The sequence below is a fragment of the Citrobacter sp. Cf072 genome (assembly GCF_030334485.1).
GTDB classification, from domain to species: Bacteria; Pseudomonadota; Gammaproteobacteria; order Enterobacterales; family Enterobacteriaceae; genus Citrobacter; species Citrobacter freundii.
In genome coordinates this window covers 633,657-718,088 of the sequence record NZ_JAOWDX010000044.1, presented here as the reverse complement: position 1 = coordinate 718,088, position 84,432 = coordinate 633,657, and the positions used below count along the sequence as shown (strand labels likewise).

At 50.5% G+C, this 84,432-nt stretch carries 85 protein-coding genes, 1 tRNA gene and 1 pseudogene (1 of these 87 cut by a window edge); 61 read left to right on the top strand and 26 right to left on the bottom strand.

Translation table 11 applies throughout. From position 1 onward, the window contains the following. Positions 1-237: 237 nt before the first annotated feature. Positions 238-1,041: a 2,5-didehydrogluconate reductase DkgB gene (gene dkgB / locus OGX66_RS12415; RefSeq protein WP_016149586.1), complete on the top strand. Its 804-nt coding sequence runs from the start codon at positions 238-240 to the stop codon at positions 1,039-1,041. Between the two features lie 21 nt (positions 1,042-1,062). On the opposite strand, the gene yafC is transcribed toward dkgB, so the two are convergent. Further along, positions 1,063-1,977 carry a DNA-binding transcriptional regulator YafC gene (gene yafC, locus OGX66_RS12410; RefSeq protein ID WP_003843865.1) on the bottom strand — a complete coding sequence of 305 codons (915 nt, stop codon included), beginning with the start codon at positions 1,975-1,977 and terminating at the stop codon, positions 1,063-1,065. A gap of 104 nt (positions 1,978-2,081) precedes the next feature. Here yafC and OGX66_RS12405 point away from each other — a divergent pair, with 104 nt between their 5' ends. The 3 genes from OGX66_RS12405 to OGX66_RS12395 all read left to right on the top strand — a co-directional run bounded on the left by OGX66_RS12405 (position 2,082) and on the right by OGX66_RS12395 (position 5,036). Further along, the gene (locus OGX66_RS12405; RefSeq protein WP_088903373.1) at positions 2,082-3,257 is read left to right on the top strand and encodes an MFS transporter; all 1,176 of its coding nucleotides are present in this window, start codon (positions 2,082-2,084) and stop codon (positions 3,255-3,257) included. 131 nt (positions 3,258-3,388) lie between these two features. Next, positions 3,389-4,189, top strand: coding sequence for an endonuclease/exonuclease/phosphatase family protein (locus OGX66_RS12400; RefSeq protein WP_003031427.1), 801 nt, complete (start codon positions 3,389-3,391; stop codon positions 4,187-4,189). 76 nt (positions 4,190-4,265) lie between these two features. Beyond that, the gene (locus tag OGX66_RS12395; RefSeq protein ID WP_032937069.1) at positions 4,266-5,036 is read left to right on the top strand and encodes a class I SAM-dependent methyltransferase; all 771 of its coding nucleotides are present in this window, start codon (positions 4,266-4,268) and stop codon (positions 5,034-5,036) included. Between the two features lie 49 nt (positions 5,037-5,085). On the opposite strand, the gene mltD is transcribed toward OGX66_RS12395, so the two are convergent. After that, complete coding sequence (mltD, locus tag OGX66_RS12390) at positions 5,086-6,444, bottom strand: murein transglycosylase D (RefSeq protein WP_003031421.1); 1,359 nt, start codon at positions 6,442-6,444, stop codon at positions 5,086-5,088. Between the two features lie 71 nt (positions 6,445-6,515). Further along, entirely contained in the window at positions 6,516-7,271 is a 756-nt protein-coding gene (gene gloB, locus OGX66_RS12385) for a hydroxyacylglutathione hydrolase (RefSeq protein WP_003031418.1), read from the bottom strand. A 33-nt stretch (positions 7,272-7,304) separates the two neighbouring features. Here gloB and OGX66_RS12380 point away from each other — a divergent pair, with 33 nt between their 5' ends. Further along, complete coding sequence (locus OGX66_RS12380; protein WP_003031413.1) at positions 7,305-8,027, top strand: class I SAM-dependent methyltransferase; 723 nt, start codon at positions 7,305-7,307, stop codon at positions 8,025-8,027. On the opposite strand, the gene rnhA is transcribed toward OGX66_RS12380, so the two are convergent. Beyond that, the gene (gene rnhA / locus OGX66_RS12375; protein ID WP_003838896.1) at positions 8,024-8,491 is read right to left on the bottom strand and encodes a ribonuclease HI; all 468 of its coding nucleotides are present in this window, start codon (positions 8,489-8,491) and stop codon (positions 8,024-8,026) included. The two genes, OGX66_RS12380 and rnhA, sit on opposite strands and share 4 nt — an antisense overlap. Before the next feature lie 64 nt (positions 8,492-8,555). Between rnhA and dnaQ the strand changes: the two genes are divergently transcribed. Further along, positions 8,556-9,284: a DNA polymerase III subunit epsilon gene (gene dnaQ, locus OGX66_RS12370; RefSeq protein ID WP_003031410.1), complete on the top strand. Its 729-nt coding sequence runs from the start codon at positions 8,556-8,558 to the stop codon at positions 9,282-9,284. Positions 9,285-9,418: 134 nt separating this feature from the next. Further along, positions 9,419-9,495, top strand: a tRNA-Asp gene (locus OGX66_RS12365). A gap of 157 nt (positions 9,496-9,652) precedes the next feature. Here OGX66_RS12365 and OGX66_RS12360 read toward each other — a convergent pair. Next, a complete protein-coding gene (locus OGX66_RS12360) occupies positions 9,653-10,171 on the bottom strand; it encodes a FidL-like protein (RefSeq protein WP_003838893.1) in 519 nt (172 codons plus the stop codon). 1 nt (position 10,172) lies between these two features. Next, positions 10,173-10,856 (bottom strand): winged helix-turn-helix domain-containing protein, encoded by a 684-nt coding sequence (locus OGX66_RS12355; protein ID WP_225624048.1) that lies wholly within the window; start codon positions 10,854-10,856, stop codon positions 10,173-10,175. A gap of 750 nt (positions 10,857-11,606) precedes the next feature. Between OGX66_RS12355 and OGX66_RS12350 the strand changes: the two genes are divergently transcribed. From OGX66_RS12350 to OGX66_RS12310, 9 genes are all read left to right on the top strand, one after another. Continuing rightward, positions 11,607-12,155, top strand: a complete 549-nt coding sequence (locus tag OGX66_RS12350) for a fimbrial protein (protein ID WP_044714304.1) — start codon at positions 11,607-11,609, stop codon at positions 12,153-12,155. Between the two features lie 69 nt (positions 12,156-12,224). Continuing rightward, complete coding sequence (locus tag OGX66_RS12345) at positions 12,225-12,773, top strand: fimbrial protein (protein ID WP_003838886.1); 549 nt, start codon at positions 12,225-12,227, stop codon at positions 12,771-12,773. A gap of 41 nt (positions 12,774-12,814) precedes the next feature. Then, a complete protein-coding gene (locus tag OGX66_RS12340; RefSeq protein WP_088902712.1) occupies positions 12,815-15,286 on the top strand; it encodes a fimbria/pilus outer membrane usher protein in 2,472 nt (823 codons plus the stop codon). 14 nt (positions 15,287-15,300) lie between these two features. Then, on the top strand, positions 15,301-16,089 hold the full coding sequence (locus tag OGX66_RS12335; protein ID WP_032948580.1) for a fimbrial biogenesis chaperone: 789 nt from the start codon (positions 15,301-15,303) through the stop codon (positions 16,087-16,089). A gap of 12 nt (positions 16,090-16,101) precedes the next feature. After that, positions 16,102-16,707 (top strand): fimbrial protein, encoded by a 606-nt coding sequence (locus OGX66_RS12330; protein ID WP_032948581.1) that lies wholly within the window; start codon positions 16,102-16,104, stop codon positions 16,705-16,707. Next, on the top strand, positions 16,704-17,768 hold the full coding sequence (locus tag OGX66_RS12325) for a fimbrial protein (RefSeq protein ID WP_046669735.1): 1,065 nt from the start codon (positions 16,704-16,706) through the stop codon (positions 17,766-17,768). The genes OGX66_RS12330 and OGX66_RS12325 overlap by 4 nt, the downstream gene beginning before the upstream one ends. 9 nt (positions 17,769-17,777) lie before the next feature. After that, complete coding sequence (locus OGX66_RS12320; protein ID WP_049001902.1) at positions 17,778-18,320, top strand: fimbrial protein; 543 nt, start codon at positions 17,778-17,780, stop codon at positions 18,318-18,320. A gap of 1 nt (position 18,321) precedes the next feature. Beyond that, positions 18,322-19,989: an O-antigen ligase family protein gene (locus tag OGX66_RS12315; RefSeq protein ID WP_057101157.1), complete on the top strand. Its 1,668-nt coding sequence runs from the start codon at positions 18,322-18,324 to the stop codon at positions 19,987-19,989. Position 19,990: 1 nt separating this feature from the next. Further along, positions 19,991-20,710 carry an EAL domain-containing protein gene (locus OGX66_RS12310; RefSeq protein ID WP_088902710.1) on the top strand — a complete coding sequence of 240 codons (720 nt, stop codon included), beginning with the start codon at positions 19,991-19,993 and terminating at the stop codon, positions 20,708-20,710. A 15-nt stretch (positions 20,711-20,725) separates the two neighbouring features. On the opposite strand, the gene OGX66_RS12305 is transcribed toward OGX66_RS12310, so the two are convergent. The 3 genes from OGX66_RS12305 to fadE form a co-directional block, all read right to left on the bottom strand. After that, complete coding sequence (locus tag OGX66_RS12305; protein ID WP_016149590.1) at positions 20,726-21,136, bottom strand: Spy/CpxP family protein refolding chaperone; 411 nt, start codon at positions 21,134-21,136, stop codon at positions 20,726-20,728. Positions 21,137-21,315: 179 nt separating this feature from the next. After that, positions 21,316-22,083 (bottom strand): amidohydrolase, encoded by a 768-nt coding sequence (locus OGX66_RS12300; protein ID WP_087878997.1) that lies wholly within the window; start codon positions 22,081-22,083, stop codon positions 21,316-21,318. A 110-nt stretch (positions 22,084-22,193) separates the two neighbouring features. Beyond that, a complete protein-coding gene (gene fadE / locus OGX66_RS12295) occupies positions 22,194-24,638 on the bottom strand; it encodes an acyl-CoA dehydrogenase FadE (protein WP_088902709.1) in 2,445 nt (814 codons plus the stop codon). A 239-nt stretch (positions 24,639-24,877) separates the two neighbouring features. On the opposite strand from fadE, the gene lpcA reads away from it, so the two are divergent. Together lpcA and OGX66_RS12285 are read left to right on the top strand one after the other, a co-directional pair. After that, positions 24,878-25,459: a D-sedoheptulose 7-phosphate isomerase gene (gene lpcA, locus OGX66_RS12290; RefSeq protein WP_003031390.1), complete on the top strand. Its 582-nt coding sequence runs from the start codon at positions 24,878-24,880 to the stop codon at positions 25,457-25,459. Between the two features lie 111 nt (positions 25,460-25,570). Beyond that, positions 25,571-26,338, top strand: coding sequence for a class II glutamine amidotransferase (locus tag OGX66_RS12285; RefSeq protein ID WP_003031388.1), 768 nt, complete (start codon positions 25,571-25,573; stop codon positions 26,336-26,338). Here OGX66_RS12285 and dpaA read toward each other — a convergent pair. After that, the gene (gene dpaA, locus OGX66_RS12280; protein WP_003830823.1) at positions 26,309-27,049 is read right to left on the bottom strand and encodes a peptidoglycan meso-diaminopimelic acid protein amidase; all 741 of its coding nucleotides are present in this window, start codon (positions 27,047-27,049) and stop codon (positions 26,309-26,311) included. The genes OGX66_RS12285 and dpaA overlap by 30 nt on opposite strands. A gap of 349 nt (positions 27,050-27,398) precedes the next feature. Here dpaA and OGX66_RS12275 point away from each other — a divergent pair, with 349 nt between their 5' ends. Next, positions 27,399-28,160, top strand: a complete 762-nt coding sequence (locus OGX66_RS12275) for a C40 family peptidase (protein WP_049001910.1) — start codon at positions 27,399-27,401, stop codon at positions 28,158-28,160. A gap of 37 nt (positions 28,161-28,197) precedes the next feature. On the opposite strand, the gene OGX66_RS12270 is transcribed toward OGX66_RS12275, so the two are convergent. From OGX66_RS12270 to OGX66_RS12240, 7 genes are read right to left on the bottom strand one after another with little or no spacing between them, the layout of a single operon-like run. Further along, a complete protein-coding gene (locus OGX66_RS12270; RefSeq protein WP_088902708.1) occupies positions 28,198-30,291 on the bottom strand; it encodes a flagellar biosynthesis protein FlhA in 2,094 nt (697 codons plus the stop codon). Continuing rightward, positions 30,275-31,414, bottom strand: coding sequence for a flagellar biosynthesis protein FlhB (flhB, locus tag OGX66_RS12265; protein ID WP_046669741.1), 1,140 nt, complete (start codon positions 31,412-31,414; stop codon positions 30,275-30,277). The genes OGX66_RS12270 and flhB overlap by 17 nt, the downstream gene beginning before the upstream one ends. Continuing rightward, positions 31,404-32,186 carry a flagellar biosynthetic protein FliR gene (gene fliR / locus OGX66_RS12260; protein ID WP_003843839.1) on the bottom strand — a complete coding sequence of 261 codons (783 nt, stop codon included), beginning with the start codon at positions 32,184-32,186 and terminating at the stop codon, positions 31,404-31,406. Before fliR ends, flhB begins: the two co-directional genes overlap by 11 nt. Before the next feature lies 1 nt (position 32,187). After that, positions 32,188-32,460 (bottom strand): flagellar biosynthetic protein FliQ, encoded by a 273-nt coding sequence (locus OGX66_RS12255; RefSeq protein ID WP_003838859.1) that lies wholly within the window; start codon positions 32,458-32,460, stop codon positions 32,188-32,190. 12 nt (positions 32,461-32,472) lie between these two features. Further along, complete coding sequence (fliP, locus tag OGX66_RS12250; RefSeq protein WP_049001917.1) at positions 32,473-33,231, bottom strand: flagellar type III secretion system pore protein FliP; 759 nt, start codon at positions 33,229-33,231, stop codon at positions 32,473-32,475. After that, the gene (locus OGX66_RS12245; RefSeq protein WP_003838856.1) at positions 33,228-33,599 is read right to left on the bottom strand and encodes a FliM/FliN family flagellar motor switch protein; all 372 of its coding nucleotides are present in this window, start codon (positions 33,597-33,599) and stop codon (positions 33,228-33,230) included. Before OGX66_RS12245 ends, fliP begins: the two co-directional genes overlap by 4 nt. Then, positions 33,592-34,455, bottom strand: coding sequence for a FliM/FliN family flagellar motor switch protein (locus OGX66_RS12240; RefSeq protein ID WP_003838855.1), 864 nt, complete (start codon positions 34,453-34,455; stop codon positions 33,592-33,594). The genes OGX66_RS12245 and OGX66_RS12240 overlap by 8 nt, the downstream gene beginning before the upstream one ends. Before the next feature lie 594 nt (positions 34,456-35,049). Here OGX66_RS12240 and OGX66_RS12235 point away from each other — a divergent pair. From OGX66_RS12235 to OGX66_RS12190, 10 genes are read left to right on the top strand one after another with little or no spacing between them, the layout of a single operon-like run. Then, positions 35,050-36,036 (top strand): sigma-54 interaction domain-containing protein, encoded by a 987-nt coding sequence (locus OGX66_RS12235; protein ID WP_044714449.1) that lies wholly within the window; start codon positions 35,050-35,052, stop codon positions 36,034-36,036. 47 nt (positions 36,037-36,083) lie between these two features. Continuing rightward, entirely contained in the window at positions 36,084-36,446 is a 363-nt protein-coding gene (gene fliE, locus OGX66_RS12230) for a flagellar hook-basal body complex protein FliE (RefSeq protein ID WP_016149599.1), read from the top strand. 4 nt (positions 36,447-36,450) lie between these two features. Continuing rightward, positions 36,451-38,130, top strand: coding sequence for a flagellar basal-body MS-ring/collar protein FliF (fliF, locus tag OGX66_RS12225; RefSeq protein ID WP_088902707.1), 1,680 nt, complete (start codon positions 36,451-36,453; stop codon positions 38,128-38,130). Further along, on the top strand, positions 38,108-39,124 hold the full coding sequence (locus tag OGX66_RS12220) for a flagellar motor switch protein FliG (protein WP_044714320.1): 1,017 nt from the start codon (positions 38,108-38,110) through the stop codon (positions 39,122-39,124). Before fliF ends, OGX66_RS12220 begins: the two co-directional genes overlap by 23 nt. 3 nt (positions 39,125-39,127) lie before the next feature. After that, positions 39,128-39,838 (top strand): flagellar assembly protein FliH, encoded by a 711-nt coding sequence (gene fliH, locus OGX66_RS12215; protein WP_088902706.1) that lies wholly within the window; start codon positions 39,128-39,130, stop codon positions 39,836-39,838. Further along, positions 39,831-41,171, top strand: a complete 1,341-nt coding sequence (gene fliI / locus OGX66_RS12210; RefSeq protein WP_003843825.1) for a flagellar protein export ATPase FliI — start codon at positions 39,831-39,833, stop codon at positions 41,169-41,171. The genes fliH and fliI overlap by 8 nt, the downstream gene beginning before the upstream one ends. Positions 41,172-41,173: 2 nt before the next feature. Further along, complete coding sequence (gene fliJ, locus OGX66_RS12205; RefSeq protein WP_003838841.1) at positions 41,174-41,617, top strand: flagellar export protein FliJ; 444 nt, start codon at positions 41,174-41,176, stop codon at positions 41,615-41,617. Further along, positions 41,614-42,018 carry an FAD synthase family protein gene (locus OGX66_RS12200; protein WP_003843824.1) on the top strand — a complete coding sequence of 135 codons (405 nt, stop codon included), beginning with the start codon at positions 41,614-41,616 and terminating at the stop codon, positions 42,016-42,018. The genes fliJ and OGX66_RS12200 overlap by 4 nt, the downstream gene beginning before the upstream one ends. Before the next feature lie 6 nt (positions 42,019-42,024). Then, positions 42,025-44,115 carry a glycosyltransferase family 9 protein gene (locus tag OGX66_RS12195; RefSeq protein WP_270921551.1) on the top strand — a complete coding sequence of 697 codons (2,091 nt, stop codon included), beginning with the start codon at positions 42,025-42,027 and terminating at the stop codon, positions 44,113-44,115. A gap of 32 nt (positions 44,116-44,147) precedes the next feature. Next, positions 44,148-45,404 carry a methyltransferase domain-containing protein gene (locus OGX66_RS12190; RefSeq protein ID WP_003843821.1) on the top strand — a complete coding sequence of 419 codons (1,257 nt, stop codon included), beginning with the start codon at positions 44,148-44,150 and terminating at the stop codon, positions 45,402-45,404. Positions 45,405-45,457: 53 nt separating this feature from the next. On the opposite strand, the gene OGX66_RS12185 is transcribed toward OGX66_RS12190, so the two are convergent. The 5 genes from OGX66_RS12185 to flgA all read right to left on the bottom strand — a co-directional run bounded on the left by OGX66_RS12185 (position 45,458) and on the right by flgA (position 50,750). Further along, positions 45,458-48,019 (bottom strand): glycosyltransferase, encoded by a 2,562-nt coding sequence (locus OGX66_RS12185; protein ID WP_270921554.1) that lies wholly within the window; start codon positions 48,017-48,019, stop codon positions 45,458-45,460. Positions 48,020-48,075: 56 nt separating this feature from the next. Further along, a complete protein-coding gene (locus OGX66_RS12180) occupies positions 48,076-49,020 on the bottom strand; it encodes a lysine-N-methylase (protein WP_136345975.1) in 945 nt (314 codons plus the stop codon). Between the two features lie 134 nt (positions 49,021-49,154). Continuing rightward, positions 49,155-49,583: a flagellar protein FlgN gene (gene flgN / locus OGX66_RS12175; protein WP_003843816.1), complete on the bottom strand. Its 429-nt coding sequence runs from the start codon at positions 49,581-49,583 to the stop codon at positions 49,155-49,157. Between the two features lie 12 nt (positions 49,584-49,595). Next, the gene (gene flgM, locus OGX66_RS12170; RefSeq protein ID WP_286511574.1) at positions 49,596-49,883 is read right to left on the bottom strand and encodes a flagellar biosynthesis anti-sigma factor FlgM; all 288 of its coding nucleotides are present in this window, start codon (positions 49,881-49,883) and stop codon (positions 49,596-49,598) included. Between the two features lie 99 nt (positions 49,884-49,982). Continuing rightward, positions 49,983-50,750 (bottom strand): flagellar basal body P-ring formation chaperone FlgA, encoded by a 768-nt coding sequence (gene flgA, locus OGX66_RS12165; RefSeq protein ID WP_136345974.1) that lies wholly within the window; start codon positions 50,748-50,750, stop codon positions 49,983-49,985. A gap of 82 nt (positions 50,751-50,832) precedes the next feature. On the opposite strand from flgA, the gene flgB reads away from it, so the two are divergent. From flgB to OGX66_RS12105, 12 genes are all read left to right on the top strand, one after another. Then, the gene (gene flgB, locus OGX66_RS12160; protein ID WP_003838822.1) at positions 50,833-51,180 is read left to right on the top strand and encodes a flagellar basal body rod protein FlgB; all 348 of its coding nucleotides are present in this window, start codon (positions 50,833-50,835) and stop codon (positions 51,178-51,180) included. A 2-nt stretch (positions 51,181-51,182) separates the two neighbouring features. Beyond that, on the top strand, positions 51,183-51,614 hold the full coding sequence (flgC, locus tag OGX66_RS12155; protein ID WP_003843812.1) for a flagellar basal body rod protein FlgC: 432 nt from the start codon (positions 51,183-51,185) through the stop codon (positions 51,612-51,614). Then, the gene (locus OGX66_RS12150) at positions 51,614-52,480 is read left to right on the top strand and encodes a flagellar hook capping FlgD N-terminal domain-containing protein (RefSeq protein ID WP_044714331.1); all 867 of its coding nucleotides are present in this window, start codon (positions 51,614-51,616) and stop codon (positions 52,478-52,480) included. The genes flgC and OGX66_RS12150 overlap by 1 nt, the downstream gene beginning before the upstream one ends. Positions 52,481-52,506: 26 nt before the next feature. Further along, a complete protein-coding gene (gene flgE / locus OGX66_RS12145; protein ID WP_003838817.1) occupies positions 52,507-53,709 on the top strand; it encodes a flagellar hook protein FlgE in 1,203 nt (400 codons plus the stop codon). Positions 53,710-53,718: 9 nt separating this feature from the next. Further along, positions 53,719-54,456, top strand: a complete 738-nt coding sequence (locus tag OGX66_RS12140; RefSeq protein ID WP_003838815.1) for a flagellar basal body rod protein FlgF — start codon at positions 53,719-53,721, stop codon at positions 54,454-54,456. 30 nt (positions 54,457-54,486) lie between these two features. Continuing rightward, complete coding sequence (gene flgG / locus OGX66_RS12135) at positions 54,487-55,272, top strand: flagellar basal-body rod protein FlgG (protein WP_003838810.1); 786 nt, start codon at positions 54,487-54,489, stop codon at positions 55,270-55,272. Between the two features lie 56 nt (positions 55,273-55,328). Beyond that, positions 55,329-55,994, top strand: a complete 666-nt coding sequence (gene flgH, locus OGX66_RS12130) for a flagellar basal body L-ring protein FlgH (RefSeq protein ID WP_003838808.1) — start codon at positions 55,329-55,331, stop codon at positions 55,992-55,994. Positions 55,995-56,008: 14 nt separating this feature from the next. Next, entirely contained in the window at positions 56,009-57,130 is a 1,122-nt protein-coding gene (locus OGX66_RS12125) for a flagellar basal body P-ring protein FlgI (protein ID WP_003843806.1), read from the top strand. Positions 57,131-57,138: 8 nt separating this feature from the next. Then, on the top strand, positions 57,139-57,441 hold the full coding sequence (locus tag OGX66_RS12120; RefSeq protein WP_029139422.1) for a rod-binding protein: 303 nt from the start codon (positions 57,139-57,141) through the stop codon (positions 57,439-57,441). 98 nt (positions 57,442-57,539) lie between these two features. Next, a complete protein-coding gene (flgK, locus tag OGX66_RS12115; protein ID WP_046669755.1) occupies positions 57,540-58,916 on the top strand; it encodes a flagellar hook-associated protein FlgK in 1,377 nt (458 codons plus the stop codon). A gap of 17 nt (positions 58,917-58,933) precedes the next feature. Next, a complete protein-coding gene (flgL, locus tag OGX66_RS12110) occupies positions 58,934-59,863 on the top strand; it encodes a flagellar hook-associated protein FlgL (RefSeq protein WP_003843804.1) in 930 nt (309 codons plus the stop codon). Between the two features lie 25 nt (positions 59,864-59,888). Continuing rightward, positions 59,889-60,890: a flagellar hook-associated protein gene (locus tag OGX66_RS12105; RefSeq protein ID WP_106107891.1), complete on the top strand. Its 1,002-nt coding sequence runs from the start codon at positions 59,889-59,891 to the stop codon at positions 60,888-60,890. A gap of 2 nt (positions 60,891-60,892) precedes the next feature. Here the strand turns inward: OGX66_RS12105 and OGX66_RS12100 are convergent, their stop codons facing one another. Then, a complete protein-coding gene (locus tag OGX66_RS12100) occupies positions 60,893-61,372 on the bottom strand; it encodes a hypothetical protein (protein ID WP_003838796.1) in 480 nt (159 codons plus the stop codon). After that, positions 61,350-62,300 (bottom strand): transcriptional regulator, encoded by a 951-nt coding sequence (locus tag OGX66_RS12095; protein ID WP_003843800.1) that lies wholly within the window; start codon positions 62,298-62,300, stop codon positions 61,350-61,352. Before OGX66_RS12095 ends, OGX66_RS12100 begins: the two co-directional genes overlap by 23 nt. 571 nt (positions 62,301-62,871) lie before the next feature. Between OGX66_RS12095 and lafA the strand changes: the two genes are divergently transcribed. From lafA to dinB, 11 genes and pseudogenes are all read left to right on the top strand, one after another. Then, the gene (gene lafA / locus OGX66_RS12090) at positions 62,872-63,774 is read left to right on the top strand and encodes a lateral flagellin LafA (protein ID WP_003838793.1); all 903 of its coding nucleotides are present in this window, start codon (positions 62,872-62,874) and stop codon (positions 63,772-63,774) included. Positions 63,775-63,975: 201 nt separating this feature from the next. Continuing rightward, positions 63,976-65,277, top strand: coding sequence for a flagellar filament capping protein FliD (fliD, locus tag OGX66_RS12085; protein WP_003843796.1), 1,302 nt, complete (start codon positions 63,976-63,978; stop codon positions 65,275-65,277). Positions 65,278-65,310: 33 nt separating this feature from the next. Further along, a pseudogene (fliS, locus tag OGX66_RS12080) lies at positions 65,311-65,703 on the top strand (flagellar export chaperone FliS). A gap of 4 nt (positions 65,704-65,707) precedes the next feature. After that, the gene (locus tag OGX66_RS12075; protein ID WP_003843792.1) at positions 65,708-66,025 is read left to right on the top strand and encodes a hypothetical protein; all 318 of its coding nucleotides are present in this window, start codon (positions 65,708-65,710) and stop codon (positions 66,023-66,025) included. After that, positions 66,022-67,194 (top strand): flagellar hook-length control protein FliK, encoded by a 1,173-nt coding sequence (locus tag OGX66_RS12070; protein WP_016149616.1) that lies wholly within the window; start codon positions 66,022-66,024, stop codon positions 67,192-67,194. The genes OGX66_RS12075 and OGX66_RS12070 overlap by 4 nt, the downstream gene beginning before the upstream one ends. Positions 67,195-67,201: 7 nt before the next feature. After that, on the top strand, positions 67,202-67,672 hold the full coding sequence (locus OGX66_RS12065; RefSeq protein WP_003843790.1) for a flagellar basal body-associated FliL family protein: 471 nt from the start codon (positions 67,202-67,204) through the stop codon (positions 67,670-67,672). Between the two features lie 20 nt (positions 67,673-67,692). Next, positions 67,693-68,409 carry a FliA/WhiG family RNA polymerase sigma factor gene (locus OGX66_RS12060; protein WP_016149617.1) on the top strand — a complete coding sequence of 239 codons (717 nt, stop codon included), beginning with the start codon at positions 67,693-67,695 and terminating at the stop codon, positions 68,407-68,409. Between the two features lie 29 nt (positions 68,410-68,438). Then, a complete protein-coding gene (motA, locus tag OGX66_RS12055) occupies positions 68,439-69,302 on the top strand; it encodes a flagellar motor stator protein MotA (RefSeq protein ID WP_003843786.1) in 864 nt (287 codons plus the stop codon). Positions 69,303-69,304: 2 nt separating this feature from the next. Beyond that, a complete protein-coding gene (lafU, locus tag OGX66_RS12050; RefSeq protein ID WP_049001966.1) occupies positions 69,305-70,303 on the top strand; it encodes a putative lateral flagellar export/assembly protein LafU in 999 nt (332 codons plus the stop codon). Positions 70,304-70,359: 56 nt separating this feature from the next. Next, positions 70,360-71,001 carry a hypothetical protein gene (locus OGX66_RS12045; protein WP_003838789.1) on the top strand — a complete coding sequence of 214 codons (642 nt, stop codon included), beginning with the start codon at positions 70,360-70,362 and terminating at the stop codon, positions 70,999-71,001. A gap of 65 nt (positions 71,002-71,066) precedes the next feature. Beyond that, entirely contained in the window at positions 71,067-72,122 is a 1,056-nt protein-coding gene (dinB, locus tag OGX66_RS12040) for a DNA polymerase IV (RefSeq protein WP_003031382.1), read from the top strand. Between the two features lie 100 nt (positions 72,123-72,222). On the opposite strand, the gene pepD is transcribed toward dinB, so the two are convergent. Further along, the gene (gene pepD / locus OGX66_RS12035) at positions 72,223-73,680 is read right to left on the bottom strand and encodes a cytosol nonspecific dipeptidase (protein WP_003031381.1); all 1,458 of its coding nucleotides are present in this window, start codon (positions 73,678-73,680) and stop codon (positions 72,223-72,225) included. Between the two features lie 261 nt (positions 73,681-73,941). On the opposite strand from pepD, the gene gpt reads away from it, so the two are divergent. From gpt to crl, 3 genes are all read left to right on the top strand, one after another. Further along, positions 73,942-74,400, top strand: a complete 459-nt coding sequence (gpt, locus tag OGX66_RS12030; protein WP_003031380.1) for a xanthine phosphoribosyltransferase — start codon at positions 73,942-73,944, stop codon at positions 74,398-74,400. A 100-nt stretch (positions 74,401-74,500) separates the two neighbouring features. Continuing rightward, positions 74,501-75,745, top strand: coding sequence for an esterase FrsA (frsA, locus tag OGX66_RS12025; RefSeq protein WP_003031378.1), 1,245 nt, complete (start codon positions 74,501-74,503; stop codon positions 75,743-75,745). Positions 75,746-75,802: 57 nt separating this feature from the next. Beyond that, positions 75,803-76,204, top strand: a complete 402-nt coding sequence (gene crl, locus OGX66_RS12020; RefSeq protein ID WP_003031376.1) for a sigma factor-binding protein Crl — start codon at positions 75,803-75,805, stop codon at positions 76,202-76,204. A 55-nt stretch (positions 76,205-76,259) separates the two neighbouring features. Here the strand turns inward: crl and phoE are convergent, their stop codons facing one another. Next, positions 76,260-77,315, bottom strand: a complete 1,056-nt coding sequence (gene phoE, locus OGX66_RS12015) for a phosphoporin PhoE (RefSeq protein WP_003843783.1) — start codon at positions 77,313-77,315, stop codon at positions 76,260-76,262. 289 nt (positions 77,316-77,604) lie between these two features. On the opposite strand from phoE, the gene proB reads away from it, so the two are divergent. The 6 genes from proB to OGX66_RS11985 form a co-directional block, all read left to right on the top strand. Beyond that, positions 77,605-78,708 (top strand): glutamate 5-kinase, encoded by a 1,104-nt coding sequence (gene proB, locus OGX66_RS12010; RefSeq protein WP_003031373.1) that lies wholly within the window; start codon positions 77,605-77,607, stop codon positions 78,706-78,708. Positions 78,709-78,719: 11 nt separating this feature from the next. Continuing rightward, complete coding sequence (gene proA, locus OGX66_RS12005; RefSeq protein WP_071696411.1) at positions 78,720-79,973, top strand: glutamate-5-semialdehyde dehydrogenase; 1,254 nt, start codon at positions 78,720-78,722, stop codon at positions 79,971-79,973. A gap of 270 nt (positions 79,974-80,243) precedes the next feature. Next, positions 80,244-80,963: a Crp/Fnr family transcriptional regulator gene (locus OGX66_RS12000; RefSeq protein ID WP_016149621.1), complete on the top strand. Its 720-nt coding sequence runs from the start codon at positions 80,244-80,246 to the stop codon at positions 80,961-80,963. Positions 80,964-81,558: 595 nt separating this feature from the next. Further along, entirely contained in the window at positions 81,559-82,146 is a 588-nt protein-coding gene (ecpA, locus tag OGX66_RS11995; protein ID WP_003031365.1) for a common pilus major fimbrillin subunit EcpA, read from the top strand. A gap of 52 nt (positions 82,147-82,198) precedes the next feature. Beyond that, positions 82,199-82,876 carry an EcpB family pilus assembly chaperone gene (locus tag OGX66_RS11990; protein WP_003031363.1) on the top strand — a complete coding sequence of 226 codons (678 nt, stop codon included), beginning with the start codon at positions 82,199-82,201 and terminating at the stop codon, positions 82,874-82,876. Positions 82,877-82,934: 58 nt separating this feature from the next. Beyond that, positions 82,935-84,432, top strand: partial view of a CS1-pili formation C-terminal domain-containing protein gene (locus tag OGX66_RS11985; protein WP_003843781.1) — the 5' portion only. Its footprint extends 995 nt past the window's final position; 1,498 of the gene's 2,493 nt are visible here — the first part of the coding sequence; the start codon lies at positions 82,935-82,937; the stop codon falls past the right edge of the window.

Genomic DNA, 84,432 nt, shown 5'->3' with positions numbered 1-84,432 from the left:
CGGTAGTTCAGTTGGTTAGAATACCTGCCTGTCACGCAGGGGGTCGCGGGTTCGAGTCCCGTCCGTTCCGCCACTTATTAAGAGCCCTGAGCATTAGCTCAGGGCTTTTTCTTTGCCTGCAATTTAATTATTGCTACATCCGCAAAAATCCTCTGCATTTATCACTCTTTTTCTATAAAGAGCTGGAAGTCATAATCCTCTTAGTTGATGAACATAGTGATTAAAAAGAGGAATTCTATGGCTATCCCTGCATTCGGTTTGGGTACTTTCCGCCTGAAAGACGACGTGGTTATCGCTTCTGTTAAAACGGCGCTTGAGCTGGGCTACCGTGCTGTCGACACTGCGCAAATCTATGATAATGAAGCGGCTGTTGGTCAGGCGATTGCCGAAACCGGCGTACCGCGTAACGAACTGTACATCACCACCAAGATCTGGATTGAAAATCTCAGCAAAGAAAAACTGATCCCAAGTCTGAAAGAAAGCCTGAAGAAACTGCGTACAGATTATGTTGATTTGGTGCTGATCCACTGGCCATCTCCAGGAGATGCTGTATCTGTTGAGGAATTCATGCTGGCGCTGCTCGAAGCAAAACAGCAGGGACTGACTCGTGAAATTGGTATCTCAAACTTCACCATTGCGCTGATGGAAAAAGCCATTGCCGCAGTAGGCGCAGACAATATTGCGACCAACCAGATTGAGCTTTCTCCGTATCTTCAGAGCCGTAAGGTGGTTGACTGGGCGAAAGCACACGGTATCCACATCACCTCTTACATGACGCTGGCTTACGGTAACGCGCTGAAAGATGAAGTGATTGCGCACATTGCCGCTAAACATAACGCGACCCCGGCGCAGGTTATTCTGGCATGGGCAATGGGGGAAGGTTACTCCGTAATTCCTTCTTCTACCAAACGTGAAAACCTGGCAAGCAACCTGCTGGCGCTGGAACTGCATCTGGATGCCGAAGATAAAAAAATGATCGCGGCACTGGACTGCAACGATCGTCTGGTCAGCCCGGAAGGTCTGGCTCCTGCCTGGGATTAATTGCCCGATCCTGTGTATCCCTTACCCCTCTTTTACAGCTCCTTCGGGAGCTGTTCTTATATATTCACTTAAAAAGTCTATAAATGCACGAATACGTGTACTGACCGCACGATCGCTGTAGTAAACGGCGCTGAAAGGCATTTTTACCGGCAGACGTTTATCGGCCAGCAGTTCCACTAGCTCTCCCTGCGCGATCTCTTTATCTATCATATAATCTGAAAGACAGGCGATGCCGTTGCCGTTCAGGCAAAGCTGTTTTAGCGTTTCCCCACTGTTGGAAGAAATTCCACACTCGACCTCATGCAGCTGTCCGTCGCTACAGGCAATTGGCCAGGTATTGAGCGAAACCGGTTCGGAAAACCCCAGACACAGATGCTGTTTTAACTCCTCGACGGTCTCTGGTCTACCAAAACGGGCAATGTACTCCGGTGAGGCAATAATCTTGCGATAGCTGGTAAATAACGGACGCGCACGTAGACTCGAGTCAGTCAGTGTACCCGCTCGTATAGCAACATCCACTTTTCGTTCAATAAGATTGATGAATGTTTCCGAGGAGACGAGAGACAACGTCATCTCGGGATACCGCTCCCGGAACGGTTTGATTAGCGGCATCAGGAAATGCAACATCACCGGTGTTGCTGCGTCGATGCGCAGCAGGCCGCGCGGAGTATTACGCGACTCCATGATTTCCGTTTCTGCTGCAGCCATCTCTTGCAGTATCTGCTGCACCCGCCTGAAGTAGCGCTCTCCTTCCTCAGTGAGACTTAGCTGTCGGGTCGTTCGATTAAGCAAACTGACGCCCAGTTTCATCTCCAGCTTTTTTACTGCCCGACTGACCGCGGAATTGGCTTGTCCAAGCTGTTCTGCCGCCCGGCTAAAGCTGCCGCTTTCCACTACCGCTACAAAAATCGCAAGTTCTTCAGAGGTTGCTTTCATTTTTGCACCTGACGCAAAATTATATTGAGATTTTGAATATTTTTGTCATTAAAACATCCAGGCATACTGCGTGTCATCTGATTACTGATGTTACGGAGTTATTTATGCCTCTCGCTTTATTTGCACTAACAATTAGTGCCTTCGCTATAGGCACTACTGAGTTTGTGATTGTTGGTCTGGTGCCGACCATCGCTCAACAACTGGCGATCTCGTTACCTTCCGCCGGGATGCTGGTTTCCATCTATGCGCTGGGTGTGGCGATTGGCGCACCGGTACTGACCGCTTTGACCGGACGCCTGCCACGTAAACAGTTACTGGTTGCGCTGATGGTTCTGTTTACGGCGGGGAATTTGCTGGCATGGCAGGCTCCCGGGTATATGACACTCATTGTCGCTCGTCTGCTGACTGGGCTGGCACACGGCATATTCTTCTCGATTGGTTCTACCATCGCGACAAGTCTGGTGCCAAAAGAGAAAGCAGCCTCCGCCATCGCCATTATGTTTGGTGGCTTAACGGTGGCGCTGGTAACCGGCGTGCCGCTGGGAACGTTTATTGGTCAACACTTTGGCTGGCGCGAGACTTTCCTTGCGGTATCAATGTTAGGCGTGATTGCACTGATCAGTAGCCAGTTGTTGATCCCCGCCAACATTCCCGGTCGTGCAGCCGCCAGCATTCGCGACCAGGTGAAAGTGCTGACTCATCCCCGTCTGTTGTTGATTTATGCCGTTACGGCACTGGGCTACGGCGGTGTATTCACGGCATTCACCTTCCTGGCACCGATGATGCAGGATCTGGCGGGATTCTCTCCGGCAGCAGTAAGCTGGATCTTACTGGGTTACGGTGTTTCAGTGGCTATCGGTAATATCTGGGGTGGTAAGCTGGCGGATAAGCATGGTGCTGTTCCTGCGCTGAAATTCATTTTCGCCGCGTTGTTTGTTCTGTTGATGGTTTTCCAACTGACGGCTTCTACGCAGTATGCCGCGCTGGCTACCATCCTGGTAATGGGGATCTTTGCCTTTGGTAACGTACCGGGGTTGCAGGTCTACGTGGTACAGAAAGCGGAACAATTTACGCCTAATGCTGTAGATGTGGCGTCAGGGTTGAACATTGCGGCGTTTAACATTGGCATTGCACTGGGTTCAGTGATTGGTGGACAAACGGTCGAGCATTATGGTCTGGCGCAGACGCCGTGGATTGGCGCACTTATTGTCCTGGTTGCTTTCCTGCTGATGGGACTCAGCGGTCGTCTTGATAAGCCCGCGCGCGTTGCTTTGGGGTAAATCATTGATGTAAGCGCCCACTTACAAAACAAACTGCAATTGTTCGTTGAAAGTGAGTGCTAAAATCCCTATAACAGAAGAACCAGTCCGGCTGCGGACTGGTTGACGTTACAGAGGTTTGAAAGTCTAAAGTGCGAAAAAACACCTATGCCATGCGTTATGTTGCCGGACAACCCGCCGAGCGGATTTTACCGCCGGGGTCGTTTGCGCATATTGGCCAGGCATTACCCGCAGGCGTTCCGTTAAGCAGTGAAGATCGCATTCGCGTGCTGGTATGGAATATTTTTAAACAGCAGCGCGCAGAATGGCAGTCGGTGCTGAAGAATTTTGGCAAAGATGCGCATCTGGTGTTATTGCAGGAAGCACAAACCACGCCAGAACTGGTGCAGTTTGCGACCGCTAACTATCTTGCTGCTGATCAGGTTCCGGCCTTTGTGCTGCCTCAGCATCCCTCTGGCGTCATGACGCTCTCTGCTGCTCATCCTGTTTACTGCTGTCCATTGCGCGAGCGTGAGCCTATTTTACGGCTGGCGAAATCGGCGCTGGTGACGGTGTACCCGTTGCCTGACACTCGGCTGTTAATGGTGGTGAATATCCACGCGGTTAACTTTAGCCTTGGCGTTGATGTCTATAGTAAGCAGTTACTTCCCATTGGCGATCAGATTGCTCATCACAGCGGTCCGGTGATCATGGCCGGCGATTTTAATGCCTGGAGCCGTCGACGGATGAATGCGCTGTACCGCTTTGCGCGTGAAATGTCGCTGCGCCAGGTTCGCTTTACTGACGATCAGCGCCGCCGTGCGTTTGGTCGCCCTCTCGATTTTGTGTTCTATCGCGGTCTGAACGTGAGTGAAGCCTCTGTGCTGGTCACCCGCGCATCCGATCACAACCCGCTACTCGTTGAATTCAGTCCCGGCAAACCTGAACAATAACGGTGTGTCAGGTCTGCCATAGGGCAGGCCTGTGATGGTTGCCCTTCATATTTCTCAACAACCGAAGGACAACACAATGACAACACGCTCTCACCATGACAACGTCGAAAAACAGTTTGGCTCTCAGGCTAATGCCTATTTAACCAGTACGGTGCACGCCTCTGGCCGTGACTTGCAACGTCTGGGGGAAAGGTTGTCGGCATTTCCACAGGCTCGCGTATTGGATATGGGATGCGGAGCAGGGCACGCCAGCTTTGTGGCCGCACAACACGTAAAGCAGGTCGTGGCTTATGATTTATCGTCGCAGATGCTTGAAGTGGTTGCTAAGGCGGCAAAAGACCGAGGTCTGGATAATATCGCCACACGGCAGGGGTATGCTGAAAGCCTGCCATTTGAAGATAACGTATTTGATGTGGTGATTAGCCGCTATTCCGCGCATCACTGGCATGATGTCGGGCGCGCGCTGCGGGAAGTGAACCGCGTTCTGAAGCCTGGTGGTGTACTGATTGTGATGGATGTGATGTCGCCTGGCCACCCAGTACGTGATATCTGGTTGCAAACCGTGGAGGCGTTACGCGATACCTCACACGTACGCAACTATTCCAGCGGAGAGTGGTTGTCGTTAATCAATGACGCCAATCTGATTGCCGATACCTTGTTAACCGATCGTCTGGCGCTGGAATTCAGTTCGTGGGTGGCGCGGATGCGTACGCCTGCAGCGTTGAGCGACGCGATTCGTGCCTACCAACAAAGTGCTTCTGCACAAGTGAAAGACTACTTTGCGTTACAGGAAGATGGCTCGTTTACCAGCGACACGATAATGGTTGAGGCACATAAAGCGGGATAAATAAAAAAGGCACTGGGGGGAAACCAGTGCCTTCATTTCTACAATGCTATCAGGAGTCCGGCATGTCGTTGTTTTTCACAAACAACGTTAGCTGATCGCCTGGCTGTAGATTATTCGTATCGCTGTTCCAGCGCATCACATCCTTGATGTTAACCCCGTGGCGTTTGGCAATACTCGAGAGCGAGTCGCCTTTACGCACACGATAGGTGATGCTATCGCTGTTGTTCGCCAGTCGCTGTGCGCTGCTACCAGCGCCCACCGTCAGATTCTGGCCTACTTTCAGCGACGACCCGCGCAGATTATTCCACTGCTTAAGGTCATTGATGCTCACGCCAAGACGTGAAGCAACGCCAGAAAGCGTATCGCCAGAGCGAACTTTGTAGCTACGGCTGTTCAGCGGCGTGTTATCCGCGACCAGCGTTGACTGCACGGCTGCAATTTCGCCTGAAGCCAGAGACTCACGCAGCTTCTCAGCATGCTTCTTTGGCACCATCACATATTGCGGGCCGCTGGCACCCAACGTGGAACCTTTCACGCCTGCATTGAAGGTCTTCAGCTTGCTGACGGAAATACCCGCCATATCGGCAACCTGAGCCATCTCAACCGGGCTACTCAGGCGAACACGTGCCAACGCGCGGCTTTCGTCTGTTGTTGGCAGACGTACGCCATAGCGTTTGCTGTTTTTGAGTATATCGCTCAATGCCAGCATTTTGGGCACGTATAGCTTCGTTTCCTGAGGCAATGGCAACGACCAGAAGTCAGTGGGTTTACCACGAGCTTTGTTCGTTTTGATTGCCTTCATGACACGACCTTCACCGCTATTATAAGCAGCAACGGTCAGCAGCCAGTCGCCATCAAACATCTTGTTCAGACGCTGCATCATGTCCAGCGCGGCGGTGGTGGAAGCCACAACGTCGCGACGTGCATCATAACTGCGGGTCTGTTTTAAACCATAATTGCGCCCCGTGCTCGGAATGATCTGCCAAATACCTGCGGCATTGGCGCCAGACGTTGCGTGAGGATCAAAAGCGCTCTCCACTATGGGTAGTAGTACCAGTTCCATAGGCATGTTACGTTTCTTAACCTGCCCGGCTATCCAGTACATATACGGCTCTGCCCGTAAAGTTACATCGTGGAGATAGCTCTTATTGCGTAAATACTTCTGTTTCTGTTCGCGAATCCGGCTGTTTTCCGGAATTCCCATCTTTAGCTCGTCACCAATGAAAGCCCACAAATCTTGATCAGCAGCGATAGATGTTCCGTCGTCCATCCATCGCGCCTGACTTGTAAACTTTCCTGCTTCCCCTTGACCAGCTGCAGAAAGGCTCTGTGCGTGTTGTTGGACGTTACCAGTATTCTGGCACCCAACAAGCAGGACAGAGGCGAGTAATATCGCTTTTGCCTTCATGTGTGTGTCAATAGTTGCTTAAAAGACGACCGATCATAACGGCGAAGTTTTCAAAAGGCAACCCGGAATTGTCAGAACGTATCTTTCTTTGACCTTAACCAGGCAAAACGCTCCTCAGGTTGTTGCAATATTGTTTCTTTGTTAATTTCATTAATTAAATCAATATCTTCCGTTCTTAAAAAAAGATTATTTCGTCGCTCATTTTTCAGAATTACGGGTAGTGTCATTTGTTTTTTTACGCGTAACTCATTAACTTTACGATAATATTCATTTATGAACGAATCGTGCGGGAGAATGCTTAAGGCAAACTTCATGTTTGCTAATGTGTACTCATGTGCGCAACAAATTAATGTATCGTCAGGAAGGGCGTTGATTTTTTTAAGTGATTGATACATTTGGGTTGCGGTGCCTTCGAAAAGTCGACCGCAACCGCCAGAAAAGAGTGTGTCACCACAAAATAAGTAAGGATGGCTAAAGTAACAGATATGTCCTAAAGTGTGACCCGGAGTAGCAATTACCCTAAATTCATGCCCCAAAACGAGTGCAATATCGCCATCTTCGACTATGTGTGTCGTTCCCTTATCTTGCGTTTCAGCCGGTCCGTATACCACTATTTGTGGGAAATGCTGCAGAAGTTCTTTCACTCCGCCCACGTGATCCTGATGATGATGGGTTAGCAGAATGGCTTCAGGCACCCAGTTATGCTCTGCAATGGCTTTCAGAACAGGAGCCGCTTCACCCGGGTCCACAATCAGACAATGCTGGTCATTATTTGACAAGACCCAGATGTAATTGTCCTGAAATGCAGGAATACTGTTAAGATTCATATATTACCTCTAAATGCGTAACGGAAGGTTGTGATGAAACCGGCAAGGATCCCTCAAACTGTCGTAGCGCCCGTTAGCTGGGATGATCTGCCCTGGGGCGAACACTATCGTGAGGCGCTGGAGTATCAGCTTAACCCGTGGTTCGCAAAAATGTACGGTTTTCATCTGCTTAAGGTTGGTAATTTAAGCGCAGAAATCGATTCCGAAGCGTGCGCGGTTTCTCATCAGGTAAATGTTTCTTTGCAGGGTTCTCCCATGCAGGTGACGGCCGATCCTTTGCATCTTCCCTTTGCCGATAAGTCCGTGGATGTCTGTTTATTGGCCCATACGTTACCGTGGTGTTCCGATCCGCATCGCCTACTGCGTGAAGCCGATCGCGTGTTGATTGATGACGGTTGGTTGATTTTGAGCGGTTTTAACCCGGTAAGCCTGATGGGTTTGCGTAAACTGGTGCCCGTATTGCGTAAGACATCGCCCTATAACAGTCGGATGTTTACCCTCATGCGTCAATTGGACTGGCTATCATTACTGAATTTTGAAGTGCTGCACTATAGTCGTTTTCATGTTCTGCCCTGGAATAAGAAGGGCGGGAAAATGTTAAGCACCCATATCCCCGCGCTGGGCTGTTTACAGCTGGTGGTTGCGCGCAAGCGAACCATTCCGCTTACACTCAACCCGATGAAACAAAATAAAAGCAAAACGCCTATCCGTCATGCCGTTGGCGCGACCCGGCAATACCGTAAACCGGACGCTTAAGCCTCAGTCTGATACCCAATATCATCCTGAGTCGGGCTCATGGCCGCGGTGCGCGCAAGCTCATCGCAGCGTTCGTTTTCCGGATGGCCCGCATGGCCTTTAACCCATTCCCATTTGATTTGATGAGGGCCTAAAGCGGCATCGAGACGCTTCCACAGATCGACGTTCTTCACTGGTTTTTTATCTGCTGTTTTCCAGCCACGCTTCTTCCAGTTGTGGATCCACTGCGTAATGCCCTGGCGCACATACTGGCTGTCCGTGCTGAGTATCACTTCACACTGTTCTTTCAGGGCTTCCAGCGCAACGATTGCTGCCATCAGCTCCATGCGATTATTAGTTGTAAGGTTGTAGCCTTCGCTAAAGGTTTTTTCGCGCCCGCGATAGCGTAAAATCGCCCCATAACCACCCGGTCCTGGATTTCCCAGGCAAGAACCATCGGTGAAAATTTCTACCTGTTTAAGCATCTCTGGTAGACTTCCTGTTTTAGCAAATCGAAATCAAACGATAAGTCTGACATAAATGACCGTTATGAGCACTGGAATTACACGACAGATCGTCCTCGATACCGAAACCACCGGTATGAACCAGATTGGCGCCCACTATGAAGGCCACAAGATCATTGAGATCGGTGCGGTTGAAGTGGTGAACCGCCGCCTGACCGGCAATAACTTCCATGTTTACCTGAAGCCGGATCGGCTGGTGGACCCGGAAGCGTTCGGCGTACACGGAATCGCAGACGAATTCCTGCTTGATAAACCCACGTTTGCTGATGTAGCCGACGAATTTCTCGATTACATTCGCGGCGCGGAGCTGGTCATCCATAACGCATCGTTCGATATCGGTTTTATGGATTACGAATTCGCGAAGCTCAAGCGGGATATTCCGAAGACGAACGAATTCTGCAAAATAACCGATAGCCTGGCGCTGGCGAGGAAAATGTTTCCTGGCAAGCGAAACAGCCTTGATGCGTTGTGCTCGCGCTATGAGATAGACAACAGTAAACGAACCCTGCACGGCGCATTGCTTGATGCCCAGATTCTGGCCGACGTTTATCTGATGATGACCGGCGGGCAGACCACGATGGCGTTCTCAATGGAAGGCGACAGCCAGCAGAGGAATGACACGGGGATCCAGCGTATTGTGCGCCAGTCTAGCAAACTACGTGTTGTTTTCGCCACTGATGAAGAGTTAGCGGCCCATGAGTCACGCCTTGACCTGGTGCAGAAGAAAGGCGGAAGTTGCCTCTGGCGGGCATAGTTTGTACATTTACCGTATGAAAATGGCCATTCGGGTGATTTTTGCAGCAAACGATTAAAAAACGTGAGAAAAAGCGTTGACGAGGTGCGAGGCAATCCGTAATATTCGCTTCGTTCCCAAGCGGAACACAACGCGGAGTGGTAGTTCAGTTGGTTAGAATACCTGCCTGTCACGCAGGGGGTCGCGGGTTCGAGTCCCGTCCATTCCGCCACTATTCAGAAAGCCTGAATCAGAAATGATTCAGGCTTTCGTCGTTATTAACCCGCCAAAAATAATAATCTCATTCTCACGTTCTATCGACCGCGCCCGTGCTTTCGGGTGGGCAACACATCAGGTCATCCTTAACCCGACGCATATCCAGAAGGCGATTAACTTGCGAAGTGATTCATCACGCAGGCGAAGCGGGGTGAAAAGTTATCGCCAATAAGAACCGTTTCCTCATTCAGGTGCTTTAGCATATACAGCTTGTCGGCACGTTCGTAAGCGTCAAAGAAAAGATAATCTATAGCATCCGTTGCTTCATCATCCGGGGATTTTTCGCGTCCGTCGGGGGTGAGCATAAAAACGCCGGCGGTATGGCCGAGTGGTCGGGCATAGCGAAAGAACAGTTTTCGGTTAACAGCAAACTCGCCATCATCACTTTTGAGTTTCCCTTGTACTGACAATGAGAGGTGTCCAGAGTTGTAGCTGGTGATCAGCATTATTCCGTGGAGTTCCTTTTTGGTGTTTTGGATGTCGAGTATCGACGTGAATTCCGAGGAACAGGAAAAACTGATTTCTTGTTTTTTCGCATTCCCGGCGATAATAAAAAAAGCGATAGTCGCCAGCCCAAAAATGGCAATCACGACTGACCATAGTAAAGGAGAGTGATCGCTTTCCTGCTTCATATCATTCCTCATGATGGCGATACTGGCTGATGCAATGGTAATAGCCGAGGTTTAGCCCGCATTCAGCGGCAAATGACCACTCAACCAGATTATGGTTGCTCGCCCAGGTATTGAGATACAGATCTTTTGGATACGAACAGTTAGGGTTAATACCCACGGACTTGAAAATATCCAGTGCTTTTTTTTCGGTAATGGTGTCGGTGAGGGCGTTTCCTAATATATGCACACGGCACTGCTCGTAGTCGATAGTCCGCAGGATCGCCGCGTCCGTCATAGCGATTTTATTGGGTATCCATGTTAACCACGCTGTCGCCAGCACGGCGATTCCGGTAATTAACGTTGTTATCGTGACAGGCCACAGGTTTCGTTTCTTTTTCCTGGGCATCAATGCAACATTGGCTATTCTGGTGGGTGCTTGTGCTTCCTCCAGTTGCTGAATATTGATACTGGCGTCGCCCATCCGAAATCCTATTCGCGGAATGGTGACGATCAGTTCTGCAGGATGGCCCGTAGACGTTATTGCTTTGCGCAGAAATGAAATGTGCTGATTGAGATTAGCATCCGTCGCTCTGGCGCCATTATGCTGGAAAACATTCTGCAGAATTTCATCGCGCGAGGATATCTCTTTACCATTTTGCAACAGATAGAGCAGTAATTGTGTTGCCACATTATTCAATGTGGCCATTTCACCAGACGCCAGGTCTTTTAGGGTATTTTTATGTGGTCTGAAAACTAAGCCATCACCAATAATTACGGATTTGATTTTGTTTATTGGTATATGAGAAATCACTGATGTCTCCTTTAAAGCAGGATATCTCGCATTCGAGTGGGGGAAGCAATAGCATAACATAATTCATTTATAAAAAATGATTGTACCATAGAACTCTTTATTAATATTTATATAACAATCTTTTAATATATCTAATAGAATCCTCCTATGTCCTTCCTCTCTTTCACTATCTTATTGTCATTACTCGCTTTTGATACCTAATTTCATTTTTACAAAACTTTCATAAATACATTTTGCCTGTTCTTCTGGCTAAATAAAAAAATATTTGATAGATAAAAACTCTATAAAAACCATAAATAATAGCAATTAACACTGGGTGTGGTATGTTTTTTGGCTGTTTTTTAGGTAAACGATCGCTCGACAGACTGTGTTACAACACGATTCCCTGAGTTTGATTAATACCGGATTTTTGCATTGTGTCATTTTTTCGTCGACTTAATATAAGTCCCGAAACAGCGTAAACACCTGTGGACGGTATTTCGGATGGAATACCAATGAAGTTCAAAATACGGGGTGGCTTGAGATGGATTGTTTGCAAGGATATGCACTACCGCCACCTGCAGATCAGGATTTCCCTTGCATTGATTGTCTGCGGAAATAGATCGTCGGAATAACCAAAAAAAAGATATAAGGTTAAGTAGTAATATGAAAATGAAAAACGTGGCTGTGGCCTGTGCGCTGATGGCGGGAATGACTTTTACTGCATCTTCTGCTTATGCTGCAAAAAATGTTGAACCGACTAACGGTAAAATTCACTTCACTGGTTCTCTGGTTAATTCCGCATGCGGTCTGGCCCCAGAATCCAGCCCGGTGCAGGTAAATTTTGGTGAAATCCCAACCTCTCAGTTAAAAGACAACCAACGTGCAGGCGTTAAGCATGCCAAAATCGTGCTGCAGGGCTGTGATACGACCGTCGCGAAAACGGCTACTGTGACCTATACCCCGGCAACAATTGATTCAGATAACAACGCGCTGGCCGCGTTCACCTCGGGTACTGCAAAGGGTGCGGGCATCGGTATGGTTGACAGCGGCAACCAGGACGTGGAATGGGGCAAAGCGGCCTCTCAGGTCAACATTACCGATGGCGAAACCGACATTGATTTCGTCGCTTACCTGCAGGCAAACAACGCATCTGCAGCGGTAACTCCGGGTGATTTCGAATCTACCGTTAATTTCCAGATCGACTACCAGTAACGATCTGCAGCAGGCGCAATTATGCGCCTGCCTAACCCTTCCTGCGAATAACTGAAAGGAAATGCGGTGATGCCTGGATGGCGTATTTTACTGCTTTTTATCTTTATATCGCCTGCATGGGTTTTGGCTGACACTCATCGTCTTGTCAGTACGCCCGGCAAAATGCGCATGCGGGGAAATATTATTGAAGCTGCCTGTTATGTCGATCCGCGCGACCGGTCGCTACTGGTTGAATTTGATGATCTCTCAGCCAGAGATATTTCCGGTAAACCTGAAAAAGTATCTGCGCATGATTTCAGCATTCATTTGCTGGGATGTTCCCTTGGGGATTCTCAACATCCGGGGAGTCTGTTTCAACGCGCCAATATTACCTTTTCCGGCGCACCCGATAGTGACAATCCTGATTATCTGAGCGTGCAATCGGAAACTGAAAATTTAGCGATAGAAATATATGACGGCAAAGGACAGCAAATTCATCTGGGTGAGCCATCACCGGACTATGCGCTTAACCCAGGGAAAAACACGCTCAATTTTACGGCTTATTTGATCTCCCGCGACGGAAGAATGACATCCGGCGAATTTACTGCGGTCACGCATTTTGTTGTGAATTATCTCTGAGCTGCACTGCAATTCGGGTATCTGAAGGTTTGCGAACGAAAATGATCACGCTGAAAACAGATAAAAAACGTCTGGCGCTTTTTATTGCTCTGGTCTGTGCCTCTTCATTTGTTGAAGCGGATGAGGCCATTGAATTTAATACCGACGTACTGGATGCCAGCGACAGGCACAATGTCGATTTGCAGCGTTTTTCCGAAGGCAACTTTGTGACTCCCGGAGAATATCTGCTGGATGTTCGTATTAACAGCCAGGAGATCCCTCAGCAGTCGATTCGTTATATCGTCGACCCTGCCAACCCGCATAAATCCATGGCCTGTCTGACGCCACAACAACTTGAATTACTGGCGCTCAAAGAAGAGGCGCTGACCTATATTCACCCGATCAGCGCGGCCTGCTATGACATTTCCCGCCTGCCGGGTGTGGTGCTGAATAATAGCGCCGGCGTACTGGACATTACCGTGCCTCAGGCATGGATGAAATATACCGATCCAGACTGGACGCCGCCGGAGCGTTGGGATAACGGTGTCGCAGGGCTAATTTTTGACTACAGCGTTTCAGGCCAGGCCACACATTACGAGCAGGGCGGCGATCGTTATCGCTCTCTGTCTGGCTATGGGCAGACTGGCTTTAACCTCGGCGCGTGGCGTTTTCGTGGCCAGTACCAAGCCAATTACGCTTCGGATGAGAACCGAGGGCGAATCGATTGGGATCAGATCTATGCCTATCGCCCGTTACCGATGCAGGCGGCAAAACTGACGCTCGGCGAAATCTACCTGAATTCTCAGGTTTTTGATTCGGTACGTTTCACCGGGGCGAACCTCGCCAGCGACGAACGCATGCTGCCGCCGAATTTGCAGGGCTACGCGCCCGAAGTACATGGCATCGCGCGCAGCAATGCGAAGGTCACTGTCAGTCAGCAGGGGCGTGTTATCTATCAAACCACCGTTCCTGCGGGGCCATTTAATATTCAGGATCTGCACGGCTCGGTACGCGGCACGCTGGATGTTCGCGTCGAAGAGCAGGATGGCAGTGTACAAACCTTTCAGGTCAATACGGCCGATATTCCTTACCTGACGCGCCCGGGCTATGTTCGATACAACGCCGCGGTCGGTAAGCCATCGCGTTATAACCACGACGTCCAGGGGCCTGCGTTTTATAGCGGTGATTTTTCCTGGGGGGTCAGCAATGCGTGGTCGCTGTATGGCGGCGCGTTGCTCACTGGCGATCGTTATAACGCCTGGTCGATGGGGATTGGGCGGGATTTGAGCTGGCTGGGTGCGCTGTCGGCTGACGCGACGCAATCCGTGAGTCGGGTGAAGCATCAGACTGAACAAAAAGGGATGTCCTTTAAGCTCAGCTATGCCAAAACCTTTGATGAGTACAACAGCGCCATCACCTTTGCTGGTTACCGCTTTTCACAGCGTAACTTCCGCACCTTCTCGCAGTTCCTTGACGAGCAGTATGAAAATAACAACAGCGCCGGCAACGAAAAAGAGATGTACACCATCACCGGTAACAAGACCTTTTTTGCTGACGACCCGCAATTAGCGACCACGCTGTACCTGACCTATACCCACCAGAATTACTGGGATCGTGGCTCTCAGGATCGTTACGGGTTGTCGATGGGACACAGCTTTTCGTTCGCAGGCATTCAGGGGATCAGCGCCAACCTTGCTGCTTACCGCTCTGAGTATCAGGGCAAACGGGACGACAGCCTTTCGCTGTCCATTTCTGTGCCATGGAGCGATGGCCGCTCCATGGATTATGAAGTGCAAAACAGCGGCAACCAGACCAGTCAGATGGTTTCGTATTCCGATAACCGCGACCGTAACAATCCATGGCGACTGCGCGCAGGGGTTTCCGGTGAAGGGCACACCGCGTTTGATGGTTACTACAAGCATCGCAGCATGATGGCTGAGCTTGAGTCTAACGTCAGCTGGCAGCAATCACGTTATTTCTCCGTTGGCGGCACGATGCGCGGCGGCTTTACCGCAACGCGTCACGGCGCGGCGCTGCATAACAGCCAGGCGTCAATGAATACCGCCAGGGTGATGGTTGATACCGACGGTGTGGCGAATGTACCGCTGAACGGTGAACAGGCGCACTCAAACCGCTTCGGTATTGCCGTCGTACCGGATGTCGTCAGCTATCACAGCTTTGATACCCGTATCGATGTAGACGCAATGGACGAGGATATTTCCGCGACCAAAGCCATCGTCACCAACACCCTGACGGAAGGCGCGATTGGTTATCAGCGCTTCGCCGTGGCGCAGGGGCAAAAAATGATGGCGCTGCTGCGCCTGAAGGATGGCTCTGTACCGCCGTTTGGTGCCGAAGTGTTTAACGCCAACGGTGTCAGCGTCGCCATGGTGATGGAAAACGGCATGGCCTGGATTGCGGGTGTGAATCCAGCTGAGCGTCTTTCTGTTGCCTGGGGCGGTCGTGCTCAGTGTCACTTACAGGTGCCGCAACAAATCAACCCGGAGGGTAACGTGCTGTTGCCTTGTGAATAATTTCAATAACCTGAATGAATTTTGTCATGAAAAATAAAGCTTTTTACTCCGTGCAGCGTTGGCTGAAACCCGTGGCCTGCGGTCTGCTTTTGATTGCAGAGATCAACGCCTCATGGGCGGGTATCGCACTTGACCGTACGCGCCTGATCATCACTGGTGATGCGCGCTCTGTCAGCGCGAACTTAACCAACACCAGTCCGAGCATTCCGTTTCTGGCTCAGTCGTGGGTGGAAGACGCCAATGGAACAAAAATTACTTCGCCGCTGATGGTTTTACCGCCGCTACAACGGATTAACGGCGGGCAAAAGGGCATTGCACGTGTGACGAAAACCAGCGGTATTAACGCTCTGCCACAGGATCGAGAAAGTCTGTTCTACCTGAACGTGCGCGAAATTCCGCCCAAGCCGGATAAGCCGAACGTTCTGCAGCTGGCGATGCAGTCGCGTATCAAACTGTTCTACCGTCCGACCGCCATCGTGCCGGAAACACCGGGCGCCGTGTGGCAAAACCAACTGGTCTTTCATAAGCAGGGCCTGCGCTGGAGTGTGGATAACCCAACGCCGTACTTCGTCACCTTGATCGGCTTAAGCCGCAAACCTGAAGCTCAGGGCGGCGACAGGCTGACTGACTTCCCTGGGGTTATGGTTTCACCAAAGTCCTCTCGCGATTTCAGTGTGACCGACGGCAGCGTTAGCCAGTTCAGCATGATGTATGTGAACGATTTTGGCGGTCATCCCGAATTGAAATTCAGCTGCACAGGCAATGTGTGTAAAGCATTGCCAATGGAGCAACAGCCCCGGTAACAGGATTCGTAAATGAAAAAGATGCTTTGCGCTCTGCTGATGGCGGGCATGGCCTGCTCGGTTCAGGCCACAAGCGGTCGCCAGGATATGAGCAACGTGTCCGGTGAGTATGGCAATGTCCGCTTTCATGGTCGGGTATTCGTTTCGCCGTGCGTGCTGGATATGGCCTCCCGCGATCAGACTATCGATCTTGGTGATATTTCCGCCAGCCGATTTCGCCAGGGCGGCGATCGCAGCGATCCGGTATTGGTCACGCTGTATCTGAACGGCTGTTTAAAGGGCTCCGGTCATACCTTAAGGGATTTTCCCGGGCAGACCAGTGAGATGCCTGAGCTTGCTTACAGCACGGTGGAGCGTGGTGTTTCGATGACGATGATGGCTGAAGGCGCACCGGAAAACAGCGATTTGGGGCGCATTCGTGGCGATGTTCGCGGCGCGGGCATCCGGCTACTGACTGAACGTAAGCAGTTGATCCACCTGAATCAACCGCAACGCATGTGGATCCTCAAACCGGGCGATAACGCCATTCATTTTCTTGCCGCGCTGGAATCTTTTGGGCGAGAGGTGACCGCCGGAGAATTTAACGGTCTGGTCAGACTTAAGCTGGAGTATCTATGAGCATATTGCGCAACACGCTACTGTGGACGGCCCTGGCTGGTTGTCCGCTGGCCGGGCAGGCATTCACACAGGGGGAAGGTGAGCCGCAGGGAGGATCGCCGCATCAGTACGATATTGAACTGAACTCGCTGGATGTCAGCAAAAACCACGTGGGCGGCAGAACGGAGCCGTTCCCGTGGAATCTGGGCAGTTGGTATGTAGTGGATTTTCACTGCGAACAGGCTGACATCTCCCGACAACCGATTTACTACACCACCACGACCACGATGCCGCCTTCCAATCAGGGGGCGAACCGTTTTCGTTTAAACGAGTATCTGGATGTGGAAGTACAGGTGTGGGTCGCCGGGCGTTATAACAACTACGTTCAGGCGCCTTTTACCAATTTTTCAAATCGTTACAACGATCATAGCTGCAAAAAGCGCAAAGGCTACGAACGGGCTACCAACATAGAAAGTGGTTCAAAAGGGAAAGTGACGTTTATTGTCACAAAACCCATTATTAATGGCATCAATATTACCTCCCAGTCGCTGGTGGAGGTTGCTGGGCGCTTAGGGGATGCTGGTCCTACGCCGACAACGCCAATTTCCCGCGTGGTGATTAAATCCGGGCTGATTACCGTACCGGACAAATGCACCTTCAACCGGGGAGACAAAATCAGCATTGAGTTTGGCGATTTGCCAGGATCCGCTGCCCGGCTCAACGGCACTAACTATAGTAAGCCAATCCCTATACATGTGGTGTGTGAAGGCGGCAGCTTCGATCAGGGCGCGCTGAATATCAATCTTGGCGTGCAAACGACCACGGCGTCAGGCACGGCGGGATTTAACGGTAATCTCCTCGGCACGTTAAGCGGCGGACAAAAACGCGACGATCTCGGCATTATGCTTAAAGACGAGAGTGGTGGCACCGTCGTGCCCAATCAATTTTACAACGTGAAGGGGTTTTACCAGAATCAGGGCGACTGGAATCTCACCGCCGCGCCGGTGGCAAAGCCGGGCGTGGGAAGCGTGAAGGAAGGTGAATTTGAAGCCTCTGCCACCGTTGTCGCGCAGTTTCAGTAGGGGGATGTCATGAGATTCTCGGCGTTATTCGCGACCGGTATGTTACTGCTTGGCAGCATGGCACAGGCCGACACCAAACTGGTCGGCGGCGATATGTATTTTCACGGCACCATCAGAGCACTGGCCTGCAGCCTTGCACCGGGTGGCGACAAAATCGAGGTCGATTTCAAGCAAATCGCGACGCAGGATCTCTATCTCTCGGGGCGCAGTAAGCCGGAAAAATTCAGCATCAAGTTACGCGACTGCAATCCTGAGGTTTTCCGTGGGATCTCGGTTACCTTCAGCGGTCGTGAGGATGCGGAGCTGGCAGATCATCTGGCGCTGGATAGCAGTGAACAAGGCGGCGCGTCAGGGATCGGGATTGGGATGAGCGAAGAGGACGGCACGGCAATCCGCCTTGATGAGAGCACATCAGTCAAAGAGATAACAGAAGGTTCGATGACGCTGAATTTTTTTGCGTGGGTCGCAGCGGAGCCATCGGCGATAAAAAATCAGTCTCTCGAATACGGTCCGTTCAGCGCCAGCGGGACCTGGACGTTGAACTACCAGTAGCATGATGAACGTACTGAATCGGATTGCGCCGCTGCCTGCGCAGAAATTATTGCTCGGTATTAGTCTGTTTTTCTGGTGTGGGGCCATGCATCTCTACTGGCCGAACAACGGCGGCAGCGGTCTGTCGTTGCCGCTTAATATTACGAGCTGGATCTACGCTGTTGTACTGGCTGCAAGCGTATTGATGCTGGCGCCTCGTCAACGCTGGCGCATCACTGTGCCAGCTGCGGGTTTTACGGTCGGGGCGTTCATCCTGACGTTGCTTTGCCTGCTAACACCTGACGTCAGGCAGGCCGAGGCACTACTGGTGGCGGGGGCGTTACTGGGAGGTGTGAGCGTCTATCTGGTCACATTGCAAATTCCTCTCACGGCAAACACCCTGACGGCACTGCTGGCCCTGCTATGGGGGGCGTGCGTGATTGAATGTCTGGTGTTTGTCTATCAGTACTGGCATTTGCCGGGCGTGGATTACTGGGAGTTTGCCTGGCGACGTGGTACACGGCCTTACGGCATTTTTCAGCAGGTCAACCTGCTGGCCAGCTTTACGGCCTGTGGCGTGTTGCTGTCAGCCACGCTCTTTTTACGGCTGCGCGACGGGTATCGAATTGTCATCGGGGTTGGCCTGGTGATGATGGGATTTGTGCTGCATGAATCCCAGTCGCAAACCGGTTACCTGTCTCTGGTAGTCGGTGAAGTGCTGCTGCTGGCGGTTTTCCCGGCGCAACGGCGTACGTTGTTACTACTCCTGTTACCGTTGGCGTCAGGCATGGCGACGGGGTCGCTCGCTCGCCATTTTTTGTCCGTAGCAACGGTCGATCATTTCACCACTTCCCAGGTGCGCTGGACGGTACTCAAAACGTCGTTGGCATTATTTGCCGAACGCCCGTGGACGGGGTGGGGTGTGGGCAGTTTTGCCGCCGTGTTTCTCGAACGTGCGGGACCGTTGGGGTTGAGCAGCATCTCGCATCCGCACAATGAACTGGTGTTATGGCTGGTGGAGGGCGGTCTGGTTGGACTGGTGGGAGCGCTGTGTTTTATTGCGAGTGGTTTCTGGCTCTGGAGGCATGGAAATCGTTGGCGTCGCGCCTGTCTGGTGGCGGCGCTGCCGGTGGTGATTCATATGCTGACGGAATACCCCGTCAGGCAGTCAACGCCGCATTGGCTACTGCTGATCCTGTTGCTTCGATGTGCAGACAGCGACCGGGCTGGAATACGCCTGGCGCTTACCTCGACGTGGCTGATTCGCGCGCCAGGGGTTATCTCGCTACTGACCGTCGCGCCATTGCTGCTTCTCACGCTGCATACGCAACAGCAACTGACGCTGGCGGAGAGGCAGTCATCGCAGTGGCATCTTGCCGAATCGCTCCCTGTAGGAGGCTGGCTTCTTACCAGTCGCTATCGGTTTGATGTCCAGATGGGGTATCTGCAACGGTATCAGCGTACTCGGGACGCTCGTTGGCTGGAGGCGGTTCGCCGCTGGGCGCCTGACTATGTGCGCGTTCACCCAGACCCTAATGTCTCCTTCACGCAAATCTTGCTGGCGTTGCAACAGCGCGACCTTGTCGAGGCGCATCGTCTGGCGACGCGCTTTTGCCTGATATACCCGAACGATCGCCGTATCCCGTGGCTGCAGGATGCACGACGTCCTTTTAATAAAATACTGGAATGATATGAACAGATTCAGCGAACAGGCCCGTTATGTACCAGAACTTCCCCGCAACGCCGAACTGCTGCAGATCACTGGGATCCGTTTGCAGCGCATTCATTTTTTTGATGACGTATCGCTGGATGTCTGTGAAGTGTTAAGTCAGGTACGCACTCCGCTTCCACTGGATTTGTTTTTCAAGCACCTTTCAATTGCGGCAAAACAGCAGCTTTTTCTATGGCAAATGCAACGGGTGCTGGCTCTTTCTGGAAGCTATTCGTTGAATTTATCCGTCAGGATGCTGACCTGTCTGTCATGGGTCACGAGTCTCACAAAGCAGGTGCATCAGGGGCGGATTGTTATTGAGATTCAGGATCCGGGCTCCATGATGCGGCTGGAGAAGGCAGAGCAGCAGGCCGTATGCATCGCCGTAAAAACGCTGGTGCGTCACGGGTTTCGCGTGTGGCTGGATGATGTTTCACCTGAGCTATTTTTTGTCTGGCGGCTGTCGGGCATCCGTTTCGATGCCATCAAAATTGAAAGTGGAATGTTTCATCAGTTCAGAACATCGGAGTGGCAGTTGAGGGTTCTGGTCAATCAGTTTCGTGGGCTGGGTGAACGGGTTGTCATTGAGGGGGTAGAAACGCCACAGGATTATGCCATTTGCCGTATGAGCGGCGCAGATGCTGTACAGGGGTTTCTGTTTGAACAGGCGATTTTACCGAAAAGCCTGAATCATTGCTGATCCAAGCTCTGGCAATTACTCGCTTAGCGTCTGTGCGATGTCTTTTTGCACCTGCTGGCGCTGTTCTGGAGTCAGCACTTTGTTCAGGTCAAAATAGTATTTCACGCGATAATAACGCGCCTGCTGTTCGATGTTGCTGAATGCCGAAAGCTGTTTTTTGACGGCTGCTTCATCCCACTTCCCGGACTTGATGACGTCAATCAACGCGCCGTCTTTAACATCCTTCACCGAAATCTGGCTTACGTTGGTTTCAAGCTGCTGGTGCAGTTTTTTAATCTGCGCAACCTGGTCAGTGCTCAACTTAAGATGTTGTACTATCGGATCCTGGGCTGGAGCCGGAACATTAGATGTGGTTGCTGCAAGCGTGCTAAAAGAAGCGCCAGCCACGGTAACTGCCAGCAAAGTCATGCGTAAGAAGTTCTTCATGTCGAGATCCTGATAAGGGAATTATTAACATTGTCAGTCACTCGCTGGTTACGAGTGATTATCTTTTGCAGGATACGATGCCCACCGCATGTCGCCACGCGAATTTGTTTTGCGGTTGGTTACGGAGTGAAACAATCCCGCCACGGAAAAACGTTGTGCAGCGGGAGTTAAGGCGATAGTTATAGCGTGAACGGGTCGGCGTCCTGCCAGGCGGGAAATTTCTCGCGATATTCACGCAGCGCTGAGAGAGACAGTTCTGCGTCAATGCGTGTGGCCTGATGCGGCTCGGCGGTGGCGATAATCTCACCCTGCGGATTAATCACCCGGCCGTCACCGCGATAATGATGCCCGTTACCGTCAGTGCCCACGCGGTTACATCCTGCTACATAAGCCTGGTTCTCAATCGCTCGTGCGGCGAGCAAAACCTGCCAGTGTAGCGAACGCGGCGCAGGCCAATTGGCAACATACAACGCAAGGTCGTAATCGTTGCGATTGCGCGACCATACCGGAAAACGCAGGTCATAACAGACCAACGGCAGAATGCGCCAGCCGCGCCATTCAACAATAACGCGCGCGTCACCCGCCTGGTAATGCTGGTGCTCATCCGCCATGCGGAACAGATGGCGCTTGTCGTAGAAATGCACATTACCTTCGGGTTCAACCAGCAAAAAACGATTCACCGGCCCCCGTTCAGACTGTATCGCCGCGCTACCTGCTATCAGGGCATTTGTCTGCTGCGCTTTGCTACGCATCCAGCTTACAACTTCTTCTTGCGACAACGATTTATTTGCCGCTTCCATGGCAAATCCGCTGGTAAACATCTCAGGCAATACAATGACATCACGTCCGGCGACGGTTTCCAGTTGTCGGTCAAAATGGCGCAGGTTGGCCGGGCCATCCATCCAGATCAATGGTTGTTGCAGCAGAGTAATTTTCAAACCAGGCACGATCGAGGCTCCTCGTTGAACAACATTTTGACACTGTAGCATGAGCATTAATGAAAATGTGGCAATAAAAAGCCCCGCATTAAGCGGGGCTAAACGTCGTGCGAGTGTCGTTATGCGGCTTCGACTTTACGCACTTTCTCTGGCAGCTTTACCGGCTGAGTCGCCAGCTCCTCGGGTTCAAAGTCATCCACGTTGATACTGCGCAGGCGGCTCGCTTCGGCTTTCACCAGAATCGCGGCTTCATCTTTATCAATCAGCCCTTTCGCCAGCGCATTGTGCGCCAGTTCGTCGAGACGGGTAAATGGCAGGTTTTTACCCAACTCTTTACAGATCCGCTGGTGGATTGGGTCGGCTGCAATCACGTCCAGCAGCGCCTCTTCCAGCAAACCAACCGGGTTATGCTCGCTTGGCGTCAGATATTGACCGCGACCAATACGAGAACGAGTAGCGCTTGGAACCTGCAAAATCTTCGCGACTTTATGATCCAAATTGTCAGACGGTGCATGGTAGTGGCGACCGGTAGGGAAGATAACCACATTCAGCAAGCCCGCGACCAGACGGTTCGGGAAGTTCTTCAGCAGATCGTCCATCGCCTGTTCCGCTTTGTACAACGCATCCTGAACGCCCCAGTGAACCAACGGCAGGTCCGCTTCATGACGGCCTTCATCGTCATAACGCTTCAGCACCGCGGAGGCCAGATACAGCTGACTTAACACATCGCCCAGACGTGCGGAGATACGTTCACGACGCTTCAGACTACCGCCCAGTACAGCCATCGACACATCTGAAAGCAGGGCCAGGTTGGCGCTCAGACGGTTCAGGTGCTGGTAGTAACGTTTGGTCGCATCGCCAGTTGGCGTGCTGCTGGTTAAACCACGCGTCAGGCCAAGCCAGAAGCTACGCACTTTGTTACTGCCGACGTGACCGATGTGTTTGAACAGCAACTTGTCGAACGCATTCACATCGTTACTCTGTGCCGCAGCCATCTCTTCCAGAACATACGGATGGCAGCGAATCGCACCCTGACCGAAGATCATCATGCTACGGGTCAGAATGTTGGCACCTTCAACGGTAATAGCGATTGGCGCACCTTGATAAGCACGGGCGAGGAAGTTGCTTTCGCCAAGCATAATGCCTTTACCGCCAGTGATATCCATCGCATCAATGATTGACTGCTGCCCGCGGTGGGTACAGTGATATTTCACGATGGCCGACAACACCGCCGGTTTTTCACCCAGCATAATGCCGTAGGTAATCAGTGATGCCGCAGCGTCCATCACGTAGGCGTTACCGGCAATACGTGCCAACGGCTCTTCAATACCTTCCATCTTGCCGATAGAGATTTTGAACTGGCGACGAATGTGCGCATACGCACCGGTGGCCATCGCGACCGATTTCACGCCGCCCGTCGAGTTAGACGGCAGGGTAATACCACGTCCCACAGACAGGCATTCCACCAGCATGCGCCAGCCCTGACCGGCCATTTTCGGACCACCGATGATGTAATCAATTGGTACAAATACATCTTTGCCCAGTGTCGGACCGTTCTGGAACGGCACGTTTAGCGGGAAGTGACGACGCCCAATTTGTACACCTGGCGTTGAGGTTGGGATCAGCGCACAGGTAATGCCAAGATCTTCTTCGCCACCCAGCAGTTTTTCCGGGTCGGAGAGTTTAAATGCCAGACCCAGCACGGTAGCGATAGGCGCCAGCGTGATATAGCGTTTGTTCCAGGTCAGGCGCATACCCAGCACCTGCTGGCCCTGCCAGTCGCCCATACAAACTACGCCGGTATCAGGGATCGCGCCTGCGTCGGAGCCGGCTTCCGGGCTGGTCAGAGCAAAGCATGGGATCTCCTGACCGCGAGCCAGACGCGGCAGGTAATGATTTTTCTGCTCTTCGGTGCCGTAATGTTGCAGCAGTTCGCCTGGGCCTAATGAGTTAGGCACGCCAACGGTGATTGCCAGGATCCCGGAAACGCCGGAGAGTTTCTGTAGAACGCGAGCCTGAGCATATGCTGAGAATTCCAGCCCGCCGTACTCTTTCTTAATGATCATCGCGAAGAAGCGGTGTTCTTTCAGATATGCCCACAGTTCCGGCGGCAGATCCGCGAGTTCGTGAGTGATCTGGAAGTCGTTCGCCATGCGGCACGCTTCTTCCACTGGACCATCAATAAACGCTTGCTCTTCAGCAGTCAGATGCGGCTGAGGATAGTTATGCAGTTTTTTCCAGTCAGGCTTGCCCTGGAACAGGTCACCTTCCCACCAGGTCGTACCGGCATCAATCGCTTCTTTCTCAGTACGCGACATCGGCGGCATGACTTTACGGAAACCGCGGAACACCGGTGCAGAGATCATAGATTTGCGCATCGGCGTAAAGTTAAACGGTACGAGAATAATGGCCAGAGGAACCAGCAGCCAGACTGACCACAGGCCAGCCACGCCAAGCGCAGCCGTCCAGGCGAGCAAAATTAAGCTGCTGAGGAATAAGCTCACGCGGTGATAAAACAGAACGCTGAGCAGAACAACCGTAGCGATAATACTCAAAATCATCATAACGAAAAGCTCCCTTGCTTGTAGGAGGTCTGACCACTTGTGATGATATGGTTGTAGTGGATGTAAATTCTTTTAGCAATATGTTTACAAAATAATTACAACAAAGCTCACATTGTTGCTGTTTTAACCGGCACAAAAAATCAAAAGCCGTAACCATTCCTGTGGCTTGTACTTCTCGCTGGTAGCGCTATCCGGTACACTGCACCTTGTCATTTACATTCATGCTGAAGGATATCCTCATGTACCAGGATCTTATTCGTAACGAACTGAGCGAAGCGGCGGAAACGCTGGCTAATTTTCTTAAAGATGACGCCAATATTCACGCCATTCAGCGCGCGGCGGTCCTGTTGGCAGACAGCTTTAAAGCCGGCGGTAAGGTACTCTCTTGCGGTAACGGCGGTTCCCATTGCGACGCGATGCACTTTGCCGAAGAACTGACCGGACGCTATCGTGAAAACCGTCCTGGTTACCCTGCTATCGCTATCTCTGACGTCAGCCATATCTCCTGCGTCAGCAACGATTTCGGTTACGATTATGTGTTCTCTCGCTACGTAGAAGCCGTGGGTCGTGAGGGAGATGTCCTGTTAGGCATCTCGACTTCGGGTAATTCCGGTAACGTAATTAAAGCGATTGCCGCAGCGCGTGAGAAAGGGATGAAAGTTATCACCCTAACCGGTAAAGATGGCGGCAAAATGGCGGGCAGCGCGGATATCGAAATTCGCGTGCCGCACTTTGGCTACGCTGATCGTATTCAGGAAATTCATATCAAAGTGATCCATATCCTGATCCAGTTGATCGAAAAAGAGATGGTTAAACCATAAGAAGACGATTGCCGGATGGTGGCTGAAGCCTTATCAGGCCTACATGAGCGCCATGTAGGCCTGATAAGCGCAGCGCCATCAGGCAGTTCACGGTTTTAAGGTAGGTGATGTATGTGCGAACTGCTCGGGATGAGCGCCAATGTGCCAACCGATATCTGCTTTAGCTTCACCGGGCTGGTCCAGCGCGGCGGAGGTACCGGGCCGCACAAAGACGGCTGGGGTATTACGTTTTATGAAGGTAAGGGCTGCCGTACGTTTAAAGATCCGCAACCCAGCTTTAATTCGCCTATCGCCAAACTGGTACAAGACTATCCCATCAAATCCTGTTCCGTGATTGCCCATATTCGTCAGGCGAATCGTGGAGAAGTTGCGCTGGAAAATACCCATCCATTTACCCGTGAACTATGGGGACGTAACTGGACGTATGCCCATAACGGGCAACTCAGCGGTTATAAATCACTGGAGACCGGTAATTTCCGCCCGGTCGGTGAAACCGACAGCGAAAAAGCTTTCTGCTGGCTGCTCCACAAGCTGACGGAGCGTTATCCGCGCACGCCTGGCAATATGACGGCGGTGTTTAAATATATCGCGATGCTGGCAGGAGAACTGCGGGAGAAGGGCGTCTTCAACATGCTGTTGTCTGACGGACGTTATGTGATGGCCTTCTGCTCGACCAATTTGTTTTGGATCACGCGTCGTGCGCCGTTTGGCGTGGCGACATTGCTGGATCAGGATGTGGAGATTGATTTTAGCTCAGAGACCACACCCAATGATGTGGTCACCGTGATTGCCACTCAACCGTTAACCGGCAATGAAACCTGGCAAAAGATTATGCCAGGCGAGTGGGCATTATTTTGTCTCGGGGAGCGTGTAGTTTGATGCCAGTTGCGGCTGAACGACTTCGTGGCTCAACGGCTTGCTGACGACGTAACGACCATCGACGACGGAAACGGTCGGTGGCTTACGCGTTTGTTCAAAGTAATCGTATCCTGGCTTTAACTGGGCCCAGAAATCTTTGTAATACGAAAACTTATGGCGCTGCATGTTGGCATCGGTCATGCGGAACGGGTAAATGCTCACCTGCACACTGGATTGCCCGAACACCAGCGCGCCGGTGACAAACTGGAAAATCTCATCAATGCCGTTATCGGTCATCGCGTAGCAGCCGACGGAAACGCAGGCGCCGTGGATCATCAGGTATTTACCTTCATAACCGTGTGCGCGATCGTAGGCATTAGGGAAACCAATGTTAATCGCTTTATAGAAGCGGCTATCCGGTTTCAGCTGTCCACGCTGAACGCTGTAAAACCCTTCCGGACTTTTGAAATCACCCTGACGCTGTTTCGGCCCTAAGCCACCGGAATAATTACAGATCTTATAACTGTCGAGCAATTGATACTGTTCGCCCATCTTGACGTACAGATCCAACGTTCGCTCTTCTTTGAAGATCTGGATATAAACGGGGGAGCCCATTAATTGCTGCTTATATTCTTTGCTGACAGGCGTAGTCGGGCTGCTGCTGCTCAGCAAACCGGCAAACGAAACGCACGGCAATAAAAGCATCGCAAGAAAAAATGCGATTTTACGCATACTGCTTATTCCTTGATAAAACGATTACACACGCCAGGACGGCAAAAAGAATCCCCAAATCGGATAAATCTGGATCTGGAGCGCTCACATTAGCACCAAGAGAGTTTTTCGCAAGTCTCTCGTGCGGCGTTTACACTTTAGTTTTTCTTTATACGGAAAATTGTGCTTAAAGGCAGTCAGACACTGGCTTGTTTTGCTGGTTAGCACACTGCATTTCGTCTTATTAGTGAAGAATGTCTATTCTATTGAATTTAAAAAATTAATTATTTAATAATCGAATATTAAAAAGGAATGATGGGCAATAGCGGTAGACTGCGGCGAACGTGTTTGACCAGGTATTCTTCTTTTCATGTTTTTTGTCTCTGCACCCCGTTGCTTCTTGCCGGGTCTGCTGTCTTTGTGTGTTGTGCTGTCTTTACCGTCTGTCGCCAAAGTTCAGCCCCATTTATCTGACGCCCATGTAAGCTATGCGGCGCACTTGCGGATGCGTAACCGCGCCCGGCTGCTGAAGCAGTATCACGCACAGGTAAAAAAGCAGGCAAGCTACGTGGTGGAAGGCAACGCAGAAAGTAAAAGCGCGCTGCGCCAGCAGAACCGAGCGCTGATTAAACAGCACCCGGAGTGGTTCCCTGGCCCACTAAAAGCCAGCGACCATCGCTGGCAGGAACTGGCTGAGAATGACCATTTTCTCAGTAGCAATCATCTACACAATATCACTGAAGTGGCCATCCACCGACTTGAGCAACAGCTCGGTAAACCCTATTTGTGGGGCGGTACCGATCCGGATGAAGGGTTTGACTGTAGCGGGCTGATTTTTTATGCCTACAACAAAATCCTGGCAGCAAAATTGCCCCGGACAGCGAATGAAATGTATCACTATCGACGGGCTACTATTGTCGCTAACCGCGATCTTCGCCGTGGTGATTTAGTGTTCTTTCATATTCACAGCCGGGATATTGCCGATCATATGGGCGTCTATTTGGGGCAGGGACAATTTATTGAATCACCGCGGACGGGAGAAACAATTCGGGTGAGCAATTTATCCGATGACTTCTGGCAGGATCATTATCTTGGCGCTCGTCGTATTCTTACGGAAAATACGATTCTGTAATCAAAAAGGCGGTGTAATGACACCGCCTCGGCAGGCGTTAACTTAACGCCCCCATGATCTTTAATTCCAGTTCATCCGGAACTTCGTTATAAGACAACACCTGTAGGCCCGGGGCAAACAGGCGCGCATAGCGCGCGAGCAAAGGACGTAACTGCGGCGCGACTAGCAGCACAGGCTCTTTCCCCGCCGCTTTCATCTGTTCTTTTATCTGCGGCATATTGGCCTGAAACTGATTCAGCATATTGGGATCGACCGGCACACTATCCAGCACCACTTTTCCACTTTGTTGAGCCTGATTCACCACATTCGCCAGCAGATTCTCCAGTTCACTATTCAGCGTATATACGGCAAGCTCATCTTTGCGCACAAACGGGTGGGTAATGCTGCGACGGAGCGCCAGACGCACATCTGCCGTTAACAAAATATGATCTTTGGTCACGGTGCTACTGGCGACAAGTACGGTGGCTATGGTGACGATATCGCGCAATGACACACCTTCGATAAGCAGCGCCCGGTACACTTTCAAGAGCTGGCTGTAATTCAGCGCTGCGCTCAAATCTTCCGCCAGACGTGGCGCCATAGAAGAGAGGCGGTTATGCAACTGCGTAATATCATCGTAATTAAACAGCTCTGGAATATAGTTACGAATGATCTTATTCACATGCGTCGCAATGACGCTGGCACTATCAATAACCTGGTACCCCATATTTAACGCTTTAGCTTTTTGCGCCGGAACAATCCAGGTGACCGGCATACCATAGGCTGGATCGTGGCCTAAAACACCGTCGATCTCGCCATAGGTTTCACTGGAGGGCAGCGCCATCAGCTTATCTGCGGGAATATCGGCTTCATCGGCCTTGATCCCATTGATAAAAATGGCGTACTGGGTCGGTTTAAGGCGGAAGTTTTCGCGGATGCGAATTTCCGGCAGCAGTACGCCGTTCGTGTCTGAGATCACCTGTCGCACACCGCGAATGCGTTGAGTGAGCGGATTCCCTTTGGATTTATCGACCAACGACACCAGCTTATATCCCAGGCTTAGGCTGATAGGTTCTATTAAGGGGATGGTTTCCCAACTGACCTGCTGCTCGGTGGTTTCAGCGATGGTTTTGGTCAGCGTTTCGAGATTTTTCTCGTCAGTCTCAGCCACCTTCGGTCGCTTGCTCATGCGCCAGGCGGTGAATCCCAGCAGGGCGCTGAAAATCAGGAAGGGGAAATGCGGCATCCCCGGCACGACTGCAAGCACAAACATAATGCTGGTGGCGGTATACAGCACGGAGGGGCTGGCCAGCAGTTGGCTACGCACGTCCGTGGCAATATCGCCGCTGTCGCTTACGCGGGTGACGATGATCGCTGCAGCTGTCGACAACAGCAGAGAAGGGATCTGGGCGACCAGGCCGTCACCGATGGTCATCAGGACGTATTGCTGGAAGGCGGCTTCGGCGCTTAAATCGTATTTAAAGATCCCGATACAGACGCCGCCAATCAGGTTGATAGCCAGGATCATCATCCCGGCGATGGCATCGCCGCGCACGAACTTTGACGCACCATCCATCGCGCCATAGAAATCCGCTTCGCCCGCTACGTCTTTACGTCGCGCTTGCGCCTGCGCCTGATTAATCAGTCCTGCGTTCAGATCGGCGTCGATCGCCATCTGCTTACCGGGCATGGCGTCCAGCGTAAAGCGGGCAGAAACTTCGGAGATACGCTCCGCACCTTTGGTCACCACGATAAAGTTAATGATCATCAGAATGATGAACACCACAAAACCGACGACAAAGTTACCGCCGATCACCACCTGACCGAAAGACTCAATCACCTTACCGGCAGCGCCTGCGCCCATATGCCCATGCAGTAACACCACGCGTGTTGACGCCACGTTCAGGGTCAAGCGCATTAAGGTGGTGATCAGCAAAATGGTCGGGAACAGACTGAATTCGAGCGGGCGTTTTGCGGAAACGGCCACCAGCAGCACCATCACCGCCAGCACGATGTTAAAGGTGAACAGAATATCCAGCAGGGCCGGTGGTAACGGCAGGATCACCATCGCCAGGATACACAGTATGACCAGCGGAATGCCGATGTTACCGTTACGCAGCAGCGCGAGGAATTGTTTAGTTGTTTTCGGCATCCAGTTTAAGAACCTCTTTTGGAATGGAAATATGTCTGTTCAGAGAAGGGCGGGTTTGGGAACCATCACGCCAGTGTTTCATTTGCAGTACATAGGTCAGGACGTGTGCAATCGCCCGATACAGTTGAAATGGGATCTGTTGATTCACCTGGGTGGTGTAATAAACGGAGCGTGCCAGCTTAGGAAACTCAACGATTTCAATATTGCTTTCTGCCGCTACCTGCCTGATATACAGCGCGATTTCATCGGTGCCTTTGGCAACCACGAAAGGCGCTGCGGCGCGTGACTGGTCGTACTGTAGCGCCACGGCATAGTGGGTTGGGTTGGTGATCACCACATCGGCTTTTGGCACAACTTTGCGAATTTGCCCCATCGCCATTTGCCGTTGCAGGCGACGGATCCTGGCCTTAACCTCGGGTTTACCTTCTTGATTTTTATACTCTTCTTTCACTTCCTGTTTCGTCATCTTCAGCCCTTTGGTGAACATTTTTTTCGCCAGAGGGACATCGATCACCGCAAAGAAAACAAACAGGATGACAAAGTTGCGCATGATGCTGCTGTACAGCGCCAGACCATCGCTGATGGCCTGTTTGAAATGAAGCTCTTGTAAGCCGAGAAACGCGGCAACGTTATTGCGTACGCTGATCCATAGCATCACCAGCAGCACTATCGCTTTGAGCGTCATCTTGCCGGTATCCACCAGATGATCGGTGGAAAACAGGCGACCAATCCCTTTGAGCGGGCTTAATTTGCTAAAGTCCGGCAAAATTTTCTTCGGCAGGAATAGCCAGCCTCCCGGAACCAGTGAGGCAAACAGCGCGGCAACCGGCATGGGTAACAGCGTCAGGATGAATTTCCCCAGAATCAGCAGATGGTGTTCAAGGAACTGACCGATGATGTCCGGGTCATTAATGTTCTGCGCGTACTGATGCACGCTGATAAAGCTTTCACGCACGAAATCTTCGTACCAGGGAAAGCTGCTGGAGATCACCATAAACGCGGCAAACAGACTGGCGGCAAGCCCCATATCTTTTGAACGCGGTATTTGTCCCTCTTGTCTGGCCTTGCGAAGTTTTTGCGCCGAGGGTTTTTCTGTTTTTTCTTCGCTACTGTTATCCGCCATAGTGCCCCTTCAGCGCGTCAAGCTGCTGTAAGACGAAATTCGCCAGGTGCAAATAGTGGTCTGGCAGGTTGTAAAGCAGAGTCGCAAAGCAGATCAGGCCCGCCAGCATGTTAATGGGAAAACCTAATGAGTACAGATTGAGCGGCGGCGCAATACGGTTTAGCAGACCAAAGCAGCCCTGAACAATCAGCATGATAAAGGTTGTCGGCAGCGCCAGCAGCGTGGCGGCAGCGAATACCCAGCCCAGCGCCAGAGAAATCGTGCGTAGAGATTGCGGATGCAACGCATTGCCAATCGGCCAGTAAGTAAAGCCCTTGAATAAAATGCTCACCAGCAGCAGATGCCCGTCCATGGCAAAAAACAGTATCACCGCGTAGATGTTGATCATTTCCGCCAGTACCGTCGTTGACGCGCCGCTGCTGGGGTCGTTCATCACCGCCATGCTCATCCCCATATTAAAAGAGAGGATTTGGCCCGCCAGTTGTAGCGCTAAAAATAAAAACTGCAGCATCAGGCCGAAAAGCATTCCCCACAGAAACTGCTCCGTGGTCAAAATAATACTGTTCATCGACAGCAGGCTGGTGGGCACCGGGTGGGGGATAAGCGGCGTAATGATAAAGGCCAACGCCAGTGACAAAATAATGCGTATACGTATGGTCAGCGCGGCATTATCCAGTACTGGTGCGTAGTGAATAAACGCCATAATGCGTACGAAGGGAAACCACATTCCCAGTATCAGATTACTTAACTGTGTAATATCGGTTTCGCGCATGTTAGTGCACCAGAATGGCGGCCTGAGTGAACAGATGCACGCAGAGATCGCTCAACTGGACGATCATCCATTTTCCGCAAATACCCAATACCGCGAGGGTGACGATTAGCCTGGGTAAAAAACTAAGCGTTTGTTCGTTAATCTGCGTCACAGCCTGAAAAATGCTGACCAACATACCGACCAGTAGGCTGGGAACGACCAACACACAGACTAAAATGATTACAACTTTTATACCGCTGGCAACGATGTCTGCGGCTACATCAATGGTTAGCATGTCTGATCTCCGTTAACCCAGTCCCAGACCGCGAATGCTGGAGGTTAGCGTCCCAACGGTCAGCGCCCAGCCATCAATAAGCACAAACAGCATTAGCTTAAAGGGCAGCGAAACGATCAGCGGTGACAGCATCATCATCCCCATCGCCATCAGTACGCTGGCGACGATCAGGTCGATCACCAGGAACGGAATGTAAATCATAAAACCTATCTGGAAGGCGGTTTTGAGTTCGCTTAGCACATAGGCGGGAACGATAATGGAGAGATCCTGATCGACTGCATTCCCTTTCGCGTTGGCGATCTCCATGATCTGCGCAATCGCTTTTTTATTGGTCTGCGCCAGCATAAAGCGCTTCAACGGCGAGGCGGCAGTGCTTAGCGCGTCGGGGAGCGTGATTTGATCGTTTTCAAAAGGGACAACGGCATGATCGTAAATATTGAGCCAGATTGGGCGCATCACCAGCATGGTTAACGACAGCGCAATGCCAATCAATATGCGGTTCGGCGGCGTTTGTTGCAGCCCTAACGCCTGACGCAGCAGGGAAAGAACAATAATAAAACGGGTAAAACAGGTCATCATCAGCACCAGGGTAGGCAGAATGCCCACCAGGGTCATCAGGATCAGGACCTGGATTTTTACGCTGTACTCTTGGCTATTTCCGTGCGAAATCACATTCAGCAACGGGATATCTCCCCCTTGCGCGCAGGCAAAGGGAGAAAGGATGAGTAACGAGATACCCAGTAAGAGCGTGAGTGTTGGCGCGCGTTTCATGGTGCAAGGTCGTTGATTTCATGCGTGTTGAATTCAAGGACGCGCAGGCCATATTTCTCGTTGACCACAACCACTTCAGCCTTACCTAGCAGGATATTATTGACCTTAATATCCAGCGGTTCACCGGCGAGTTTATCCATCTCAATGACGGTGTCGTCATCAATGTTCAGCAGGTCGGCCAGCATCACCTCCACGGACGAAACTTCCAGCGTTAGCGTGACCGGAATACGTTTGAGTAATGACATCGACTCGGAAAAACGGTCTTCTAAACGCGCCACCAGCTTTTCTGTAACAGACGGCGCGGGTGGCGTAGTCGCTTCGGGGGCTAACTCGAAACCTTGCTCTAAAATATCTTCTGGCTTACTCATAGGATTTCTCCGTCTTGCTCGTTAATTCGGACAAAAACAGTTTGTCTTTATCCTCTACGATCAGGGCATTAAATAATTCGGATTTCCCGATATACACAGGAAAAGTATCAGGCATCGCAATCGGTAAAATATCGCCGGGTTTAATCGTCGTCAGGTCGGCAACATTCAGCGGAATTTCTGCAATCTTCACGTTCATGGTTAGCGGCAGCGTATGGATAATTTCTTTGATCAGCGTTTTTTTACGCGTCTCAGCGCTGGCTTTATCAATCTGCTTTTTTTTCTCGCCGTGCTCGCTATGGCGGATTAAATTCAGAATGTAATCGGTATGCGAATCGTCCAGTAAGATGCGGAAACTGCAATTCTCATCATCACCTAATACAAATGTAAGCTGATAAGCCCAGTGGGTTTGTATGGTGCTGCTGTCGGGTTTGAGTGTCAGTGGAATACCGGATATATTTTTATTAAAAATGGTATTACAAATATCCAGCGCCAGTCTGCTTCGCAACCGGATTTCTGTTTTGGTTGGTAAATCATCCTGTGACTTCTCGTCGGCGAGAGATGATGCCAATCCATAAAAGTTACCTAATAACATTAACAATAATGCGCGGTCGATATCAAAGGCCAGATGCCCAACCTGAGAAACTAATAATTCCGCACTTTTATTGATAACATCCATCTCGCAGTGTATTTTTTTAAGTGTTATATTTGTGCGATGTTTTTTCAGGAAGTAGTTTCCAAGATGTGATTCAATTGTATCAAAACTTCCCGTAAACATAGTCGGCAGACGATGATATGGACGTCCAAGCCGGTTTCCTTCAAGTTTAAAGATTCCGGGCGTTTGACTATATTTCAGCATGGTACGCTTTCTCAGCTGTAATTTCTGGGGCGGTTGAATTGATATCAAATCCCGCGGTTATCAAAAGAAATACAAATTCGCTTAATTTATTGTTCATCCTTGACGCTATTCTCATAGTGTTGAAGTCCATTAGATACGAAATACCGTACCCACTCACGTCTATGGAGTAGGGCTGGATATTAGATATTTTACCCCTCTCCTCTGCAAGTTATTAATGGCGTTAGGTTGTAATTAAAAAATAATTAATTACATATACGTGATGTTTCTCGCTTACTGCTTGTCGCAGATTAGGCTTCCCCCTTATGTCTATTTTTTATGCTATCACTAACGTAATGTATTGTTTTTAAATGAATAATGTTTTTATTATCTTTTAATTTGAGATTGTTAATGGTACTGGTGTTAGTATTTTTTTAGGAAAAACCCTATTTGAAAATAGTCTTCAATAGGGCTGCCCTTTGATGGGGTGGTAAAACATGAGCAAGGATGGGATTAAGACATGGCACGGGCGATATCTATTATTCGATGATTGTGCTTTGGAATGATTTGTATATTTCTCGTAACGGATGTTAACTTTACTTCTAAGTGTAAATAATCATGTTTGAACTTATTGCCGAAGCAGCCTCAAGCATTAATGTTTTTTCAATGGCAAGGCGTATTGCTGCTTTTAATGTTCCTGTACTTATCCATGGCGAAACCGGTACGGGTAAAGAATGTATCGCCAAATTTATCCACTCGATTGCATTTGCGCAGGAGGCTTCAGCGCCTTATATCGGTGTGAACTGCGCAGCTATTCCTGAAAATATGCTTGAAGCAACGCTCTTTGGTTATGATAAAGGGGCGTTTACCGGGGCGGTGGCCACCGTACCGGGAAAGATGGAATTAGCCAATAATGGTACATTACTGCTGGATGAGATCGGTGACATGCCTTTGGCGCTACAGGCCAAAATACTGCGTGTATTACAGGAACAACAGGTTGAGCGTTTAGGCAGTAACCGTATAATCAAACTGAATTTCCGTTTAATCGCCTGCACCAATAAGAATCTTGAAGAAGAGGTTGCCGCAGGACGCTTCAGAGAAGATCTCTATTATCGCATGTCAGTGATTCCGTTGACCATGCCACCGTTGCGCGAGCGTATGGAAGACATTATTCCGCTGGCGGAATCCTTTATTAAAAAATATTCCACGGTGTTGGTAAAAAATATCAAGCTTTCTGAATCGTCACGCCGGGCATTACTGAGCTATGCGTGGCCGGGTAATGTTCGCCAGCTTGAGAACGCCATTCAGCGAGGAATGATCCTTAATCGTGATGGCGTTATTTATCCCGATACCTTAGGTCTGCCGTCCATTGAGTCCGATTCCTGGAGCGAGCCGCAATGGCAGCCAAAACCCTCTGCGCAAATCACCACCAGCGACAATCTGGGCCAGCATGGTCGCAGCGCGCAATATCAATATATCGCTGACCTGATGCGCAAATATCAGGGTAATAAAACCAAAATCGCTGATTTATTAGGAATTACTCCACGTGCGCTTCGTTATCGTCTGGCATCAATGCGAAAACAGGGAATAGAAATCTTTTCCTGAATCAGTCTGTGGTACCGAGAACGCTTTTCTAATTTTAAGAGTAGGTCATGAGCATAAATACGATAGCCCCAGCCAGTACGATGCAGACGCAAATGATGCAGGACATGCAGCAGATGAAAGCGGTCGCACAAGCCCCTGTCCTTTCGCCGATGCAGATTAACGCCGTGGGTGCGCAGTCTGCATCATCTCCGGTTTCGTTTGACCGTGTTATGCAGGGCGCGCTCAACCATGTTGATCAATTTCAGCAGGTCGCAGAGCAAAAACAAACGGCCATCGAGATGGGGAAAAGCGATGACCTCGCGGGGGCGATGATCGCCAGTCAGCAGGCATCGTTATCGTTTTCCGCGCTGGTGCAGGTACGTAATAAAGTCGCTTCCGGATTCAACGACCTGATGAGCATGTCAGTCTAACGCTATGAATGAACTAATAAAAAAAGTAACTCAGTTTTTACCCTCGTTCTCTTTCAGGCTGGATGGTAATAAACGCCTGGCATTACTGGCGGCAGCGGCTATTGCGGCCACCGCCATTATTGTCAGCGTGTTGTGGAATGGCAACCACGGCTATGTTTCGCTTTACGGTAGCCAGGAGAATATCCCGGTTTCGCAGATAGTCACCGTGCTGGATGGTGAAAAACTGGAATATCGCATCGATCCGCAAAGCGGACAAATTCTGGTTCCGGAAGAGACTTTGTCTAAAACGCGAATGACGCTGGCGGCGAAAGGCGTGCAGGCCATGCTGCCCAGCGGCTATGAGCTGATGGACAAAGACGAAGTGCTGGGCGCCAGCCAGTTTGTGCAGAACATTCGCTATAAGCGGAGCCTGGAAGGCGAACTGGCGCAAAGCATTATGACGCTGGATGCTGTAGAGAGCGCCCGAGTGCATCTGGCGCTCAATGAAGAGAGTTCCTTTGTCGTCAGCGACGAGCCGCAAAACAGCGCCTCGGTGGTGGTGCGTCTGCATTATGGCAGCAAGCTGGATCTCGACCAGGTGAATGCCATCGTGCACCTGGTATCCGGCAGCGTGCCTGATTTGAAAGCTGCGCAGGTCAGCGTTGTCGATCAGGCGGGGAATTTATTGTCCGATGGTATTGGCGCGGGTGAAGCGGTTTCTGCGGCGACGCGTAAGCGCGACCAGATCCTCAAAGATATTCAGGATAAGACCCGCGCCAGTCTCGCAAATGTTCTCGACTCGCTGGTCGGAACCGGTAACTACCGGGTAAGCGTGATGCCGGATCTCGATCTGAGCAATATCGACGAAACCCAGGAGCATTACGGTGACACACCGAAGGTGAACCGTGAAGAAACGGTGCTGGATAGCGATACCAACCAGATCGCTATGGGGATCCCTGGCTCGCTGAGTAACCGTCCTCTGTTGGCGGCAAATCAGGTGGCGAATGGCACCAATGGAACCGCGCCAGAGGAGTCTCACCAGCCAGCCGCACTGTCAAAGCACAGTGAGAACAAGCGCGACTACTCGTGGGATCGTAGCGTTGAGCATATCCAGCATCCTGGTTTCGACATTAAACGTTTAAATGTGGCCGTGGTACTTAACCAGAGCGCGCCTGCGTTGAAGAACTGGAAACCGGAACAAACCACGCAATTGACGGCACTGTTAAATAACGCCGCCGGGATTGATGCCAGGCGTGGCGACAATCTGTCCTTATCGCTGCTTAATTTTGTGCCGCAGTCGATTCCCGTCGAGCCGGTGGTCCCCTTATGGAAGGATGACAACATTCTGGCCTGGGTGCGTCTGATTGGTTGCGGCCTGCTGGCTCTGCTGTTGCTGCTGTTTGTTGTTCGTCCGGTCATGAAACGGTTGACCGCCGAACGTCGCCGGACGTCGACGCCAGAGCTGGCGCTGGACGCCGCACCGATCGCTATTGCTGCGGACAAACCCCATTTTGCGGCCGCTGAAGATGAGCGCAAAAATATCGAACTGCCTTCTTTCCCTGGTGACGACAACCTGCCTTCGCAGAGCTCCGGTCTGGAGGTGAAGCTGGAGTTCCTGCAAAAACTGGCGATGAGCGACACCGATCGCGTAGCTGAAGTTCTCAGACAATGGATTACCAGCAATGAGCGAATTGACAATAAATAACGGCAGCAGCAACAGCTACCTGGAACAGGCCGCAATTTTATTGCTGTGTCTGGGCGAGGAGGCGGCAGCTACGGTGATGCAAAAACTCAGCCGCGAAGAGGTGGTTCGCCTGAGTGAAAACATGGCGCGTCTGTCTGGGGTAAAAACCAGCATGGCCAAAAAAGTGATCAATAACTTTTTTGATGAATTCCGTGAGCAGAGTGGTATCAACGGCGCATCGCGTTCCATGCTGCAAGGGATCCTCAATAAAGCGCTGGGCACAGAAATCGCCAGTAGCGTGATCAACGGGATTTACGGCGATGAGATCCGTTCGCGGATGGCGCGTTTACAGTGGGTGGAACCGCGCCAACTAGCGATACTGATCTCAGAAGAGCATTTGCAGTTACAGGCCGTATTCCTTGCCTTCCTGACGCCAGAGATCTCGGCCACGGTACTGTCTTACATGAATGAGTCGGTGCAAAACGAGATCCTTTATCGGGTTGCCAAACTCAACGATGTAAACCGCGACGTCGTGGATGAGCTGGATCGTTTGATCGAGCGTGGGCTGTCGGTGCTTTCCGAACATGGTTCGAAAGTGAAAGGGATCAAGCAGGCCGCGGATATCGTTAACCGCTTCCAGGGGAACCAACAGGTGATCCTCGATCAACTGCGCGAACGCGATGAAGATGTTCTCGAACAGTTGCAGGACGAAATGTACGACTTCTTTATTCTGAGCCGCCAAAGTGACGAAGTGCGCCGTCGTCTGCTCGACGAAGTGCCGATGGAAGACTGGGCGGTGGCGCTGAAAGGTACCGAAGCGTTGTTGCGTCGTTCGATTTATGCCGTGATGCCTAAGCGTCAGGTACAACAGCTGGAGGCGATAACGTCGCGTCTGGGGCCGGTTCCGGTGAGTCGTATTGAACAGATACGCCGTGAAATCATGGGAATTGCCCGCGAGCTTGAGGAAGCGGGTGAAATTCAGTTGCAGCTGTTTGCTGAACAGACGGCGGAGTAACACATGGCGATTGAAACCATTCGTGGTCGTTACCGGCTGCATCGTTTTCCCCCTCGCCAGCGCCATTTGCAGACTGAACAGCTTACGCCGGGGATCACACCGGCGGATTATCAGCGCCAACTGATGGACGGTTTCCAGGAAGGGCTGCAAAAAGGTTTTGAACAAGGGATGACCGAAGGCCAGGAGCAGGGCTTTCAGGAAGGTCATCTGAAGGGGCACGATGAAGGCCGTCGTCAGGGATACACTGAAGGCAGCCTGGCCGGGCAGCAGGAAGGGCGCAAGCAATTCGAGCAGGCTGCCCAGCCGCTGGAGGCTATCTCCGGCAAAGTGAATGACTATCTGGCGCACGTTCAGCGTAAACAGCGGGAAGACCTGTTACAGCTGGTTGAAAAGGTTACCCGCCAGGTGATTCGTTGTGAGCTGGCGCTGCAACCGACGCAGCTATTGTCGCTGGTCGAAGAGGCTATTTCGGCCTTTCCGGCGATGCCTGAGTCGTTACAGGTGCTGCTGAGTAACGAAGAATTTAACCGCATTAAAGATGCCGCTCCTGAGAAGGTCGCTGCATGGGGACTGACGCCATCTCCCGATCTGCAGGCGGGCGAATGCCGGGTGATTACCGATAAATCCGAGCTGGATATTGGCTGCGAGCATCGACTCGAGCAATGTATGTCGGCACTCAAAGAGTCGCTGCTGCCGGAGCCGACGGGTGAGTGATCTTTCCAGCTTCGACAACGCGCTGCGTTCCATTGAGTCGATCCCTTTAGCTCGGGTAGCCGGGCGACTGGTGCGCGTGAACGGTATTTTGCTGGAGAGCGTGGGTTGCCCGTTGGTAACGGGCCAGTTATGCCGCGTTGAAAGCGCCAACCATACGCTGATCGACGCGCAGGCGGTGGGATTTAATCGTGATATCACCTACCTGATGCCCTTCAAACATCCCGTCGGACTGATGGCGGGCGCGCGCGTTTTCCCCGAGGAAAAAGCTCAGGAGATCCTGATTAGCGAAAGCTGGCTGGGGCGGGTGGTCAATGGCCTGGGCGAGCCGCTGGATGCCAAAGGCCGTCTGACCGGCAATGATGTGCTGCCGCCGCAGGCACCGTCTATCAACCCCCTCACGCGTCGTTCGGTGAATCAACCGCTGGATGTGGGTGTAAAAGCAATCAACGGGTTGTTAACTATCGGCAAAGGCCAGCGCGTGGGCTTGATGGCCGGCAGCGGCGTGGGAAAAAGCGTGTTGTTGGGGATGATCACCCGCCAGACCAAGGCCGACATCGTGGTGGTGGGGTTAATTGGTGAGCGTGGCCGTGAGGTGAAGGAATTTATCGATCACTCGCTGGGCGCGGAAGGGTTGGCAAAATCTATCGTTGTCGCGGCTCCGGCGGATGAGTCGCCATTGATGCGTTTGAAAGCCACCGAGTTGTGCCACTCTATAGCCGCCTGGTTTCGCGATCGCGGACATCACGTTTTACTGCTGGTGGATTCGTTAACCCGTTATGCCATGGCGCAGCGCGAGATTGCGCTGTCGCTGGGGGAACCTCCGGCAACGAAAGGCTATCCACCGTCGGCGTTTGGCATGATCCCCAAGCTTGTGGAAAGCGCGGGCAACAGTGAAAGCGAAGGCTCAATGACCGCCATTTACACGGTGCTTGCGGAAGGAGACGATCAGCAGGATCCGATCGTTGACTGCGCGCGCGCGGTGTTGGATGGACATATCGTGCTGACCCGTAAGCTGGCTGAAGCCGGGCATTATCCAGCCATCGATATTGGGCAGTCGATCAGTCGATGCATGACGCAGGTTACGCCCAACGAACACCAACAGTCGGCTCGTCTGCTAAAACAAAACTACGCCGCTTATATGGAAATTAAGCCGCTGATCCCGTTGGGGGGCTATGTTGCCGGAGCCGATCCCGGCGTTGATAAAGCTGTCAAAGCGTTCCCCGCTATCGAGCGTTTCCTGCGTCAGGAGGTGAGTGAACCCGCCTCACTTGAGCTGGTGCAAAGTCGCTTACAGGCCCTTTTCCCCCAGGCAAAGAAAACGGAGGGTAAATAATCATGCGACAAATTATCGATACCCTGGCGCAGTTGCAGCGCCTGCGGGATAAATCAGTCAAAGACATGACGGTCCAGCTGGCTAAACAGCAGCAGGTCTGTACCGGCTTTGACAATAACATCAAAGCACTGGGCTACCTGATTCAAAAAACCGGCACTGGCGTAGAGGTCCCTTCCGTTGAGTCGCTCAAAAATGTGACCGGATATAAAGGCACATTACGCACGGTTATTGCCTGGCAAGAGCAGGAGAAAACGCTGGCTAAAATCAAAGAGCAGCGTATTCAAAAAAATCTGGTTGCCGCGGCCTGCGAAGAGAAAATTGTCTCTATGACGTTGGCAGATAAGCGTTACGCGCTGAGCAATGAAGCGCAGGTAAAAGAGCAAAAAGCCGTTGATGAAATTGCTACGCAGTGCTGGTTAAGACAGAAGACGCTGGGAGTGGTATGAAAACGATCATTACGTTCGGCACGTTTGATGTTTTTCATATCGGGCATCTGCGTATTCTGCAACGTGCCAGGCAGTTGGGGGATCGACTGATTGTCGGTATCTCTTCAGATGCGCTAAATATGCAGAAAAAAGGCCGAGTGCCGGTTTACAGCCAAAGCGATCGCATGGGGATTATTGCCGGACTGAAATGTGTGGATAGCGTGTTTCTCGAAGAGTCGCTGGAGCAAAAAGCGGACTATATTCGCCAGTTTAACGCCGATACGCTGGTGATGGGCGATGACTGGGCAGGGCGCTTTGATAGTTTGTCGTATCTGTGCGAGGTGGTCTATTTCCCCAGAACACCATCTATATCCACCACCTCAATTATTGAGGTAATTACCAACCAAAATTCAAATCTATAAAATAATATGAAAATAAGACTATTCATTGAAACTAGAGAAGTTACGCTGCCGCTTCAAATGTCTAATTTTATTCAAGGTATGGATGGAGTGGTTAATATATTATTTACTTGTTCTGATAAATTGAGTGGGAAATGGCTGGGAGAAAATTCAAATCTTGTTCTTAAATATAATGAATCAACTTTACTGTCTGCGCTGGATAAAATATCGCAAGTGCTCATTAAACACTCGCCAACAACACTAGATATCCATGTTGCACTGGCTGAAAGCTATAATTTACTTATTCCGTTATTAATGAGGTTAAATGCTCTTCGGTCGTTAATCCATCTTCATGTTTATGAAGGAGAGATGGCTGAACTCGTTGCTGCTTCTGCACTTGAAAAAATCCCTGTAAATGTATTAGATAAATTAACTTCTGGGTATGCTAATGCTATAAATATTGCGTTAAATAAAAACCATCATATACCAAAAGAGGATTGGAATATTGCTGCCGGGTATGCATGGCATAAAGTATTAACAACAACATATTATCTACAGGAGAATAGCGCATTTAAAAAATCAATGAAGTTGCCTTGTAGTAATGTGCCGATAGTTGATGAGCGTAAAATAACGGATTTTCTGGAGCTATTCAAGATACCATTTAGTATTTATTCTCAATTAAGAAAAATAAGCTCGTCATCTCTACTATTACTCAGCACTTCGCCTCGCTTTCCCTCTATGAAAAAACAACATCAGGAAGCGCTTGTAGAAGTTATCCTTCATGCAATAAATGAATGTGCGATTACTAAAGGTAAAATTATACTCTTTCGTGAACAAAAAGATGGGGAAGTTGATAGTGATATATTACGTCGGTTAGGCTACATGGTGATCAAGCTCCCAGATTTAATCACCGTCAATTTATTAAAGGTTTTACAAATATTACCTGTAACCGTTGCCGGATGTTTTTCCGACGAGCTGTATCAAGTGCCAGAGCAAAATATTCTCTTTTTGCTAACAACAAACTTACCAAAGGAGACTGATAAATACGTTAGTCAGATCAATCTCGATAGTAAAAAAAATTATTATGTAAATGAGTTGGGAGGTGTTAAAACCGGCTCGTTTAAAAAAAGGCTGTTCTATTGTCCTGGATCTATGGGGGATGCGATCTACGCTTTAGGTTGCCTGACTGCATTTAGAGAACATTATGATGAGGAATTTATCTTTATTGCACATAAATTATATCATGATCTCATCATTTCAAGTCCTATGGTTTCCCAATATTGGGATGCTAATGCATTGACAGAAGAAAATATTATTGATGCTGAGATAGCGCGTCAGGAAGATAAATTTCATTTTCTTGGCCGCTGGGAAGATATTGTTGCATCTCGACATATGACGGATGCATTTATCGGTGATGATATTCAAAACCATTCCTTGAGCAATAAACAGCCTATTATATCATTGGTATCATTAGATAAGAGCAATGTTGATGATTTTATTCAAGTTAATGGATTGCAGAAAGAAAAAATAGTTTTATTGCATCCTAATATTGGTTCTCCGAATAGGACGTGGACCGAAAAAGGATGGAATCAGCTCGCGAAATATTTTATTGCTGCAGGCTGGAAAGTTATCATTATTGGCAGCGATAATAATAAGTATCATGAGAAGAAGATGATGGATATAGATATCCCAGAGGCTATCGATTGCATTAATCAGTTCTCTATGCTTGAGATGATTTATCTGATGGAACGCTGTCAGTTGCTGGTTGCGTGCGACTCTGGCCCAGTTGCGCTTGCTGGACTCACATCAATCGCAATTTGTGGGTTGTACTCCATTATTCCGGCCAGATACCGATTGCCTTACAGGAATGGAAAGTATGGATGGAATGCTATGGGTATTGATACGGGATGCCAGTATGGTCAATGCGGACACCTGATCATGAGTCCGCAATTCTTTAAAAACAAACTAGGTAAAGAATTTATGCCACCACGAGGTGATGAGTTTTCTATCTGGTGTCCAAATGATAAAAAATATCGATGTTTGAAGAAAATTACTGCTGAATATTTTTGGCATCAGATTCAATTGTTTTTGAACTCTGATAGCTATGTGGACAATTTTTAGATGTTTAATTAACTACATTATATGGAGTAATTATGGGTTTTTTAGGGCGATTTCCTTTACACAGAATTGTTGAAGAGCACCAGGTGACACATCTGATTGAAACTGGATACGGTATTGGGAATTCATGTCGAATGGCATTATCAGCTGGTTTCAATCATGCGCTATCTTGTGAGATCTATCAACCATTATATGAAAAAGCATTACAAGAAAAAAATGACAGCATTACGATTTTTCCCGATGATAGTTTATCATTTCTGAATTTGGAACAAGTCAATGGGATTTTGAAAAATCATCGTAGTCTTGTCTTTTTGGATGCGCATTATCCTGGTTCTGATTACTGCAACGAAAAATATCATAGCGACGAATGGGATAAAGATATTCGCTTGCCGCTTATTAACGAGTTGCGAGTGCTGAGAGGTAAAATTGACAATGCAATCGTTATTATTGATGATTGTAGAATATATCTAAAAGATTTTGCAGTAACAAGTGGTTCTTTACCCGAATATGCCGATCATGGGTTCGATAATGCCAGTGAGTTTATTGAATTATTAGAAAGTTTTGCCGATACACACGCCTTATACTGGTATGCTGAAGACACCGGATACGCTGTTTTATGGCCACATGCTTTAGCCGGGGAAGTGATCAAACCTCTAATTTTACCTGGTGATATTACCAGTCAATTTCTGATTAATCGGGGGGTTGTGGGTACGACCAGTATGTCTGTAAATCGCCGACTCATGGATGCCCGGTTTACTTCTCGTTGGTTTGTAGGTGCTGGATTGGATATCGGTGGTGGGCCTGACAGTATTGGTATTTACCGATCGCTTTTCCCACTAATGAGAACTGTGACTGTTTATGACTTACCACAAGGTGATGCCCAATATTTAGACAATGTTAGTGATGATAGTTTTGACTTTGTGTATTCTGCACATTGCCTGGAACATGTGGTTGACCCGTTTGTCGCTATCAATAATTGGATGCGAGTACTTAAACCAAATGGTCATCTCATTATAACAATTCCTGATGAAGATATGTATGAGCAAAAAGTTTGGCCATCGACTTTTAACTCCGACCACAAGCATACTTTCAGTATTTTCAAGAAAAATAGTTGGTCACCCGTTTCGATAAATGTATTGGAATTGATTCAGGCGATAACTACAAAGCATGATGTTCAAAAAATAGAATTGCTTAACCATAGCTACTTAGCAGGGCTTCCTCGATTTGATCAGACACGCACACCATTTGCGGAAAGCGGTATCGAGATTGTTATAAAAAAAACGCCCCAGTAAAATAAAAAACCACCGATTTAACGGTGGTTTTAATAGCTGGTTTATATCAGGAATTAGTTAAACAGTTTTTTCTGTAAACTATGTAAGAGAGCATTTGTATGGACACTATCTGCTTCCGTAAGTAATGCCACGATCTCTTTAGCGGCCCTTTGCCCTGCCTGGCCATCCATAAACGCATCACAATAATGGTGGCGAATTTCGGCTAACGGTGCTTCAAGCGCAGTCCAGTCAAATGCATCAGACAGCGCACTGCGCAACGCCTGTATATCCTGGGCTACCGGGAGAACGTCGCGGATACGTTGATCGGCGCTGTCTGGGGTCGAGAAACTTTGTTGGCCATCCAGCAGCGAGGTCATCTCTGGCCAGCTCAGTAAAATGACGCGTTTATTCATATGAATGGCATCAAAAATAAAGCCGCTGCTGTCCGTCAGGACGTAATCTGCCTGCGCCATAAGCGCCAGCAGGTGCTGCGGATCGTCAATTCGGTTTTTTAAGTAGCGCTGCGCCAGCACCAGCGAGGCACTTTCTTCCGGCCTGTGCAGAGTGCCATGGTGCAGTTTGGTGACGACGTTGTATTCATGGCTTAATCGGCTGAGCTGTTGTGCCCAATGGGGGAGCGAGCTTAGCGCGCCATAGGTTGGCGCATACAGGATGGTCTGCTTTTTCGCATTTAGCTTCACGCTTTTTGGCAGTGCGGTATCGTAAGTATGGTTATGCCATTCATCGAAACGGGGATTACCCACCACTTTGGCGCTGCCGCCAATATCAACCGCGTGCTGGCTATAGTGGCTGTAGCAGAGAATGCGATGATAAAAGGCATTCCACCAGGCATGATTCCACGCTTCTTTCGCCAGTCCATACATCGTCCGTACATGGGTATCCGCCAGCCCGTTCAGTAACGGGGTGTAATAAGGGCTGACAAGACATTTGAAGCGTTGACGTTTCTCAATCACCACAGAAAGACGCGTTCCGCCCAATAGGGGATCGTTAATGGTTTTAATTGTTGCGGTCATTTCATCCAGAAACGACGCGTGTATTTTGTCGCTGACCAATAGAGAGCAGGTGTGCCCCATCGCCTGTAGCGCGGTTATGATCGGGCGATAGACCGCGTAGTGCAGCGACGTTTCCATATAGAAACCAATAGCATCTGTTCGGGGGGCAGTAGAAGGGAGCGGGGCATCAGTCAGTGCGTTGGCGGCATCGGATTTCTTATTGATTTTATTGAAGTAGTAGCCAATATTATCGGTTTCTTTTTTCTCGATATCGCTATAACCTGGGCGCTGATAGCAGATACTCGGATAGCAGGAAAGCCATTTTCCGTCACGTGGCAGCGGCTGCCACTGTCCTTCGAGGGTCTCTGAAAGGTCATATTCCATTTGCTGAGCCAGAACCGGGTAATAGCTGTTGTTAACCAGATAGGCGCACACCTTATTGCAATCGCGGGCATGAATCATCCCAGTCAGGCTTTTTAATATGCTTCCGCGTTTAATTTCGCCGCCGAGAAGAATGACCTCCCACGGAAATTTAGGCAGGGCATTAAGCAGCGAGCTAAGTACCCGAATATGTTTTTCTTGTTTCAGAATAACGGCGTCATCTTCAAGCAGCAGGTAATTTTTCCATCCCATTTGTTGTGCCAACTTGAGTGCCCGAAGATGGGATTGGCGGCGACCAATCTGGCCGTTAGTGGCAACTGACGCGGCAATGCGGGTGATCTTTTCCTTTGGGAAATTGAGAAACCCCAGCTCTTGTTGGATGTGCGCTAAACGATCCGGGCGTGAGTCCAGGTTTACGATCACCACCTGATCGATATAATCCCACTGGATCGGTTGATGATGAGTAGCGTTATGCAGGCTTTGATACCAGTTTTTCAGCATCGGGTCGGTAATCGCCTGCGCCAGCGGGGTTTCCAGTGGCTCGCTGCTTCCCAACACAAAGTCTTTGTCGAACGTATTTTGGCTGTGTGAGATACAAATAATGGTACGTTCACCCGGCAATTGCAGCGGGTTCGCGGTGAACTGGTTAGTGAATCCCTTTTCTTCACCTAAATTACACTCATCATCATAGCGGTGGTTCTTCAGGTAATTACGATGGTAACAGAAAGTGCCGTTGAGAATATTTTGTGGGCCAAAGCTGCGTGTTTTGAATATCCGGTTGATGTGGCTGTACCAGATGGGGATTTGATCGGAACCTGAAATCAACGCCCGGTGGCGCTGCATCATGTCGATGGTGTAAGAGATTTTATCCGCTGGATAATAGTCATCATCATCCATACAGAGAATATATTCACCTACCGCCAGCGCATTGAGCATATTGCGCTTTTTACCCAGATCGAGCTTTTCCGGGTGGTAGATATAACGAATATTATATTTCTCTGGGTGGTTCTGCGTTAGCCGGTCAATGATCGACTGATGGCTTTGCGGAGAATCATCCAGGATCACCAGTTCCCGCCGGTCAGCAGGGTAGTCCTGATAACGGAACATATACAGCAAATAAGGTAAGAAAACGCCGCGGTTCCATGTTGGCGTGATAACGCTGACAAACGGTTTTTCGCGGCCAGTGTCGAGCGTTTTAACGATGCCAGTCAGGGCGGAACGTGCTTTAGAGGATTCAGACATGGTGATGTGTATTCGCGGTTCGAAAAAGGACCGGGCATTCGCCCGGCCAACAGGCACTAACGTGTAATCAGGGAGAACGCCGAGAGCAGTGGATCTCCCGGAAGCATGTCCAGAATATGCTGACGTAACGAATGGGCATTCTCGCCGTTGCGCCACGCTTCAAACAACGCGAAAAGGGCGTAAATTTCGTCATGGTTTAGCGCAGAATCATCCATCGTCCACAGGCAAAACAGAGTGCGAATCATAAAGACGTCAGCCGCCAGCCAGAAGAAACGCTGCAGTGTGCTTTCACTCTCATGCTGTGGGAAGGTGTCGTGGTACAAGCGATAAATCAGATAGTTGCTGAAAATCCATGCTTCTTGAGCGAAATGGCGCTCCCAGGTCTGCAGCCACTGATCCTGTAACTGCTGCTGAAGCATGGCTTCACTGTTCGCATCCTGCAGCATCAGCAGGCTGACCTGCAGAGGTAATGTGAGTTTACGCGTACTTTCCGGCAGCAGATCCCAATTGAATTCACAACCGCCCATACGGGTAATTAATTCACGCTGTAGCTGGGGCAGGCTGGGCAGTTGCGCAAATTGCTCCTGCAGTTTTCCTTCCTGTACATGGCCTGCGAGGATCTGTGGCAACGATGCCAGCTTTTCCAGCACCGCTTCACTATCGCCTGGGCATTTTTCGGAAAAAGAGAGCATGATCCCCAGCGCATACAGGCGCAGCTCCGGCGATAAACCTGGAAGTGTGATGGTATGCAGAGCGGATTGATTCAATACCTGATCGCGTGGGGATAGCGCCGGGCTGTCCGGGTTGGCCGCACATTTTGAATGATGCAAGACAAAGGTATTGGGAGCGCCTAATACAGCCTGACAGCTGGCCAGATCGGTTAAGACCAGACTCTGACGCACTTCCGTTTTCCAGCACAGGTTAACCCGTAAAGCGGAATCCGGATGGCGGGATAAAAACAACCGGACAAAGTCAGGTTCATAACAATCAATCATACTCATAATCTGTTCTCAGCAATCCCAATATTCAAAATCTGTTTATGACGTTGCAATATCCATGCCTGAATTTTAATTTCATTTATATCAATTAGTTAGGTGAATCGCGGAAAGCAGGTTTCCGCGTCAGGGAAGGGCGTTTAGCGCTGATAAATAAAATCCGGCTCGGTACCTAAAAAAGCCTGAATAAATTCATACTGTCGGATCAGCAGATCGCCGTTTTTTTCGTTGTACGCCTTGCAGCGTTTCGCTTTTTGCTCAAGGCTTTGCCACCAGCCCTCTGCGGCACTTTTCTGTACGCCCGGCAACCAGCTAAAGACCTGCTCTATCCCTGCACGATTGACGCTTACGCCCAGCAGTTGCAGGATCGAACGGCGCTGTTGGCTGCTGTTTTGCAACTGCTCATAATGCTGTTGAATAAGTTCATTGATGGCCAGCAGCTCGTCGCTGTCGCGACGGATCATACACAGACGTTGTTGTTCCAACTGGTGTCTGAGCGCGTCATACCGCGTTCCGTCTTCACGAATGCCCTGAAGCAGAGTTTTCACCTGCTGTAGCCTGGTGCTCACTGTTGTAGCCTCTTATTTCTGGAAAAAGCTGAGCATGTCCCCAGCCAGTTGATCGGTATCAACCTGCAAATCGCCTGAGGCCAGCATGGCCTGCATTTGCGCCACTTTGTCGTAATCAACGTCACTTTGTGTATCACTGTTCAGCGTTTGCTGCGCCGTTTGTAATCCCGCCTGAGTAATATCATCGGCGGAAAGCGATGAGGAACTGGACGTGCTCGTCTGCACGCTGCTCTTGTCTGCACGTGCCTGTTCGGTTGTCGATGCAGGGCGATTGCCAGGCAGACTCGGGGTAATTTTCATAGCAACCTCGTACATATTCCGTTGGGTTGGTTATCTGTTATTGACTAAAAGCGGCGGCAATAGAGGAAAACTTTAATCCCATCACAAAAAATCCCCGCACTATTCGGCCATCAGCGTGGTGACCACGCCGGTATCGTCCACCACGCCGCTGATGATCCGCTGGCTGCTGCTATTACGAATTTTTATCACATCCCCTTTACGACCATTCTTCAACGCCACGCCCGGCATTGAGGCGGTAATGCCAGCCAGATGGGAGACGATCATCACTGGCTGGTCGCGTTTAACCAATATGGGCTGAACCAGCTCGCTACGGGTAATCGGTTTACCCGGTTGCAGGGCGCGCTTGCTGGTGAGGCCAATTGCTTCATCCATATTTGTTATCAACCCTTCCCGCTGGTTGCTGATATTGAATTTTTTAAGCTGCAGGTCGTCGGCGGTAATCACCGCATCTCGGGCAATCAACGACTTTGGCATCACTACCGGCACCGACACGTCGGGGCGCACTGCAACGTTATATTTCCAGCCCGCATTGCCTGGGCAGGTCACCACAAAGTTCATTCGTGACAAGGCCATCTCTGGGGAGGCACTGGAGGTGATCTGTGGCGCCGACGCGCATAGCGCGCTGTTACTCACGGCTGAGGGGATATAGATATTGAACGTGTAGCGATAGTCCTGCCACTGCTGTTTGTGCGCCAGTGCGTCGATTTCATGACTGGCGGCAGTCAGAACAAGTGCGTTGATCTGTTCCCGGGCGCTGTGCTGAATGGGATGGACGGCGGCATGTACGGGTAAGACGCAGCATAAAGCCAGCATTATCTCCGCGGCAAAGGGGAAAGAAGGCTTCCTTACGTAGGTGGGGAGTTTCATAAAGTCATTTCTCATCAATCACTTAAAAGTTGGCATGGTTATTGCTAGCAATAGCGATATCTACGCAGGAGTGATGCAAGAAATGGGAATCAGTTTTCAGCAGGCATTGGGTGTACATCCGCAGGCAGTGAAGTTACGTCTTGAGAGGACCGAGCTACTGACTGCGAATCTGGCAAACGTCGATACACCAAATTTCAAAGCCAAAGATATTGATTTTGCCGCTGAGATGCAACGGGCAAGTCACACAAATGTTTTGCCTGAGGCTGACGTGAAATACCGGGTGCCGATGCAGCCCTCAGAGGATGGCAATACCGTAGAACTGAATACCGAGCAGGCCCGGTTTTCACAAAATAGTATGGATTATCAAAGCAGTCTGACTTTTTTGAATCTGCAACTTAGCGGAATCAAAGAAGCCATCGAAGGAAAATAACCATGTCGTTTACTGATATTTACCAGATTTCCGGCTCGGCGATGACGGCGCAAACCATCCGTCTGAATACCGTCGCCAGCAACATGGCGAATGCGGAATCTCCTGCCAGCAGCGAGGCGCAGGCCTATAAAGCGCGCAGCCCGGTTTTTGCTGCGGTTTACAACAATAGCCTGATTGGCGCAAACAACCGTCACGGCATTGATGGCGCCAGCGTGCAAGTGCAGGACGTGATGCAAAGTGGCGGGGCGGTGAAGCGTTATGAGCCGCATCACCCAATGGCGGATCAGAACGGTTTTGTCTGGTACCCGGACGTCAACGTGGTCGAGCAAATGGCCGACATGATGTCCGCATCACGTGATTTTGAAACTGATGTTGATGTGCTGAATAACGTCAAAAGTATGCAGCAAAGCTTACTCAAACTGGGAGAAGTGTAATGAATACCCTGGCTCTGTATGCCCAATCTCAGGCGCTGGCTTCTTCTCAGGAGAAGACGACGGTGGCTGAAAATACTGGGAGCGCCACGGCGCAAAGCAACAACCTGGGGGATAGCAGCTCTTCCTCTACCTCGTCAACCACCGATACCAGTGGAACCAGCGGCACACCGACGACGACAACGTCCACGGAAACGTCCGCGGTCGACACGTTTCTGACGCTGTTCGTAGCCGAAATTGAAAACCAGGATCCTACCGATCCGACCGACCCAACGGCCTATATCGACCAGCTTTCTTCCATGGCGCAGGTAGCGATGATGGAAGAGATGAGCGTTCAGGCCAATACCAACGCCGTGCTGATGAGCAACATTCAGGTGATGGCGCTGGGGAATATGGTCGGCGACGACATTATGGTGCAAACCACCTCGCTGGATATCGAAGATAACAGCAAGGACATTCAGGGCCGCATCACGCTGGATGACAGCTGTACCGATGTGGATTTGCACTTTACCGATGAAGCGGGTGATGACTACACCGTGTCGCTGATTCCGGAAGGTGAAACCTCCGTCGGACCCGGCCAGGTGGATTTCGACATCAATCCTGCGGATTACGGCATCCCGCCGGGTGATTACAGCGTGTCCGTGGTGACCAATACCGGGGAAGAAGAAGTGCCGATTGAGGTGACGGGCAAAGTGGAAGATGTGCGTATTCCGCTCGATGGCAGCACGCCGGTGCTCAACGTTGACGGCGTTGGCGAAGTGCCATTCACCATGATCACCCAGTTTGGCGTACCGGACAGCACCGATGACACCACGCCGCCTGACACTGACGACGGCAGCGATAACGCCGACAGCAATACAGTGCTCTGATTTAGTTTACATTACAGGAAGAAACAATGAGTTATGAAATTGCAGCGACGGGGCTAAACGCCGTCAACGAACAACTGGATGGAATCAGTAACAACATCGCGAACTCCGGGACGGTCGGTTATAAATCAATGACTACCCAGTTCTCCGCGATGTACGCCGGGACGCAGGCGATGGGCGTGAGCGTGGCGGGTTCCGCACAAAGCATCTCCACCGGCGGCTCAATGGTTTCTACCGGTAACGCTCTGGATCTGGCGATCAACGACGATGGTTTTTTTGTCATGTGCGACAGCGCGGGCAACATTTCCTATACGCGCGCGGGTTCTTTCGTCACCGATAAAAACGGCTATATCGTCAATGCGTCCGGTGATTATCTGCAAGGCTATCCGGTTGATGACAGCGGCACGCTGCAAACTGGTACCGTGACCGATATCCAGATTAAAACCGGCAATATCCCGGCGCAGGCCACGGACAGCATGACCTTTACGGCCAACTTTGACGCCAGTGATGAAACGATCGATCGCTCAAGCGTGCAGTTTGATGCCAACAACAGCGATACCTATACCGACAGCTACACCACCACCGTGTATGACTCTCTGGGTAACGAGCACTCGGTCAGCCAGTATTTTACCAAAACCGCGGATAACACCTGGGAAGTGCAGTACACCTTTGATGGTGAAGCGCAGACTGGTGTACCGCCAACCACGCTAACCTTCGATCCGAATACCGGCAAGCTGACCTCTCCGACCACGCCGCAAACCATCACCTTTACCACCGATGAAGCCGCGCCGATCTCGATGACCGTCGACTACTCCGACTGTACTCAGTACGGCTCTGATTTCTCGGTGACCACCAACTCCGCGACCGGTTACGCCTCCGCAACGCAAAACGGCGTGCAGGTGGATGACGATGGCAAAGTGTACGCCACCTACAGCAACGGAGAACGTATGCTGCAGGGCCAGGTTGTACTCGCCACCTTCCCGGACGAAAACGGGCTGGAAGCGGTAAGCGGTACCGCATGGGTGCAGACCGGTGAATCCGGTACGCCGCTGATTGGCACGCCTGGCTCCGGCTCATGTGGCACGCTCTCCTCCGGCATGCTCGAAAGCTCCAACGTGGATATCACCAACGAACTGGTCAACCTGATGACCGCCCAGCGTAACTATCAGGCGAACACCAAGGTGATTTCGACCAGTACGCAGTTGGACCAGGCACTCTTCCAGGCGATGTAAGGCTAAGAAATGGATCGGTTGATTTATACCGCACTAAGCGGCGCCACCCAGACGCTGCTGGAGCAGCAAATTAGCGCCAACAACCTCGCCAACGTCAACACCAATGGTTTTCGTGCGGATATGGCGATGGCGAGTAATGACAAAGTCAAAGGCGGTGGCTTCGACACGCGTTTTATGGCGAAAGAGAGTCCCAGCGGCGTCAATGACAGCACCGGCGTGGCGGAAAAAACCGAGCGTCCGCTCGATGTCGCCATTCAGGGAACCGGCTATATCGCCGTGCAGGATAAAGCCGGAAACGAAGTTTATACCCGCAACGGCAATATCCAGCAGGACGATCAGGGTCAACTGACCATCGACGGCAATATTGTTCTCGGGGATAACGGCCCGATTATTTTACCGCCGAATGCGATTGCCTCTTTCGGTAGCGACGGCACGCTCTCCGTCACACCTGACGATGGCGATGTCACTGCCACGATGGATATCGATCGCCTGAAGCTGGTGGATATTCCGGTCGCCAATCTGGCGAAAAATAGCGAGGGGATGCTGGTGACGGCGGACGGCGTACCGGCACAACGCGATGAGAACATCAAAGTGAGCGGCGGCTTTCTGGAAGGCAGTAACGTGTCTGCGGTGAGCGAAATGATGTCGTCCATTGCGATGAACCGTCAGTTCGAAGCGCAAATCAAGATGATGAAAACGGCTGAAGATCTCAGCGACTCAGGCAACAGGCTGCTACGCGGCTCCTGAGCCGTAGTCTTTAATCAGGGATAAAGTGTTATGAACGCAGCGTTATGGATCAGTAAAACCGGCCTGTCGGCGCAGGATGCTGAGATGAGTGCGATTGCCAACAACATCGCTAACGTCAATACCACGGGCTTTAAGCGTGACCGCGTGATGTTCCAGGATCTGTTTTATCAGACTCAGGAAGCGCCGGGCGCCATGCTCGATCAAAACAACATCATGCCGACTGGAATGCAGTTCGGTAGCGGTGTACGCATTGTCGGTACGCAGAAAACCTTCACCGAAGGGAATGTGGAAACCACCGACAATACGATGAACGTGGCCATCATGGGGCAGGGATTTTGGCAGGTGCAAAAGGCGAACGGGGATATTGCGTATACCCGTGACGGCAATATGCAGGTTAACGCCGACGGCGTGCTGACTAACTCCGAAGGTTTACCTCTGCAACCGGAAATCGATGTTCCGTCCGGCGCGACTAATGTGGCTTTTGGCGAAGACGGCACCGTGACGGCAATCCTGCCCGGCGACAGTGACCCTACCGAACTGGGGCAACTAACGCTGGTTAACTTCGCTAACCCGGCCGGGCTTTCAGCGGAAGGCGACAACCTGTATCTGGAAACCGCAGCCAGTGGTCAACCGACGGAAGGTATTCCCGGGGAAGATGGTCTGGGGACTTTGCAGGACAGCGCTCTGGAAGGCTCAAACGTGGATATCGTCAACGAAATGGTGGCGATGATCAACGTGCAGCGCGCCTATGAGATGAACGCCAAAATGGTCTCTGCGGCAGACGATATGCTGCAGTTTATTAGTCAGACACTGTAACTCAAGAATGTGAAATGCCGGATGGTACAGCTCCATCCGGCAGAAATAGGCAGAACGTGAAAAATTATCTCTGGCTGATGGTACTGCTTCCCCTGTTAAGCGGGTGCGAATCGCAGGCTCTCCTGGTCAAAAAAAATGACGAATTCTTTGCTCCGCCCAAAACCGAGGCACCGCCAACGGCGGATGGCCGCGCGGGAGGGGTGTTCGAAACGGGTTACAAGTGGTCGCTGACAGCGGATCGCCGTGCCTATCGGGTGGGGGATATCCTGACCGTGATGCTGGAAGAATCCACCCAGTCGAGCAAACAGGCGAAAACCAATTTCGGTAAGAACAATACCGTGGATATTGGCGCGCCGACCCTCTTTGGGCATACCAAAGATAACCTTTCCGCGTCCGTGGACGCCAATCGTGACTTCAACGGGACGGCGACCTCGCAGCAGCAAAACAGTTTACGTGGCGAAATTACGGTGTCGGTACACTCGGTACAGTCGAACGGTATCCTGGAAATTCGCGGTGAAAAATGGCTCACCCTCAACCAGGGTGATGAGTACATTCGCCTGAGCGGCCTGGTGCGCGCCGATGACATTCAGAACGACAACTCCGTCTCATCGCAGCGTATTGCCGATGCGCGTATCTCCTATGCGGGTCGTGGCGCATTGAGCGATGCCAATGCGGCGGGCTGGCTGACGCGTCTGTTTAACCATCCTCTCTTCCCGATCTAATGCAGGATTTTACTATGCAACACTTAAGCGGGCGCTGGATGAAGGCGTTAAACGGCATCGTTATTGCCCTGAGTCTGGCGCTGCCTGGCGCGGCGCAGGCGCGATCTCTGGAGTCGCTGGTCAACGTCCAGGGCGTCAGGGAAAACCAACTTGTCGGCTACAGCCTGGTGGTGGGGCTGGACGGAACCGGGGATAAAAACCAGGTTAAATTCACCAACCAGACTATCACCAACATGCTGCGTCAGTTCGGCGTTCAGTTGCCGAGCAAAATCGACCCGAAGGTGAAGAACGTTGCGGCGGTGGCGGTCAGCGCGATGCTGCCGCCCATGTACTCGCGTGGGCAAACCATTGACGTCACGGTCTCGTCGATCGGCGATGCCAAAAGCCTGCGCGGCGGTACATTACTGCTCACCCAATTACACGGTGCTGACGGAGAGGTTTACGCCCTTGCACAAGGGAGCGTGGTGGTCGGCGGGATGAACGCCACCGGGGCCAGCGGCTCCAGCGTCACTGTGAATACCCCCACCGCCGGGTTGATACCGAATGGGGCATCCGTGGAGCGGGAAATTCCCAGTGATTTCCAGATGGGCGATACCATCACGCTTAATCTGAAACGTCCTTCTTTCAAAGATGCCAACAATATTGCGGCGGCGATCAACGCGTCGTTTGGCGGCATTGCGACGGCGCAAAGCTCGACCAACGTCAGCGTCCGCGCGCCAACCAGTCCAGGGGCGCGCGTCGCCTTTATGTCTCAGTTGGATGACGTCCAGGTGCAGGCGGAAAAAGTGCGTGCCCGCGTGGTATTTAACTCGCGTACCGGCACAGTGGTGATGGGGGATGGCATTGCCCTGCACGCGGCGGCGGTATCGCATGGCAGCCTGACGGTGTCCATCAATGAAAGCAGCAACGTCAGCCAGCCGAATGCGTTTGCTGGTGGTCGTACGGCGGTAACGCCGCAGAGCAATATTTCGGTGAATCATGCCCGCCCGGGAATGATCAGTCTGCCAGAGTCCAGCAGTCTGAAAACGTTGGTTAACGCCCTTAACAGCCTGGGCGCCACGCCGGACGACATTATGTCGATTTTGCAGGCCCTGCATGAAGCCGGAGCGCTGGACGCCGATCTGGAGGTGATTTAATGGCCGACATCAAAGTGAATCATAGCGGGGGCATTGACGGCAGCGATGCGTTAATGGGCCCGAAAATTAAAGATAACGATTTACAGAAAGCCGCTCAGCAGTTTGAAGCCATTTTCTTACGCAACATGCTGAAAGAGATGCGTAAAACCAATGAGATCTTCGACTCAAAAGACAACCCGTTTAACAGCGACTCGGTACGCATGATGCAGGGATTTTATGACGATCAGCTGTGCAACAGTCTTGCTCAACAACACGGCATTGGCATTGCGGCGATGATCGTCAAACAACTCTCCCCTCATCACAAAGGATAAAGGTTGCGCGGCGGCTTAAGAACTGTGGTTTTTTCGCCGCTCTTAATCGGCAAGGTTGTTAACGACAGACCGGGTGACTGACCGGCGAGGACTCTTTGATGGACATGATTAATATTGGCTACAGCGGCGCATCGACGGCGCAGGTGGAGCTTAATGTAACCGCGCAAAACACGGCTAACGCCATGACCGACGGTTATACCCGGCAGGTTGCCATCACCAGTACCATTGGCGCCAGCTCCGGTTCAGCCAACAGCGCAGGTAACGGTGTGCAGGTGGACAGTATTCGCCGCGTTTCTAACCAGTATCAGGTGAACCAGGTGTGGTATGCCGCCAGTGATTACGGCTATTACAACACCCAGCAGGAGTATTTAACGCAACTGGAAACCGTGCTGAGTGACGATAACAGTAGCCTGAGCGGCGGTTTTGACAACTTTTTTGCCGCGCTAAACGAAGCTACCACCAGCCCGGATGATTCCGCCCTGCGTGAACAGGTGATCAGCGAGTCCGGCGCGCTGGCGCTGCGTGTGGATAACACGCTGGACTACATCGACTCGCAAAGCAGTGAGATCGTCAGCCAGGAGCAGGCGATGGTGGCGCAGGTGAACACCCTGACTACCGGTATTGCCAGTTATAACCAGCAAATTGCGGAAGCTGAAGCCAACGGCGATAACGCCTCGGCGCTGTACGATGCTCGTGATCAGATGGTGGAGCAACTGAGCGGCATCATGGACGTGCAGGTCAATATTGATGATGAAGGTAACTACAACGTTACGCTGCAAAACGGTCAGCCGTTGGTCAGCGGGCAGGAGAGTTCCACCATCGAACTGGATACCAACGCCGACGGCACGCAGAGCATGTCGCTGACATTTGCCGGAACTACGTCATCGATGAACACCGATACTGGCGGCTCGCTGGGGGCGCTGTTTGATTATCAGAATCAGGTGCTGACGCCGCTGACAGGGACGATTAACAGCATGGCGGAGCAATTTGCCGATGCGGTGAACACCCAACTGGCGCAGGGCTACGATTTGAACGGTAACCCCGGTGAACCGCTGTTTATTTATGATGAAAATTCATCTGACGGCCCGCTGGAGGTGAACCCTGATATCACCGCCGACGAGCTGGCGTTTTCCAGTTCGCCGGATGAAAGCGGTAACAGCGATAACCTGCAGGCGCTGATCAATATTTCTACCGAACCGTTGGATATAGAGGGGCTTGGTAGCGTAACCGTGGGTGAAGCCTGTTCGTCGATCATCAGCAACATTGGTATCTACAGCCAGCAGAACCAGACGGAAGCGGAAGCGGCGGCCAACGTCTACTCCGAAGCGCAGAACCAGCAGAGCAGCGTCAGCGGCGTCAGCATGGATGAAGAAGCGGTGAACCTCATTACCTACCAGCAAATTTACGAGGCCAACCTGAAAGTTATCTCAACGGGCGCAGATATTTTCGATTCTGTGCTGGAAATGTGTAGCTAACCTGGAGAGGAATGAATATGCGTGTATCTACTCAGCAATCTTATGTGTCCATGACGCAGAGTTTTAACGATCTCTCCAGCGATCTGTCCCATGTCGTTGAGCAAATGGCGACCGGGAAAAGTATTCTGCTGCCGTCTGACGATCCGATCGCGGCGACCCGTATTACGCAACTTAACCGCCAGCAATCGGCCCTCGACCAGTATCAGAGCAATATTGACTCCGCGACGGCGGGCATGAGTCAGCAGGAGTCGATCCTTGATGGCGTGAATAACGATCTGTTGGCGATTCGCGACGATCTGCTGGAAGCGGCGAACGGCACCAATACCGCCGATTCGTTAGCCAGCCTAGGGCAAGATATTCAGTCGATGACCGAAGCGATGGTCTCGGCATTAAATTACCAGGATGAAGACGGGCACTATGTGTTTGGCGGCACGGTCAACGATCGGCCGCCGATTGTCGCCGTGGACGACGACGGTGATGGCGTCACCGACAGCTATACCTACCAGGGGAACGGCGATCATCGCCAGACCACGGTTTCCAATGGCGTAGAAGTCGATACCAACGTGGCGGTCAGTGATTTCTTCGGCGATAGCCTGGACGTGCTGAACACCCTGACGTCGCTGTCGAAAGAGCTACAGGATCCGTCGGTTGACCCAGCCGACCCGCAGGTGCAAAGCGATATTGAAAATGCCATCAATACGGTGGATGACGCTTCCGACTCGCTCAATGCTTCTATTGCCACCATCGGTGAAACGCAAAATACGATGAGTATGCTGAGCGGCGCGCAAACGGATATCGCCACCTCTAACGATCAGCTGATTGGTCAACTGAGCGATCTGGATTACGGCCCGGCTTCCATAACCTTTACCGGTCTGGAAATGGCGATGGAAGCCACTTTAAAAACCTACTCCAAAGTGAGTGAGTTGAACCTTTTCAGTGTGATTTAACAGCGAGCAGTAGCCCAGGAATAGTATGCAGGTCGGTTTAAATACAACATCACTCTCCGGTAGCGGAGCGCTTAATCCTTCTGTACAACAGCATAGCGTTGCGCAGAATGTCCCTGTCCGTCAAAAGTTACCCGCAACGGCGAGTGATTACCCGGCCTCACCGCTTATTACCACCCGGCCTCAGCGCTACAGTGTGCAGCTCAACGATCAGCTCACCACGCTGCAGCAGGCCGATCACTACCTGGGGCAACTGGAACAGCATTTGCTGGATTATCGCCATGCCTCGCGCCGTGGCGGGCAGACGCAGCAGCAAAAGGGAGCTGAGCTTACCCAGTGGCTGGATAAACGAACGGCATTATCCGGCGGCGCGGTTGACCGGCAGCTGCGTCCGGTTCTGCAAGGTGAAGCGCGAGTGACCTTTCACTCACCCGAGCTGGCGCAGATGCTGCAAAAAAATGCCATAAGCTCGCGCATGTTTAGTGTCTCTGACGGACGGCAAACGCAGCACTCTGCGGTGGTGGTCGGTGAAGATCTGGATCCCGGTCAGTACAAAATGATGATGAGCAACGCGCTGCGTCGTGTCGGTGTACAGGTGCACGATCGGCAGGGCGCGCTGAGCTTTTCCACCTCGGAAAAGCAGTGGCCGCAGATCCAACAAACCCTGAGCGTACGCGATGTTGACGCTAAGTCATCAACGTTTACTCCGCTCAAGACATTCGTCGATCCCTCGCGTTCAGAAGAGCTGCTGCAACAGCTATCTCAGGGGAGTAACCGCCCTCAGGATGCTTTACAGCAGGCGCTGGATGCGATTGGCGATCAGCGTGCGCAAATGGCCGCCCAACAGGAAAAGGCGCGGCAACTGATTGACGGGATGGCGCGTTTTCCGCAGGCCGAAAGTGCGGTTAAAGCTTCTGAGTCACTCGGTGGAGTACTGGATCATGCTAATCACAATTATCAGGTATTAGCACAAGCGGTAAATGGACAAGCCCGGCTTTCCAGTCAGACCGTCCGTAGTCTATTACGCTAGCTCTAGTTTGGCTGGCATGCTGTTGTTGAGAATATAAATGCAGAGGGGTCTGTGACTAACAGGCCTCCAACATCCTGAGTAAAAAGCAAATTTTGCTGTGGGTTTAAATGAATCCACCAGGCATGCAGATTGTGTTCAACAATAAAGGTACTGAAATCTGATAAGCGAAAGTCATTTTTATCGGCTTTCGCATCGCTAAAATGAAACTCACCCTGTTTAGACAATCCCGCGTAACGATTAATACATGCTGAGATCTTAAATGTTGACGGCGCTTTGTTATTTTGGTCCAGAGGGACGAGCGTCAGAGCAGTGTTTTTGTCCTGTGGGCTCATAATGAGTGCGTAATGCGCATTCTTGCCGCTATTAAGATCGTAATTAGCAATGACCGTGTTCTCAATGCGTGCATGAGCCATGAAGGTAAAAAATAAAGTTACAGTAGCCAGAAGATAGAGGAAGTAACTATTTGCATTTTGGCATTTCATTTAACATTTTCTCCACTTCTTTAATTAAAACACTATTCATTTCATTATCTTTATTGAGCCAGCTACTAAAATTCAATGCTAACTGCCAACTGTCATTGCATTGATTACTCAGTACAATATCAAGTGCGAATTTGTTCAGCGACACTCTGTAATACAAATCCATTGAGACATTGTGCGTCACCAACAGTTGATTGATTTGTTGCACTCCAGGGAGAATATGTTGCGAGAAAAGAGACGGCGATGTTTTTTTTTCATCTGGGTCGTAAAGATGGTAAACCGTAACATGACTGGCACTCTCAAGATTTTCTTTTACTAACTGTGGGGTTTCTTCCGTTTTCGTGACGGATGATGTTTTAAAATCAGACATCAGGACAAACAACAAAAGCGCGATAATAATGACGGGCAGGGTGATAAGAACGGCTCTGTAAGGATGACTTTTAGCATCCGCGGGTTTCTCTAATTCATTGTTTAATAGAGGTGTGGATGGTTTTTTCGGCACTCCCTGATTTGTGCTCGCGCTTTCTTCAGGCACGCTGTTTGCAGATAAAACAGCACTCTCTTTGGTTTCATCACTGGCGATGCCATCAACCACATTAATATTGTGGTCAATATCTTCGGACAGGTAGTTTTTATTAAACAAATACCCTTTTTTAGGGATCGTTTTTATAATTTCCTGTTGTTTTCCATCATCATCGATCGCGACGCGCAAGGCATGAACGGCTGTGGGCAGGCTATTTCCACCGACGATGCGATTCTTCCAGACTGCGGTCATTAAAAACGAACGCGATAAGACGACATCGGCATTTTTAGCTAATGTCTCTAACAGAATAAAATGGTATTCGCCGAGCCGACGCGTTTCGCCAGTCTCACAATGGATTAACGCATTAAGCGAAGAATCCATTCGCCAGTTATTGACTACAATACTCATGATTTTGTCTACCCGTGCAAGATTTTTTAAATCCTTGATGTCACACCGTTAAAAATCAGTGCATTAAAATTCTGAAGGAATTGATATATCTTTTTCTGGCTGCCAGGATGAGACGTGGCAGCCTGATCGGTGTTGAGTGTTTTTTGTTCTGTCCGAAAAAGGACTGAAAATGTAACGAAAGTGTCCTGGACTCACAATATAAAAGTACGTTGTATTTGCAACTAAATGTAAATATAGACGTGAGTGATGTAGGTTAAACTATTTTTGATTAGGTATAATCTTATTAATTTCATGGCGTTAACGTTCGATGTTTGACGGCGATCATTTCATTATTAGATATTTCTAATAATCTTTTAATTAAAAATTGATTGAGCTAATTCTTATGTTGTGAGGTGTGGTGAAAAATAGCACGGGATGCTAATAAAGGCAGCGCTTAGCGTTTGTTTATATCCCCTGAACTGATTTTTTAAACGAGTGAAAAAATTTTTTCTCCGTGCTTTAAGTTTTCCGAACGGGTGGTCGTTTTTACAGGGTATCGAAACGAAAACGATTATTCCCAAGGAGCAGTACCATGTTATCGATTAATACTAATACCGCCTCAATGGCAGCTGTAAACGCTATCAACAAAAGCAGCGCATCCCTGTCTACTTCGATGGAACGTCTGGCGACAGGTAACCGCATTAACTCTTCTGCTGACGATGCTGCAGGCAAACAGATTGCCAGCCGCCTGAGCGCACAATCCGACGGTATGGGCGTTGCACTGAGCAACATTCAGGACGCAACCGCAATGCTGCAGACCGCAGATAGCATGTTTGACGAAATGACCGACGTGCTGGGTCGTATGAAAGACCTGTCCACGCAGGCAGCGAACGGAACCTACAACAGTGACGACCTGCAGGCGATGCAGGATGAATACGACGAACTGGGCCAGCAGATGTCTGACATGCTGCAGAACACCACCTACGGTGGTACTAACCTGTTCGGTACGGCATCTGGCAGTAATACCGGTGTTTCTGGTCTGTTCCAGAGCGCAGTCACCTTCCAGGTGGGTGCTGAGTCTTCTGACACCATGACCGTGGACATCTCCAGCCAGCTGGGTGATCTGGTGACAGATCTGACGGCTGTCAGTGATGCTTTCTCTTCTGATCAGGCTGGTACTGGTGTTTCTGGTGGTACTGAGCTGACCGCTTCTGGTTCTGCTAACGGTATGATCAGCACTATCCAGACCGCAATGGACGATGTGTCCAAGATCCAGTCCAAACTGGGCGCGTCTATCAACCGTCTGAACGACACCGCAAACAACCTGACCAGCATGCAGGACAACACTAACGTAGCGATCGGTAACATTATGGATACCGACTACGCGACGGAAGCCTCCAACATGACGCAACAGCAGGTGCTGATGCAAACCGGCATCACCATGCTGAAACAGTCCAACAGCATGTCCAGCATGGTGTCCAGCCTGCTGCAGTAATTCTGTTCAGTGGTGAAATTGCGCCATTCACAACACCGCCGACTGGCGGTGTTGTGCTTTCAGCGGTCGAGACTATTTCAGGAAACCTTCCTGAATAAGGGAAAATTCATTTCCTCTCATAATTTAACTTGCTGAATTTAAAATATAAAAATATTGGCATGTATTTTGCTATCACATCGATAACGTCGCACGGAGTTATTCATGATCAACCCAAGAACTATGGCGAAAGCCGCAGCTTATGCCGATATCGCCACGCAGAGCGCCAACCTGCAACAACAGCAGGCAGAGTTGAATGCTGAAAGCAGCGGGCTGGATTCGCTGAGCACGGCATTAACCGATTTCCAGTCGGCTATTGATGCCTTGAACAGTGATACAGACGGTCCACTGACCTTTTCGGCGACATCGAATAACGACTCTGCGACGGTTTCTGCCAACTCGGAAGCTCAGGCGGGAACGTACTCATTTTATGTCAGCAAGTTGGCACAGGGTCAGCAGTCTACGTTCCAGATGACAGACAATTTTTATGAGGCGACCGGTACGTTTGATCTGACCATGGAAGATGGCAGCAGCATGGAGATCGATCTTTCTACGGCCGATAGCGACGGTGATGGCTATATCGATGCCACCGGGCTGGTAGATGCTATCAATAGTAGTGACGACAACCCGGGTGTTTCGGCTGCGCTGGTGAAAACAGATGGCCAGACAACCATTATGCTGACGTCTGACACTACCGGCGCACAAAGTGGTTTCACGGCGACAGTTAATGGCACGGTCATTGCCAGTCCGGAAACTGCGATGACGACTCCACAAGATGCTGTAATTAATCTGGGAGGTAAGGATGGGCCGGCCATCACCAGCAGCAGTAATACCTTCGATGATGTGATTCCCGGTGTGACCATGACCTTTACGGAGGTCAGCGATCCAGACGATACCAGCGATGTCACGACGATTACCGTGGCAGAAGACTCCAGCGCCTCACAGGCAAAAGTACAAACCTTTGTTGATGCCTATAACACCCTTGTCGACACAGTAGATTCATTAACCAGCAATGGCGGTGATGGTTCTAATCCTGGTGTTTTTGCGGGTGACGCCGGGCTCAGTTCATTAACCAACCAACTTGACGATATCGCCCACTCTTACTACGACGGCGTATCGATTGTTGATTATGGCATCTCGCTCGATTCCGACGGTCATTTAGAAATTGACTCCGATAAGTTTAACGAAGCGATGGAAGCGAACCCGGATGGTCTGACGTCAATTTTTGTCGGTGATGACAGCATGGTCGCGCAGATGGATAACCTGATGGACAGCTATCTGGACTCTAGTACCGGCATCATCACTATGCGTGAAGACAACATTGAGGATCAGCAGAGCAAAATCCAGGACGAAAGCGATCAGCTTACTGAAACCTATAACACCAATTACGAACGCTACCTGGAAGAGTACACCAATACGCTGATTGAAACGTACACCATGAAAGTGAGTATGGCCGCGTTTATGTAAGCGGCCGGTTTAGTAAAAGAATAGAGAGTCAATATGTACGACACGCAGGATGGTTATTCGCAATACAAAGAGATGGATCTTGCTGCCCGTACGGCAGCTGCATCGCCTTTAGAACTGGTGCTGGTGCTGTTTTCCGGTTTGATGGATGAACTGTAACGCGCCAAAAGCCACATTGAGAACAAACGCTATGAGCGTAAAGCGCAGAGCATTAATAAATGCATCGATATTCTCAACGCCTTAACCAGCTCGCTGGAGTTTGAAACCGGCGGTGAGCTGGTGGTGAATCTGTCCCGGCTTTATGACCACTGCGTCTATCGCCTGTATGAAGCCAGTGGTGAATTGTCGTTAGAAAAAATTGATGAAGTGATCCTGATCCTGACGAATCTGCGCACAGGTTGGGAAGGTCTGTCGGCAAAACTGGGGTAAGGCGATGGAAAGAGAGCGCCAGCAACAACAGCTTTATGCCCTGGTAAAAGAGATGAATGACGCCCTCGATCAAAAGCGTTGGCGGCGGCTACCCAGCTTGCATCAGCAGGTAATGCGTGTTTTTCATGAATATGAAGCCTGGGAAACGGATGTCAGCGCGTTGCGCAAGGTTAAAGACAACATGCTTTCGGCATTTGAAGCGCTGATTGCGCGACGAACTCAGCGTGCGGAAGAACTTAAAGCGCGAATGGATAAACATCAGCAAAACCAGGAAGGAATGTTGGCGTATTCAATGGTTAATTTAATTTCGGAGAAGGCATGAATCCTGTATTACTGGCCTCGGTCAGTGCGTCGGCAGAGGCCACACCGGAAAAGGCGACTGTTTCGGCGTCGGCGGCCCCTGCAAGCAGCGGCACATTTTCTTTACCCCAGTCGGGGCTTAACGCCGCGGCTGAGCGGCTGATTGGAGCAAAACTGAGCCATCAGCAGACATCGGCGGCTGCACATAAACCAGACGACGCGAATCCGGCAGCCATGCAGGCATTGCTGGCGATGCTATTGGCGCAACCGACTCAGGCAGCCCCGGCCGATTTACAAAAGCAGCCTGATGGCGACATGTTGAGAATGCTGGCGCAGGTGCAAACCACCCATTCTGGGTCATCACTGTTGCGCCAACTGGCGAGCGCCATGGCCCAGCCGGAAAAAACGTCCACGCCATCTGCTGAGCAGCATACAACTGACTTAAAGTCACTGCCGCCTAAGCTGCAAACGTTATTAGCGTCACTCAGCGAGGATTTGCCGCCCGCAACTCCGGATCAACAGGCTAAGCTGGCGACGTTTTCCGCCCAGGATCTGCGTGCGATTGTGCCGGAGCCTGCGTCACTCTCGACCACCCAACAAATTTCTGCTCGGGTGAAAGCAACCCAGAACGCCAGTCCTCGTCCGGTGGTGGAGAGGAAAAACGCTGGAGTGACGGTTAACCCGGCGCTCTCTACGCAAAGTTTGCTCAATACCGCGGCGCAGGGAAATCAGCCGGTGAATCCGCTGATTGACCATAACATCGTGTCGACGCAAGCGTCCTCGCCAGTGACGATGTCAACGGAGGAGCTCGGGGAGAAACTCACCGCGCTGCTTAAAGACAGAATTCAGTTCCAGATTGGTCAGCAACAGCAGGTGTCGACCATTCGTCTTGATCCCCCTTCGCTGGGCAAACTTGAAATTGCCGTGCAACTGGATGCAGGCAAGCTGATGGTTCACATCGGCGCAAATCAGAGCGATGTCTGCCGCTCATTGCAACAATTTAGCGAGAACCTACGCCAGCACCTGACGGCGCAGAACTTCATGGAAGTCAATGTTCAGGTCTCTTCCGAGGGGCAATCGCAGCAGCAAAAACAGCAGTCAGGTCATCAACAGGATGAGGTGACGTCGGCATTAGTGCTCAATGATGAACCTCAATTTCAACGGAATGAATCCGTTCTGATCAAAGTGTAAAAGTAAAATGAAGAAAATTGTTATCGCGTGTGTGATCAGCTCCGTTGTGGCTCTGGGTATTGCGGGGGGCGCAGGATGGGGCATTTATCATTCTATGAATAAGCGAACTACGGCTGCAGCAGAGGTTCCTGCCCATGAAGCGGAAGACAGCCAGGATGAATCCAGCAGTATTTTTGTCTCCCTGCCGGAAACGGTGGTTACGCTGCATGATGATGAAGGGAGCGATCGCTATATGGTCGCTGAGCTGGTAATGGTCGTTGATTCAGAGAAAGATGCTGAAAAAATTAAGAAGGACGAACCGCTCTATCAAAGTATTACCGTAGATGAGCTTTCGAATATGAAATATGAAGATATTCGGGCGCTGAAGATCTCCGATATCAGAAAGAAAGTATTTGAGAATCTGAAAGTCGAATTAGCGAAACGCAAAATGGCGACACCTTATAAGGACATATTGGTGAAAAAAGTCGTGTTCCAATAAGCGACAAGCCAGGAAATAACATGATACAGGATGCTTACGAGTCAGAAGACTTTAATGCGACGCCCGTGCTCACGCCAAAGCAAGAGAGCCATTATTTACAGGCTTATCTACCTTTGGTGCGCAAAGTGGTGCGTCAACTTGCGCCGCAATGTACCTGCGTTATGGACAGGCAGGATATGGAACAAACGGCGCTGATGGGATTGCTGAACGCGATTCGCCGCTACGGTCAGCCAGACGAAGGTTTTGCTGGTTATGCTGTTCACCGCATACGTGGCGCAATTCTGGATGAGCTGCGCAGTCTCGACTGGCGGCCTCGCCAGTTACGGCAAAAATACCATCAGATTAAAGATTTGATTCGTGATGCGCGCACACAGCTTGGGCATGAACCCTCATGGGAGGAGCTGTCCCGGCTGGGATTATCGTCTGAGGATTATCAGGAATATCAACAGTTGGAAGGCGCCGAAACGCTGGCCAGTCTGGATGAATTGCTGAATGGCGATATGCCGATTGCACCGCTCGAAGGGCGGGGGCTTGAGGAGCAATTCGTCACCCAGGAAATGTTGAGTTACGCCCTGAGCCAGCTCAGCGAAAAAGAGAGCCTCGTGCTCTCAATGTATTACCAACACGATATGAATTTAAAAGAGATCGCGCTGGTATTAGGGCTGACCGAAGCCCGAATTTGTCAAATGAATAAAAAAATCACGCACAAGATTCGTGATTGTTTATATCCAGATTAACAATTCCGAATCAACATGCGGAGGACGTAATGCAAAAGATTTTTGGTTTATTAGTGGTTTTGGGCTGCGTATTTGGCGGCTACTTTGAGGCTGGTGGGCAGTTAATTGCTATTTGGCAGCCAGCAGAAATTATTATTATCGTCGGTGCTGGTCTGGGGGCGATGATTATTGGTAACCCGGTACATGTACTGAAAGAGATCGTCCACCAGATCAAAGGGGTAATCAGTAAAAAGAAAATGGGGCCGGAGTTTCAGCGTCAGCTACTGATGTGCCTGTATGAGCTGCTGGAAATGGTGCAAAACGGCGGTCTGCGTATGCTGGATCAGCATATCGAGCAGCCGGAAGAAAGCACCATTTTCCAGAAATACCCGCTGGTGCTGACTCAGAAGCGACTGGTGACATTTATCGCCGATAACTTCCGTCTAATGGCGATGGGTAAAATCGATGCCCATGAACTGGAAGGGATCCTCGATCAGGAACTGGATACCGCGGAAGAATCTTTGTTAACCCCTTCGCGCTCCTTGCAGCGTACCGCAGAGGCGATGCCTGGATTCGGCATTTGTGCTGCGGTATTGGGCATTATCATCACCATGCAGTCCATCGATGGCTCCATTGCGCTTATCGGTTTGAAAGTGGCGGCGGCGTTGGTGGGGACATTCTTAGGGGTATTCATCTGTTATTGTCTGATGGACCCGCTGGCAAACGCCATGGAACAGCAGGCGCGGGCAGAGCATTCGCTGCTCGAATGCGTACGTACCGTGCTGGTGGCGCAAGCGGGCGGTAAACCGACGCTACTGGCGGTCGATGCTGGCCGTAAGCTTCTCCATCTGGCCTCTAAACCCACTTTCGCCAATCTGGATGCATGGGTTAATGCGATGCTGGAGCAGGAATAAGCATGAGGAAGGGGCCAAATCGTCGCGATCGCGGCGCGAAAACCACCATTATCCGCCGACAAATTAAAAAGCATCATGCAGGTCATCATGGCGGGGCGTGGAAGGTCGCCTTTGCTGACTTTACGCTGGCGATGATGGCGCTGTTTATGACGCTGTGGATTGTGAACAGCGTCAGCAAGGCTGACCGAGAAAATATTGTGGCGGCGCTGCACGGCCAGTCAATCTTTAACGGTGGCGGTATGGCACCTTTAAACAAGCTGGGCAAGCAGCCGATAGCGCCGGGTGCGCAGAAGAAAAACGTCACGCGCAACAAGCTGGATAAAACGGTTACCCCGCAAGAGACGGCGAAGATAACAGAAGATAACGCCAAAAAAGCGCTGGATGTAAATGAAAAAGCGGTGTTGCTGAAGCAAAAATCAGCGCGTGAATTGGGTGAGCTGGCGACCGATATTAACGTCATTGCCCGCAACGCACATATGGAAACCAACCTCGAGATGGAGATTGTTCCTCAGGGGTTGCGCGTACTGATTAAAGATGACCAGAACCGGAATATGTTTGAACGCGGCAGCGCCAAAATTATGCCGTTCTTTAAATCGCTGCTGGTTGAGCTGGCCCCCGTGTTTGACTCGCTGGACAACAAGCTCATCATTACCGGACATACGGATGCGATGAGCTATAAGAGCAACATTTACAACAACTGGAATCTCTCCGGCGACCGTGCTTTGTCAGCACGACGCGTGCTGGAAGATGCCGGCATGCCGCAGGATAAAGTCATGCAGGTTAGCGCCATGGCGGACCAAATGCTGCTGGATGCGAAAAACCCGGAAAGCGCAGGCAACCGCCGTATTGAGATCATGGTGTTAACGCAAAGTGCTTCCGATACGCTGTATCAATATTTTGGTCAGCACGGCGAGAAAGTGGTTCAGCCACTGGTTGATAAGCTGGACAAACAAAAGCAGGTGACTTCTTTACGTCAGCCCTCTGTTCCCGTCACTCATTAATTCTCTTTTCCGCCCCCCACGCAACGTGGGGGCAAATTATCCCTCAGGAAGGTAATGTGATAGATGTAACCCATATTATTCCATTGGATATTCATACTGATAATGTCACTGATGGGGCTTGTCAGGGAGCGCATTTCGACCCGGTTTCAGGTATCTGGTACACCGAGCCTCATGTGTTAAATGAGGGGCTTCGTGACTATGTCTACAACACCGACAGTTTTAACATCGTTGCGCCGTACTATCTGGTGATTACCTCGAAGATGCACTGCTGGAGCTGCCACCAGCTCACCCATATTCACGGGGTGATGTTTACCCGCTTTATCAGAAAAGATCAGGATGGCAAAGGCTGGCAATCTATTCGACGGAATACCTTTCTGTTCCACATTAATTCTCTGCCAGAAGAGATACAAAAGAACATCAAAGCCAGCAATTACTATCTGGATAAAAGTAAAACTACCGGGCTACGTTACTGGATGAATCATTGTGAAATTTGTGGAGAACGTCTGGGCGACTATGAGCTTTTCTGCGTGGAAAATGATGCATTTCGCCTGATGACGATCGAAAAATTGCTGCGGGCAAAGATTCGCAAAGTGAATAAACTTTTTGTCAGTACGGCGGGTAATCCAGCAGAACATAAGATCACGGACATCGTGCGTTACCTGTGCGATGCACGCTTCGTCATGAATGGTCCGGCCTAAGGCATAAACAGACTTCTCATAACATAAAAATACTGTATACTTAAACAGTGTTGTGGGGGCGAGCGATGCGCAAAATCATACATGTCGATATGGACTGCTTTTTCGCGGCGGTGGAAATGCGCGACAACCCCGCCTTGCGTGATATTCCCATTGCTATTGGCGGCAGTCGTGAACGTCGGGGAGTCATCAGCACGGCCAATTACCCGGCGCGCAAATTTGGTGTGCGTAGCGCAATGCCGACCGGAATGGCGTTAAAACTATGCCCGCATCTCACGTTATTACCTGGTCGTTACGAGGCCTATAAAGAAGCCTCCCGCCAGATTCAGGCTATTTTCTCCCGCTATACCTCGCTGATAGAACCGCTTTCGCTGGATGAAGCCTATCTGGATGTGACTGACAGCACTCACTGCCATGGCTCAGCTACGCTGATCGCTCAGGAGATCCGCCAGACAATTTTTACCGAGCTACAGTTAACCGCCTCTGCCGGAATTGCGCCGGTCAAATTTCTGGCAAAAATAGCTTCCGATCTCAACAAACCCAATGGGCAATATGTGATTACCCCTGCCGATGTTCCTGAATTTCTCAGAACATTACCGTTAGGCAAAATTCCCGGCGTTGGCAAAGTCTCTGCCGCTAAGCTGGAAGCGATGGGGTTGCGAACCTGCGAGGATGTTCAGAAATACGACCTGGCCATGTTGCTCAAACGTTTTGGTAAGTTTGGTCGCGTGTTGTGGGAACGCAGCCAGGGCATTGATGAACGCGACGTCAACAATGACAGACTGCGCAAATCAGTCGGCGTCGAGCGTACTTTGGCAGAAGATATTCATGAGTGGGCTGAATGTGAGGAGATTATTGAGCGGCTATATCCCGAACTGGAACGACGTCTGGCCAAGGTAAAACCGGATCTGTTGATCGCCCGGCAGGGAGTAAAACTCAAGTTTAATGATTTTCAGCAAACCACGCAGGAGCACGTCTGGCCGCGCTTAAGTAAAGATGACTTAATTGCGACGGCGCGCAAAACATGGAATGAACGTCGGGGAGGGCGGGGCGTAAGGCTGGTGGGATTACACGTCACGCTGTTGGATCCACAGCTGGAAAGGCAACTACTGTTGGGGCTGTGATGTTGATGTATTGCCGGATGGCTGCGTAAAAACTATATCCGGCCTACAAATCAGCATGTAGGCCGGATAAGCACAGCGCCATCCGGCGTTTAGCGCAGACTTACTTCGCCGGAATAGACTTCAGCAGTTCAGTCAGCAGCGTCCAGTAATGGCCGACGCTTTCGATATGAACCTGTTCATCCGGGGAGTGCGGGCCGGTGATGGTTGGCCCGATGGAAACCATGTCCATATCTGGATACGGTTTCTTGAACAGACCACATTCCAGACCGGCGTGGATGATTTGGATGTTAGGCGTTTTGTTGAACAGACGCTGATAGGTTTCACGAACCAGGTGCATAACCGGAGAGTTGGCATCCGGCTGCCAGCCAGGGTATCCGCCTTTTGCCTGGGTTTTCGCGCCAGCCAGTTTACCCAGTGAATCCAGCATGCTCACCACGTAGTCTTTACCGCTGTCGATCAGAGAACGGATGAGGCAGTGAATTTCAACGTTGTCGTCAGTCATGGTTACAACGCCGACGTTCAGGGAAGTTTCTACCACGCCTTTGGCGACGTCGGAGTTGCGGATTACACCGTTCGGGGTGGCGTTCAGCAGACGCACAAAGCTGTCGCGAGACTCAGCGGTCAGCGCGGCTTTGTCTTGAGTAACGGCATCCAGCAGCAGAGCCAGGTTCTTCTCTTTGGCTTCCAGTTCGTTTTTCAGGATTTCCTGATAGGTGTTGACCAGCGCTTTTAACGCATCAACTTTATCTGCAGCCACGGCCAGGGTGGCAAAGGCTTCACGCGGAATTGCGTTACGCAGCGTACCGCCGTTGAAATCAACCAGACGCAGATCCAGCTCTTCAGCGTGGCCCGCCAGGAAGCGTACCAGCAGCTTGTTCGCGTTACCGAGACCCACGTGGATTTCGCCGCCGGAGTGGCCGCCTTTCAGGCCTTTTAACGTCAGCTTAAAGCTCTGGAAGCCAGCAGGGATTGCTTCACGGGACAGCGGCAGGTTAGAGGTAAAGTCGATACCGCCTGCGCAACCCATGTAGATCTCACCTTCTTCTTCTGAGTCGGTGTTGATCAGGATATCTGCCTGCAGCCAGTTAGCCTGCAGACCAAACGCGCCATCCATACCTGCTTCTTCGGTCATGGTCAGCAGCACTTCCAGAGGACCATGTACCACGCTGTCATCTGCCAGAACGGCCAGCGCGGACGCCATACCGATACCGTTATCCGCACCCAGCGTGGTGCCACGGGCTTTTACCCATTCGCCATCAATATAAGGTTGGATAGGATCTTTGGTGAAGTCGTGAACGGTGTCGTTGTTTTTCTGCGGGACCATATCCAGGTGCGCCTGCAGAACGACCGGTTTGCGGTTTTCCATGCCTGCGGTAGCGGGTTTGCGAATCAGGATATTACCGACTTGATCGCGCTCGACGTGGAAACCTTTTTCCTGGGCCCAGCTCAGAATGTGTTCAGCGAGCTGCTCTTCATGATAGGACGGATGAGGAATAGAACAGATTTTGGCAAAAATATCCCATAGCGGTTGCGGGGATAATTGAGACAGTTCAGACACGTTGAGTCTCCTTGGCGATGTCCTACAAAACTTGCTTGCAGGCCACGGGGTTAGCAGAATTAAAAACATCACAAGTCAGGCTTGCGCGATGCGATTGAGAATACCACTTTCTCCGCTGACGGCTAGCATAAAGCATGCAAAAAGAGGCGCGGATTCCGCGAAACACTGGTTTTTAGTGCGTCAGATCTCTATAATCTCGCGCAACCTATTTCCCCCTCGAACACTTTTTAAGCCGTAGATAAACAGGCTGGGACACTTCACATGAGCGAAAAATACGTCGTCACCTGGGACATGTTGCAGATCCATGCACGTAAACTGGCAAGCCGCCTGATGCCTTCTGAACAATGGAAAGGCATTATTGCCGTTAGCCGTGGTGGTCTGGTACCGGGCGCATTGCTGGCGCGTGAATTGGGTATTCGTCATGTCGATACCGTATGCATCTCCAGCTACGATCACGACAACCAGCGCGAACTGAAAGTGCTGAAACGTGCCGAAGGCGACGGTGAAGGTTTCATCGTAATCGATGACCTGGTTGACACCGGTGGTACCGCCGTTGCGATCCGCGAAATGTATCCTAAAGCGCATTTCGTTACTATCTTCGCTAAGCCGGCAGGTCGCCCGCTGGTGAATGATTATGTTGTTGATATCCCTCAGGATACCTGGATTGAGCAGCCGTGGGATATGGGCGTGGTGTTCGTCCCGCCGATCTCTGGTCGCTAATCTAAAAAGTTTTCAACGCCTGGCAACTGCCGGGCGTTGTTCTTTTTGTGCAGTGTCAGGTTACACTATGCCTTAGTGAGTACTCATGGAGGCTGCAATCATGTCACAGGCTAACCTCAGCGAAGTCCTGTTTAAACCCCGCTTCAAACACCCTGAAACGTCAACGCTGGTTCGTCGTTTTAATCACGGCGCGCAGCCGTCCGTACAATCTGCCCTGGATGGTAAAACCATTCCCCACTGGTATCGCATGGTGAATCGTCTGATGTGGATCTGGCGTGGCGTCGACCCGCGTGAAATCCTTGAGGTGCAGGCACGTATCGTGATGAGCGAAGCCGAGCGTACGGATAAAGAACTCTACGATACGGTTATCGGCTATCGCGGTGGGAACTGGATCTATGAGTGGGCGAAGCAGGCGATGGACTGGCAACAGAAAGCGTCTATGGAAGAGGATCCGCAGGTGAGCGGACGCCACTGGCTGCATGCGTCTACGTTGTACAACATTGCCGCTTACCCACACCTGAAAGGCGATGAGCTGGCAGAACAGGCACAGGCTTTGGCCAATCGCGCCTATGAAGAGGCCGCGCAGCGACTGCCGGGGACATTGCGCGAGATGGAATTTGCCGTTACCGGCGGCGCGCCAATCACTGGATTCCTGCATATGCCAAAAGGCGACGGTCCGTTCCCGACGGTGCTGATGTGCGGTGGCCTCGATTCCATGCAAACGGATTATTACAGTCTGTATGAGCGCTACTTTGCTCCACGTGGCATTGCCATGCTGACGCTGGATATGCCGTCGGTTGGGTTCTCATCAAAATGGAAACTGACTCAGGATTCCAGCCTGCTGCATCAGCATGTATTAAAAGCGCTGCCTAATGTTCCCTGGGTGGATCACACTCGCGTGGCGGCCTTTGGTTTCCGCTTTGGCGCTAACGTAGCGGTACGTCTGGCATATCTGGAATCATCACGCCTGAAGGCGGTGGCCTGTCTGGGACCAGTGGTTCATGCGCTGCTCAGTGACCCGCAACGTCAGGCGAGCGTCCCGGAAATGTATCTTGATGTACTGGCTAGCCGCCTGGGGATGCATGACGCCTCCGATGAAGCGCTGCGCGTTGAGCTTAATCGCTATTCATTAAAAGTGCAGGGCCTGCTGGGGCGACGCTGCCCGACGCCAATGCTTTCGGGGTTCTGGAAGAACGACCCGTTTAGCCCGGAAGAAGAGTCACGTTTAATCACATCTTCATCCTCAGACGGTAAGCTACTGGAGATCCCCTTCAATCCGGTGTATCGCAATTTTGACAAAGGGTTGCAGGAAATAACCAGTTGGATCAATCAGAGATTGTGTTAAAAGTTTGCTAAATTTTATCGATTTGGTAAAACAGGTGCTTCACCTAAGGAGATCGTAATGACGTTACCGAGTGGGCATCCGAAAAGTAGATTGATCAAGAAATTCACCGCGCTTGGCCCGTACATCCGGGAAGGGCAGTGCGAAGATAATCGATTTTTTTTCGATTGTCTGGCTGTTTGCGTCAACGTGAAACCCGCCCCTGAGAAACGCGAGTTCTGGGGCTGGTGGATGGAACTGGAGGCGCAGGAAAAACGCTTCACGTATAGTTATCAGTTTGGTTTGTTTGATAAAGACGGTAACTGGACTGCGGTGCCGGTGAAAGAGACTGAAGTGGTAGAGCGACTGGAATACACCTTACGTGAATTCCATGAAAAATTACTTGGCTTGTTAACGACGCTGAATCTGGCGCTGGAACCTGCTGACGACTTTAAGGATGAACCGGTTAAGTTAACGGCATAATGAACAGTGAAAAGCCGGATGGCGGCGCAACCCCATCCGGCTTTTTTATGCTATATCAAAACTGGTAGACCATACCGACGGCAACGATATTATCATCGTTGATGCCCAGCTTATTATCGCTATCGAGCTGGTTGATTTTATAATCGACAAACGCGGACATATTTTTGTTGAAATAGTACGTTGCGCCGAGATCAATATAATTCACCAGATCTTCATTGCCGACGCCTTCAATATCTTTCCCTTTAGACAGCACATAACCCAGTGACGGACGCAGACCAAAGTCAAACTGGTACTGAACGACCGCTTCGAAGTTCTGTGTTTTATTAGCAAAGCCACCGGAAATTGGCGTCATATTACGCGTTTCAGAATAGAACGTTGCAATATAAATATCGTTAGCATCATATTTTAAGCCCGTTGCCCAGGCTTCTGCTTTATCGCCTGTACCGCGAGTTTGCAGATTCTGCTGGTTAGTACGATCGGAGTTGGTATAAGCGCCGCTCACCGCAAAATCGCTGCCGCCAAAGTCATAGGTAACAGAAGTACCAAAACCGTCGCCGTTCTGTTTTTTCACATCGCGGTCCTGGTTTTTACCCTGATATTGCAGGGTCAGATCCAGGCCATCCACGACGCCGAAGAAGTCGGTGTTACGGTAAGTTGCCAGGCCGCTGGCACGTTTGGTCATAAAGTTATCGGTTTGTGCGGAGGAGTCGCCGCCGAATTCCGGGAACATATCGGTCCATGCTTCCACGTCATACAGCGCACCCAGGTTACGACCATAATCAAACGAGCCAAAATCTTTTAATTTCACACCGGCGAAGGCCAGACGTGTTTTTTGTTGGTTAGAATCGCTTTCAGCTTTATTGCCGGCGAATTCAGCCTCCCAACGACCATAACCGGTCAGTTGATCGTTAATTTGCGTTTCGCCTTTAAAACCTAAACGGATATAGCTTTGGTCACCATCTTTGCTGTCATAATCCGTCATGTAATGCATGGCTTTTACTTTGCCGTATAAGTCCAGCTTATTACCGTTCTTGTTATACACTTCCGCTGCCTGTACGGATGCCGACGTAACAATTCCCATCACCACTAATGCCAGAGTGCTCTTTTTCATTTTCATTCCTGATTAAAAGTACGCGCTAATATTCACTGGGTGTGATCCCCGTTAAAAGACAGGAGGGTTTTTAACGTCTGGCAATGAACGTTTTATGACAAAGTAAGAATATTTTTAAAAAAGGATGTTTTTTTGTTTCTGTAATAAATGCGTCAAAATCTGCCGCTACGCTTGCTGATCCTGCGCAATAAAATTTCATGCTTTGTGCGCTGGTTGTTGGCAACCGGGGCCAGTCCTGCTAAAACGTTCGTTTGATATCATTTTCCCCAATTTTGAATGGCAGAGAATCATGAGTGACAGCCAGACGCTGGTGGTAAAACTTGGCACCAGTGTGTTAACGGGCGGATCCCGCCGCCTGAACCGCGCCCACATTGTAGAACTGGTTCGCCAGTGCGCGCAGCTCCATGCCGCAGGGCATCGTATTGTTATTGTTACCTCAGGCGCGATTGCCGCCGGACGTGAGCATCTTGGTTACCCTGAACTCCCGGCAACGATAGCCTCGAAACAGCTGTTGGCAGCGGTAGGGCAGAGCCGACTGATTCAACTATGGGAACAGCTTTTCTCGATTTACGGTATTCATATCGGGCAGATGCTGCTGACGCGTGCGGATATGGAAGACAGAGAGCGCTTCCTCAATGCCCGCGATACGCTGCGCGCGCTGCTGGATAACAACATCGTTCCGGTCATTAATGAGAACGATGCGGTGGCGACCGCTGAAATTAAAGTGGGTGATAACGACAACCTCTCAGCGCTGGCGGCAATTCTGGCTGGAGCCGATAAGCTGCTGCTGTTGACCGATCAGCAGGGCCTGTTCACCGCCGATCCGCGCACCAATCCGCAGGCGGAGCTGATCAAAGACGTGCACGGTATTGATGATGCGCTGCGCGCCATTGCCGGAGACAGCGTCTCGGGTCTGGGAACCGGCGGGATGGGAACAAAACTGCAGGCCGCCGATGTCGCGTGCCGCGCCGGGATCGACACCATAATTGCCGCAGGCAGCAAACCGGGCGTCATTGGCGACGTGATGGAAGGCGTTTCCGTTGGGACGCGTTTTCATGCTCAGGCATCTCCACTGGAGAACCGTAAACGCTGGATCTTCGGCGCGCCGCCTGCCGGAGAAATTACTGTTGATGAGGGCGCTACCGCAGCGATTCTGGAACGCGGCAGCTCATTATTGCCAAAAGGCATTAAAAGCGTGACAGGCAACTTCTCTCGTGGTGAAGTGATCCGCATCTGCAATCTCGAAGGGCGTGATATTGCCCACGGCGTCACCCGCTATAACAGCGATGCGCTGCGCCGTATTGCCGGACATCACTCACAACAGATCGACACCATCCTGGGCTACGAATACGGCCCGGTCGCTGTCCATCGTGACGACATGATCACCCGTTAAGGAACAGGCATATGCTGGAAAAAATGGGCATTGCTGCCAAAGCCGCGTCATATAAGCTGGCGCTGCTCTCTAGTCGCGAAAAAAATCGCGTACTGGAAACCATTGCTGATGAGCTGGAAGCGCAAACCGAAAGCATCCTCAGCGCGAACGTACAAGATGTTGAGCAGGCGCGAGCCAACGGCCTGAGCGATGCGATGCTCGACCGCCTGGCCCTGACGCCAGCGCGTCTGAAAGCGATTGCTGACGATGTACGCCAGGTGTGTAATCTCGCCGACCCGGTCGGGCAGGTGATTGACGGTGGGCTGCTGGACAGCGGTCTGCGTCTGGAGCGTCGTCGCGTCCCGCTGGGCGTGATTGGCGTAATTTATGAAGCGCGCCCAAACGTCACCGTTGACGTTGCCTCCCTGTGCCTGAAAACCGGCAATGCCGCGATCCTGCGCGGTGGGAAAGAGACCTACCGGACGAACGCTGCCACCGTGGCGGTTATCCAAAAGGCGCTGGAAGCCTGCGGTTTACCCGCGGCTGCCGTACAGTCGATTGATAACCCGGACCGCGCACTGGTCGCTGAGATGCTACGGATGGATAAGTACATCGATATGCTGATCCCTCGCGGTGGCGCGGGCCTGCACAAGCTGTGTCGTGAGCAGTCGACTATCCCGGTCATCACCGGCGGCATTGGCGTATGTCATATCTATGTTGATGATAGCGCGGAGATCGCCCCGGCCCTGAAGATTATCGTCAACGCCAAAACCCAGCGTCCGAGCACCTGCAACACCGTAGAAACTCTGCTGGTGCATCAGGATATCGCCGCGCGTTTTCTGCCAGCATTGAGCCAGCAGATGGCACAAAGCGGCGTCACTCTGCACGGAGACGAAATGGCGCTGGCTACATTGAAGGCAGGACCTGCTAATGTGGTTGCGGTGAAAGCTGAAGAGTATGACGACGAGTTTCTGTCGCTGGATTTGAACGTGAAAATCGTCACCAGTCTGGATGATGCCATCGCCCACATCCGCGAGCATGGTACCCAGCATTCCGATGCGATCCTGACGCGTACGCTACGCAACGCCGATCGTTTTGTGAATGAAGTCGATTCTTCAGCTGTGTACGTTAACGCCTCTACGCGTTTTACCGATGGCGGCCAGTTTGGACTGGGCGCGGAAGTGGCGGTAAGTACGCAAAAACTGCACGCGCGTGGCCCAATGGGGCTGGAAGCACTGACTACATACAAATGGGTTGGTTTCGGCGACGACACGATCCGTGCGTAATTGAAAACGGGCGATTCCATAATAGCACTCTGATTTTCAAGGCTATTAAGGCATCGCCCTGTTAATTCTAACCTTCACTCCACTGCCACATTTTTCTATCCTGCGTTTTAACATCATCAGTCTGGTTTTGACCCATGCGTCCCTGTGCCAGAAAGGCGATGTATCACAGAATTTTCCCTGCCAGCATGAATTTTCCTGGTCTTCAGTTCACGTATTGTTCCCATGGCCCGATCTATTAGAATCAGTCTCATTTTTATGAGGAGTTGTTGCGTGAAATCGGATATTCACAAACATCGCATTCCTGTAGTGCCGCTCGGCAACCCGTTTCCCCCCCGCCATTGTTCGCTGTGTCCAAAGGGAGCGGCAATTGATCGTGATAATCAACACCGATTAATAGACAAAAGAAGAAGGTTTAAAGCAGGGGAGATACTCGCCCGGCAGGATGAAGCCGCAAACATGCTTTTTGTTATTCACGAGGGATACTGCAAGTCCAGCGTGGAATGCGGTGATAACGATTTTATCAGTCGCTTTTATGTTCCGGGAGATATCATGGCGCTGGATGCTGTCGAAGGGGGGAAGTACCTGACAACGATTAAGGCGGCAACGGCTGCGGAGGTATGTCATATCGATATTGCGCGGTTGTTCAAAGTAGCAGAAAAGGATCCGTCGGTTGCTGCCGCAGTCATCAAGTTTCTCTGCAGGGACAATGGATTCATTGTTGAAAAACTGCGGCGCTATGCGAATAAACATGCTGAGGCCAGGATCGCTGCTTTTCTGGTGGAGTTTTACGAGATGCATTTACGTATTGGCAGGCCAGAAACGACGCTTCACTTGCCATTCTCCCGGGAGGAAATTGCCAGTTATCTCGACCTTAAAATTGAAACCGTTAGCCGGTCATTTAAATCCCTCGAACAACAAAATTTGATTACCCTACATCGGGTGCGAACGGTAACACTTAATAGTTATTTGGGATTAAAAGGTTTCAGCTAAATCTCTCCTGTTGAGCGTTATATAACTCTTGATATTCCAGGAATATTCTTTTTATATGGAAAATTCCTGGTTTTATTTATATGAAATAATTATCAATTCGAATACTAATCCTCCAGCTTGGCGATTATTTTATAAGAATATTCCCCCTTATATGAATATTTCATGAGAATTTTCTTGTGAAGTTAAAAAATTAGCATAATTGCAACAAATAATAAGCATTATAGAGAAAATATGGAGGCGTTAATTATCTTTATGTTTTGTAAGGGTTTTGCTTAGGTGGTATTTGTATGATCTTTTTGATATTTATCAAAAACATAAAAAAGATGAATTGTTTGGCATTGCTTATTTATGTGGGTGATAATTCTGAAACAAGGCACATTTCAAGTAATTCTGTCTTAGGAGACTTCTTAGATAAAATTTTTTGTGGGAAAATTCTTAGTTTTTTGTAATTTTTGCGTTTCAGGGTTTGTTGAGATGTTACTTAATTCAAATGATAATTTTTTGGCGCGGCAATTCTGGCTCGCAATTAATGGAACCGCTGGAGTGACTTAAAAATAAGACTCGGTGGTGAGTTTGTTCTTAGGAGAAGATAAAAATGAAAAAATTATTATTAGTAACCTCTCTGGCTTCTGTATTTGTTGCAGCAAATGCAATGGCAGACGTTACTGCTTCTGCAACTGCCTCGTGGGACGCGACGGCAACAAAAGATACCACCAGTATGTTGGTTGTCACCCCGCTGAACTCTTTGACTTTCCAGTATGCTGAAGGACTGAAAGCCTTCAACTCTCAGGACGGTGCTTTTGATGTGACTATTCAGGGTCAGGAAACGGCAACTGATTTTGAGCTGACTGCTCAGATCATTAGTAACACGCTGACCAACGCCAGTGGCGATGCGTCTACCCTGAACGTAGGGGTGGCATGGAATGGCACCGCGCTGACTAACTCATCAGATACTGTCCTGGTTAACTCCAGCTCGACTTCTGGTCTTGAAAGCCTGATGGCTGATGGCGCTTATAACGGTGCTGCTCGTGTCAGCGATCAATCCAACTTCAAATTCACCATCGCGTCAGCGACTTCTGATGGTAGCCAGGCAGTAACGGATTACTCTGCTCTGCCAGACGGCTATTGGACTGGCGATGTAAAAGTACAGTTTAATGCAACCTGGACGACTCCGTCTGCCTAAGTAATAAAAATTCGGGAGAATTTTTTCTCCCGAATTTATCAGGAATGGCGTCATGAAAAAATATTTACCGGCAGTGATGTTGGTAGGGTTAGTAGCATCTTTTCCCGGATGGGCAATTAATGTGGGTGAAATCACATCGATAATGACTTCTGCTGAGAGTTCATTATCGAAAGAAATTACTAATACAACTGATGCGGCGCGTTATGTCAGTGTTTCGGTAAAACAATTGTCATCACCTTTGGCGGGGGGAGTCGAAATAAAGCCTGTCAATTCCGGAGAGTTACTTTCTACACCTGCCAATCTTATTCTTCCTGGTCAAGCAAAGGATGTTTTCCGCTTCTTTTATAAAGGACCAGCAGATGATCTCGAACGTTATTATCGTCTGCAATGGATAGATGAGCCGGTCACCGAGAGCGCGGAAACCCGGGCGAATAAAATGGCGGTAGCAACAGCGTCGGCAGAAATTGGCACTATTCTGGTGGTCGCGCCGCGAAAAGAACGTTTTGAATATAGCCGAAATGGCGATGTTATTACCAATACTGGCAATGTTTCGTTTCGTGTGATCGCCTATGGCGCCTGTAAGGATAAGGCTCGCGATCAGGGACGAGGTTGTCGCGAACGCTATTACATTATGCCAGGTACAAAAATAAAACTGCAGTTCACCGACATTAGTAATAGCCGCTCACGCATTGGTATCTGGCACGGTAAGCAGTTTATTACAGTGAAGTGATGGTCAATGGCAGCCATCTGTACGGGATAAATAAAAATACCGGATTGTAAGGATGCATATGACAACAAAATATATTGTCGGCGGTAGCATTTGTCTTTTTCTTGCGCTGACACCAGGAACTTCACATGCAGCCCCAGTAAAAGTGGGTAATTACGTTATTCCCAGCGCTTTCGCCCGTTCACTGGAGCAGGGAATGACGGTGCCGGTATATATTCGTTACAACGAGACTGACGAGAAAAGTCAGCAAAAAATTGCCGATGCGATGATTTCGCTTGTTGATGGCAATATTACAGTTAAAGCCCTGACTCTTGCTGAATTGCCTAATAATGCCGTGTTATCTGGAAAAACTCGTGCGTTGGTAGAAAAAATTCGTGATGTGAAATTTCACGATAACACCAATATCGAGCTATCGGACAATGCACGCCTGCAACTCAACGTCTCTTCATTTCACCTGGAGATGATAGTCAGCAAAGATGCGTTAACTGAAGCGATTGTCGCACGCAGTAGCCTGCTTGGACCTTCCAGCGTGGAGTCTCTCTCTAACGTCCTGAACTATAACTTTGGTACCTACTACAACGATTATCATAATGGCAGCAGTACCCGCAGCTATCTGACGGTGGACAATACAACATCGCTGCGTGAGCACCATATCAATATTAACGGTTCGTTTTACGGCATCGGCGACAGCAACGGCACCAGTAAACTCTATCGTGCGATGTATGAGCGTGATTATGACGGGTATCGACTGGCGCTCGGGATGCTCGACACCTGGAACGTGCAGTCTATTGCTAGTTTGAATGCGTTGAATGGTGGGAAAATTTACGGTGTGAGCTACGGAAACAAAGGAAGTACGGTTGTTGAGAATACCGCGCTTTCACTCACGCCGATTACCGTATTTTTGCCAGCCGCTGGCGAGGTTCATGTCTTCCGTGATGGGCGTTTGCTCAGCGTGCAGAACTTTAATATGGGCAGCTATGAAATTGATACCAGTCGCTTTCCGTATGGTGTTTATGACGTCACGGTAGATATCGTGGTCAATGGCCGGACAATTAATAGTCGTATTAGCAGGGTTAATAAAATCTTTGCCCGCCAACAAGCCGCCGGGATTGATCAGCTTTCGTGGCAACTGTTTGGTGGCTCACTGGATTATGACCGTGTGAGTTACAAGCGAAATCATTATCAAGATTTGGGCAACGAGCAGACCTGGATTGCCGGGGGGGCCGCATCGGTGACGCTGGCGATATTATCGGGGCTGGGCCTGAAATCCACGCTCTACGGTTTTGACAACAATGCGGTTAATGAAACGGATGTCACGCTCAATGTGAGTGAATACGTAAGCATTGGCAATCAGACGCTAGTGGCGAACGATTCGTCATGGCGAAATATCAGTAACATCAACCTTAATGTCCCTGAGGGATACGGTTCCCTATGGGCATCTCGTGAAGACAGTAAAATTGGCGATCGTCTGCCTATACAGGAGCGTGATAATTATTCCATTGGCGGGACTCTTAACCTCGGAAAGTTTATTCCTCATGGCGGCTCGCTCACCGTGAGTC

Coding starts and splice junctions, on each gene's coding strand:
- dkgB (WP_016149586.1), top strand. CDS start 238: ATGGCTATCCCTGCATTCGGTTTGGGTACTTTCCGCCTGAAAGACGAC.
- yafC (WP_003843865.1), bottom strand. CDS start 1,977: ATGAAAGCAACCTCTGAAGAACTTGCGATTTTTGTAGCGGTAGTGGAA.
- OGX66_RS12405 (WP_088903373.1), top strand. CDS start 2,082: ATGCCTCTCGCTTTATTTGCACTAACAATTAGTGCCTTCGCTATAGGC.
- OGX66_RS12395 (WP_032937069.1), top strand. CDS start 4,266: ATGACAACACGCTCTCACCATGACAACGTCGAAAAACAGTTTGGCTCT.
- mltD (WP_003031421.1), bottom strand. CDS start 6,444: ATGAAGGCAAAAGCGATATTACTCGCCTCTGTCCTGCTTGTTGGGTGC.
- gloB (WP_003031418.1), bottom strand. CDS start 7,271: ATGAATCTTAACAGTATTCCTGCATTTCAGGACAATTACATCTGGGTC.
- OGX66_RS12380 (WP_003031413.1), top strand. CDS start 7,305: ATGAAACCGGCAAGGATCCCTCAAACTGTCGTAGCGCCCGTTAGCTGG.
- rnhA (WP_003838896.1), bottom strand. CDS start 8,491: ATGCTTAAACAGGTAGAAATTTTCACCGATGGTTCTTGCCTGGGAAAT.
- dnaQ (WP_003031410.1), top strand. CDS start 8,556: ATGAGCACTGGAATTACACGACAGATCGTCCTCGATACCGAAACCACC.
- OGX66_RS12360 (WP_003838893.1), bottom strand. CDS start 10,171: ATGAAGCAGGAAAGCGATCACTCTCCTTTACTATGGTCAGTCGTGATT.
- OGX66_RS12355 (WP_225624048.1), bottom strand. CDS start 10,856: ATGGCCACATTGAATAATGTGGCAACACAATTACTGCTCTATCTGTTG.
- OGX66_RS12350 (WP_044714304.1), top strand. CDS start 11,607: ATGAAAATGAAAAACGTGGCTGTGGCCTGTGCGCTGATGGCGGGAATG.
- OGX66_RS12345 (WP_003838886.1), top strand. CDS start 12,225: ATGCCTGGATGGCGTATTTTACTGCTTTTTATCTTTATATCGCCTGCA.
- OGX66_RS12340 (WP_088902712.1), top strand. CDS start 12,815: ATGATCACGCTGAAAACAGATAAAAAACGTCTGGCGCTTTTTATTGCT.
- OGX66_RS12335 (WP_032948580.1), top strand. CDS start 15,301: ATGAATTTTGTCATGAAAAATAAAGCTTTTTACTCCGTGCAGCGTTGG.
- OGX66_RS12330 (WP_032948581.1), top strand. CDS start 16,102: ATGAAAAAGATGCTTTGCGCTCTGCTGATGGCGGGCATGGCCTGCTCG.
- OGX66_RS12325 (WP_046669735.1), top strand. CDS start 16,704: ATGAGCATATTGCGCAACACGCTACTGTGGACGGCCCTGGCTGGTTGT.
- OGX66_RS12320 (WP_049001902.1), top strand. CDS start 17,778: ATGAGATTCTCGGCGTTATTCGCGACCGGTATGTTACTGCTTGGCAGC.
- OGX66_RS12315 (WP_057101157.1), top strand. CDS start 18,322: ATGATGAACGTACTGAATCGGATTGCGCCGCTGCCTGCGCAGAAATTA.
- OGX66_RS12310 (WP_088902710.1), top strand. CDS start 19,991: ATGAACAGATTCAGCGAACAGGCCCGTTATGTACCAGAACTTCCCCGC.
- OGX66_RS12305 (WP_016149590.1), bottom strand. CDS start 21,136: ATGAAGAACTTCTTACGCATGACTTTGCTGGCAGTTACCGTGGCTGGC.
- fadE (WP_088902709.1), bottom strand. CDS start 24,638: ATGATGATTTTGAGTATTATCGCTACGGTTGTTCTGCTCAGCGTTCTG.
- lpcA (WP_003031390.1), top strand. CDS start 24,878: ATGTACCAGGATCTTATTCGTAACGAACTGAGCGAAGCGGCGGAAACG.
- OGX66_RS12285 (WP_003031388.1), top strand. CDS start 25,571: ATGTGCGAACTGCTCGGGATGAGCGCCAATGTGCCAACCGATATCTGC.
- dpaA (WP_003830823.1), bottom strand. CDS start 27,049: ATGCGTAAAATCGCATTTTTTCTTGCGATGCTTTTATTGCCGTGCGTT.
- OGX66_RS12275 (WP_049001910.1), top strand. CDS start 27,399: ATGTTTTTTGTCTCTGCACCCCGTTGCTTCTTGCCGGGTCTGCTGTCT.
- OGX66_RS12270 (WP_088902708.1), bottom strand. CDS start 30,291: ATGCCGAAAACAACTAAACAATTCCTCGCGCTGCTGCGTAACGGTAAC.
- flhB (WP_046669741.1), bottom strand. CDS start 31,414: ATGGCGGATAACAGTAGCGAAGAAAAAACAGAAAAACCCTCGGCGCAA.
- fliR (WP_003843839.1), bottom strand. CDS start 32,186: ATGCGCGAAACCGATATTACACAGTTAAGTAATCTGATACTGGGAATG.
- OGX66_RS12255 (WP_003838859.1), bottom strand. CDS start 32,460: ATGCTAACCATTGATGTAGCCGCAGACATCGTTGCCAGCGGTATAAAA.
- fliP (WP_049001917.1), bottom strand. CDS start 33,231: ATGAAACGCGCGCCAACACTCACGCTCTTACTGGGTATCTCGTTACTC.
- OGX66_RS12245 (WP_003838856.1), bottom strand. CDS start 33,599: ATGAGTAAGCCAGAAGATATTTTAGAGCAAGGTTTCGAGTTAGCCCCC.
- OGX66_RS12240 (WP_003838855.1), bottom strand. CDS start 34,455: ATGCTGAAATATAGTCAAACGCCCGGAATCTTTAAACTTGAAGGAAAC.
- OGX66_RS12235 (WP_044714449.1), top strand. CDS start 35,050: ATGTTTGAACTTATTGCCGAAGCAGCCTCAAGCATTAATGTTTTTTCA.
- fliE (WP_016149599.1), top strand. CDS start 36,084: ATGAGCATAAATACGATAGCCCCAGCCAGTACGATGCAGACGCAAATG.
- fliF (WP_088902707.1), top strand. CDS start 36,451: ATGAATGAACTAATAAAAAAAGTAACTCAGTTTTTACCCTCGTTCTCT.
- OGX66_RS12220 (WP_044714320.1), top strand. CDS start 38,108: ATGAGCGAATTGACAATAAATAACGGCAGCAGCAACAGCTACCTGGAA.
- fliH (WP_088902706.1), top strand. CDS start 39,128: ATGGCGATTGAAACCATTCGTGGTCGTTACCGGCTGCATCGTTTTCCC.
- fliJ (WP_003838841.1), top strand. CDS start 41,174: ATGCGACAAATTATCGATACCCTGGCGCAGTTGCAGCGCCTGCGGGAT.
- OGX66_RS12200 (WP_003843824.1), top strand. CDS start 41,614: ATGAAAACGATCATTACGTTCGGCACGTTTGATGTTTTTCATATCGGG.
- OGX66_RS12195 (WP_270921551.1), top strand. CDS start 42,025: ATGAAAATAAGACTATTCATTGAAACTAGAGAAGTTACGCTGCCGCTT.
- OGX66_RS12190 (WP_003843821.1), top strand. CDS start 44,148: ATGGGTTTTTTAGGGCGATTTCCTTTACACAGAATTGTTGAAGAGCAC.
- OGX66_RS12185 (WP_270921554.1), bottom strand. CDS start 48,019: ATGTCTGAATCCTCTAAAGCACGTTCCGCCCTGACTGGCATCGTTAAA.
- OGX66_RS12180 (WP_136345975.1), bottom strand. CDS start 49,020: ATGAGTATGATTGATTGTTATGAACCTGACTTTGTCCGGTTGTTTTTA.
- flgM (WP_286511574.1), bottom strand. CDS start 49,883: ATGAAAATTACCCCGAGTCTGCCTGGCAATCGCCCTGCATCGACAACC.
- flgA (WP_136345974.1), bottom strand. CDS start 50,750: ATGAAACTCCCCACCTACGTAAGGAAGCCTTCTTTCCCCTTTGCCGCG.
- flgB (WP_003838822.1), top strand. CDS start 50,833: ATGGGAATCAGTTTTCAGCAGGCATTGGGTGTACATCCGCAGGCAGTG.
- flgC (WP_003843812.1), top strand. CDS start 51,183: ATGTCGTTTACTGATATTTACCAGATTTCCGGCTCGGCGATGACGGCG.
- OGX66_RS12150 (WP_044714331.1), top strand. CDS start 51,614: ATGAATACCCTGGCTCTGTATGCCCAATCTCAGGCGCTGGCTTCTTCT.
- flgE (WP_003838817.1), top strand. CDS start 52,507: ATGAGTTATGAAATTGCAGCGACGGGGCTAAACGCCGTCAACGAACAA.
- OGX66_RS12140 (WP_003838815.1), top strand. CDS start 53,719: ATGGATCGGTTGATTTATACCGCACTAAGCGGCGCCACCCAGACGCTG.
- flgG (WP_003838810.1), top strand. CDS start 54,487: ATGAACGCAGCGTTATGGATCAGTAAAACCGGCCTGTCGGCGCAGGAT.
- OGX66_RS12125 (WP_003843806.1), top strand. CDS start 56,009: ATGCAACACTTAAGCGGGCGCTGGATGAAGGCGTTAAACGGCATCGTT.
- flgK (WP_046669755.1), top strand. CDS start 57,540: ATGGACATGATTAATATTGGCTACAGCGGCGCATCGACGGCGCAGGTG.
- flgL (WP_003843804.1), top strand. CDS start 58,934: ATGCGTGTATCTACTCAGCAATCTTATGTGTCCATGACGCAGAGTTTT.
- OGX66_RS12105 (WP_106107891.1), top strand. CDS start 59,889: ATGCAGGTCGGTTTAAATACAACATCACTCTCCGGTAGCGGAGCGCTT.
- OGX66_RS12100 (WP_003838796.1), bottom strand. CDS start 61,372: ATGAAATGCCAAAATGCAAATAGTTACTTCCTCTATCTTCTGGCTACT.
- OGX66_RS12095 (WP_003843800.1), bottom strand. CDS start 62,300: ATGAGTATTGTAGTCAATAACTGGCGAATGGATTCTTCGCTTAATGCG.
- lafA (WP_003838793.1), top strand. CDS start 62,872: ATGTTATCGATTAATACTAATACCGCCTCAATGGCAGCTGTAAACGCT.
- fliD (WP_003843796.1), top strand. CDS start 63,976: ATGATCAACCCAAGAACTATGGCGAAAGCCGCAGCTTATGCCGATATC.
- OGX66_RS12075 (WP_003843792.1), top strand. CDS start 65,708: ATGGAAAGAGAGCGCCAGCAACAACAGCTTTATGCCCTGGTAAAAGAG.
- OGX66_RS12070 (WP_016149616.1), top strand. CDS start 66,022: ATGAATCCTGTATTACTGGCCTCGGTCAGTGCGTCGGCAGAGGCCACA.
- OGX66_RS12065 (WP_003843790.1), top strand. CDS start 67,202: ATGAAGAAAATTGTTATCGCGTGTGTGATCAGCTCCGTTGTGGCTCTG.
- OGX66_RS12060 (WP_016149617.1), top strand. CDS start 67,693: ATGATACAGGATGCTTACGAGTCAGAAGACTTTAATGCGACGCCCGTG.
- motA (WP_003843786.1), top strand. CDS start 68,439: ATGCAAAAGATTTTTGGTTTATTAGTGGTTTTGGGCTGCGTATTTGGC.
- lafU (WP_049001966.1), top strand. CDS start 69,305: ATGAGGAAGGGGCCAAATCGTCGCGATCGCGGCGCGAAAACCACCATT.
- dinB (WP_003031382.1), top strand. CDS start 71,067: ATGCGCAAAATCATACATGTCGATATGGACTGCTTTTTCGCGGCGGTG.
- gpt (WP_003031380.1), top strand. CDS start 73,942: ATGAGCGAAAAATACGTCGTCACCTGGGACATGTTGCAGATCCATGCA.
- frsA (WP_003031378.1), top strand. CDS start 74,501: ATGTCACAGGCTAACCTCAGCGAAGTCCTGTTTAAACCCCGCTTCAAA.
- crl (WP_003031376.1), top strand. CDS start 75,803: ATGACGTTACCGAGTGGGCATCCGAAAAGTAGATTGATCAAGAAATTC.
- phoE (WP_003843783.1), bottom strand. CDS start 77,315: ATGAAAAAGAGCACTCTGGCATTAGTGGTGATGGGAATTGTTACGTCG.
- proB (WP_003031373.1), top strand. CDS start 77,605: ATGAGTGACAGCCAGACGCTGGTGGTAAAACTTGGCACCAGTGTGTTA.
- proA (WP_071696411.1), top strand. CDS start 78,720: ATGCTGGAAAAAATGGGCATTGCTGCCAAAGCCGCGTCATATAAGCTG.
- ecpA (WP_003031365.1), top strand. CDS start 81,559: ATGAAAAAATTATTATTAGTAACCTCTCTGGCTTCTGTATTTGTTGCA.
- OGX66_RS11990 (WP_003031363.1), top strand. CDS start 82,199: ATGAAAAAATATTTACCGGCAGTGATGTTGGTAGGGTTAGTAGCATCT.